Consider the following 115,343-nt stretch of genomic DNA (forward strand, 5'->3'; position numbering starts at 1 on the left):
CCAGCTAGCTCACTTGAATCCAACTTATGTTCTAGGTATTGTCACTATGATGGGCGGTAAAACCTCACATTCCTCCATTATGGCTCGTGCGCTAGGCATTCCTCTTGTAGCAGGCTTGGAGAATAATCTGTCTAATCCTATTCAGACCGGGGATATGCTTGTGATCGACGGCGATACCGGATCTGTACAAATCCATCCAGATGAACTTACGATAAATGAATACGTAGCGATTCGGGATAAACAGCATAAAAAGAAAGAGCAACTGGAACTGCTCGCCACCGTGGAGGCTGTTACCAAGGATGGTGTGAACCTGCGACTTGCCGGCAATATCAGTTCAGTTAAAGAACTCAACATAGCGCTTAAGTATGGAGCTGAAGGCGTAGGTCTGTTCCGCACGGAGTTTCTTTATATGGACCGCAGATCTTTTCCAACTGAGGATGAACAATTTGAAGTGTATAAACAGGTTGTCGAGAAGGTGGGCAATAACACTGTAGTGATTCGTACGCTGGATATTGGCGGGGACAAGCAGTTGGATTATATCCAGCTGCCTGAAGAGCAGAATCCTTTCCTTGGTTACCGGGCGATTCGCATCAGCTTGGACCGATTAGATATGTTCAAAACCCAGCTAAGTGCCATTTTGCGGGCAAGTGCATACGGGAATGTAAAGTTAATGTTTCCAATGATTTCTTCCGTAGAGGAAGTGCAGGCGGCAAAAGTTGTTTTAGAAGAAGTGAAAGCTGAGCTGGAGCAACGAGAGATCCCTTTTAACCGGAATCTTCCTGTGGGTATTATGATTGAAGTTCCGGCGGCGGTTATGATTGCTGATTTACTGGCTGAGGAAGTTGACTTTTTCAGTATCGGCACTAATGATTTGGTTCAATATGTGTTAGCGGTAGACCGTATGAATGAACAAATTGCTCATATGTATCATCCGTACCATCCAGCGGTTCTGCGAATGATCCGTATGACGGTAGAAGCGGCACGTAATGCCAAGATTGATATCAGTGTATGTGGTGAAATGGCGGCGGATGAGCGTTCTTTGCCTCTTTGGCTGGAGCTTGGAATTAGAGAACTCAGCATGTCGCCGCAGGCGCTGCTGAAGGTTAAACACCGCACACTGAACACACTGGCCAAGGATGCCAAAAGAATCGCCAAAGCGTGTTTCCACCATCGTACAAGCTCAGAGACGGAAGAAATGTTAACTGCGTTTGCCCAAAAAAGTGGTCTTACACTTGGATCAAGCGGGGAACTACAGGAGAAAGCCTCATCCTAAAATTACTGTAACTTTTATTCAATTCATATCAAGGTTCGGCATTCTTGCCGAGCCTTTTTCTTTATTTAAGCCATACTTTTTAAAAAAACAAAACCGTTTGCCCTGCGGCGCAGTCAATACATAGAGAGAGTTACACAGAACCGATTTAAGAATAAAGGCAAGGGGGGAGGCGGGCCGAAAATGGATCACATTATAAATGACGAAATGGAAATGGCTGCTACGGACGAAGAGCTGTTTTATGAGCAAGTGGCTGGACAGAAAAGAAAACTTTATAGCATTGCTTACAGCTATTTGCGAAATGAAGCGGATTCGCTGGAGGTTTTGCAGGAGGCCACCTGCCGTGCATGGATTAAACGAAAAAGCTTAAAAGATGCGGAGCGTTTCGCTCCTTGGTTAACACGTATTTTGATTAATTGCTGTAATGATGAGCTGAAGCGCCGAAAGAGGAATACAGTCGCAGAAGCTGCTCGAAGTGATGAGGGGATCATGGAGATGAAAAGTGACCGCAGACTGGACATGGAACAAGCGCTGGATGGAGTGAAACCCAAATATCGCCAAGTGCTGGTGCTCAAATATTACAAGGATATGACCCTTGCCGAGATTGCAGAGGTGCTGGATAAACCCGAGGGCACAGTGAAGACATGGCTGAATAAAGGATTAAAACAACTGCGTGACAAAATGAAGCGGAAGGGGGAGCTATTTTATGGCTGAGTCTGAAGAGAAGCTGCTTAAAGATTATTTTCAGAAAATCGATGCGGAGGCAGAAGAAATTCTGGATGTAAAACTGGACACCGCGATCCGCAAGGGGATGCAGCAAGGGAACCGTTCACGTTTGTCTTTTAGAAAAAAGTACGCTGTTGTTGTATTGGTAGTCTTGGCATTCGCCTTACTTATAATTGTGCCTTGGGCAAATCAGATGATAAATCCCGTACGTGCGCAATTACCTCCAAAAAGCTGGGGTCAGCTTGAAGTGTTTAGACCCGTTATTGCTAATAATCTGACGATTAAATCAGCACTTGATGCGGGGATGATGAAGGAGGTAAATATCTCTTCTCCTGAGGTGGATGGGATAACATGGACTGTTAATGGAATCATTGCAGACCGAAGAGGCATTGCAGTACTTTATACAATCCAGAACAATACGGATCAGAAGATGCGGCTTTTTGGCTTGTCTTTGAAAAAGACTCCAGAGGATAAATACCACCTTAGTGGATACAGCGGGTTTAGCACTTCTAATGCACAAGAGGTTGGGTCCCCTGGGACGACTCGTATGTATGAGCAAATCGTCTGGGATAAATATCAGGATGAGATACCAGAGGAGTTGAATATCACACTATCGCTTTTTCCAGATGCTCTTGGTCAAGTTTTTAATAACAAGGATATAAAAGAAATGGATGTCAAAATTCCACTGGAAGCTGATAACAATTATTTTGAAGGAGAACTCGTTGATCTGAAGGATAGTCTGTCTATCGGCGGACAGAAAATTATAATGGACCAGGTTTATATTGGGCCTACGGGTATTTATATGCGACAAACCTTTGGCAGAGAGAATACAATGAGAATTTTCAGTTTGCTTTCACCTAAGCTTGTCCTCGGAAAAGGGGATCATCAAGAGGAACTAATGTGGGCAAGTGGTTCGAATATTTACCACAATGACAATATGAGACCTGATGATCCAATCAAACTTGAAGTTGAGGGAATCTCTGCTCTAGATCAGTCAGAGGTCGAGCTAGTGATTAACACGGAAACACAGCAGATTTTAAAGGCACCGGATAGCTATCTCACAATTTCTAAACGGACCGCGGATGAGAAGAAGGGGATTATATTATTGGATTTATTGATTCCCAAAAAAGTTGAGGAGTTGCATGAAGCAACCGGTTTTGGGATAGACGATAATTTTGTGGATAGCGCTGGAAGCGGACATTGGCTTGTACATGATTCTGAGGGTTATTCTAGATATAGAGAATACCGTGAGGACGCTAAGGGAACTACAATAACTTATTTTCTCAACGTAGGCAAAGAAAAGCTGCCTCAACCGCTGACCTTCAAATTTAACGATTATCCAAACCTGATCATGGAAAAAGTAAGCATGCGGATTAGATAACCATCTGGATTTTAAACACCTCAAATCAAAAGCCCTGTTCCTCAAATTGTGAGAAACAGGGCTTGTTTGATTTTAAACTATATACCTACTGTTTTATTCCCCAGCGAGTGCATCGCAAAAGGCTTTCCCGTATGGCGGAAGATCTGGCGGGCGGCGAGCAGAAATGATATGTCCATCTGTAACCACAGCTTCATCCTTCCAGATGGCTCCGGCATTCTCCATGTCATCACGGATGCCTGGCGTGGAGGTGACGGTTACACCTTCCAGAATTTTAGCGGAAATTAATACCCAGCCTGCATGGCAGATCTGCCCAATCGGTTTTTTAGCCGCATTAAAATCCTGTACGAGCTTTAGAACGGCACTGTATCTACGGATTTTATCAGGAGCCCAGCCGCCTGGAACCAAAATCCCATCATAATCTGCGGCATTAAGCTCGTCCCAGGAGTATTCTGCTTTAGCAGGTACGCCATATTTACCGATGTACGTCTTATCTTTTTCCAGACCTGCCAAGTGAACCTCGGCACCTTCTTCTCTCACCCGATACACGGGATACCAGAGCTCCAAATCTTCAAATTCATCGTCTACGAGTGCTATGACCTTTTTACCGGCTAGTCTCATTTAGTTAAGCTCCTTTCGATTCCCATGATTCTTTCATTATTCTATCAAATTTAAAATATGAAGTCATCTTTAGGGATGTAAATTATAGACAAATTGCCAATTTAATCATTATATGCAATAAAGGAGGGTTTTAATCGAGTAGAGTCGAATATAGAAGTTGAAAAAGTCAAACTTTGTGCTTTATTAATTTTGTGCAAGAGGTGTAGAAGATGTATAAAGATAATTTGATGGAGAAGTTGTGCAGTTGTGGTGGCCTCATGAACTTACATATGCATTCTTTGATTTTTAATACGAAGATGAAGATTACCCATGTTCCTGTCTATACCTGCCCAGAATGCGCTAGTTATGAACCTTTGCAGTTTATTAAAGCAGATCTAGGCAAATTAGTAAAAGAACTCAGTGGAGAGGATCCGGGAAAAGATTTTTTGTTTACGGAGAGAAATGAATTGGCCAGTGTATTAAAAGAATCTTTGTCAGAAACTATAATAGGGGGAATATCAGAACTAGAGACGATAATCCGAGAGAGGATTCAGAGCCGAGTCGATATGCTTCTCGATATCTATCGTTTAGCTGAAAAGCTGTCAGACCAGCATTGGATGGAAGAAACTAGTCGAAGATTGTCTCAATTAACCTTCCAAATGGCTGAAAATGAAGATTATAAAAAAATTGTGTGAAAATAATGAAAATTTTTCACGGAATGTTGGATTTTTCACTCACTTTTTGTTACGATAGATAGAAGTTACATTATTGATGCTCTTGGACAGGTTAACCAGCACTGGTCACAATTTTAATCCAGGGTGACGTTTTCAGCCTTGAAAGAAATTTTGAAAGGAAAATGAAGCGTTATCATTGCACAAATGTACAAAGTGTCGTATCATATTTTTAATTAGTCGAACGATAAAATTTATCGCAATGGAGAGAGTAATTTGACGGTAACCATTTACGATGTAGCTCGAGAAGCAGGCGTATCTATGGCTACGGTATCACGGGTTGTGAATAATAACCCTAACGTGAAACCGCAGACCCGGAAGAAAGTTTTTGAAGCGATTGAACGTTTGGGATATCGTCCCAATGCCGTGGCAAGAGGTCTTGCCAGTAAGAAAACGACAACCGTTGGGGTTGTCATCCCTGATATTTCAAACTCGATTTTTGCAGAAATTGCACGCGGGATTGAAGATATCGCGAACATGTATCATTACAATATCATATTGTGTAACGCGGATAAGCGTAAAGAGAAAGAAATTCGTGTCATTAATACCCTTTTGGAGAAACAGGTCGATGGTCTGCTCTTCATGGGGGGGACAGTAACTGACGAACATATTCAAGCTTTCCAGACTTCTGCAGTTCCGATTGTTCTATGTGCTACACGGGATGAGAAGGGAACTTATCCTTCCGTTGACATCGATCATGAAACCGCTGCTTTTGATGCTGTGAACACATTGATTCGTCACGGTCATCGTGAGATCGCTATGATCAGTGGCACACTGCAGGATCCTGCAAATGGATATGCGCGTTTCCATGGTTACAAGAAAGCATTGGAACAGGCAGGAATCGAGTACCAAGAGGATTTGGTACGCATCGGTAACTACCGCTATGAATCTGGTGTAGAAGCAATGAAGTATTTCCTTGGACTCAAGAAGAAACCAACCGCTATTTTTGCGGCAACGGATGAAATGGCTATTGGTGCCATTCACAGTATTCAAGATGAAGGTCTGAAGGTACCGGATGATTTCTCCATCATTAGTGTGGATAATATTCGTATGGCTTCGATGGTTCGTCCTTTGCTGACAACCGTAGCTCAGCCTATGTACGATTTGGGCGCAGTTGCGATGAGACTTTTGACCAAGCTTATGAAGAAAGAAACCGTTGAGAATCCGCGGGTTATCCTGCCTCATGAAACGATTCTCCGCTTGTCGGTTAATCATCTGAATAAGTAATTTAAGAACTGAACAGTTATTCCGTAAAAAGCTCCTTATGGAGCTTTTTATGTTTTTATTTGCTAAATAAATCTTCAAAGGAGGTATTTACTGTGAGTGAAATCATCGGATTAATCGGAGCGATGGATGAAGAAATCAAGCTGCTTCTAGAGGGTATGGAGGACAAGCGGACAAAAGTTAAAGCAGGTATACAATATTACATAGGAAACATATTAGGAAAATCCGTAGTGCTCTGTAAATCTGGCGTGGGTAAAGTAAATGCAGCAGTTACGACTCAGATTCTAATTGATAATTTTGGCGTATCCCGTGTGCTGTTTACTGGGGTTGCTGGAGCAGTACATGCTGAATTGAATATTGGAGATATTGTTATAGCATCTACATGTGTACAACATGACATGGATGCTACGGGGCTTGGGTTCGCAAGAGGCGAAATTCCTTATCAGGAGACTTCCGTCTTCCAGGCAGACCCTGCGCTAGTGCAGCTTGCTGAGAAGGCATGCAATGAGCTAGGTCAAAAGTACTTGATAGGCAAGGTGTTATCTGGTGATCAATTCATTTCTAATGCGGAGATTGTAGCTGAATTAAGAGAGCAAATGGATGGAGCTTGTGTGGAAATGGAAGGGGCGGCGGTTGCCCAAGTCTGTCATATGAACGCCACGCCCTTTGTCATCATTCGCTCCATGTCAGATAAGTCTGATGGATCAGCTGAGGTGAATTTCAGGGAATTTACAGTACAATCTTCACAACGCTCGCATTCCATATTAGAATTTATGCTGCAGCATATTTAATGATCAATACATAAAGCGTTGTCTAAAACGTACTCTGTCAAAGGTCTCCTGGGAGGACATGGGCACCTCTTGTCCAATGCGAACCATTAGGCAGTTAGCGGGATGTGAGCAAATTTCTGGATCATCCGTAGCATACCAAACCATATTTACGGTCTTCATCAGCCGTTCCATCATCTGGCGATAGGCCCATACGTCCAGCCCACTGCCTTTTAAATCCCAGTGCCAGTAATACTCTGTTGTAAAAACAATACAATTCTCCAATTGCTCCCGCTCAAAAGCAGTAGAAACCAGCAGCCGGCCTAGTCCGGCCCCTCTATAATCATTACTCACCTCTATCGCTCCAAGCTCAATAAGATCCTCCATACCACCCTGTGACCATAACTCCATTTCATCTGGATAATGGAAGGTCACATAGCCTACTATAACGTCATTCTCTACTGCGGTAATTACACGGCCCTCTGGCAAGCTGGCGATCTCTACGAGCGCCTCTTGCTGCTCTAAGGGCCTGCGGAAAGCATCAAGGTCCTGATGCATATGCAGGACTTCAAGGTCCTCGGGAGATCGGGGTCCGCTCACAGTTATCGTTCTACCCATATAGGAGAGAGTATGGGAAATAGGGATTTTGCGATGCTCCATGACAGTGCTCCTTTCAGATCAAAAAAATGGTATGTAAACGCTTGCTATGGTATACTAATTCAGACATAAAAAATTCACATTCATTGCATTGACATCATTATTTAAAACATGAGTCTTACCCTTAAAGCTTAAATCAAACGAGTGAGGGAGGCAAGAGTGATGGGTCAAGTCCATAGCGAAATTTTGCCGGGTCGTGTGCAGAGCTCCAATATGTCTGATTATGCGGAGGCAGTAGCCAATTTTGAGTGGGAGGATGTTGAACGTAATTTCTCATGGTATGAAACCGGCAAGGTTAATATGGCCTATGAAGCCGTTGATCGCCATGTGGATGAAGGGCGGGGAGCGGCAACGGCCCTACTCTACAGTGACACTGTACGGGAAGAATCCTATACATTTGCCGATCTGCAGGAGCGGTCGAACCGGTTCGGAAATGTATTGCGTAAATATGGCATCAGTAAAGGAGATAGGGTATTTATTTTTATGCCTCGCCAACCGGAACTGTATTTCAGTCTGCTAGGTATTCTCAAAATCGGAGCCATAGCAGGACCCTTATTTGAAGCCTTTATGGAAACAGCAGTTAAGGATCGTTTGGAGGATAGTGGGGCTGTTGCGCTGGTAACTACGCCAGAATTGCTGCATCGGGTCAAGCGAGAAGAGCTTCCTGAGCTGCGTCATATTTTTCTAGTAGGTGGAGCAACTGATATTGAGCAAGGAAACTTAGGATTCGCAGAAGAGATGGCTAACGTTTCTGCTGATCTTAATTTAGAATGGCTTGATTTGGACGATGGCCTTATTATGCATTATACTTCTGGTTCTACAGGTAAGCCCAAAGGCGTTTATCATGTGCATAGAGCAATGATTCAACATTATTATACAGGTAGAGTAGTGCTAGATCTACGTCAAGACGATATATACTGGTGTACGGCAGATCCTGGCTGGGTGACCGGAACTTCATACGGCATATTTGCCCCTTGGTTAAACGGGGTGACCAATGTAGTCAGAGGTGGCCGCTTTAGTCCTCAGGATTGGTATAAGACAATCGAACGGAATAAGGTATCTGTATGGTACAGCGCACCTACAGCTTTTCGTATGTTGATGGGTGCAGGGGAGCACTCTTTACAGGGGATTGATTTAAGCAGTTTGCGCCATGTTCTATCGGTTGGTGAACCGTTAAATCCGGAAGTAGTACGTTGGGGAGATAAATTTTACAATCAGCGTATTCATGATACTTGGTGGATGACTGAAACAGGGGCACAATTGATTTGTAATTATCCGTCAATGGATATCAAACCAGGCTCGATGGGCCGTCCGTTACCGGGGATTGAAGCAGCGATTCTGGATGACCGGGGAAATGTTCTCCCGCCTTTTTCTATGGGGAATCTTGCGATAAAAACTTCGTGGCCATCCATGATGAAAACGATCTGGAACAATCAGACGAAGTATGAGGAATATTTCCGGATTCCTGGCTGGTACATTTCTGGCGATTCAGCTTATATGGATGACGAAGGATACTTCTGGTTTCAGGGACGAATTGATGATGTTATCAACTCTTCTGGTGAGCGTATTGGTCCATTTGAAGTGGAGAGCAAATTAGTGGAGCATCCGGCAGTGGCAGAAGCGGGTGTAATCGGCAAACCGGATCTTGTGCGGGGGGAGATTATTAAGGCTTTTATCTCGCTTAGAGAAGGTTATACTCCAACTGCTGCCTTGAAAGAGGAGATCGCCGCTTTTGTCAAAGCGGGTCTGTCTGCACATGCTGCCCCGCGGGAAATCGAGTTTAAGGATAAACTTCCGAAGACACGATCAGGTAAAATTATGCGGCGTGTCCTGAAGGCATGGGAGCTGCATTTACCGACAGGAGATCTATCCACGATTGAGGATTAGAATGAATTGTAAAAAAACACCGTTCCCCGATGAATTCATGGGAACGGTGTTTTGCTGTGTGAAATTATTTAATGATCTTTGGGTTAACGTGTCCCTGCATTATTACCTGCTGTGGTATTATTACTGCCTCCAGTACTGTTACCTCCGCCGGCTGGTGTTTCCGTCGGTAGTAGCGGGAGAATGTTACCTGGATCCTCAATAACGTCTCCTGGTGTCGTCTCAGGCTCTGTAGGCGCCTCTGTACCAGGTTGTTGATCAGGTGTAGGAGTTGCTTCGGGTGTTGGTGTAATCCCTCCAGCAACGCTGCCAGAAGCCGTCTCATTACCTGCAACATCCACGGCGGTTACATAAAAGGTTGCATTAGCACTTGCAGGTGTACCCGGTGTGAATACCTTGTTCTCATCTGCCATGAGTATAGATTGCTTCTGGAAAGAACCTCCGTTTAATGAACGATATAAGCGGTATCCCACAACATCTGCCGAGCTGCTAGCGGAGAAGTTGATGACCGCTTTACCAGTGCTATAAGAGACGTTAACATTTCCGGGAGCAGCAGGGGAAGCCCCATCGTCCACACGTGGATCAACTTCTGTTGGGAAATCCGTCTTGGCATCGGCTGGCATATAATACTCCAGTGATTTATGATCCTTCATCTTAGGGAAGGCAGCCAGGAGTTCTTTGACTAGTTCCTGTATCGGCTTCTCGCGTTTAACGACGATTTTTTCCTTTAGGAACTCCTCTGGAGTGCCTTCCAACGGGATATAATTGACGCCTTTGTAAGTAATATACTTGGCTTTGGAAATCCCGTCGTCACTCTCTTTTGGCACATATTTTGTATTAAATATATCCGTTGTGAATTTATCAGTCAGGGATGTTGGCAGTTTGCCGCTATATGCGGAAACTGTCTTTTTGATAATTCCCTCAGGTTGTGCAAATTTGTCTGTGACGAATAGTTCCGGCTGCTTATCAATGACAGCATTCAACACTTTTGCCCATAATGTTTGGGCTTGACGTTTTTGTGTATCTCCCGTAAGAGTGTTGATTTGCTCTTTATAGCCGACCCACATTCCCAGTGTGACATCAGGAGTGTAGCCCATAAACCATACGTCTCCATAATTCTGGGTAGATCCAGTCTTACCGACAATCGGAATTTCTTTAGAGTGTTTATATTCTCTTTTTACTGTGCTGGCTGTACCCTCTGTAATTACAGTTCGCAGCATATCTGTCATTAGGTAAGCTGTTTGCTTAGAGAATACTTGCTCAGGATTAACCTTGTGCTGATAGATAATTTTGCCCTCTGAATTGACGATTTTCTCAATCATGTAGGCATCATTAAAAGCTCCTTGGTTACCGATAGCGGAATAGGCATTGGTTAACTCTTCTACGGATACTCCGTATTTCAGACCGCCTATAACCCCAGTCTGCGCGCTGTAATCATCATCTGTGAGGGTGGTGATCCCCAGCTTTTTAGTAAAGGCCCAAGATTTCTCTATTCCGACCTTTTCATTAAACAGCTTAAGCGCAGGCAAGTTGAGCGATTTGTTAAGTGCGTAACGGGCAGTGACCAGACCTTGATAGCGATTGTTGGCATTCTTAGGAATGTGGAATCCTTTTCCGCCGTCTTTTAGAATAATTGGCGCGTCATCCACAATCCCGGCAGGCTGAATCAGCCCTGCATCTAAGGCTGGTAAATAAGCTGAAATTGGCTTCATAGTCGATCCGGGCTGACGGATCATTTGGGTAGCATAATTCATCTGCTCAATATTGAAGTCGCGACCCTCAATCATGCCGAGAATGGCTCCGCTTTTGTTGTCGATTAACATGCCAGCCGTTTGTTCCATACCTTTGGTTTTGCTGTCTTTAGTAAAATTATTGCTGTCTTCTGAGACACTATGCATTGCATTGTAAACTTTTTTATCAATGGTTGTGTAGACTCGATAACCGCCGGTCATGAGCTGCTGTCTTGCTTCCTCAAGTAACACGGCATTGTCAGTAGTGCTATTGGCATCCGTTGTGCCATTTTTCTCTTCATTCAATGATAGAAGGATCTCGGATGCTTTACGCTCAGTCTCCATCATCAGATATGGATAGGTAGCATAGGCTTTTTTGGTGTGCGGCGCCAGAGAACTCTTGATATCAAATTGAAGGGCTTCATCATATTGAGAGGTAGTGATCTTATTCTCCTCAAGCATACGACGAAGTACAAGATGTTGACGGTCCATAGCTCTGTTGAAAGCTTTTTCGTTGAATTCACCTATGCCATTAAATGCAGAATAAGTGGAAGGGAGCTGCGGAAGACCAGCCAAATAAGCTGCTTGAGCCACGTTCAATTTGTCCAGATCGTCTAGACCGAATATCCCTTTGGCTGCTGCTTTAATTCCGAATACATTGTAGCCATTCGAACCATTGCCGAAAGGAACCTTATTCAGATAAGCCGTTAATATTTCTTGTTTGGTCAAGAAGCGTTCCAATCTAAGAGAAAGTAGAATTTCTTTTACTTTGCGATCTTCTGTCCGATCCAGATTCAGGAATACACGTCTTGCGAGCTGCTGAGTGAGTGTACTGCCTCCGGTCTGAACGGATTCATTGAGAAGCTTTTGTTTGACGGCACGCAAGGTGCCTTTGAAATCCACGCCATTATGCTCATTAAAATTATTGTCCTCTATAGCGAGAACTGCATCGATAATAAGCTGGGGGATATCGTTGAATTCAATGAGCCTTCGGTCTTCTTCTGTCCGAAGCTGGCCGATCGGTGCGCCGTCTCGGAAATAAGCGAATCCGGTGATCGCATTTTGACTGACCTGCTGCTGAATCATTTCTTCGGAGCGAACAGGTTCATCCTTCACAATGGAAGCGACATAGCCTGCTACAGCACCACCGGCAAATAGAACGCCTATTATTCCAAGAATAAACATCCACTTAACTACAGAACCGAACCTGCTTAGGGCGGATCTGCGGGGTGAAGGCTTCTTAGCGTTTTTTTTCTTGTTCTCTTGAGCCATCGACGATAATTCCTCCTTTTAACGGAATTATTATAGCATAAATTGGCGTTTTTGAATGCGCTTCTACCTGATTCTCATGGTCTTAAGATTCGACTTTTGTGCAAAAATTATAAATAAAGTAATTTAGGGTATGATTTGCGGGAGCATAACCTTTTACAAACGGCATGGAATTTAGGATATTGACATAACAAAAAGCCCCCGGATTAATCCGGAGGCTTCGGTCATACCCGCTAAAAGCGAGATATTAACGGTTGTAGAACTCGACGATTTGTTTCTCATCGATATCCTGGGAAAGCTCGGAACGTTCTGGCAAACGAATATATTTACCTTCGAAAGATCCTTCAGCATATTCCAGGTAAGCTGGAAGGTGGTTACGGTTAGCAAGAGCTTCTTTAATGGAAGCCATGCCTTGGCTCTTCTCGCGAAGACCGATAACGTCGCCTAAGCTTACACGGTAAGAAGCGATGTCGACTTTTTTGCCGTTTACAGTTACGTGTCCGTGGGATACCAACTGACGTGCTCCAGCACGGGAGTTAGCAAATCCAAGACGGTAAACTAGGTTGTCCAAGCGGCTTTCAAGCAAGAACATGAAGTTTTCGCCCGCAAGACCTGGAAGTTTTTGTGCTTTAGCGAAGAGAGTACGGAATTGTTTCTCTCCCAAGCCGTACATGTGACGCAGTTTTTGTTTTTCCAAAAGCTGCATTCCGTAGTTACTTACTTTTCTGCGTTGGTTAGCGCCGTGTTGTCCTGGTGGGAAAGGGCGTTTCAGGTCTTTGCCTGTACCGCTAAGGGAAATGCCCAGACGGCGGCTGAGTTTGAATTTAGGTCCGGTGTAACGTGCCATGTTATAGTAGACTCCTTTATATTTGAAATTTCAGGTTAGGGCTCTATTTGCGCCGCATTTCGTATCCGTGATTAGCATTATTGGCTTCCACACTACCAGGGAAGTTCAGCCGCTGCCCTGGCAGTAACGAAATGCGTGAGGGTGACACAACGTTACGCCCAAGTAAGACTTGTTACAGTCTTGTTCAACAATAAATATTATATGAAAGTAGCATATAAAGTCAAGCGCATATTAAAAGAGTTTTTGTCATTCTTTGTCGTTAGTTCTTTGGTCCTAAAAAAAATCCCGGAAATAAGGAAAATATAATGCAATACACAAAGAAAGGGAGTAAAATATAGTTAATTAGATGTTAATTGGGAAGGTTTTTTTTCTTAAATGAGAAGCAAAGGGGATCTTCGTTATGTCAGAACAGAAAGCATACGCTTCTCAAGACAGTCGTATGCTGATACAGGACAAATTGCACACTAGTAGAGATTCCGAAGATCCCACCGCCTGGCTTAGGGAAACGGAAATAGTGTCCCATGACTTCCCATATTTGGCCAATCTGATTGCAGACAGCTTCGAGGAATGGATCGATGGGCTAGAGGCTCTACCATTCGCTAAATCATGGGATTGGTGTGTGCTGAATTTTGAAGGCAGATATTTTGCTAATATTGCCGATCAGCAAGAACGATGGAGGCACCAATGGGAGCAAGCGGCTGCAGCTAGTTTACTTTCTGGCGCAACCTCATCTGTTCAACTTACGGTGCAGGGTCAGGATATGAGCTTTTTTACTATACCGCTCATCACTCGCGTTGACAAAGAAATTTTTGCCTTCCTGGGCTGTGCTATGCCGACACAACAATATTTAATGGGTGGACGAGATACTGCTGAGGCTATATCTTTGCAGTACAGGACCATATTCTATCATAAGTTTGAACATATTTTTGTAACTGATCTTGCGAGTGTTCATCAACATGCTGAACGTGAGAGCAATCGCCGCTCCTTGTTATTTCAGATCGTTCAGCGGATGCATGACAATATTGATGTGAACGCTGTGCTTACGGAGGTTATAGATAGCATTTCTGCAATGTACCCTGGTGCTAGGCTTGAGCTGTTTATGTCGCAAGATCACCGCAGCACTCATCCGCAGGTCAAACCTTTACCGTTTCAGATGTCCAGTGATGATGTCTGCGCTAGAGCATTTAAAGACGGCCGTGTTGCTCTGAACACCAACACTGAAGATCAACACATTGTAGAGATTGGTCTTCCGCTAGGCGGGAAGCAAGGGGTTTATGGCGTATTCCACATGGTGATGGATAACTCGATCTTTATGGATGTAGATTTACGGTTTCTCTCGATGGTGGCGGATACCGCAGGTACTGCTTTTGAGAATGCCAAGCTGTATGAACGCTCCAATCAGCTCATTCGTGAGCTGCGTATGAGTAACGAACTTACACAACGGCTGAATCAGAGCTTGCGTTTAGGGGATATTTTTCAATTTGCGTTTGAAGAGCTGCTTGAGATGTTTGGCGCTGACTACTGCTGTATTTTACATATGAACGAAGAAAAGGGCGGGCTAGAGGTTATTGCTTGCAATCATTCCTCCTTGCAAAATGAAATTTTAGAAGTAGGACAAGGTTTAGGCGGGAAGGTCTATACTACTGGGGAATCATTAATCATGTCTAACTACATAGATAATCCTAATACTACTTCTCGTTTAATGAATGCTACCGGGTCGCAGTCGCTGATTGCCACACCTTTAAGTGTAGGTGGTGAAGTGCGTGGTGCCATCATGTTGGCGCATCGCGATGCCCATTATTTCTCTTATGACAATTACAGATTGCTTCAGGCGATGGCGGGGCATATTGGACTAGCTGTAGGGAATGCAAGGCTGCATGCCGAAGTTAGACGTCTAGCGAACAGAGATAGCCTAACTGGACTTTATGCTCGTCATTATCTGGACGAAGAAATAAAGGAACGGCAGTCTACAGATTTTTGCGGTTGCTTAATTGTTGTGGATATCGATCAGTTCAAGATGGTGAATGATACCTATGGTCATCAAAAGGGCGACAAGATCTTAAAAGAGGTCAGTGAAATTGTGAAGTCCTCCATCCGTCAAGGGGATATTGCTGCGAGGTGGGGTGGAGAAGAACTGTCGGTCTATTTACCATTAATGGGAGTAGAACAGGCAGTAAATGTGGCTGAACGTATTCGTAAGCGAGTGATGAATGAGACCGAACCTAATGTAACAGTGTCCTGCGGTATAGCGGAATGGAGCTGGATGGACGAACGTGTAAGCGTCGAATCCCTGTTCTATCGAGCAGATATGGCACTGTATAAAGCTAAGAACAATGGGCGTAACCAAGTGATCGTTGACACTAAAGAGAATGGCAGCGGTGTGAAGGGATTGCCTCATAAGTAAAAAAAATAGCAGAGCAGCGGTTCTCCCGTTATTGGAGAGTCGCTGCTTTTTGTTTTGGCAGATGGCTTGCTGCTTCGACTGTGTATCAAATATGCCGCTGCGATGCATTCGGACTCAGATGACGCTATTGGCGTGTATTTTGCCTTTGGGGCATGTTTTCGGACACCAGAGACACTATTGCTTGGAAAAAGACTCATTTTGTGCGTTTTTAAGGTCAATAGCTGCGCTGGAGTCCGTTGGTATGGGAAATATCGGGAAATGCTGCGTTAAGGGTCAGCTGTGTCCGATAGAGATAACGGCGTGGCGACTGCAACGGTCATATTCGCGCATTAGCATTTGAACAGCGGTTCTCCCGTAATAAGGAGTTGCTGGTCATTGTTTTGTTAGTTGGCTCGCTGCTTCGACTGGTGTATTCATCATGCTGCGAGGCCTTCGGACTCAGATGACGCTATTGGCGTGTATTTTGCCTTTGGGGCATGTTATCGGACACCAGAGACACTATTGCTTAGTAATGGGGGCATATCGGGCACAATTCGGGTAAATAGCTGCGCTGGAGTCCGTTGGCATACGAAATACCGCAAAATACTGTAATTAAGGTCAACTGTGTCCTATAGAGACAACGGCGTGGCGACTGGCAGCGGTAACTTCGTGAGTCTGAAGGTGGTATGTACTGACATTCAGAAGCAAGCGACGAACGCGCATAAGCTAGAGCTTAGAGCAATGTATGAAAACCGATAGCAGCAACGTATTTGCATCTGTATAAGGCGCGCAGGAAGGGAGAACCCTATAGTGGGCTGTAAAGTAAAATACTCCAAGAAAGGCCTGATGACCGTGAGAAAGTCATTATTACTGAAGGGGTTAGTTCTTATGATTTTTACCTTGTCCTGCGTGTTCAACAGCGGTTGCAGTGTTATTAGAGACAAACCAGCCAAGGAAGATCTAAGTTTGGTGTTAGCGGGTATAACGGGCAGCGATGGGGTTACTTTTAAAGGGTCAACCATGCTTACAAAGGGTGGAAAGACCGTTCCGGAATCCATGATATTTTACGAAGGCACAGTACAGGACCATAAGAAGGTCAATCTGTATACACTGCTTCCTGATAAATCCTCATCCACAAAAAAATCAGCAAATAGCGCTAAAGATTTAAAAAGCAGCATCACTTCTATGAAAGCTTTCCATAGTCAGCTAGAGAAAAAAGAGGGGGAATGGGTAGCGTTGACCACTGAAGGTTCCTCTGAGGACGGAAATCCGCTTGCTTTGCTTAATCCGTTGAAACAGCTGGAGGAGCTGCAATCCATGGAGGCTAATGTGACTGAAGATGCGGGTGCAGGCAGAGGGACAAATGTGCTGCGGATCGAGCTGACGCCTGCTGAGGCCAGAAAGCAGCTGACTGCTGAATTGGAAAAAGAGATGCAAGACCTTCGACCTGAAACACCAGATTCTGCAGGAAAAATAACAAAGAACGATCAGGCGGTTACGCAAGCTTTGGTGGAGCTATGGGAGAAGAAAAATAATGAATTACAGCAAAAGCTGAAACAAGCTAATGTTGAGACTGTCTACCATTTAACCGTTGATACAAAACATAATCTGCCGAGAAAGCTCACCTTAAATCGTAAGGTTACCTACTCGGAAGCGGGGAATAAATCTGATAATGAAACTTATGTATCACAGGTGAATTTTTCAGGCTTTCGTTGATTTTCACATTATCCCACAGGTCTTGCGCTCCATACAGGGCGTGCTACAATAGAAAAGCTTGCTTATTTTTTAGACAGAGGAAGGAAGAATACACAATGAAAGATCCCAGAATTCAAAAGCTGGCAGCTAACCTAGTCGGTTATTCTGTAAATGTCCAGCCAGGCGAGAACGTGCTCGTCGAAATGATTGGCAATGAAAGAGATTTAATCAAAGCTGTTGTAGAGGAAATCGGCAAGGCCGGCGGTCATGCTTTTGTACAATTAACAGATCGTACAGTCCTGCGCAGCATGCTTAAATACGCAACTCGTGAGAGTCTTCAGACATGGGCTGAAATTGACTTGAACCGGATGAAGCAAATGGATTGTTATATCGGGATTCGTGCAGGTGAGAATGTGAACGATCTGTCCGATGTTCCTGAAGAAAATATGAAATTGTATAACTCGCTGTACTCTCATCCAGTGCATAGCGAACAACGTGTGAAGCATACGAAGTGGGTAGTACTGCGTTATCCGAATGCGAGCATGGCTCAGCTTGCGAATATTAGCACTGAAGCGTTTGAGGACTTTTATTTCGAAGTGTGTAATTTGGATTACGCCAAGATGGACAAGGCTCAGGATGCTTTAGCTGATCTCATGCGCAGAACGGATAAGGTACATATTTTGAGTGCTGGAACAGATCTTAAGTTCTCGATTAAAGGAATCGGTGCAGAGAAATGCTCCGGGCAAAAAAATATTCCGGATGGCGAGGTTTACAGCGCCCCAGTTCGCGATTCTGTAAATGGAACGATCAGCTATAATGCACCGTCAGTATATAATGGAGTGACCTTTGAAAATATCAAATTCAAATTCGAGAACGGAAAAATTGTTGAAGCCACCAGCAATGACTCCGCCCGTTTGAACGAAATTTTGAATTCAGATGACGGAGCACGTCATATTGGCGAATTCGCTATTGGTTTTAACCCTTACATTCTTCACCCGATGAATGATATTCTTTTTGACGAAAAAATCGCAGGCAGCCTGCACTTTACGCCAGGACAAGCATATGATGTTACAGATAACGGTAACCGCTCCTCCATTCACTGGGATCTTGTGTTGATCCAACGTCCCGATTATGGCGGCGGTGAAATTTATTTTGACGATGTATTGATCCGTAAGGATGGAATTTTTGTGTTGCCGGAACTCGAAGGTCTGAATCCTGAAAACTTGAAATAAAATGTAATAACAAGAAAACTCCTTGCACAAGTAAGCGGATTCAATGTATCATAAGAAATGATAACAAAAGACTAAAGTTTTATAATCAAGTTGCGGAGGGATTTCTATGTCCAGTAACAATGCGGCAATTGTCGATATTGCCCAAACGGCAGGCCAGTTCAACTCTTCAATCGTTCTTCAAGCGGACAACAAGTACATTGATGTTAAAAGTATCCTTGGTTTGTTCACTACTTTGGTATCCAGCCAAAGCTATGAGCTTCATGTTCATGGGGCAGATGCTGAAGAAGCTAAGAAGGCAATGACTGAAGTGTTTGCAAAACACGGTTTGAAATTCACAGTTGTTGCTGAGTAATAGTCGTGCTAAAAACGTCCTACCGGTTTTCGGTGGGGCGTTTTTTCTAGAAGTAGATACGAAACTTGATAGGATAACGCAGCAGGTTCTTTTAAATATATGGTTAGTATAAACTGAATTGTTGTATTGATACCGGATTTCGTCTAATATTAAGTAAAATAGTAAAAGCAGCTTAACTTTTGGACATGGGGGGGATAGAGGCATGACTTCATCGGAATTACAGGAACAGTATAATCTTAAAGCAATCAATCTTCTACAAGAAGATGCCGATAAAATTCAGCAACTTATAGAAGTGCAGATGGAGAATCTGGCAACACGCTACTGCCCTCTCTATGAGGAAGTGCTGGATACCCAGATGTACGGTTTCTCCAGAGAAGTGGATTTTGCGGTTAGAGCAGGTTTGGTCCCAGAGATTACTGGTAAGATGGTACTAAGTAAGCTGGAGCGTAACTTAGCAGTACTCTACGAGGCTTTGAACAACAAAGCGAAGGAAGAATAAATATCGGTTTCTTAAGTATTTATAGAAGCGCACATGAGGACGAATCGCTCATGTGCGCTTTTTGTTGTGTACAATGGTTAATAATGATTATACGAGATAGAAGGAGACTCCTAAAATCAGGTAGACCGTTAATAACAAGAGACCCTCATACCAGTTAGTCGAGCCGTCCTGAGTAATTGATTTGGCAATAAAGACAGCTACACCGATGGCGACAATTTCGATGGTCGTAAAAACTATGTCCATTGTATCACCCATGAAATAACTGGCGAAGATTAGGACAGGTGCTACGAACAGGGCGATTTGCAGACTGCTTCCAACCGCAATTTCTACTGCTGCACCGATTTTGTTCTTCATGGCCAGCATAATGGCTGCACTATGCTCTGCGGCATTACCGATGATAGCTACGAGGAACGCACCTACAAACAGCTCGCTGAATCCGAAACGTTCTGTCAAAGTCTCTAACGTTCCTACCAGCCACTCACTCACGAAGGCTACCATTACAGTGGCAAGCACGAGATAAAGGATGGATTTGTTTCTGGACCAAGCAGGGGCATGTTCATGAGCTAATTCTTCTTTACCCTCTTCTGTAACGTCCTCTAGATGTTTCTTATGCGTGATCATGGAGAAGATTAGCCAAGCTATGTACGAAGCGATGAGCAGCCCGGCAACGATTAAACTGAGCACATCGGTATCCTTCTCCGTAATAGAGTGGGTGGTAAAGAACATAGCGGGAACAAATAAGGCAATGACGGCAACGATCATCAGGGAGCCATTCATTCCGGCAAGGGTTACGTTGAAGTTCTGAACTTTGAACTTCATCCCGCCGGCGAAAATACTCAATCCTAGAACAAGCAACAGGTTGCCGATAATAGAACCGGTAAGACTGGCTTTGACCATGTCGAACAATCCTTCCTTAACCAGGAAGAAGGCAATGATTAGCTCAGCAGCATTGCCGAAGGTGGCGTTTAGGAAGCCGCCCAGTCGTTGTCCGGCATAATGAGCTACACTTTCAGTGGCCCGGCCGAGAAAACCAGCCACAAACACCACAGCGATTGCTGAGAGAATGAACTGCAGGGTATGATCCCAATCGGCATAATGGCCGATCGCACTAAGGATAAAGGCGATACCCATCAGTGATGGTGAAATCCATTTTTTCAATGTAAAGGACACTCCTATCTATGTATTTAGATTGAATTCATAATCAATATACCCAAATTGTTCCTAGGTGTAAACGAGAAAGCGATAAAGTGATTTGCTTTTTAGCCTGTTTTGGAATTACAATAATTGATAATGAGTGTAGGGGGGATATGGCATGGCAGAACAACTTCAACTGGAAATGGGAAATATACGAATTTCAAATGACGTCGTCTCAAAAATTGCCGGTTTGGCTGCCTTGGAGACTCCGGGAATTGCAGCCATGTCTGGTGGCCTGTCAGAAGGCTGGGCGAAACGTCTAAGCGGTAAGAACGTTCAGAAGGGCGTTACCGTTGAAGTAGGACAGCTGGAAGCAGCAGTAGATCTACGAATTATCGTTCTCTATGAAACACCGATCCACGAAGTGTGCCGGATGCTTCAGCAGAACGTACGTGAAGCTGTGGAGAGCATGACTGGACTTCATATTGTTGAGGTAAATGTCAAAGTTGAAGGCGTAGCTTTCAAGAATGATGAAATCTCTTAAAAAACTTGTACACAAAAAAGCAGTCCAAGGTTAATTCCCTGGGCTGCTTTTTTATGTGTAAATTCCCTAACCTCCGGCTTTATAAAGCTTACCGGGAACGAACCTGTCTAACCGTTGTTACAGATTTCGTTACTTCCTCTTTGGCAGGAAGGTTGGTTTCTCTTGAGATGCTTAGCATAATTCCCATGCACAGCATGCTGACAAGGAGTGAAGAGCCCCCGTAGCTGATAAACGGCAAGGTAACGCCGGTAAGAGGGATTGTATTGGTTACACCGCCGATATTGACAAAGGCCTGAATGGCTATGAGGCCCATAATCCCAATTCCGACGAGCGTACCAAAGGGATCCTTACACCTTAAAGCGATTAGAATACCTCGCCAGATAAAATACAAATATAACATCAAAAATATGGAGGTCCCAAGAAAGCCGAACTCTTCACCAATTACGGGGAAGATAAAGTCCGTATAAGGGTATTTTAGATAGTCCAGCTTTTGAATGCTTTTGCCGAAGCCGGAACCACTTACTCCACCTTGGCCAAGAGCGGTTAAGGATTGAATAATGTTATAACCATCACCCTCAGCAACCTGATAAGGATCTAAAAAGGCAACGATACGACCTTTTCTATAATCCTGAGTGTCAGTGGCTTTATCGGATGGAGATAAGGAATCAATCGCTGCTTTGGCGCCTACAACTAGTCCTACACCCAGCACTAGCAGTGCTATAGAGCCCAGAATATGCTTCATGCTGGCACCGCCGGCATAAATAACAAGTCCGCTGGTAGCTACGAGAATGAGGCAAGAACCTAAATCCGGCTGCATCATTATAAGTCCGGCAACAATACCCACGATGACCATTACAGGGATATATCCTGTACGGAAATCTCTAAACCGTTCACCTTTTTTGGTGATGAGTGCTGAGATATACAGGATAATCGATATTTTGGCTAATTCGGTGGGTTGAATTCCAAGTTTTCCGATACTAAGCCAGCTCTTGGCACCATTAATTTTTTCAGAGAAGGCTACCACGAGCAGAAGTATAACGGTGATGATAAAAATAGGTACATACCACTTCTTAAACTTACTGTAGTGAATGTTCATAGCTATAAACATAACAACGGTTCCGAGTACGATCCAGATCACTTGGCGTTTAATGAAATATAGAGGGTCATTACCGAACTTCGAGCTTGCTAAGGTTAAGCTTGAGCTAGCACTGAAGACCATGACTAGACCGAAACCCACAAGTAGTAGTGTTAAGATAAGTAGTTGGAAATCGGGTGTTCCTCTTTTGGGCAGGCTGACATTTTGTTTCGTCGTTCCCTTTCTGTTACTCAAGCCTCTAACAGCTGCTTTAATTCAAGAATCCGCTTAGCAGCAGTGTCCAATACTGGTTTTGGCACCGGAGATTCATATTCCAGGCCATGAGGGAAGGTTGCTTTTCCTAAGTATACGGCTTCAATTGCAAGTACGGCATCAGACTTCTCTAGCTTTCCCTCGACAGCGCGAGTGTTAATGCGTAGGAAGTATTCGCCACCATCCTGTGGGTCTTCAATTTTGCAGTCGTAAGTGGCACGATAGTATTCCCATTGCCAGCGGATGAAGCCAGCTTTTGTGGCACTCTCGTCCAGATAGAGAAGATCACTCTTCAATCCTACGAGGCCCGTGTTCTCAAAAATCATAGCACGCATATCCCCCTTATGAAGTATAATGATGAATTTCTGATCCGATTGCTGATGTTCTACCTCATGATAGTATGTTTCTAAAGGTTGTGCAAGAGTAGGCAGTGCCTAACAATACCCAGTTTTTTGCGTTTCTGCTACAATAAAAGAATTATAGTCGTTCGCGGCTGGAACAAAGTGAACAGGACTGCTATCGCTTGCTATGGATGCGGGTTTATCGAGAAGGGGATGGAGAACTTATGAAGAGCTTAGCGGTTGATTCGCTCATGCCGGAGATCGTAGAATGGAGACGCCATTTGCATCGTCATCCGGAGTTGTCTTTTCATGAAAAGGAAACGTCAGCATTTATAGCAGATAAGTTAGCCAAATTCGGAATTGAAGTCAGAAGAAGCGGGACAGGGTATGGTGTGCTTGGCATACTACGGGGAAAGCGGCCGGGGAAAACCGTTGTTCTTCGCGCGGATATGGACGCCCTACCTATTAAAGAGGAGAATAAGAAGGATTACGTTTCGCAAAATGAAGGGGTAATGCATGCCTGTGGACATGATGGCCACACTTCCATACTGCTCGGTGTAGCCTCTTACTACAGCAGCCGGCTTGAGGAGCTGGAAGGCGAGCTGCGTTTTCTTTTTCAGCCCGCAGAGGAAGTATGCCCAGGAGGGGCGCAGGGAATGATTGCCGAAGGCATGTTAGAAGGAGCGGATGCGGTGTATGGTCTGCATCTGTGGACTCCATTGCCTATGGGAACTGTAGGGAGTGCTCCGGGACCGTTGATGGCATCTGCGGACGAGTTTTTTATAGATATCATTGGCAAAGGCGGACACGGCGGCATGCCGAACCGTACCATTGATAGCATCGTGGCGGGAGCGGCGCTGGTGACCCAGCTCCAGAGCATTGTAAGCCGCTCTGTGAACCCGCTGGAGCCCGCTGTACTCAGTGTAGGGACCATCCAAGGAGGATTCGCCCAAAATGTCATTGCCGAGCAATGCAGGATCACAGGGACAGTACGGGCATTCGACGAGGAGACACGGCATTTGATACGCCAGCGAATCGAAGAAATGACCGTTTCTATTGCCAGCGCTTACGGGGCAGAAGCTAAGATAGATTACGTTATGGGATATCCTCCCCTCGTAAATCACGATGGTGAAGTGCAGCGGTTTTTCGAGGTGGCCCCAGCGGCTTTAGGAGAATCTGTTGAAGTGATTCGGATGGAAAAGCTGATGCCAGCTGAGGATTTTGCCTATTATGTTAAGGAGATTCCAGGCTGCTTTATGTTTGTGGGTGCCGGAAATCCGGATAAAGAGGCTGACTATCCACATCATCATAGCAAATTTGATTTTGACGAAGATGCCATGCTGCACGGAATGAAGCTGCTCATTGCTATGGCGAATTCCTGTATGCGTGAGAACACAATCGTATAATTTCGTTTCATAGAGGAGAACCTATTCCCATAACATGGAGACCATGATTAGGAGGGTTCATTCTTGAAGACAGTGAAAGAGGTTATGACGAAGGAGCCTGCAACGGTTACGCTGCAAGATAATGTGTATGAAGTTGCCGTGAAAATGCGAGATTATGACACTGGATTTATACCTGTTGTTGATAATGAAGAACATAAGACACTGCTCGGTGTAATTACTGACCGCGATCTCGTGATTAGAGGTTATGCGGCTAAACATCCTGGTTCAACCTCAGTGGAAACTGTAATGAGTAAAGAGATTCAGGCCGTCTCGGAGAATACTTCAGTAGATGAGGCTGCAGAGTTAATGGCTGGCTGGCAAATTCGCAGGCTGGCGGTGACACGTGACCAGAAGCTGGTGGGCGTAGTGTCGATTGGAGATCTGGCTGTGCGCGACATTTTTGCGGATGAAGCTGGTGAAGCCCTCCATGATATTTCGCAGCAGCACTTACATTAAATAGTCAGATAGGGAAGCTCATGACCGTTATGCGGGGATGGGCTTTTTCCTGTTATATGAAAATAAACAAAATTACATAGCGCAAGCTTAAATCACTTGAACACTAGGGAGGAAAAGCTATGAATGGATCAGGAGCTTGCATCGTACGCAGGGACCGGACAATTTTACTGGAATGTGCTCATCCGGATTTTGAGGTGGCAAGGAAAAAGCTAGGGACCTTCGCGGAGCTGATAAAAAGTCCTCCTGCTTACCATACCTACCGAATTACCCCTTTATCTCTTTGGAATGCAGCTGCGCTTAATTATACTGCTGAGGAGATTATCACTAGCCTGCATCACCTTGCACGCTGGGGTGTTCCCACAGGATTGGAGGAGGAAATTGAAACTCTTTTGTCCAGATATGGAAAGCTGACTCTTCATGGCCAAGAGACTCAGAATGAGGTCGTTATGTTAAGAGCGGATGCTCCTGAGCTTTTGAATGAATTGAGTGATGTACAAGGTCTAAAAGCGTTGGGTCTACTGAGAATAAATCCTCTGGAATGCTCGTGCCCCGCGGAGAATAGAGGGCTTTTGAAACAAGAGCTGATGAGATTGGGGTATCCAGTTCTCGACTACGCCGGATATCATGAAGGGCAAGCGCTTAGCTTGACCTGGAAGGAGAATCTCGATACCTGCAAGGCTGATTCGGCAAACGATTCATTTGGCTTACGTGAATATCAGCAGGAGGCCGTTCAGCTGTTTCAAGGGACAGAAGGACAAGGGGGAAGCGGTGTGGTGGTGCTGCCTTGTGGCGCAGGGAAGACAATTGTAGGAGTAGCAGTACTTGAAAGTCTCCAATGTGAAACCCTGATTTTAACTTCAAATACAACGTCCGTAAGGCAATGGATGGATGAATTGCTGGAGCGAACAGATTTGGCTGGGGAGGCAGTTGGTGAATATTCGGGTGAAAAAAGAGAAGTGCGGCCAGTCACCATTGCCACCTATCAAATATTAACGCATCGTTCGTCCAAAGACGGTCCGTTTCTCCATATGAAGCTGTTTAACGAACGCAATTGGGGCTTGATTATATATGATGAGGTTCACCTGCTTCCAGCGCCTGTATTTCGGGCTACAGCAGACATTCAGGCTACACGTCGACTGGGGCTTACAGCCACTTTGGTTAGAGAAGACGGGAAGGAAGGGGATGTGTTCTCTTTAATCGGACCGAAACGCTACGATTTGCCTTGGAAGGAGCTGGAGCAGCAGGGCTGGATCGCTGAAGTGGAATGTGTAGAGATCATTGTGCCGATGAATCCGGAGCTTAAACAAGAATATATGTACGCGGCGGCAAAAGAAAAATTTCGTATGGCTTCCTGCAATCCTGCCAAAGCTGAAATTGTAGCCAAGCTTCTAAAGGTCCATACAGGTTCTTCGGTGCTGGTTATTGGACAATATCTCGACCAGTTAAGTGAACTGGCTGACAGGATCGGGGCGCCTTTAATTACCGGCAAAACGAAGCAGCGTGAAAGAGACGAGCTATATGCGGCTTTTAACGAGGGAGATATACAGGTACTGGTGGTGTCAAAAGTAGCGAATTTCGCGGTGAATTTACCTGACGCGTCAATTGCTATTGAAGTCTCGGGAGCTTATGGATCACGGCAGGAGGAAGCCCAGCGACTAGGTCGAATCCTCCGTCCCAAAGCGGGGGAGAATAAAGCCTATTTCTATACACTGGTATCTGAAGATAGCCGGGAACAGGATTTCGCTTTGCGACGCCGGATGTTTTTGACTGAGCAGGGCTATGAATATGTCGTTAAAAAGATGCCGAGTGGAGAGGAGAGAACCATCCATTGAACCAGCTGTCTACAGAAGCATTAGAGGTCTTAAAGCGATTATGTGCAGCTTATGCTGCCCAGCCGTTTGAGGAAGGGAAGGAAGAACGATTGCGCCCTGTGGCGCTTTGTCGTGCTGAGCAAAAGCTTGCAATGAACGAATTGCGCCGCGAGGGGCTGTTAACTGCAAGGCATAAAATATTAGGCGAAAAGCTGTACCAGATTCCTGTTGATCAGCTGCCGGCAATTGAACAAGAATTTTTCCCGTATCAGCCGCAATTCATTGCCGGGCATTTAGTGAGTCTTACCATGGAAGCAGGAGCCGGACTGGCGATAGATTTGTTTCGGGCTTTGCTGTTCACCGCTTGGGAAGGGTTGCCGCTGACAGCCAAGGGGATTATTCATAAAAAGCATCTTAACCGCTTAGCGGCGCAGCTCTCTTTTGGGGAGGAGCATTTGCAAGGGCTCTCCGTAGGTTCTCTATTAGAGGAACAGAAAACTCTTTCTGTCATTGTGACGGTAGACATCCTGCTGTGTCTTGGACTTATCCACAGGCAGAACACCGGATACACGCTTGATCTGGAGCTGTTGGATCGTTGGCTGCAGCTTCCTGAAGCGACGATGAGTGACATTCTTTATGGGATAGTAATTAATCGCTCTGGAAGCGTGGGGCCAGCCGATCAACATTTTCGTTATATAATTTCTAATGCAGATTTTATCCCCGGGAAATGGATAATGCTGCCCGCACTATTAGACTGGATGATGGCTTCTAATCTCACAGGTAACGTTGCCCGTAATGAGCTTGAGAAGTCAAGCTTGAACTGGTTACGTTGTTTAACAGGCTTTGGCTGGTGTGAACTGGGAGAAACCGCTGAGGGCATGTTGTGTTTTCGCTGGACCGCTGCTAAGCCAATGCTATCTGCTGAGAGGGGATCATTCGCTGCTGTTGGGTCTGGAGATACACAGGAACAGTTTATTGTGCAGCCGGATTTCGAGGTGCTGGTTCCACCGGAGGTCCCCTATTCTGTACGATGGACACTGGCTGGCTGCGCTGAGCTCCAGCAAAGTGATACGATATGGAGCTTCCGGCTGACGAAAGAGAGGTTGGAACTTGCAGCTGAGCGTGGAATGTCACCAAATGACATCATCTCCTGGATAAGTGAGCATGCAATGGGCGGGCTTCCTTCGGGGGTTCAAATGTCCCTTGAGCAATGGGCAAAAAGCATTGGCCGTACTTCACTATCGCAAGTAATTCTCTTGACCTGTCAGACGGAAGCCGATGGAGCTGCTATCGCAGCTCACCCGCGTTTACAGGAGAATCTTGAACGTATCGGTCCTTTACATTTCATAGTGGACCCGGAATATATGGAACAGATACGAAAAGAACTGTACTCCGCGGGGCTAGCGCCTTCCAGAATCATTGGAGGACAAGGGGAGGATCCAAACGTAGGGTGGAGTTGGTTTCCTCATGAAACAGGAAACCCCGAGGCAACGTATGTTCTTCCAGAGCTGAATGTAGAACTAGGATTGCTGTCCAAAGGGAATCCTTTTCTTAACCTGCCGGTTATTGCTCCTGAACAAGAGGAGGAGATTCTCTTCGGTGGAGAAAATGTACCGCGGATCTGGAGCAAAGAATGGCGGCATTATCATAGCTCGACTGCACAAAAGGTGATGGAGCAAGGGTTAAGATGGGGAGTCAAGGTGCGTTTTGCACTAAAAGATCAGACGTTAGATTTTATCCCTTCCCGCATAAGCGGAAATCCATGGAGAGTTTCCGGACAGCTGCTCTATCATGATGGTGAAACGGTTGAAGATATAGAGCTCACTCCGGAAGACTGGAAGGAAATGAAGTTAGTTATTCCCAAAGGACGAAGAAATTCCTCTTCTGCTCAAGCGAGTGATTATGGTATGATAGAAAAGTCTACTGAATCGGTAGATCATTAACGAAGAAAAGAGCTGAGTTCATGAGCGTAGCTGAAATAAATACGGTCGATATGGCTGAAGTGCTGACATACGCCTATGAATTAGGCGATATGATTAATCAATCCGCCGAGGTGTCGGATTACTTATACTGGAAAGGACGGGTTGATACGAACCCCGAAATTCAGGCCATGGTCAAACAACTTCAGACTAAGAAGGAGTTGTTTGAAGAAACACAGCGATTCGGACATTTCCACCCGAATTATCATTCAGCAAAGGATGAGGTTTCGGCAGTAGAAGCGGAACTGGAGCGGTTCGAAGAAGTTGTTCGTTTCAAGCTGGCAGAGAAGACCCTTGACGACATTCTGCATTCCATGTCGGAAGCGATTGCTTTTTCAGTATCCGATAGCATTAAAGTACCAAGTAATGATCCTTCCCCTAAAGGTGGATGCGGCAGCGGGGGGAAATGCTCCTGCGGATAAGCTTCCCTTAGGATTTAGAGAGAGAAAGGCGGTTTAGCTTATGTTTGCGGAACGGACAGGATACATCATTTGGGTAAGTGACGTTAAAGCGGCACGTAACCTTGAGAAATACGGAACATTACATTATGTTTCTCGGAAAATGCATTATGCAGTTATGTATGTAAATGCAGAACGGGCCGAGGAAGTTATGAAGAATGTCCGCAGACTCTCCTATGTGCGAAAGATTGAAAGATCTTATCGTAACGAAATTAAGACAGAGTATACTAGTAATGGACCGGACAAGTCCCGTAATTACAGTATGTGATTCCAGGAGATAAACAGGCGCTTAAACAGCGCCTGTTTTTTTATGCTTATTTACAAAAAAACGCCATTACTCTCGACGGTAGAAACTTGTACAACTTTCGGCAATGAGGTAAGATGACAACATTAAGTGCATACTAAGACCCTTATGGTGGAGTGTGATGATGATGCGCAACAAGGGGACGGATTGGCCCAGCACTTATGAGCCCTTCCACATCATGCTGAACGATTACAGGGTCGCCGATATCGTTATAACCAATCATGCGAAGAGCCGTTATATGGACCGCATCAGCAATGGTGCAAGCAATGCCGAAGAGGTCGCTGCATGGATGTGGCAGTGCCTAATGCAGAATCGGATCAAGCCCTTTTCAAGCAGTGATTATAACGCATATTTAATTGACGATGACTCTGTAGTAATCGCTGAGTTTACGGAATTGACAGGTGAGAGAGATCTCTCAGGCCAGCCATTATATTCTATGATCATCGTTTCGTTTCTTGGGAGAATCTCGGAGATGCCACAGTTGAGAGATTTAAAGACCTATTTTTCACTGCTGCGTAATTCTCACCGCACAAAGCTGTCGAAGAAGAAACGAAGACGCAAATAGTCTATAAAGAAACGGGCAAGAGGCATGCGGCGAGTCTGCATGTCCTTTTTAAAAATATAAGAATTTATATACTGCACGATTATAATATTCTTAAGTTTCTACGAGAAACGATTGTCGTCTTTAAAGGACGTTCTTTTTGTAATATAAGGAGTTGCGAAGCATGAACTTTCATCAGCTGCATATTTTTTATACGGTCTCCGAGCGGGGAAGCTTCTCGGCGGCGGCGCAGACTTTACATATGACTCAACCAGCTGTGACCATGCAGGTACAGGCACTGGAGGATTATTTTGGCACCAAATTGTTTAACCGTTCCACCAAAAAAATCGTACTCTCCGAAGCAGGGCACACCCTGATGCCATACGCGCTGCGCAGTATTCAGCTGATGCGTGAGACGGATCAAGCGATGTCAGCATTCACACATATGCTGGAGGGGCGGCTGCAGCTTGGGGCGAGTCTTACGATAGGAGAATACGTGCTGCCACGGCTGTTAGGCCCTTTCGGAAAGCAATATCCTAACATTTCAATTATGATGAAAGTGATGAATACCTCGCAAATTATGGAGGAAATCCTCAAGCATCAACTGAATTTCGGCTTAATTGAAGCCCCGGTCACACATCCAGACATGGAGATCGAGCCCGTGATGGGGGATGAGCTAAAGTTGATCGTGCCACATGATCATCCACTTGCGGAGCAGCAAGAGGTTACCTTGGAGCAAGTGCTTCAGCATCCTTTTGTATTGCGTGAGCAGGGCTCAGGAACGCGGCGTGTGATGGAAGAGCAGCTGTTCTCCAAGGGACTTGATCCGGGAACAATGAAGATCGTGATGGAGCTTGGAAGTACGGGAGCTGTGAAATCAGCGGTGGAAGCAGGTCTTGGCATAACGATCATATCGACCTCTTCGGTCAAGCATGAAGTTGCGCTGGGACTGTTGAAAATTGTGAATATCTCCGATGCCTCTTTTAAAAGACAATTCTACGCCATTCATCTAAAATCAACACTGCTGCCAATTTCTGCAGTAACCTTCCTGACTTATTTGCGTGAGCATTCGAATCAAATCTGATAGTTAAAGCGGGGGATATTACAATGTCAATTGTTCTACGTGGAGAAAAGCTAGTATTGCGCGATATTACAGAGGCTGATTTTCAGAAGCTTTATTATCACTATCATGAAGCTGAAGACCGTGAACACTTGAAATGGGATGGTCCCTATAAATCTCTGGCACATCAAAGATTCGAAAAGTTTACCGAGGACTACATAGGTCATTTGGCGTTAGTTGAGACGGAAACCCCGCGTAACCTGTTGATCATAGAAATAGACGGCAAGGTAAAGGGCAAAGTAGGGCGCTACTGGATATCGCAAGAAACCAACTGGATGGAGATTGGTATAGTAATCTTTGATTCTAGTTATTGGTCAGGTGGTTACGGTACGGAAGCGTTTAAGATGTGGATAGATTATTTATTTAATTCTCTTGATACAGTCCGTCTTGGAATAGGCACCTGGTCAGGGAATAAAAGAATGACCGGGTTGGCAGCGAAATGTGGCATGGTGGAGGAAGCTCGCGTCCGTAAAGCACGAATCGTGCGAGGAGAATACTATGATGCCATAAAAATGGGGATTCTGCGGGAAGAGTGGGAGAATTCAGGTAACCTATCTGCTAAGGATGTATGCGACCTCCATACCCATACTCAAGCCTCTGACGGCATGCAGCCGCCAGCGGAGAATGTACGGCTTGCTAAGGAGAAGGGGCTAAGCGCTGTTGCCATTACGGATCATGATACAGTAGCTGGCATGAAGGAAGCCTGTGAAGCAGGAGAAAAGTACGGAATAACCGTTGTGCCTGGTGTAGAGATCAGTACGCGTGCTGGTGGCAAAGACATTCATGTGCTGGGCTATTATGTTGATCCTGAGAATGAACAATTTCTCTCACGTTTGGAAGGGCTAAGAGATACCCGGGCACTTAGGAATGAAGCGATAATTACCAAGCTGCAAGACCTTGGGATTGCGATTACCTTGGAACAGGTTATAGCGGGGATTGGGCGGGAATTGAAGCCTGATGAAAGCATCGGCCGGCCACATATTGCCGACGAGCTGGTTCGGCTTGGGGCAGCTACCGATATGAGAGATGCCTTCAACAAGTATTTGGCCGAGGGTGCAGCAGCCTATGTGTCACCTCCCAGAATCACACCGGAGGAAGCTTGCGAGTGGATCATTGAGGCAGGAGGGTCTCCAGTATTAGCCCACCCGGGCTTGTACGGGGATGACCTTCTGGTGCGAGATATTCTGGAGCAAGGCGCTTTTAAAGGGATTGAGGTCTATCACTCTGATCATGGACCTGCGGAAGAAGAACGTTATCAAGTTATGGCTGAGGATTATAATCTGTTAATAACCGGAGGTTCTGACTTTCATGGTGCCCGTCAAGGCGTGATTTTTCACGGGGATATCGGCAGTGTTTCGGTTTCTACAGAGGTACTGAAGTTTTTAAACAAAGAGGCATGAAATTAGTCGATTTGCGGAGCAAATTATAAAAACCTCCAGCCTTAGATGTTCAACATCTGCAGCTGGAGGTTTCTTTATATCTAGTATTTAGCTTCTCAAAGTATTTGGAAGACTCTTAATTCTTTCCTCATTAGGTGTGACGAACAATGTCTTTTGATGATCATAGATTACAAATCCCGGCTTGGAGCCGCTTGGCTTACGTACATAGCGGATCAATGTACAGTCCACAGGCACACTGCTGGACTGTTTGGCTTGGCTGAAATAAGCGGCAAGCTGAGCGGCTTCTTCTAGCGTTGCATCTCCAAATTGCTCACTTCGGATGACCACGTGTGATCCGGGAATGTCCTTGGTATGCAGCCAAGTATCATTCGGAGAAGCCAGCCGATTGGTGACGTATTCGTTCTGCAAATTGTTTTTGCCGACATAAATATCGATTCCTTCTGAAGAGGTGAAGACCTGTAATGTGGGTCTGGTGGCCTTTTTCTTCTTTTTACCCTTTTTGCTCCGGTCACGCAGATAACCTTGGCTTACAAGCTCGTCGCGGATCTCCTCAATGTCGTTGAGGGAAGCGTGGGCAAGTTGCTGCAGCAGACTCTCCATATACAAAATTTCCTCATGCGTTTTCAAAAGCTGTTCATTAATGACAAGCAGGCTGTTTTTATATTTGTTGTATTTTTTGAAATAACGTTGTGCATTGTCCGAAGGATTTAATAACGGATCGAGCGGAATCACCATCTCTGCCTGATTTTCGTCATAATAATTGACCAAGGAGGCTTCTTTATCCCCTTTGGATACCGCGTGTAATGAAGCAAAAAGCAACTCACCCCAAATGCGGTAACGATCAGCATCCTGAGCCTCGTCGAGATCCTTCTGCAAATTCGCGAGTTTCTTAACGTTTTTGCTCCGTTCATTGCTGAGGAAACGGATCAAATCACTCACCCGTTGCTTTACAGTATCGCGCTCGGCTTTATCCCCGTAATAATCCTCCATACATTCACTTATGGAATTGTAATGTTTCGCACTCTCACCCAGAAGTGTTAAGGGGATCGCAGAAAAAATCATCTTACCTTTTGCGTTTGCACCTGCAACAGGAGAAAATTCGTTATCACGTACGGGGCTCATTACGGAATGAAAGGCAATCCATAACTGTGCCGGAAATGCTGCTTCGGATTCTGTAACTTCGCCTTTATCCAAGGTGTTTCTCAGACGAAGAGCAATTTCACCAGCAATCAGCGGGCTCATTCCGCTGAAAGCATGTACCATCCAGCCCACCGGGTCAGCTGAGGGAGATGGACCGCCAGAGCCGTCAGGTTTTTGCTCTACTGCTTCTTTTGTGATCAGATTAGCAAGCTCTCCCTCAATGATTTCTTCTGGCTCAGCTTCCTCCTCAACATCCTCTATCAGCGCAGCTTCTTCAGCAGCCGAGATTAAATTGAGAAATTGCTCCTGGCCGATTTCCAAAGGGTTCAGCTTATGCTGCTGAGGCGGCTCTGTGTAGGCGATGCCGGGCATCACAATCCGATAGCTGCTAATCGATGGAGTTACATGATGAATGCCGTCTATGATCGTTCCAGAGCTGAGATCAGTAAGAATGATGTTACTGTGCCGACCCATGAGCTCAATGATGATCTTTTTGGCAAATACGTCGCCAAGCTCATCTCTAGTCTTGACGTTTATGTGAATAATTCGTTCCATGCCTACCTGCGTAATGCTTTCAATGGTCCCTCCCTCACAATGCTTCCGCATAAGCATGCAGAACATGGGGGCTTCCGAAGGATTAATGCTGTTTCTTTCGGTAAAATGCACCCGAGGATACGTTGGATTAGCAGAGAGCAGCAGCTTGCCGCCGCCACCTGCGCCGCGCAGGTTAAAAATTAAATCGTGATTGTTCGGTTGATATATTTTTCCTATACGTGCACCTATGAATGATTGCAATTCGTGCACGATAGCTCGGGTAACAATGCCGTCTAATGCCATGATAAAGCTCTCCTGTCGCCGTGAAATGAATTTCTTAAATATAAGAAAGTAAAAGTTTCACACAATACTTTATGTCTTATATTTCTCGCTCAAACGCCTACCTGTCCTTATAAGGACGCCAAAGATGTTTATGCTTACCTCTCTATGATGCCATACTTTAGGACATTCGCGCAAAAGGGGAATTGGATAGGGGTGATATTATTGGACGACCTTGAATACATTTGTCATGAACAGGTGGAAAAGCTGTGCGCCGCCGGAAGTAAAGAAACGACCGGGAGGGAAAGAAAAGTCATGGAACAAAACAGTTGGCACCGTCTCGGTGCAGAAGAGCTGCAGAAAATGTTCAATGTCCAGCCAAGGACGGGCCTCAGTGATGAGGAAGCCGCGGAGAGACGAAAGGAGAACGGGTACAACGAGCTGTCGGAAGGAAAGACAGTATCTCCGTTTACCCTGCTGTTGAACCAGTTCAAGGATTTCATGGTGCTTGTGCTCATGGGTGCAACGCTTGTATCCGGGTTGCTAGGCGAATACTTGGATGCCATCACGATCATCGCGATTATCCTACTGAATGGAGCGCTTGGATTTGTTCAGGAGTTTCGCGCCGAACGTTCGCTAAGAGCTTTAAAGCAGCTCTCCGCACCTTCTGCCAAAGTGCTACGTGGAGGGAATAGCGAGATTATCCCAGCCAAGCTGTTGGTGCCAGGCGATATTGTCTTGCTGGAGAGTGGTGATCGGATTCCTGCTGATGTACGTTGGTTGGAATGCAGTGCTCTATATGTGGAAGAATCCGCACTTACTGGGGAATCATTGCCTGTCTCGAAGCATTCGGAAGCGATCCGTGCAGAAGAGATTCCGCTTGGTGATCAGAAGAATTTAGGCTTCATGGGCACAATGGTAACCAGAGGAACAGGGCGAGCTGTTGTAATCCGTACCGGTATGAATACGGAAATGGGTAAGATAGCAGATCTAATCCAAAATACGGATTCTCAGGAAACACCTTTGCAGCATCGGCTTGAGCAGCTAGGGAAGATTCTGATCTACGTATCTCTGGGATTGACAATTGTAGTTGTGGCAGCAGGTATTCTGCATGGACAGCCTGCCACCTCCATGTTCTTGGCGGGTGTGAGCTTGGCAGTTGCCGCGATTCCGGAAGGGCTCCCCGCTATTGTAACTATTGCGCTTGCGCTAGGTGTGCAGCGGATGATCAAACGCAAAGCTATCGTTCGTAAATTGCCGTCAGTGGAAACGCTGGGCTGTGCCTCGGTAATCTGTTCAGACAAGACAGGAACTTTAACGCAGAATAAAATGACGGTGACCCGATTATGGACAGGTGGACGTGGTCTTGAGGTATCAGGCGAAGGGTATGCTCCAAATGGACAGGTTCTGGAGAAAGGTAAAGCAGTGGATCTAAAACATGATCAAAGCTTACGGCGGATGTTGCAGGTCGGCGCATTATGCAGCAACGCAGAAATCATCGAGACCTTCCAGTCTGAAGTGCGAGGCAAACGCAAAGGGAAGGATAAGGATGCTATTCTTGAAAAGTCTGCAGACAACACTTCCGTTTGGGAACTGAAGGGCGACCCGACTGAAGGAGCGCTCGTGGCACTTTCAGGAAAGATGGGACTTACCGCTCAGACGCTTGCCGTAACCTACACTCGTGAACAGGAATTTCCGTTTGATTCTGAGCGGAAGCTGATGTCTGTGATCGTAGGCCATCCTGGAGGACGGATGGTATGTACGAAAGGTGCGCCAGATGTATTGCTGAATCGCTGCTCATACATGCTTTGGGAAGGCGGTGTTGTGCCTTGTACGCCGACTTTGCGGCAGAAGGTGCTTGATGCCAATGAGCAGATGGCTTCTGGAGCCCTTCGTGTGCTAGGTATGGCTTACCGGGATATGCGTCCAAATGAACATGTGAATAGTGAAAAGGATGCGGAGAATCAATTAGTCTTTATTGGTTTGGCTGGAATGATTGATCCGCCACGTCGTGAAGTCCGCGATGCCATCAGCGTCACACGCCGGGCCGGGATCAAGACGGTTATGATTACCGGTGACCATGGAACAACTGCCGAGGCTATTGCTCACCAGCTGGGAATTCTGCAACGTGGTGGAACGGTGCTGACAGGCGCTCAGTTAACCCGGATGGATGATGATGAACTGGATAAGGTATCGGACAATGTGTATGTATTCGCCCGCGTATCTCCAGAGCATAAGCTTCGGATCGTTAAATCGCTACAACGTCATGGTCACGTAGTGGCTATGACCGGAGATGGAGTGAATGACGCTCCAGCCATTAAGGCTGCGGACATCGGAATAGCCATGGGTATCACAGGCACAGATGTGACCAAGGAAGCATCATCACTTGTTCTCGGAGATGATAACTTCTCTACGATCGTTGCTGCCATCGAAGAAGGCAGAAACATCTATGAGAATATTCGTAAATTCATTCGTTATTTGTTGGCATCCAATGTAGGAGAAATTCTGACAATGTTCTTTGCCATGATGCTCGCTCTGCCATTGCCACTCGTTCCCATTCAAATCCTTTGGGTCAATCTGGTGACAGACGGACTGCCAGCGATGGCCCTTGGCGTGGATCAGCCCGAGAAGGATTTGATGGAGCATAAACCGCGTGGTGCGAAAGAGAATATTTTTGCCCGCCGCTTAGGCTGGAAAATTATAAGCCGTGGACTCTTAATTGGCTTATGTACGCTAGGAGCATTTTGGCTAACTTTACGTATAGCACCAGAGAATCCTGCACAATTGATTCGCGCACAGTCGGTGGCTTTTGCGACACTCGTTATGGCACAGTTGATCCACGTCTTCGATTGCCGCAGCTCGCGCTCAGTGTTCCACCGCAATCCGTTCCAGAATAAGTATCTAGTGCTTGCCGTATTGTCATCAGTCTTACTGATGCTGGCCGTAATGTACGTGCCTGTGCTCCAGCCTGTCTTCAAAACAGTGCCGCTCAATTTCCGCGAATGGTGTCTGGTGTTTGTAACAGCGGGGATCCCAACCTTCTTGATGGGTGCCGGCAGTGTTTGGGGCGGCAAACGTAATCGTGGGCGCAGCGGCAGTACGATGATAAAAAGTACAAAAATTTCAGCATAAAGTCAATACTAATGCTCCATTCCTAAAGGTATACTTGTTGCAGTTAACCGCTCATATGCTTGCGAAATGCTAAATTACACAGAACCTTAAGCTTAAGCGAATGCTAACATAACATAACCTTTAGGAGTGGACTTTTAATGGAATTTACAAAAATGCACGGCCTCGGTAATGACTTCATCGTTGTTTTCGGTGAGCAAGAGCTGCCAAGTAATGCAGCGGAGCTTGCTGTAACCCTATGCAACCGGTTCTTTGGAATCGGTGCTGACGGACTGGTATATATCCTTCCTTCTGAGCGTGGCGATTTCATGATGCGTATTATGAATTCTGATGGTTCGGAGGCGGAGCAGTGCGGAAATGCTATTCGCTGTGTCTCTAAATATGTATATGACCACGGACTGGTAAGCTCAGAGCAGATTGTAATAGAAACGATTGGTGCCGGAGAACAAAAGGTTACATTAAACGTGAAAGACGGTGTTGTGGAGACTGTAACTGTAGATATGGGCGAACCTGTATTGTCCGGTCTGCAAATTCCAGTATCTATTGATGCAGAGCCAGTGCTCTCTCAGCCGATTGAAGCGGACGGAACCGAATTTACGTTCACAGCGGTATCCATGGGAAATCCTCATTGCGTGATTTACGTAGAAGATGCAGTGAATTTTGATCTTACCACATGGGGACCTAAGCTTGAGGTACATCCTTTGTTCCCGAGAAAAGTAAACGTTGAATTCGCAACGGTACTGGATCGGGGGAGAGTGGATATGCGTGTCTGGGAACGTGGGGCAGGACCTACGCTTGCCTGTGGCACTGGAGCCTGTGCAACCCTTGTCTCCTCTGTGCTGAATGATCTTACAGACCGGGCAGCTTGGATTAGTCTAAAGGGCGGCGATCTCTATATTGAATGGAATGAAGAGGATAATCATGTTTATATGACTGGACCTGCTGAGGTCGTATTCACGGGCAGTGTAGCAATATAAAAAATAATAAAAAAGGCAGTCCAAGAGCGCATTCTTGGACTGCCTTTTTTGTGTTTTTAACCTGATGTGACTTTAAGCAGCCGAATAATGGAAGGAGTAACCGAGAATAATACTACAATGTTTATGAGAGAAAGGAGGGGAGCTTGTTGAACATCAACGGGTTAACTAAAAGAAATAAATCCGGTAAGGGACAGCAAGCAGACCCGGCGGGTTCAGGTTCGGGAGCCAGATTAACCATTCATCTGGAGCAGACACTAAACAATATCATTACCGAGCTGGGAGATAGTCCGGATCTTAGAATCCGCCAGGTAAAGCTTGGTGAGCAATCCTTTGTTGAGGCTGCTGCGGTACATCTTAATGGTCTAGCTAAGACAGAAACCGTGAATCAATTTGTAATGGGTTCATTGCTCTCCATAACAGATGAGATGCTTAAGGAAAGTAATACTGCAGCAAATAATCTGAATGACCTCATTTTAAACCGTGCCCTGGAAATAGGTGAAGCGCAGCTGCAGGAGGATTGGAACGAGGTGCTGCTCGGAATTCTTTCTGGGAAGACACTGATTCTCATTGAAGGTTATGACAGTGGCATCATGTGTGAGACTGAAGGAGGGGAAGCTCGTTCTGTCACTGAACCCTCCACTCAGCTAGTTGTGCGTGGTCCAAAGGATAGCTTTGTTGAATCTTTGGCTACGAATGTCTCATTAATACGCAGAAGAATAAGATCACCCAAACTAAGACTCGAGCATGTGAAGATCGGGGCGGTAACTCAGACCGATGTGGTTTTTATGTACATCAAGGATACTGCGGACGAGAAGCTGGTTGAAGAAGTTAGAAAACGGCTGCAGCAGATTAATGTAGATGCCATCATGGAATCCGGTTATATCGAAGAGCTGATTCAGGATAAGACCTTTACCCCTTTTCCAACGATCAATAACAGCGAGCGGCCAGACGTGGCTGCAACGAATCTGTTAGAAGGGAGGGTAGTGATTGTCGTTGATGGCACCCCCTTTGTATTGATTTTGCCTGCGGTTTTCACTCTTTTTTTTCAGTCAGCTTCGGATTATGCGCAAAGGTTCGATATTGCTATTCTGATGCGAATTATTCGGTATATCAGTTTTATTGTGCTTATTCTAGGGCCTTCCGTGTATATAGCTTTGACGACGTTTCATTATGAGATGATCCCTACGACTTTGCTGATCAACCTGTTATCGCAACGGGAAAATGTGCCTTTCCCCGCTTTTGTCGAAGCTATTCTAATGGAAGGTGCGTTTGAAATCATCCGGGAAGCGGGAGTAAGAATGCCGCGTGCAGTTGGGCAGACCGTATCTGTAGTAGGTGCTCTGATTCTTGGTCAGGCTGTGGTAGAGGCTGGAATTATTACGCCCGTTATGGTGATTGTGGTCGCGTTGACCGGGATTGCGAGCTTTGCCATTCCAGCGTATAACATGGCGATTGCGGGCAGAATTATCCGCTTTGGTTTTTTGATATTGGCTGGTATGTTTGGTTTTTACGGGATTACACTGGGTTTAATCGTACTGGTTGCACATATGAACAGTCTGCGGACTTTTGGCGTTCCTTATTTGTCTCCAATCGTGCCTTTGTCATCCAGAGGTCAGAAGGATGCCGTCTTAAGGCTGCCTTTGTGGGCGCTTGGCACAGCAGAACCAGCTCCTGCTACTGCGCAGCAAGGGAACATTTCAGAAGGGAAGGAGATCACAGCCGGACATGAACAGAACCTATCTCCAAAAATTCTTGATAAGACTAAAGGGACACAGCCGCATAAGAAAGGAAAGCAAGATTCTGAGTAAATGCAATTTTTTCTTAGCAGGACTTTTACCTTGCGTATTGATCTGTCTTAGTCTCACAGGCTGCTGGGATAGTGTGGAATTAAACAGAAGAGCCATCGTTTCCGGTGTGTCCATAGATAGAGGACCTACAGAAGAAGAGAAATACGTAGTATCCTTTCAGGTTATCGTTGCTGACGAAATCTCTGGGAAGAACGCTAGAGGGACTTCACCTGTTTCGGTATATAAAGGTAGCGGCCGCTCTATGTTTGAAGCATTAGCCAATGCCTCGCGTCAGACTGCACGTTTTTTGTCTTTAGGACATATTCGGGTGGTCATCATTTCCGAGAAGTTCGCGCAAGAAGGCATCAAGGATATCATGGATGTGCTGGAAAGGGAAAGTGAAACCCGGCTGACAAGCCTGATTTTTATTTCCAAGGGACAGCCTGCTAGTGAATGTATGACGACTATGACCGTGTTCGGAAGAATTCCATCCAACGATTTGGTGGAAAAGCTGCAGACGACCTCCAAGCAATTCGGATATAACTATCGGATGGAAGTGGATGATATTATCCGGGGGATACAGGTTCCTGGTGGAGGGCCAGTGATCAATGGCGTGCTAGTGACTGGAGATTTGGAGCAGAGGGAAAGTAATGATAATTTAAAAAAAATAAGACCGGAGGCCATAATAAAAGTTACGGGTCTTGCAGCTTTTAAAGAAGACAAGCTTAAAGGGTGGCTGCAAGGGGAGGAGGCGATCGGTACCGTTCTGCTTAAGAATAAAATCTCTCAGATGCCGGTACTGGTCTCGATAGGTGAGAATGATTATATATCGTTTAATGTGTATTTATCACAGGTACATATCCACGCTGATGCGAAAGACATAGAGCATCCTATCTTCACGATTAACGTCACTCAGCAGGCTGGATTAAAGGAATCGCCCAATGGCTTGGATCTAACAGATCCAACCGTGTTAAATGATCTTTCGAAGCTTTTGGAAAAGAATATTCAAGAACAGATCCGCGCTGCCATAGCAACTGCCCGTTCGTTAAAAAGTGATTATCTAGGTTTTGGTGAAGCAGCAGAAAGAGCTAATCCACGTGGCTGGAAACAAGTAAAAGATCATTGGGACCGTATATTTGAAACCTGCCAGGTTAATATCAATACGGATGCTGTGATCAGGCATACGGATATGCGGAGTGATTCCTTTCAGTCCAAGAATAAGTAATGACAATAAAGGAGGGGCAGCTATGGGAAAAATAAAAATAGGACTACTCCAATTTTTCACGTTGACTTTGTTGTTTGAACTAGGAACAGCGCTGGTAGTGAATCTTGGGATGGAGTCTGGTAAAGATGCGTGGATATCCATACTGCTCGGAAATTTGATCGGTTTGATTATTTTTTCGGGGTACACTTATTTGTACAGAAAGTTTCCGGATCTGCCCATAACAACCTATACACGCAAGCTGCTGGGAAGATCCATCGGTACGGTGATTTCTGTTCTCTACATTATCCTTTTTCTCAATTTAGCGGGTCGTGATTTACGGGATGGAAGTTCCATGCTGGTTATGGCTACCATGCATCGCACACCTTTATTTGTTATATCTACGTTGATGATCTTATCTTCTGCGTATGTTTTGCATAAAGGAGTAGAGGTATTATCCCGAACTTCATTGGTATTCGCAACTCTCGTAATGCTGATAGGTATATTTTGCTCGATCATGCTGATGTTATCGGGCTCCATTAATTTGAATCGATTGCTTCCTGTTTTTGAGAATGGGTTCCAGCCTGTGATCGAATCTGTCATTCGCCAGAACTATATGTTCCCTTTTGGTGAAATGATTTGTTTTACCATGCTAATGCCATATCTGAACAATGCTAAAAAAGGTCCTTGGGTCATCGGAGCAGGGATATTTGTTTCAGGTTTGCTCTTAAGTCTGACTATGATGCTGAATATCTCCGTGCTGGGCACAGATATTGTGAAACGTTCACCCCTACCTCTGATGCCCACGATTAGCAAGATTTCAATCTCCGATTTTATTCAACGGGTGGATATTCTAGTTGTTATGGTGCTGATTATCGGCGTTTTTTTCAAAATGTCAGTGTTTTTTGCGGCCGCACTTATAGGGATTTCCGAATTGTTCAAAATTCCTTACCGGAGAATGGTCTATCCCTGTGCTCTGATCATTCTGTTCAGCTCGATGTTGAACGCGCGGAGCTTTACTGAACACATTAATGAGGGAGGGAGATTGTTATATACGATTTTTCCCTTCTTTATGGTGTTGATCCCTGTAATTCTTGTCATCGTTGCGGCGATAAGAAGTCATCTTTCCCCGCCACGTTCTGGTTGATGTCCTGTTTTCCAGTAATAGATATCGGGGATGAACAAGCAGAGCAGCAAAATACAAGCAGTAGCTTTCTCTGAGGCGGTATAGAAGAGATAATTAAGGATATAGCCGACGTTACCCAGCCCATAGCCATACAGCCAATCTAGCAAATAAATATACAGTAAGCAGAGAGTGGCTAGCAGTAAAGTTACAGCGTATTTTCGGATCAGAAACTTTCTTGTTTTTTTCTTCAAAGTATTCTCTCCTTTATGGAAATAACAGCATTAACGTTAGTATGAAGCTTTTTATATATGAACATGCATGGTGGATATTTTGGTCTCAATGCATTTCTTTTGGAAAGCTTATCATCCATACCGATTTATGTTACATTAGTATGAAACTAAAGTTAGAAACTAATGTGGCAGGGGAGGATCTTGTTGTGAAGCCGGATTTACGTTCCGCATGGGGAAATAAAGTATTAGTCGGAGACGGAGCGATGGGGACCTACTTATATCAGAAGGGTTTCCCGGTCGGCATTTCCTATGAAGAATTAAATTTGACCTCTCCGGGGGTAATCGAAGATGTTCACCGCAGCTATATTGAGGCAGGGGCAGTGCTGCTGGAGAGCAACACCTTCTCGGCGAACTATGACAGGCTCTCTAAATATGGTTTAGAATCTAAGGTTGAGGAAATTAATCGAGCCGGGGTTAGAATCGCTCGCCGGGCTGCTGGAGATCATGGGTATGTATTAGGAGCTGTAGGATCTATTCGCGCGGGCAAACGTGCGAATCTCTCTTCCACAGAGCTGAAAAAATATTTTACACAGCAGATTGCTGCATTGTTAGAAGAGGACGTAGATGGCATTATGCTGGAAACCTTCTACGATGTTGAGGAACTGCATTTAGCTCTAAGAACGCTCCGCAAGATCAGCTCGCTTCCTGTAGTTTGCCAATTAGCTGTCGATGAAACAGCACGCACATTAGATGGATTAACTTTGCCGGAAGCTTTTCGTATCCTGGAAAGCGATGGCGCTGATGTTATCGGATTTAACTGTAACACAGGCCCGAACGGAATGAAGCGGGCGCTCAAAGCTGTACAAGGGAGCCTGGTTTTGCCAGCTTCTGTGTATCCAAATGCGGGTGTAGCGGATTATGTAGACGGAGAATACCGGTACGGGGCTTCTCCAGAATATTTTGGGCAAATGGCGCAGACTTTTGCGGAGATGGGCTGCCGGATAATCGGTGGTTGCTGTGGTACAACTCCGCAGCATATCGCAGAAATCTCGTCTGCACTGAAGAATTATGTACCGCAACCGCTTCCTAAACCGTTGCCACCTACTGTGGAGCGTGTATCGCTGCAAGATAATTTTGGCGATGATGATAGAGAGGGTAGAGAGCCGAACCTGGTTGATCTGGTAAAGGAACGACATACGGTTATTGTTGAGCTTGATCCACCTCGTGAATTGGATATCGCAAAGTTTATGCAGGGCGCAGAAGCGCTAAGAAGAGCAGGCGCGGATGCGTTGACACTCGCCGACAACTCTCTGGCGGTTACACGGATGAGCAATATGGCGTTGGGGCATTTGGTGCACGCTAAAACCGGACTTCGTCCGCTAGTGCATATTGCTTGCCGGGATCGTAATTTGATTGGTACTCAATCCCATTTGATGGGTTTTGATGCGCTTGGAATTGATCATGTGCTGGCCGTAACAGGTGATCCTGCGAAATTTGGAGATCTTCCCGGCTCAAGCTCGGTTTATGATTTAACTTCTTTTGAGATAATTAGAATGATCAAGCAGCTGAATGACGGGATTTCCTTCTCAGGTAAACCTTTGAAACAGAAAGCGAATTTTGTAATCGGAGCTGCGTTTAACCCGAATGTTAAACATTTGGATAAGGCAGTGCAACGTCTGGAGAAGAAAATCGCCTCTGGTGCCGACTATATTATGACCCAGCCTGTCTATGATCAGGAACTTATCGTGAAGATAGCTGAGGCAACAGCACATCTGGAAATCCCTGTATTCATTGGGGTTATGCCACTGGCAAGCGGACGAAATGCAGAGTTTCTACATAATGAGGTTCCCGGTATTCAGCTTACGGACGATGTCCGCATCCGCATGAAGGGACTTGAAGGGGAAGCTGGAAGAGCAGAAGGTGTCGCTATCGCTAAGGAACTGTTAGATGTTGCTACTGCCCATTTTAATGGGATCTATCTGATGACTCCGTTCATGTTCTACGATATGAGTGCACAGCTAATGGAGTATGTGTGGGAGAAATCAGGACGCAAATTGTCCCCCTTGTTTCGCTAGTAATAATCAATTACAATAGTGTAATGGATGTGATTCCGTTGTCATTTAGCATGACCGGATACGGTCAATCGTCCCTGCAATTCGGCGGCTACAAGATTATGTTCGAAGTGAAATCGGTGAATCACCGGTACTGCGAAGTTGTACTGCGGATGCCCCGGGATTGGACGGGTTATGAGGATGTGTTGAGAAGAAAGGTTCAACAGCACATCAAACGGGGAAGAATAGATGTTACCATCAATAGAGAGCACGATGAGTCGACTGTTAGACCGGTTCTGAATCACTCTGCTGTAATGACCTATCTAAAGGCAGCAGAGCAGCTTAAGAATGAATATGGTTTGAGTGGTGAGTTGACTTTACGTGATATACTTTCTATACCCGGTATTATGGACAGCAAAGACGAGGCTGCGGGTGCCGTGTCTGCGACATTAGAAGACTACTCCGAAGTATTGGAGGCGGGACTTGAGCAGTGTTTGCAGTCTCTGCTGGAGATGCGCGCCCGTGAAGGCAGTTATCTAGCCGCAGATATTGAACAGCGCCTGAACCATCTTGAGAACATGCATGCTGAAATGGTTGAACTTGCACCTGTCGTAATCACTGAATATCGAGAGAAACTTCGACATCGGTTAAATGAACTAAATGATGGGACGTTCGCTTTTGATGAGCATAAATTCGGGATGGAGATCGCTATTTTTGCAGATCGCTGTAATATTGATGAAGAGTTGACCCGGTTGTATAGTCATTTCGAGCAATGCAGAGCCCTCCTGAAGGGGAAAGGACCGGTAGGACGCAAACTGGATTTTCTCATTCAGGAGATGAACCGTGAGACGAATACAATCGGATCGAAATGCAATCATCTAACTCTCGTGGGTCTTGTGCTAGATATGAAAGCAGAACTGGAGAAGATTCGAGAACAAGCTGCGAACATAGAGTAATCGGGAATAGGTAATAGCATAGAACTTTATGGGGGGAACTACCGGAACATGGCAATCAAACTTATTAACATTGGCTTTGGAAATATTGTGTCTGCCAACCGCATTATTTCTATCGTCAGTCCGGAATCTGCACCAATCAAACGTATTATCCAGGAGGCACGTGATCGGCATATGTTGATCGACGCCACCTATGGCCGACGGACTCGTGCCGTAATCATTACAGATAGTGATCATGTCATCCTATCGGCTGTACAGCCGGAGACTGTGGCGCATCGCTTATCCAGTAAAGATGACGACAACGACGAATAACAACTAAATGGAGTGTATTATGTCAAAAGGATTGCTCATCATATTATCCGGACCTTCCGGCGTAGGTAAAGGTACTGTTTGTACAGCACTACGTCCGAAGATGCCCGAACTTGTCTACTCAGTTTCTGCTACTACTCGCAGTCCGCGTGCGGGTGAGGAAGATGGCGTCAACTATTTTTTCAAAAGCAAAGATGAATTTATGGCAATGATCGAAGCCGATCAATTGCTTGAATACGCGGAGTACGTAGGTAATTATTACGGTACTCCACGTGATTTTGTGGAGAGAACTCTCAATAGCGGCAAAGACATTATTCTCGAAATTGAGGTTCAAGGCGCTCTCAAAGTTAAAGAGAAATTTCCTGAAGGGATTTTTGTGTTCCTTCTTCCTCCATCCATGGACGAGTTGAAGGACCGCATTCGCGGACGGGGTACTGAGCATCCAGATGTGATCGATCACCGCATGACTGTAGCGGAGGATGAGATCAACTTAATGCAGCATTATGATTATGCTGTAGTGAATGATGAGATTGATCTGGCTTGTAAGAGAATAGAAAGCATTATTATCGCCGAACATTGTAAAGTCAGATAATTTAAGCTGAAGGTCAAATGTATTAACAGTAAACTATGAAGAGGTGTCCCAGTGCTATATCCATCCATTGATGAAATGATGACTAAGGTTGACAGTAAGTATTCGCTCGTTGTCGCTGCTGCACGTCGTGCTAGACAATTGCGTGAGGGTGGCAAGACAGATGTGAAGAATCCTAGATCGCATAAATTTGTTGGTGTTGCTCTTGAGGAAATTTACGAAGATCGCATTACTCTAACCCGCGGTGAAGAGTAGTCTCAAGCATAAGTAATAATGACCTATTGTAGAAACGGATGCCGCCTATTTGTTTTGAGGCGCTGCCGTTTCTTCTTGGGTTATGGAGCATTTACGGGTCTTAAATTTATGATGAAAGCCCAGAACCGGGCTCTTTATGACAACCGGAAGGTTGTTATTTTTTTCTCGTCGTAAAGATAGCCATTCGTTGTAAGAGTAGGGAACAGGGGGGAGATCATGTTGAAGAGCTTGAAGGGGAAGACTATTTTACTTGGGATCACAGGAGGAATTGCTGCTTATAAAGCGGCGTCCTTGACCAGTAAGCTTGTCCAAAAAGGTGCCGAGGTCCATGTCATTATGACAGCTTCGGCGAAGCAGTTCATTACAGAATTAACTCTACAGTCACTATCGAAGCAACGAGTATACAGCGATACATTCCAGGAGAGAGATCCATCCTCCATTTCACATATTGATCTGGCAGATGCTGCGGATCTTGTGCTGGTAGCACCCGCGACCGCAAATATGATTGCCAAAATGGCGCACGGGATCGCCGATGATATGTTATCTACAACGCTGCTAGCTACTACGGCTCCTATTATGGTTGCACCAGCTATGAATGTTCATATGTATCAGCATCCAGCTGTACTTAATAATTTGAATATTCTCGCTACTCGGGGCATTCAATTTATTGAGCCTGGTGAAGGACTGCTGGCATGTGGATACGTTGGCAAAGGTCGGCTAGAAGAGCCAGAGGCTATTGTGAGTGTGGTTGAGAATTTTTTTGCACATCAAGCAAGCGTCGCATCCAAACCTCTTGTGGGTAAAAAAATCGTCATCACAGCGGGTGGAACGGTAGAACGCATTGATCCAGTACGTTATATCTCCAATGATTCATCAGGTAAAATGGGCTTCGCATTAGCACGTGCTGCGCGCGCAATGGGAGCTGAGGTAACGTTGATTGCTGCGCGTACAGATGAGGCCCCTCCACAGGATCCAGAGATTTCAGTCATTCGTATTCAATCTGCACAGGAAATGTATGAAGCAGTTACCGCACAGTGGGACAGCTGCGATATTATGATCAAGGCGGCGGCTGTATCGGATTACCGTCCGAAGCATAGTGAGCCTTCTAAGATTAAAAAAAGCGGAGAGACGATGACGCTTGAGCTTGTGAAGACAACGGATATTCTGGAAACACTCGGTAAGAACAAAAACAAGCAGTTTTTGGTTGGCTTTGCTGCGGAAACGGGCAATACGGAATTTTATGCTAAGGACAAGCTGGTCCGCAAAAACTGCGATCTCATCGTTGCTAACAATGTAGCGGCTGCAGGAGCCGGATTTGGAGCGGATACAAATATCGTTTCGATATATGATGTGAATGGATTGGTGCTTGAATTGCCACAATTGTCGAAGGATGAGGTTGCTCGTCGTTTGCTGACGCTCGTGGCAGAGCGAATTACTGGAGCTTCATTATAATGGATATCGCCAAGGTCATTGTGGATGTGCCTGTACGCAGCACTGACCGGCCATTTGATTATAGTATTCCAGAATCCCTGAAATTATGGATTGAAGTGGGCAGTCGGGTAGCCGTTCCGTTTGGGCACCGGACAGTCCAAGGTTTTGTAGTTTCTTTAGAATCAGGCGAGACTCTAGTGAATCCTAACCTGAAGCCAATCCAAGAAGTGTTGGATCTGCTCCCGCCTTTATCTCCTGAATTAGTTGAGCTTGCGGACTGGATGAGTAAAAGATATGCATGTAGACGAATTTCAGCACTGCAGGCGATGTTGCCCACCGCTCTAAAAGGGAAGGCAGAACGGCTGATTTCACTTGGAGATGTGCAGGAAGAGACAGCATTTCCAGAGGATGAATTGTTCCCAATGTTTGCGGACACAGGGGATGAGGAACGGCTAATCACAGAATTTATTGGACGTAGTGGCGAAGTTTCCATGAAGCAGCTTACTCGTGCATTTCCTGAGGCTGCTGAGACGGTGAAGTTCATGCTGCGACGTGGAGTACTTATAGAGAGTCAATCCATTAAGGATAAGATGGGCAAGAAAAAGCTCAAGGCAGTCGATCTGGCGATAGGTGTCACTGCTGCCCGTGAGGCTTTGAACAAATTTCCGAAAAAATCCGCACGCCAGAAGGAAGTTCTGAGCTTTTTAGTTGATATGGAAGCTACACTCCCCATGGCCCTTAAAGAAGTTTTGTCTGCTCTCCAAGTAACGGCAAGTACTGTAAAGGCCTTGGAGGAAAAAGGTTTTATCGAGATCAGTGAAATTGAAGTCTATCGCGATCCTTATCAAGGACGAGATTTTAAACCTACCGAACCTTTACCGCTTACAGCGGAACAAGAGGTCGTATATACAAGGATTTCTCGAACCGTAGAAGAGCAGCTTCACGAAGTATTTCTGCTTCATGGCGTTACGGGTAGTGGTAAGACAGAGATCTATTTGCAGTGTATTAAACGTTGTTTAGATCAGGGTAGACAGGCTGTTGTTCTTGTTCCAGAGATTGCTTTAACGCCACAAATGGTGGAGCGGTTTAAGGGGCGGTTCGGCAGCGGGGTCGCGGTTATGCATAGCCGGCTGTCTGTTGGCGAGCGATACGATGAGTGGCGTAAAATCCGTGAAGGAAAGGCCACAGTCGCTGTAGGCGCAAGATCGGCCGTGTTTGCTCCTTTCTCCAACTTAGGGCTGATTATTATGGATGAAGAACATGAGACCTCTTATAAACAGGAGGAGAATCCGAAATATCATGCCCGTGACGCTGCTATTCGTAGAGCAGAGCAGTGTGGGGCAGCTGTGATTCTTGGATCTGCCACGCCTTCGCTGGAAAGCTATCATGCTGCAAGATCGCAGAGTGATATTCATTTTTCACCGGTACTGCTGGAAATGCCTACCCGTGCGCTTGGAAATGAACTTCCAAAGGTGAACGTAGTAGACATGCGGGAAGAGCTTAAAGAAGGCAACCGTTCGATGTTCAGCCGAAAGCTTCATTCAGCACTGGAAGAGAGGCTGGAACGCGGAGAACAGACGGTGCTGCTGCTTAACCGTAGAGGTTTCTCAACCTTTGTCATGTGTCGTAGCTGTGGTTACGTAGCCGGTTGTCCAGAATGTGATATCTCACTAACATATCATAGCCGTAGTGACAATTTGCGTTGTCATTATTGTGGCCATGCTGAACCAGCACCTAAGCTTTGTCCGGAGTGTGGGAGTGAGCATATCCGGTTTTTCGGAACGGGTACACAGCGGGTGGAAGAAGAGCTTGGTAAGCTGTTCCCAGGCATACGAGTGATTCGTATGGATGTGGACACAACAACAGAAAAAGGCTCACATGAGAAGCTGCTGAACCAATTCCGGGACAAAAAAGCGGATGTTCTCCTGGGGACTCAGATGGTAGCAAAGGGACTGGATTTTCCAGATGTCACTCTTGTTGGTGTAATCACAGCAGATTCAGCGTTGAACCTGCCCGATTTTCGCGCAGCAGAGAAGACATTCCAATTGCTTACACAAGTTGCAGGCAGAGCAGGGCGGCATCAGCTTCCAGGCGAAGTGGTCGTTCAGTCCTATACGCCAGAGCATTATTCCATTATTCATGCCAGCGGACATGACTATCTCTCTTTTGTACGTGAAGAGCTGAAGCATCGTAGAGGCCTCCATTATCCGCCGTATTGCAGACTCATCCTGGTCACATTGTCTCATGAACAGCTGCCGCTTCTACTGCGGATGGCAGAGAATTATGCTCTGAATCTTCAAGGAAAGGCCAGACAGCTAAGATGGTATGGAAGTCTCGATAAGCTAACCAGTGATGTGTTAGATCTGTTGGGTCCTGTGGCTTCACCTATCCCTCGATTAAAGGGTAGATATAGATTCCAGTGTATGATAAAATGGCGCGGCGCCATCGATGTAATTGGACTTGTCCGCCAAGTGGCTGAAGAGTTAGAGGATTCTGTACGGGATACTGGTCTTCAGATCAGCATTGATGTGGATCCGCAGATGTTGATGTAAATCCGTATCATGTTACAATGTAAAAAAAGAGCTTTATAAATTGACTTTAAATATAGAAATGTTCAGAACGGGAAGGTGTTTTGTAATGGCTATACGTTTGATCGTTAAGGAACCGGATGAAGTATTGCACAAAAAAGCTAAAGAAGTAGCTGTAGTTACTCCTAATGTTAAAAAATTGCTGGATGATATGGCACATACGATGTATGACGCTGAAGGAGTAGGGCTGGCGGCACCCCAAGTCGGAATTTTGAAACGTCTAATTGTGGTGGATGCGGATGAAGAGCATGGATTGATCAAAATGATTAACCCTGAAATCATCAGCATGGAAGGTGAACAGCTAGGGCCAGAAGGATGTCTTAGTATTCCTGGCTTGAATGGTGATGTACGCCGTGCGGAGACTGTAACTGTACGTGGCCTTAACCGTGAGGGAAAAGAGATTACGATAACCGGCAGTGGTTTACTTGCCCGGGCTTTTCAGCATGAGATTGACCATTTGAATGGAGTTCTGTTTACAGATATCGCTGAAAAAGTGTACGAGATGACTGCTAACGAGACTGAGGAGTGAGGAATATGAAGATTGTTTTCATGGGAACTCCAGCCTTTGCGGTGCCAAGCTTGCAAATGCTGGTAGATGAAGGCTATGAAGTTGTAGCTGTCATCACCCAACCGGATCGTCCGCAGGGGAGAAAAAAGATCTTGGCTCCTTCACCAGTTAAGGAAGCCGCATTAGCTCTCGGATTACCTGTGCTTCAGCCTGAACGCATGCGTCGTCCTGAGGCAGTCGCTGAGCTGGCTGCGTATGAGCCGGATTTGATCGTCACGGCTGCTTATGGTCAAATTTTGCCTAAAGCAGTGTTGGACTTACCGCGAAATGGTTGTGTGAATGTACACGGTTCGTTGCTTCCTAAATATCGGGGAGGTGCTCCGATTCAGCGTAGTATCATCAATGGTGAGAAAGTGACCGGCGTTACTTTGATGTATATGGCGGAAGGGCTGGATACCGGTGACATGATCTCTCGTGTCGAAGTGGCTATTGAGGCTGAAGATACCTCAGGAATTCTTTTTGAGAAGCTAAGCCTAGCGGGACGAGATCTGTTAAAGTCTGAAATGCCACGTTTAGTGAGTGGAAAAGTTCAAGCTGTTCAGCAAGAAGATAGTGAAGCAACTTATGCTCCTAACCTTAATCGCGAGGATGAACGTTTGGATTGGAACGCCAGCTCGCGTGATAACTATAATCGAATTCGTGGATTAGTTCCTTTTTCCGGTGCATTTACGCTCTGGAATGGTGAGACCTTTAAAGCTTGGGCTTCTAAACTGCCTGAAGAGCAGAAAGCAAGCGATAGTGCTCCAGGAACGGTGCTTTCTGTAACCGAGCAAGGTGTCGAAGTGAAAACAGGTGACGGAAGTCTGCTGCTGACAACGGTTCAACCTGCTGGCAAAAAAGCAATGAGTGCGGCCGATTTTAGCCGTGGTGCTGTTATGAAGCCAGGGACGGTGTTAGGTTGAGCGGCGGTGGAAAAGGTGTTGGCCGATCAGCAGTAAATCCTAACGCTGGTAAGAGACAGGGGAATAATTCAAAAGCAGTAGGCAAAAACGGCGGAGCTGGCAACAAGGGTAAGGTTACCCCTGCTTCTGCCCGGGAAATCGCGCTTGATATAATGGTTAAGGTTGAACAGCAAGGTGCTTATAGCAATTTGCTGCTCAACAGCAGTCTACAGAAGGCAACGCTTAGCAGAGAAGATGCCGGACTGGTGACAGAACTTGTTTATGGCTCTATTTCGCGGATGAACACCTTGGATTATGTGCTTGAAGGATTTGTTAGTAAAGGGATAGCTAAACTACAGCCATGGGTCCGTAATTTACTGCGGTTAAGTTTATATCAAATTATGTATCTGGATCGTATACCGTCCCATGCAGCTGTTAATGAGGCTGTTAATATAGCGAAGAAAAAAGGCCACCAGGGAATCTCAGGGATGGTTAACGGTGTGCTGCGCAGTGTGTTGCGCGCTGGTGATCTACCGGTTCTGCCTGAGGGGCTGAGTCAAGCGCAGCGGATATCGATATTATACTCACATCCGTTGTGGTTAGTGGAACGTTGGATTACCGAGTACGGTGTCGACACGGCGGAAGCGATTTGTGCATCTAATAATGAGCCGCCTGCGGTCAGTGTACGTGTGAATACAACGATGATCAGTCGTGAAGCTCTGCTGAACCAGATGATTGAACAAGGTCTGCAAGCTTCAGCATCTGAGGTTAGTCCCTATGGTATTGTTGTGAAAAGCGGTGGAAACCTGGCGCTCACCTCCTGGTATCGTGATGGATATCTCTCCGTTCAGGATGAGAGTTCTATGCTAGTAGCTGAAGCGGTAGCTCCGGAGCCTGGTATGAGGGTGCTTGACTGTTGCGCTGCTCCTGGGGGCAAAACAGCACATATGGGCGAGCTCATGAAAGATGAAGGATCAATTTACGCTAATGATCTGCATTTGCATAAAGCGAAATTGATCTCAGATCAAGCAGAACGTTTAGGTCTTGATTGCGTATCTACAGGCAGTGCAGATGCGCTGGAGCTGGAGCACACTTTAGAGTATCAATCCTTTGATAGAATTCTTCTCGACGCACCTTGCTCTGGACTCGGCGTAATTCGCCGTAAGCCAGACCTCAAATGGCGTAAGCAGCCGGAAGATGTGGCTAGCGTAGCGTCATTGCAACGGGAATTGCTGCAGTCGGTCTCTAAACTGTTGAAACCGGGTGGCATTCTGGTATATAGTACCTGTACTACTGAACAAGCGGAAAATAGTGAAGTAGTAGCTGACTTTTTGAAGCAGAATCCTGACTTCACCGCTGTAACTTTTGCCTCCCCATTATGGGACAGGCTGGAGGGTACTGCGCTGGCTGAGGGTGAGGGAATTCAGCTGCTGCCTCATCATTATGGGAGCGACGGGTTCTATATTTCCAAGCTTCAGAGAGTCTTGTAATATAGCAAATTTTCTGACAATTGTAGTATCCTCCGCCCGCCGGGCTACCGTACGGCGGGCGTTTTCTTTTACCGTCTCTGAAATTTGTGTTAAAATAGGAAGAATGAGAAATAATACGCATATCCTTATGAAAGAACAGGTGTAGATAATAATGAAACCTTTAATATATGATTTTTCTTTAGAAGAGTTACAACAGTGGGCGAAAGACAATGGTGAGCCTGCTTTTCGTGGTGGACAAATTTTTGATTGGCTGTATGTAAAACGTGTGAATGACTTCGAAGCAATGAGCAATTTGTCCAAAGGGCTTCGTCAGAAGCTGAATGAACAATTCTCTATTGCTGCACTAACTGAAATTACTAAAATGGAATCTAAAGATGGAACTGTAAAATTCCTGTTTGGATTGCATGACGATCATGCTATCGAAACAGTTATCATGAAACATAATTATGGCAATAGCGTTTGTGTAACAACCCAAGTAGGATGCCGAATCGGCTGTACTTTCTGTGCTTCCACACTCGGTGGATTAAAACGGGATTTGACAGCGGGAGAAATTGTAGCTCAGGTTGTCCGTTCCCAACAAATCCTTGATGCGCGCGGCGAACGTGTCAGCAGCATTGTTATCATGGGTACTGGTGAGCCGTTTGAGAACTATGATGCAACAATGAGATTCTTGCGTCTTATGATTCATGAGAAGGGCCTAAATATCGGACAACGGCATATTACTGTTTCCACCAGCGGTATTGTACCGAGCATTTATAAATTTGCAGAAGAAGATACCCAGATTAATTTGGCGATTTCGATTCATGCACCTAACGACGCCTTGCGTTCAAAGCTAATGCCTGTTAACCGCCGTTTTCCGTTTGATGATGTAATTGAATCATTGCGTTATTATCAAGCTAAGACGGGACGACGTGTCAGCTTTGAATATGCCTTGATCGGCGGGGTAAATGACCAACCGGAGCATGCTGAGGAATTGGCCGGGGTGCTTAAGAGCATGTTGTGCCACGTCAATTTGATTCCGGTAAACCATGTGCCTGAGCGGAAATATGTACGTACTTCACGCAATGATATCTTTGAGTTTCAACGTATTTTGGCTGATAACGGGGTGAATGTTACTATTCGCCGTGAGCAAGGCCATGATATCGCGGCCGCATGCGGACAGCTGCGTGCCAAACATATGGAGTTGGGGTGAGGATATTTGATCAGAACAGTTCATGCCAGCGATATTGGCCGAGTGCGCTCTGTCAATGAGGATTCGGTCTGGATCGGCGCGACGCGCCACGGTTATACACTCGGTATTATTGCCGATGGGATGGGTGGACATCAGGCTGGTGAAACCGCAAGCAGGCTCGCTTTGGAGACAATGAGGAATAACCTGGACGGGTTAGAGCCTGAACTTCAAGACGAAGCTCTGCGTGATGCGTTGTCAGCTGCTATTTTGGAAGCTAACAGCACTGTGTTCAGGGAGGCTTCCGGTGACGATAAGTATCATAATATGGGTACTACTGTCGTTGCTGTTCTTTTGAATGGATCAAACGGATATATTGGCCATATCGGAGACAGCAGAGCCTATTTAATAAAAGACAGTGCGGCAGTTCAACTAACCGAGGATCATACGCTAGTCAATGAGCTGTTCAAGAACGGTCAGATCAGTGTGGAGGAATTGGATAATCATCCGCGTCGTAATGTGCTGACGAGGGCACTTGGAACAGACGCTGAGGTTGAGGTTGATATGGCGCCTATAGCTCTGCTACCAGGGGAAATTTTGCTTCTATGCAGCGATGGTTTAAGCAACTTTGTCACAAATGAGCATTTAGGCAAAGTAGCAGGTATACATGAGATATCGTTAGAGGAAAGAGCGGACCGTTTACTTCAGCTGGCACTGCTCGCCGGCGGTGGCGATAATATTAGCGTCGCTTTGTTAGAACATCATGGAGAGGCCGCTGTGCCCGAAACAAAGGAGTGGGATTGATGATCGGTCACGAATTGGGCGGCCGTTACCAAGTCATCGAACGGATCGGCGGAGGTGGAATGGCGCTCGTCTATAGAGCACATGACATTCTTTTAAACCGAAATGTCGCCATCAAAGTATTGCGCAATCAGTTTGTGCATGACGAGGAATTTATTCGCCGTTTTAGGCGTGAGGCGCAGTCTGCCGCATCTTTGTCTCATCCGAATGTCGTCAGCATATACGATGTAGGACAAGAAGACGAAATTCATTACATTGTCATGGAGTATATTGAGGGTCAGAATCTTAATGAAATTATAAAAGAACGAGCGCCATTGCAGGTTGATGAATCCGTACGGATCGCTTCACAAATCTGTGATGCCCTAGATCATGCGCATCAGAATCAAATTATTCATCGTGATATAAAACCACATAATATCCTGATCGGACGCAATGGACGGGTGAAAGTAACCGACTTTGGGATTGCCCGAGCAGTTACGTCAACAACCATAACACAGACCGGTTCTGTGGTTGGTTCAGTACATTATTTCTCGCCAGAGCATGCCAAAGGTGTCTCTACAGGAGAAAAGTCTGACTTGTATTCATTAGGTATTGTACTTTATCAAATGCTTACTGGAAGCCTGCCCTTCTTGGGAGAGAGTCCGATTAGTGTAGCTTTAAAACATCTGCAAGAAGAGTTTGAAGAGCCAAAACTTCTGAATCCACTCATTCCGCAAAGCGTTGAGAATGTAATTCTGAGATCAATGCGTAAAAACCCGGAGGAGCGGTACGACTCTGCCAAAGAAATGTTACAGGATTTGGAAACATGCTTATTGCCGGAGCGCCGCAGTGAGGCGAAGATTCTGTTCAACGATGAAGAAGATGAGGATCGTACGCGGGTTATCCCGGCGATAAAACCGATTCAAAGAAGCAATGGTAATCGTAATCATCGTGAGGAACGGATGGTTCGTGATGAAGATGATGAACCGGTGCCTTCAAGCAAAGGTAAAAAACAATGGGCAAAACCCACATTATGGATTGGGCTTACCTTACTGTTGCTGTTGGCTATGGCCAGTCTCGTATGGTACGTTAAATCACAGCTAGTTGTTCCTGAGGTTTCCGTTCCTTATGTAGTAGGTAAACAGATAGAACAAGCACAAACTGAGCTTGAGGATTTGGGGCTTGAGGTTGCTGATCCTATTCTGTATGACTACAGTCCGAATTTTGAAGAGAATGTGGTCATTAAGCAGAGTAGGGAAAAGGATGCCAAAGTGAAAAAAGGAGCGTCCCTTATACTCACTGTGAATACGGCTAAGCCATTACCCAAGATGCCAGATGTAGTTAACAAGAGCTTTGATGATGCGGTTAAGGCATTGATGGCGCTGGGTGTAGCCCAAGACAGGATTGATAATAAACCTCTCTATGACGAAAATACAGATGAAGGTCTCATTGTAAAATCTGACCCTGCATTAAATACTGAATTCGATCCTGAGACGGTTCAAATCACCCTTTACGTTAGTAAAGGAGAAGAAAGTGTACTGTTGCCAGATCTCATCGGTAAGACGGAGAGTGAGGCAAAGGCGCTGCTTGAAGGTGCCAAGCTTGTTCTTGGAGAAGTGAAGAAAGAATCCAGCTTCAGCATTGAAGAAGGTAAAGTAACAAAGACTTGGGCATTTGATAAAGGGACAGGTACTTCTGTTCCACCTGGAACAGCGATTACGATTTACTTAAGTACAGGTTATCCACCTGAAGCCCTGAATTATACCTTTAATGTGCCAGTCGCTCCTGCTCAGGATGGGAAAAAGAGCAAGATTCGTATCGAATTCGTGGATGCACGCAATAATGGAGAGAAACAGGATTGGGGAACACGTACCATTGGAAAGAGCCAAGTGTTATCCGTTAATCTAGTATTGGCTCCTAATAAAGATGGTTCGGTTATTGTTACCCGTGACGGTGTGCTTTTGGACACTTATGTCATTCCTTATATCGATGCGAAGAACGGAACCGTTCAGGAGCCTGAACCACCAGTTATAGCAACACCACAGCCAACTCCAACACCTTCTGCTGAACCTACGCCTACAATTGAACCTACGATTGAACCGGAGATCTTGCCGGGTTCAGGTTCAGAGAATGACGGAGGGAATAACGGGGCGGTGAATCAGACAGGGTTCGTAAACAATAGTTCTATAAATAGTGAATCGACTAATAATGGCAATAATAAGCACAACAATAAAGGCAAGGATAAATCTAAAGATAAAAACAACAACTAAACAGGGTTTAACCTGAACGGTTGGCGTAGCGAAATGACCCGGGGATATCAGACTTGGGTCATTTTCGTAAAATCAGGAGAGGAAGGCTCACTATGTATGCCTGAAGGAATAATTGTTAAGGCGTTAAGCGGTTATTATTATGTGAAACCGCTCCGCGAAGGATTAATTGCGACTGAAGAGCATTCTGTTCAATGCAGAGGCCGAGGAATTCTCAAGAAAAAAGGGATCGCTCCGCTAGTTGGAGATCGGGTTATTTATATCCTTACTGAGCATGGAGAAGGAATGGTGGATGAACTTCTACCTAGAGAATCTGAACTGATTCGTCCACCTGTAGCGAATGTTAAGCTCGCAGTGCTTTTATTCTCCGTTCGGGAGCCCGATATGAACCTGAATCTGTTGGACAAGTTTCTAGTTCATATTGAGCATTCGGGTCTGGAACCCCTAATTGTTCTGACTAAACAGGATTTGGCGGATGATGATGGTGAAGCTACCCGTTATGTTAAAGAACTTTATGAGGATATCGGATATGAAGTGATGGTCACAAGTTCACTTACTGGTGCCGGAAGCGATGAGCTAAGACAAAGGCTTACTGGAGGCATCAGCGTATTTGCGGGTCAATCCGGGGTTGGTAAGTCCACCTTATTGAATCGTATTGTTCCAGGGCTTAAACTGGAGACTGGAGAGATCAGTTTACGATTGGGACGTGGTCGTCATACGACCCGTCATGTGGAGCTGATGGATATTGGTGGTGGAGGTTTTGTTGCAGATACCCCAGGTTTTAGTCAGCTTGATTTCTTGGAGCTTGGTGTAGAAGAGCTGTCCACTTGTTTTCGTGAATTTGCTCAATACGCATCCGATTGTAAGTTCCGGGGCTGCAGTCATCAGCATGAACCAGGCTGCCGTGTAATAGAGGCTTGGAAAGCAGGGAAAATTGCGGATAGTCGCTATGATCATTACAAACTGTTTTTTAATGAAATGAAAGATAAAAAGCGGAGGTACTAACATCATGATACGAATAGCACCATCTTTATTGTCGGCGGATTTCGCGCGTTTAGGTCCAGAAGTTGCAGAGGCGGAAGCCAGTGGTGGAGATTGGATACATGTGGATGTAATGGACGGTCATTTTGTGCCGAATATCACGTTGGGTCCACCTATTGTAAAAGCTGTATCGTTACATACCAAGCTGCCTCTTGATGTTCACTTGATGATTGAGTCACCAGAACGTTATATCCCTGATTTTGCTGCAGCAGGTGCAAGTGTGATCACCGTTCACGCTGAGGCATGCGTTCATTTGCATCGTGTGGTTCATCAGATCAAGGAACTGGGGCTGAAGGCAAGTGTAGCAATTAATCCGGGTACTCCGGCTTCAGCGGTGCGTGAGGTGCTAGAGGATGTGGATATGATTCTGGTGATGACCGTTAATCCAGGCTTTGGTGGTCAAGCATTCATTCCTAACACTTTGCGCAAAATCACTCAAATTCGAGAATGGGCGAATGAAGTGAATCCAGATTTATTGATCGAAGTAGATGGTGGAGTATCGGAAGATACAGCACCATTGGTTGTGGCAGCTGGAGCCGATGTTTTGGTAGCGGGGAATGCAGTTTTTGGCCGGAGTGATCGTGCTGCGGCGATCCGAGGAATTCGAGAAGCAGCCGAATCAGCACTGCGTTAAAAAATAGGCGATTGAGACTAGAGGTATAGGCCAAGTCCTCGGTGCATAAATATGGTTACATGAGCAGAAATCTCATGTAGCCTTTTTTTGTTTTGGCAGGGAGGACTGCAGTTCGTTTCCGTTATTGACAAGAGGAAAGTCTCCTGCGTACGGCATGAATTGATGGGAGGGTAAATCATGAAATTTTACACGTTTAAGCTGCCAAGGTTTTTGGGAGGTTTTGTTAAAGCAATATTGAACACATTTCAGAAGAGTTAAGCCTCTAACAGAAAAGAAAACATGAAAAAAAGCACCTTACAAATGTAAAGGGTGCTTTTTGCTTCATATAAGTTATCGTTCGGTCTTAAAAATTGCTAAAGACTAAACGCGTTCAACTTTACCGGCTTTCAAAGCACGGGTGCTGACGTACACGCGTTTTGGTTTACCGTTCACGAGGATACGGACCTTCTGAACGTTAACTCCCCAAGAACGACGGTTGCGGTTATTAGCGTGAGACACGTGGTTGCCGCTGCTCGGTTTCTTGCCTGTTACTGCACATTTGCGGGACATAGATTACACCTCCTTATTCCTAACACCTGCATAAACAATACTTATCTATAATATCACAGCAAATTTTGCTACGTCAACCGATTCAAAAACATTTATTTCTTTTAATACTTATAGTACAATGTAAATTAGTGCATTATGTCCTGTTAATCATAGAATGATTAGGCATGAAGTTAGGAAGGGGAATTCTCAATTGAGTAAGCGTTCTATAAACGGAACAGATTTTACCGCTATGGTATTGGCTGGAGCGGATAAGCTGCAACAGCATGCAGAACACGTCAATTCCCTAAATGTTTTTCCGGTCCCAGACGGAGATACCGGTACAAACATGAATTTGACGATGACCGCAGGTGCGAATGAATTAAAGAAAAATAACACCACTTCTGTGGGCCAATGTGCAGGTGTACTCTCCAAGGGCTTATTAATGGGAGCTCGCGGGAATTCCGGCGTTATTTTGTCCCAGTTATTCAGAGGGTTTAGCAGGTATGCGGCTCAACATGATGAGCTTAACACACAGCAGTTCGCTGCTGCGCTGCAAACCGGAGTGGACGCTGCGTATAAAGCAGTTGTAAAGCCTGTAGAGGGAACTATTCTTACTGTAGCTAAAGAGGCTGCAAGACATGCTGTTTATTATGCCCGCCGTACTACTGACGTTGTGGAGCTGATGACAGAGGTATTAGCCAAAGCAAAAGAAGCCTTAGCTTATACGCCTGAGCAATTACCTGTATTGAAGCAAGTCGGTGTTGTAGATTCTGGCGGTCAAGGTTTGGTCTACATTTATGAAGGGTTTCACCAGCATCTGACGAACGGAAGTACCGGTCTGTCTGAATCTGTGCAAGGACAAACCCACACACCAGTTGCACCAGCGCCTAAACCCGTGTTAACGAAACCTGAAAATGAACTGTTTTCTGTACAGTCTTCTGCACAGTCACAGCTATCTACTGAAGATATAGAATTTCTATATGATATGGAGTTTTTCATTAATCGCCAGTTAGGCGTTAACGTGAGAACTAATTTTGATGAGGAAGCTTTTAGGAAAGCGTTGTCAGTTAATGGCGATTCCATTATTGTAATTTCGGATGATGAGACGATTAAAGTGCATGTGCACTCTAAGGCTCCGGGTGAAGTGATGAACTTGGCTCTTCTTTATGGGGAGATCACGCAGATTCATATTCTTAATATGCGAGAGCAGCATCGTGACCTGTTGACTGCGGGCATGGATATTGCACCAATGCCTGATGTGTTCGCTGATATGCCGAATGAGAAGAGTGCAGTGCAAATGTCTCCTGCTGAGCCACCAGCTGATGATTTGGCACCTTACGGCTTCATTGCGGTATCTTCTGGCGCAGGTATTGCTGATATTTTCAAAAGCCTTGGAGTGGACGTAGTCCTTGCTGGTGGTCAAACAATGAATCCTAGCACGGAGGATTTCGTGAACGCGATTTCTTCTATATCTGCGAAGCATGTTTATATTTTGCCGAATAACTCGAACATTGTTCTTGCCGCTCAACAAGCTAAAGATCTTCTAGAAGGCGAACGTGAGATTACGGTGATTCCAAGTAAAAGTATTCCACAGGGAATAGCAGCAGCTTTTGCGTTCCAAGAGGAAGATGCTGTGGAGACTAATTCTGAGAATATGCTGGAAGCAATCTCTCATGTGAAATCCGGACAAGTAACGAACGCTGTGCGTGATACAAGCTTTGATGAGCTGGAGATTAAGTCGGGCCAATTTATTGGGATTTCTAATTCCAAAATTGTTGCTGCGGCAGATGATCTTTTAGCTGCAAGTCAGGCGCTGTTATCCAACATGCTGGAGAATGGCGACGAAATCGTCACGATCCTTATTGGTGCAGAAACAGAATCCGAGGCTACTGATTCTTTGAGTGAGTGGCTGGAAGAGACTTATCCGAATGTGGAAGTTGAGATTCATGAGGGTGGCCAACCCCTGTATTATTATCTGTTCTCTGTAGAGCCATAGATAGGAACTAATGGTTCTTTAACAATGGAGTAGAAATTTGCTATTGCGTAGTTGGCAAAATTATAGCTTGGGGGAGAAAATCCATGAATCGTACCATTATCGTCACCGACAGCACTTCAGATATCCCGCCAGCAATGGCGGAAACGTACGGAATTGAGGTAGTACCGTTGACCTTAATGTTCGGCGAAGAGGCTTTTAGGGACAATCTGGATATGACTCCGGAGCAGTTCTATGAGCGTCTTCCCCGTACCTCACAGCTGCCGACTACTTCTCAACCCTCACCGGTTGAATATATGAATGTGTACCGCAGTATTCTGGAGCGTAACCCGGGCTGTTCTATCCTTTCCTTTCATATTTCTTCTGGACTGAGCGGGACTTATCAATCTGCATTGCTGGCTAAATCGATGCTGGAGGAAGAGGGAGAAGGAATCACTGTTGTGGATTCTCTCTCCGCTTCTTATGGTTTTGGATTTATGGTAGTGGAAGCTGCCAGAATGTCTGCTGAGGGCAAAGGACCTGAAGAGATACTTGAGGCTGTAGAAAGCCTACGTCAATCGCGTAAGCTTTACTTCTTAGTAGATACACTTGAATATTTACAAAAAGGCGGGAGAATTGGGAAAGCCTCCGCTATTCTGGGGACACTTCTGAATATTAAGCCGATCCTGTCCATTGATGCAGATGGAATTATTTATGCGGTGGAGAAAGTTAGAGGCCGTAAGAAGGCTGTCGCCCGTATGATTGAACTGTTCAAGCGGGATCTGCAGGGTGTAAACAAAATCAATGTGGCCGTGGGTCATACGGCTGAACCGGCTTCCGGCGAGGAGTTCCTGAATGAGCTTGCAGGACACTTCACCTTGGAAGAAAAAGTGCTGACGAACGTCGGCCCTGTCGTGGGCAGCCATGTCGGTAACGGTACATTAGCTGTGTTCATTTGGCCTGCAAAATGAGGGATAAATATGACACTGGCATTAAATCAAATTGAAGTAAAAAACATAACTGGCGTGAGTGCTCAAAAGCAAAGCGAGCTTCACGCCTTTGGCGTCTTTACAGTAAAGGATTTATTAGAGTATTATCCGTTCCGCTACGAGGATTATCGGCCCCGCTCGCTTAGCGAGACTAAACACGGGGATAAAGTGACCGTTGAGGCAAAAGTGATCGGTATCCCTGTGCTGCAGCGCTTTGGCGGCAAGTCTCGTCTTAGCTGTAAGATGGTTGCAGAGCCCTGGATGTTCACAGCAACCTGGTTTAACCGCCATTACGTAAGAGAGCAACTCACTGTGGGACGGGAAATTGTGCTGACCGGCAAATGGGATCAGAAGCGCAATCAGATTACAGTGACTGATTATGAATTTCCGGATCGTGGTGAAGGGAAGACGGGAACACTGCAGCCGGTCTATTCAGTAGGTGGCAAGATCACGCAGTCGTGGATCAGGAAGGTTATTAATCAGGGACTTCAGCAGTATGGGGATCTGATTCCAGAAATTTTACCGCATTCTATTATGAGGGAATATGACTTCATGCCGCGTAAACGGGCCATTGCCACTATTCATAGGCCTGAGGACACTCGTGAAGGGCAGCAGGGGCGCCGTAGGATGGTGTATGAGGAACTATTCCTGTTCCAGTTGAAGATGCAAGCGTTCAGGGTTCTGAACCGCGGGCGGATGGATGGGGTAGTCCACACAGTGGATAACGCGACGGTACGCCAGTTCGTTCGCAGTCTGCCCTTTGAGCTTACAGATGCACAGAAACGTGTAGAGCTGGAGATTTTACATGATCTGCGTTCACCATATTGCATGAATCGTCTGCTGCAAGGAGATGTTGGCTCGGGTAAAACAGTGCTTGCGGCAGTGGCGCTTTTTGCTACGGTAAGATCTGGTTTTCAGGGCGCACTTATGGTGCCTACAGAGATTTTAGCAGAGCAGCATATGCGTTCACTTACCAGAATGTTTGAGCCGTTTGGGATTACTGTAGGACTCCTGACGGGCAGTGTGACTGGCCGAAAACGTAAAGAATTATTGGCCTCGTTGCAAATGGGGATGCTTGATATCGTGGTAGGAACACATGCTTTGATTCAGGAGGATGTATTTTTCCGTGATCTGGGACTTGTAGTAACTGACGAGCAGCATCGTTTTGGTGTGAATCAGCGTGGTGTATTGCGGCGTAAAGGATATAATCCGGATGTACTGACGATGACGGCGACGCCTATTCCTCGTACGCTAGCCATCTCTGTTTTTGGCGATATGGATGTATCCACTTTATCTGAGAGGCCGAAAGGCCGGGTGCCAATAACTAGCTACTGGGTAAAGCATGATCTCATGGATCGTGTGCTGAATCTGATTAAGCGTGAAATTGATCTCGGTCGTCAAGCTTATCTGATCTGTCCGCTTATTGAAGAGTCCGAGAAGCTGGATGTGCAGAATGCTATTGATTTGCATATTCAGATGAGCCAAGCTTTCCCTAGCTATAAAGTTGGGCTTTTACATGGTAAAATGACTCCCGCTGAAAAAGATGAAGTGATGCGGGCGTTTTATAACAATGAGCTACAGCTGCTTGTGTCCACTACGGTGGTGGAGGTGGGTGTAGACGTTCCTAATGCTACATTGATGATCATTATGGATGCGGATCGTTTTGGCCTGTCACAGCTGCACCAGCTGCGTGGACGGGTAGGAAGAGGGCAGCATGCCTCTTTTTGTGTGTTGGTAGCTGATCCAAAATCTGAAATCGGACGTGAGCGAATGACTGCCATGACCGATACGGATGACGGATTTGAGATTTCCCGAAGGGATTTGGAGCTGCGTGGTCCGGGGGACTTTTTTGGGACAAAGCAGAGTGGATTACCGGAGTTTCGGCTGGCAGATATGACGGCTGACTTTGAAATTCTCGAGCAGGCGCGGGATGATGTTGCTGAGCTGCTTAAGGATGAAGCCTTTTGGACATCACCTGAATATGCATCTCTTCGGCATTATTTACAGAGTGAACAGATCTTCCAAGGAGAATTAATTGACTAACTAGGCACATGTAGCACCGAAGGCTCATATACTGTGAAAGATTGGATATGACGGGAGGTGCTACACTTGGGTTATCAACAATTCGGAATTAGCCCTCAGTTGGTGGATCGCATCAAGCTGAAGATGAAAAACTCGACTGTGAAGGATCGTATCAAAAGTATGATTGAGGGCATCTCGAAACAGGAGCTGCAGGATCCTGCGGTTGTTCGCAGATTGGTACGAAAAGCGTCAGGTGTATTGAACGAGAAATTGACCTCGACACAGGAAGAACAAATTGTAAAGTTTATCATCGCGCAGAAAATCGATCCGAACAACACCTTTCATTTAATCCGCTTGTGGGGAATGTTCCGTTAAGTAGCGGATTAAATGAAAAGTAGGGGTTGTCCATAGATGGTTTTTTCATCGTATGTGACAGTCTGCAAGCAGCGATCCTCCTATTACTGGAGGATCGCTGCTTTGCGTTTTTGGTCGCAGTTACGGCAAGCTGCAATACGTTTCTATTCTGGACAACCGATGCCACCGAATCGTGGTCATTCGTCGTCCGGTACCGCTGAATGATGTTCATCCATCGTTTGATGCCACCGAATCATGGTCAACCTTCGTCAGATGCCACTGAATCATAGTCAACCGTTGTCCAATACCGTAGAAATATGATCATTCGCTATCCGATACCGCCGAATTATATCCATCCTACGTCTAATACCACCGAATCATAGTCATCCGCCGTCCGATGTCGCCGAATCATGTTCATCCACTGTCCGATCCCGCCGAATCAAGTTCATCCACCGTCCGCTGACCCCGAATCATGTTCATCCGCAAGTCGATCCCGCCAAATTATGTTCATCCGCTGAGGTATTCGGACTCCAATGACGTTATTTACAAATATATCGCTTTTGGAGCAAGGTTTCGGACTCCAGTGCAGTTATTCATAAGAAATAGACTCGTAGTTGGTGTTTTTGTGCCAATAGGGGCTATGGGGTCCGATAGCATCTGAAATTCAGGATAATTCCGCGCATAAGGCCCGCTGTGTCCGATGCCACCGAATTCCATTCATCTGCCGTGGGGTACCGCTGAATTATGTTTATCCATCGTCTGATGCTACCGAATCAAGTTCATCTGCTGTCGGGTACCACCGAATCTTGTTCATCCGCAAGTCGATCCCGCCGAATCATGATCATCCGCTGTGGCATTCGGACTCCAATGACGTTATTTACAAATATATCGCCTTTGGAGCAAGGTTTCGGACTCCAGTGCAGTTATTCATAAGAAATAGGCTCATAGTTGGCGTTTTTTGTGCCAATAGGGGCTATGGGGTCCGATAGCATCTGAAATTCAGGGTAATTTCGCGTATAAGGTCCGCTGTGTCCGATGCCACCGAATCACATTCATCTTCCGTCGGTTCCCACCGAATCTTGTTCATCCACTGTCCGATGCTACCGAATCACATTCATCTTCCGTCGGTTCCCACCGAATCTTGTTCATCCACTATCCGATCCCGCCGAATCACATTCACCCATCGTCCGTTGCCCCCGAATCATGTTCATCTATCGTCCGTTTCCGCCGAATCATGATCATCCGCTGTGGCATTCGGACTCCAATGACGTTATTCGCAAATATATCGCCTTTGGAGCAAGGTTTCGGACCCCAGTGCAGTTATTCATAAGAAATAGACTCGTAGTTGGCGTTTTTTGTGCCAATAGGAGCTATGGGGTCCGATAGCATCCAAAATTCAGGATTATTTCGCGTATAAGGTCTCCTGTGTCCGATAGCTGCCTCAATCGCGCAAACATGTTAGATTAAGCGAAGTTTGTGGCCTCACACAAGGAGTTTGAGGCTTCGATCAAGAAGTTTTGGGTCTCAAACAAAAAAAAGGAGTCTTCGCTCAAGAAATTAGGTCTCGCGCAGAAAAATTGGTTGCGATCAAAGGCTAAATTCAAAAAGAAGGGAGCGTTCCAGCCATATTCATGGCTTAAGGGCGCTCCCTTCTTTTTATTCGTGTAAGCGTGTTTGTCTATGATCTTTAGTGGCTGATCTAAACACAATTTGGCTCTCTGAATCACACTGTAGAACGAGTGCCCGAAGATGCTCTTCTTCCATTCTGTTCGTCAGACAAAACAACGTGCTAACCTCTCCATCTTGCCCTGAACCTTCAGCAATCGCAGCTTCTCGGTTTAGGGAGCTTGCGATTGCTTGTTGAATGTCCAAACATCGGCTGCTGGTAATCCAAGCAGTGCGGGAGTGGGATAATCCCCGTAGTGAGATACGAACACCTTCGAAAGCCAGCAGGTAGGCAATAATAGAATACATTGCTTGCTCCCAACCGAACAATGTACCTGCAAAAAGCAGAATTGCACAGTTCAGGATCATAATAACGACTTCCGTTGACTTTGGAGGTCCGCCGCTCAGCAGAGAATACCCCTGGTCACTGGCTTGTTTATTTACACCGCCGAATCTCACAGATATTCCAATACCTACTCCAAGACAGATGCCTCCTGCCATTGCGGCAGGTAAAGGATCGCTAATCACAGCAGGAAAACGATGCAGCGCAAGAGACGCGATGGTTAGGCAGGTTAATCCCAAAACAGTGTAAAGAGCAAAGCGGAGATTTACTTGCTTTCGCGACATAAATATAAAGGGCAGATTGAATAGAAATAGAAACAATCCAAGCTGCATTTCAGTAGTATGAGCGAATAATGCGGATAAACCTGTAATCCCGCCGACAACAAGGCCATGTGGCATTAAAAATAATTCCAATCCTACAGCAGCAAGCAATGCGCCGGCAATGACTGTGAGAACTCGGAAGGTAGAGCTTCTTTGTAGCTGTTGACGTTGATTTATTTTGTTCTGCATAGTTTTTCCTCCTTCAACAGGGGAAACGACCTTACTCATTTTCAGTGGCTATGGCAGATTTTTTGGATATTCGTGCATCATGTCGTTTCTCAAAGTTGAATACTTTATCCATTATTTTATAAATCTATTTAGATTCCTTCGTCAGACAATGTCCAAGGACAACATGGATCAGCACGTAAATGTCTGCGAATGTCTGCAAATGTCTGCAAATGGCTGCGAAAGGCTGTAAATGGCTGCGAATGTCTGCAAATGGCTGCAAATGGCTGCGAAAGGCTGTAAATGTCTGCGAATGTCTGCGAATGTCTGCGAATGTCTGCGAAAGGTTGAAAATGCCGCAAATGGCTGCAAATGGCTGCAAATAGTGAAGACTAGCCAGCACTCCGCTTTCTTTACCCAAATTGGCTAAAACAATTTAAAGTTTATCCCGTGAGACTATAGGCATCCCATGATAGATGAAGCATGAAGGCTGTGACCAACGCTACGTCCGGCCAGCAAGCCTGCAACGAAGTTGCCAATCAGCATAACGATAACTGCTGCAAGGGAGTACCAGAGCGCCTCACCGCCTAAGGTAGGCGGATGTACCTCAGTCTCAAGCTGAAGAAGAAGATGGCACCTAAGAAATAACGAAATAGGATCACGAGCTTTTCAATTCGTCTCACATGTTCGGTTTCAGCGAGGAAAAGTCCACTAGTAGTGCGCCAATAACTTCTGTCTGCTAGACGAGTGCTCTCGGAGAATCCGGCAATCAAGAATAGTGCTGCGAATATTACTAATGTAAAAGCGCTCCGGAACGGATATCCAGAACATGGTTCAGCCAAGATACTTGCTTTCTTCCAGTGGATGATGAGCAATGCGAGCATGTATACCCACCGGGAAATCCGCATCTCTATAATTCATGAACCTAAGATTTTTATCAATTGAAGTTCTAAATTCCCTTCAGCCGACATTCATTTAGGGCAGAGGTGAACTTCGTTAGTGGAGTGAAATTAGAAAATGAGACGTGAATTTTAACAGGTACAGCCGCAGTCGAAGCAGGAATTTATAAATCACTGGACGGAACAGTAAAGAAAGTACAGGGAGTATTGCAATTACCGCAAGTGACTTCGCTCCCCACTGTTCAGTTATTTTGATGGCTCCTACCTGAGGGGTTATTTGAGGTGCAATCCTTACGGGAGGTGTAAACTTTCGCTCGTAGCGTTCAATTTCGGATGTCGTTGATTCTTGCTCCGTAGTGAATAATCCTCCAGACCAGGCAGGTGGAAAAGAGAACATCATTCCCAGAATTAGGACTATACGAAGAAACCAATGTAGTGATAAATGCGCTATATATTGCACCGAAATAACACCTCCCAACTGTATGTAGTATAAAAAGCATACCATACCTTTTCCTTTGAATCCAAATTGTTTTGTGAAAAAAATTCATATATAGATGATGAAAACATGAAACCGAACGGGAAAAATGACGTATTTCGCAGCATAGATAACTTTTATTATCTTGTTTCAGTCAGGAGGGATAAATTTGAGCGAATGGCAGGATTTTAACGGTTTTGATGAGCGCAGCTTTTTCGGAAGTTTCATTCATGAGATGCCACTGTTTTTTAAATTATTTGCTTTGCTTTTTCTTGGCTTTTTCGTTTTTATAATTGTTAAATCAGTGAGAATCTGGATGTCCAATAACGCAAGTCCCTTGATAAAAGCAAACTGCACAGCGGTCACCAAACGAACCGAGGTATGGGGTGGATCCGGTGAATCGAGAGCAAATACTAGTTATTATGTTACCTTTGAGTTTGCCGATGGCTCTCGTTTAGAGTTGCAGGTAAGAGATCAGGATTTTGGCCTGATTGTAGAAGGTGACCGAGGTGAACTCCTGTATCAAGGGACTAGGTTTAAAAGCTTCAATCGCGATTTGAAGAAAGAACATCTAAATTTCTAAAAAAGTACATACCATTCAAGAATCACCATGCCTGTTTTGGGTAAAACTCATATGAGAGGTTTTACCAGATCTCAATTCTGGAAGGAGGCTATGGTCTTGAATTCAAATAATTCACAATCGCAAGGGCTGGTACCCTTCCATACACTGAGCGAGGAAGAAGTGCTGAATAGGCTGGAAACTCGGAAAGAGGGTTTATCTTCCGATGAAGCAGCTAAACTTCTGGAGCGATATGGGAAGAATGTACTGCAAGAAGCGAAGACTAAATCGCTATTAGAAAAGTTTATCGAACAATTTAAAAATGTAATGATCTTTATTTTGCTAGTAGCAGCTGTATTGTCAGGAGTTTTGGGGGAATGGACGGATACGATTATTATTTTGCTTGTAGTCATTCTGAACGCGGTGCTTGGAGTTATTCAGGAAAATAAGGCGGAGCAGGCACTCGATGCGCTTAAAAGCATGTCCTCTCCGCATGCCAGAGTAAGACGTTCCGGTCAGGTTACTGAGATAAAAAGTGAAGACCTCGTTCCCGGGGATATCGTATTACTGGAAGCCGGAAATGTAGTTCCGGCGGATATAAGACTTTTGGAAGCCGCATCGTTAAAGACGGAGGAAGCCGCGCTTACAGGAGAATCATTGCCATCAGAAAAGCGGGCCGGTGTGCTTGAAGGCAGCGACATTGTAATCGGAGACCGCACCAATATGGCTTACATGAGCAGCAGTGTTACTTATGGCCGGGCGGTTGGTGTCGTTACAACAACAGGAATGCAGACGGAGGTCGGTAGAATTGCCGGTTTTATCTCGGAGGAAGATAATGATGTAACACCGCTGCAAAAAAAGCTGGATGAACTAGGGAAATATTTCACCTTTATTATTCTTGGCGTTTGCGTGATTATCTTTGCCGTTGGGATCTTCGAGGGAAGAGAGCTAATGGATATGCTACTAACCTCGATCTCACTTGCGGTAGCGGCTATCCCGGAAGGGCTGCCAGCAATTGTTACGATCATTCTCGCGCTTGGTGTGCAGCGAATGGCGGGACGAAAAGCGATCATTCGCAAGCTTCCTGCGGTGGAGACACTCGGAAGTACAGAGATTATATGCTCCGATAAGACAGGTACTTTAACATTAAATAAAATGACTGTCGAAAAAGTACATGTCAACGGAAAGACCATTGATTCCAGTGCAGGACTTGAAGGGATTCCTGGTGGTGAGTTATTGTTTCAAGCTATGACGCTTTGTAATGACTCCAGCATTGACGAAGGAAAGACTCCTAGTGAAACTGAAGCAAAAGCTGGAACCAAGGATCCCCAAACCAAGAGCGGAAAAGCAATCATCGGCGATCCGACGGAGACCGCGTTAGTCGATTATGCGCTTAGTATAGGTACTGACAAAAGGGAGCTTGAAAAGAAATATCCACGTAAAAATGAGCTGCCTTTTGACTCTGATCGCAAGCTGATGACAACGATTCATGAGGTAGAAGATGGTCGATATCGTGTGCTGACAAAGGGTGCACCAGATGTACTTTTGTCTAAATGCAGCCATATTTATGTGGATGGAGAAATTGTACCTCTACAAGACGAACATAAGCGGAATATCATGGAGAGTAATAAAATGCTCGCAAATGACGCACTTCGAGTGTTGGCGTTTGCTTTCCGAGATGAGGAGCAGCTGCCGACCGATCTTTCACCAGATACCACGGAGATAGAGTTAGTATTTATTGGTTTGGTTGGTATGATAGACCCTCCGCGTGAGGAAGTACGGGATGCGGTAGCCATCTGCCGTAAAGCGGGAATAAGACCTGTAATGATTACAGGGGATCATCGTGATACAGCAGCGGCTATTGCCAAAAGATTAGGGATTATTGAAGATGAATCAGGTGTATTAACGGGCAGTGAGCTGGATAAATTCAGCGAAGAGGAATTTGCGGAGAAGGTTACCGGTTATTCGGTTTATGCACGCGTCTCTCCTGAACACAAGGTGCGTATCGTTAAGGCTTGGCGGCAAAAAGGAAAAATTGTGGCGATGACCGGAGATGGTGTAAATGATGCTCCTGCACTTAAATCATCCGACATCGGTGTGGGCATGGGGATAACCGGAACGGATGTTGCCAAGGGTGTATCAGATATGGTGCTTGCCGACGATAACTTTACGACTATAGTTGTTGCCGTTGAAGAAGGACGGAAAGTTTACAGCAATATCCGCAAAGCAATCCAGTTCCTTCTCTCCGCTAACCTTGGGGAAGTGCTGACATTATTTATTGCCACTATGATTGGTTGGCGTATTCTAGAGCCGATCCATATCCTGTGGATTAATCTCGTTACGGATACTTTACCTGCACTTGCCCTAGGGCTTGAGAAAGCCGGTGAGGATGTAATGACGAAGAAGCCGCGTAAAGCAAGCAGTAGCATTTTTGCTGGCGGCGTTGGGATCGGGATAATATATCAAGGGATTATAGAAGCGGCACTTACGTTATTTGTGTACCAATGGGCGCATACGCATTACAATGAAGGCATTGCGGTTACAATGGCCTTTGCCACATTAGGATTACTGCAAATTGCCCATGCTTTTAACGTCAGATCCAATAAAAAATCGCTATTCCAGATCGGTTGGTTCAGCAATCGGTATATGTTATGGGCGTCGCTGATCTCTATACTAATGCTTGTGCTTGTGATCATCATCCCGGGCTTAAACGACTGGTTTGGTGTCTCACATTTAAGTGGAATACAGTGGGGAATAGTATGTGCAGCAGCTGTAGCGATTATTGTCATAGTAGAACTTGTAAAGCTGTTTGTCCGGATAAGCGGAAGGGGCAAGAGCTGGGATTAAGAATTTGGTTAAGAGTTGTAGTCAAAAAGCCTGAATCCCTTCAATAGGGATTCAGGCTTTTTGAATGATTTCTTTTAAAGTATGGGAAGCTTATAAAACACGTTGCATGTGGAGGATTACATTACTCCAATAACCCGAGTCGAGGTCACTGATCTGAACTCCGGGTTCACCCCAAGTGTGGATAAACTTTCCGTCTCCAATGTAAATACCGACATGACCAGGTATAGCATCACTTTCAAATCGGCCGGGAACGGTAAAAAAGATAAGATCCCCTACATCCAGTTCGCTTCGACTTACACGAGTACCTAAATTATCTTGATCTTTAGCTAAACGAGGTAAGCTGACACCGAATTTTTTGAAAACATGCCTTGTAAAAGAAGAGCAATCAAATTTTTTGGTTTCTTCATAAGATCCAGCGCCAAAGTCGTAGGGTACACCTAAGAAATTTTTGGCAAAAGCGACTAACTCCTTTTTATCCGCTTCAGAAATACTTTGAATGCGTAAAGATCTAGATTCACTCGTGGATTCGACCGTCGATAATTTTTCGATAGTCTTACGTTCGGACGGTGTAGCAATGTTTATCTCACCCGACTGGGGATTCCAGCCTACTTCTGTTTGCAGAAATTTGGACAAGGCTAAAGGGGTGATATAGATTTGCCCTTCTTGCCGTCTAGGGGCTTGTGGCAGTGTGATTTTTTCCCCAAGTGAGAATACCTGTGGTGAGCCAGGGCGCAGCATATACATAACATCGCTATAACCGATTTTAGTGTATCCATCACTAGAACCATCATCTTTCATCCGATATCCGAGCGAAGTAACCGCAGGCTTAAGTGGAATCCAATACTTTCCCTGAGCGTCGGTAATTGCAGATTGTTCATAATAACTGGAGGCATTTGTTCCATCAGGAGTTAGCGCGTTAACCTTAGGTTTTTGCGATTGAGATGAATAACCGCAGGATGAACTCGTTAAAGCGACAGCAAGCAATACAGTAGCGGTGGTTAGTAGTCTTTTGTGATTATTAGCCATTTAACACGCTCCATCTTCAAACTGTAAATTCAGTTTGTGCAGGGCGATTTTTTTTATGTAAAAGAAACGAAGGCAATCGCTGTAAGAGACAACCAAGCATTACCTGTTTTGATGTCATATATTCTTCAGAATTTGAAATCTATGGAAATATGATAAGTGATTGACGGATAAACAACCTCCATATAATATAGGTTTAATAGATTTCTATCATTAATGTGAGGTACGTGTAAGCTTATGCTTTAATGCTTTTATCGATAAAAGTGATAATGCTGAGTCGCTCACCTTGATGTATGCGTTAATAAACTAATGAAATGGGGTACTTTGATGAAAATGAGAAACATTTTGGCGGGATTAAGCTTATGCTTCATGCTCGTAGCAGCTGGTTGTGGTAACAATAACACTGCGGGAAACGCAGGAAATGCAGCGAATTCCGGTAATTCCCCTACGAATGCAGGAGCAGCAGATTCAAAAACGTACAAAATTGCGATCTCGCAATATGTGGAGCACCCCTCACTTGATGCTACACGTGAAGGAATTCTCGCTGCTTTGAAGGATGCAGGAATCGTTGAAGGTGAGAACCTGAAGGTTGACCTTGAGAATGCTCAGGCTGATCAAGCGAATAACTTGTCCATTGCTCAAAAGATTGCCGCTGACTCTAATGATTTGGTATTGGCAATTGCAACGCCTTCCGCTCAATCAATTGTTCAAGCACTCAGCAAAGCAAGTAAGGATACACCGATTTTATTCGCAGCCGTAACTGACCCACTCGACGCAAAGATTGTCACGGATCTGGAGCATCCAGGTGGCAATGTATCAGGGGTATCGGACACCAATCCCGAAGCGATTAACAGATTAATGCAATTTATAGCTACCCAATTTCCTAACGTGAAAAAGCTGGGCATCGTTATTAATGAAGGTGAACCAAATGCAGTAATTATGGCTGAGATTGCTAAAAAAGAGTTGGATAAACATGGAATCGAGCTAGTGAAGGCTGCCATCACGAATACCTCTGAAGTCAAACAAGCTGCAGAATCACTTGTGGGTCGTGTAGATGCATTCTACATTACTTTGGATAACACAGTCGTAAGTGCAGTGGATACCATTATTCAAACAGCTAATGACAAGAAAATTCCCTTCTTCTCCAGTGACCGTGATACGGTTGAAAAGGGAGCTTTCGCCACCGTTGGTTTTAAATATTTCGATCATGGCTATCAAGTGGGTCAAATGGCCGTGGATATTTTGAAAAATGGTAAAAAGCCAGCTGATATGAAAGTAACCATGCAAGAAAAACTCGATCTCATTCTTAACCTGAAATCTGCAGCAGCGCAAGGCATAGAAGTGACTGATGCAATGAAGGCAGAAGTTGCCGATCAAGCTAACAATATTATTCAATAAGCCATTATATAGGGGCGATTTCGTGAGAACGCCCCTTTCCGCTCGAAGGAGGAAGTCATCTATGTTAAATTCGATGCTCGGGGCCGTTGAAATGGGACTGCTTTACGCATTTATGGCTTTAGGTGTATACATTACCTTTCGTATTCTTGATTTCCCTGATTTGACTGTAGATGGGAGCTTTACCACTGGTGGTGCCATTGCCGCTGTTATGATTACTAACGGTTATGCACCATGGCTTGCTACCCTGGCCGCTATTGCTGGTGGAATGCTGGCAGGAATGTGTACGGGCCTATTACATACGAAAGGCAAGATTAATGGACTGTTATCCGGGATTTTGATGATGATTGCACTCTATTCCATTAATCTGCGGATATTTGGTGGCAAACCGAACTGGTCTTTAATGGGCGACACTACCTTGTTCACTTCCATTGATCCTCTGCTCGTACTGCCGTTTGTAGTTGTTTTTGTGAAAATAGTAATGGATTTATTCCTGCGTACAGATCTTGGACTTGCGCTGCGGGCTACTGGAGATAATGCAAGAATGATCCGCAGTCTGGGTGTAAACACGGATAATACCACTATTCTTGGCGTCAGTTTATCCAATGGAATGGTGGCGCTCTCGGGGGCGCTAATCACTCAGTATTCTTCTTTTGCGGATTCCTCTATGGGTATTGGGATGATTGTAATCGGGTTAGCTTCGGTGATCATCGGTGAAGCCATATTCGGTGCTAAAAATGTATTTCGGGCCACATTGGCTGTTGTGCTCGGATCCATAGTTTACCGGATCGTAGTTGCTCTTGCCTTGCGGGTACCGTGGCTGAAAGCTTCGGATCTTAAGCTGATCACAGCAATTATCGTTATTTTCGCTCTTGTATTCCCGTCGATTCAGCGTTTCCTGAAGCAGAAGAATATGGCGCGGAGGCGTTCCGTTGAATTAGCTGAGCAGGCGCTAAGCAGCAAGAGAGGAGGCACCATCGATGCTTAAACTGGAGAACGTATCTAAGCTGTTCAATCCCGGAACACCCGATGAGAAAATAGCGCTGCTCGGCATTGACTTGGAGCTTCTTCCCGGTGATTTTGTCACCATCATTGGAAGTAATGGAGCTGGTAAATCTACGTTGATGAACATTATTTCCGGTGTCATGAAGCCGGATCTGGGTACAGCCAGCATTGAGGGAAATTCAATCAGCCATTTGGCGGAATTTCAACGGAGTCGTTGGATTGGCCGTGTCTTTCAGGACCCAATGGCGGGTACGGCTCCACATATGACGATTGAAGAAAATTTAGCTATGGCTTATAAAAGAGGCAAAAGCAGAGGGTTAACCTTTGGCGTAAATAAAGCTAAAAGAGCTTTGTTTCGCAATGAGCTAAGCCGTCTGGGGATTGGGCTGGAGGATCGCCTGCGGGCAAAAGTAGGGTTGTTGTCAGGTGGAGAGAGACAAGCGCTAAGTCTGCTAATGGCGACCTTTACTCAACCGCAAATTTTACTTTTAGATGAACATACAGCAGCCCTTGACCCTTCTCGTGCGGAGCTGATTACTAAACTTACAGAGTCCATTGTCCGTGAGATGAAGTTAACCACCCTAATGGTTACTCATAACATGGAACAGGCCATTCGTCTTGGCAATCGTCTGATCATGATGGATAAGGGCCGTATTATTTTGGATATCGATGAGGAACGTAAAAAAGATCTTACTGTAGAACGGCTGCTCGGAGAATTCGAGACAATCAGCGGACATAAATTGGCAGATGACCGAATGATGCTTGGCTAGTCAGTTGTAGGTGTGAAGGTAGCTCAATATAAGGGCTTGAAGTGAAGTCTGATTCTGGATTTCATTTCGAGCCCTTTTTTACATAGGAATTTTTTCGCCGAGCCATTATACTATCCTTATCTTTCAGTTCACGTAAATTTACCCAAATGGAACATTATGGTTTATAATGGAATTATAGTGATAATAAATGAAAATTATCATATTTAGGGAGCGGAGAATGCAGATGATTTGGAAAAATGTTAGCGCTTACAGAAGTTCGGGCATTTTCAACAAAATGATACTGATTATTTCCTTTTTGCTTCTACTTTCCTTTTTATTCTCTTTGACCGTTTTACAATATGTGTATCGTATCTATGACAAGCAAATTTATGAAAAGGCCTCTGAGGTACTGGGGATGTCCTCCATTAGCATCGAAAATGCCCTAAGAGAATTGGATCAGCTTTCTTTTACAGTGGTGTCTGATGAGCAAATTCAAGAATGCCTGCGCCAATTGCAGAATGATCCACAGCCTTATGAAAGACAAGTTCTACATAACAAGATCATAAACAGGCTGGTTGCTTTTGCAGGGGCAGAGAAATACGTTTATTCCATGATGCTGATGGATACGAGTGGCGGAGTAATGACTGCGGGCAATCGTGAAGGAGTATCACAGGATCTGCAGGATCAGTTAAAGCCGTTAGCTGCGGAAGCTAGCGGGAGTATAGTGTGGTATCCGCAAGGAAACAGAAATTCACTTTTGGCGGTTCGGCAGATTAAATCTTATACAGGGTCAACGTTTACGCTGGATGATCTGGGAACACTCGTGATCCGTATTCGGATCGATCTAATCATTGCGGATAGTACGAGCGATACTGACCAATTAATCGCAGTTGATGCCACGACGGGACAGGCAATCTATCCTGAAGCGCCAATTCTTTTGCCAGAAGAGCTTAAAGAAGAGACAGAACGTCCGGAGCTATATCGCACGGCCAAATATCAAGAAGGTACCTACTTTATAACCAAGACGAAATCATCTTATATAGATTGGATCTACATCAATGCCACTCCATTTAATGAGATGTTCAAACATATTACTTTTGTCAAAAAGCTGGTCGTCATCATATTCGCACTAATCTTATTAATTGGTCTCCTTTTAGGCTACAGGCTTGCTCGCAGTATTGTACGTCCGATCTCTAAGCTGACCAAAAAAATGAAGCAAATCGAGAAAGGCGATCTGGACAATCTGGAGGAACAGTCATTAGGTGTGGTTTCACAGACTGCGCAGGACGAGGTTAGTCAGCTAAACCGGACTTTTAAAATGATGATCCGCAGGATCAGAGAGCTTATTGATGAGAACTATGCGAAGCAGCTGATTATTAGAGAGACAGAGCTAAAAGCTTTGCAGGCCCAGATTAATCCGCATTTTTTGTACAATACACTGGAATCAATCAACTGGTTAGCCAAAATGAACAAACAAGCCAAAATCTCAGAAATGGTAGAAGCGCTCGGTTACTTGTTCCGCAGCTCTATTGGTCTAAAGGATCCGCTGATTACACTTGAAAAAGAGATCACTATCGTGCGCAATTATGTCATTATCCAGAAAACACGGTTTGATGAGAGGCTTGATTTCCGGATGGATGTACCTGAACATCTGCATGACGCTTTGATTCCGAAGCTGACCTTGCAGCCTTTAATCGAAAATGCTATCCGCTATGCACTAGAGCCTAATATTGAACCGTGTACCATTTCTATAACAGTTAGTGAAGATGAGCAGGGGCTCGATATCAGAGTCAGTGATAATGGACCGGGAATGAGCGCTGAATTTATCAAAGATTTGCAGATGGGAAGAGTTAAGACCCGTGGAGAAGGCATCGGCTTAGCTAACATCGCGGAACGGATTCAAATCGTCTTCGGCCCTGAATGGGGCACTTCCATAGAAAGTGAACCGGGTCAAGGAACAACTATACATGTGCGTATACCTTACTTAAAAGGAGTGCTAGAGAATGTATAAACTGCTGTTGGTGGATGATGAACGCTTGATTCTGGAAGGGATATCGCAGGTTGTGGACTGGGGACGAGCGGGAACAGAGCTTGTAGGCACGGCGTGGAACGGGATTGAGGCTTTGGTGAAAATAGAGGAGCTTAGCCCTGAAATAGTGATTACGGATATTTCTATGCCTGGTTTAGATGGTTTGGGACTGGTGCAAAAATGCAGTGAACGATTTCCAGATGTGAAATTCGTTATGCTGACTGGTTATAAGGATTTTGATTATGCTTGTATTGCTATGCAGAACGGGGTCAAACATTATCTTTTAAAGCCGTGCAATGAGAATCAGATCCATGAAGCGCTGGTTGAGCTGGTAGCAGAGCTCGATGAACAGAAGAGCCGGGGCGAATTCGTAAATAGCATGAAACAACGTCTTCAGAAGGTATTGCCCCATGTGAAAGAACAGTTTTTGAAGGAATGGATCTCTAACAAAACTTATGGAAGTCAGGATCTAGAGTACTATCAGGAATTATTCGGCATTGAACTCAATGACAAAACGGTACGCTTGCTCCTGTTCCGACTAGAAGGTTCTTACGAATATGAGCAATTGTTCGCTCTGCAAAATATTGCCCAGGACGTACTTCAGGAAACACTCCTGAGTGCGACGATAGGCGGTCATTTATTAATATTACTGGAAGACGAAGGAAATACGGTGCAGAATAGCCCCTTGCTTAAACGTATCGCTGAAGTAAGAGAGGTATTCTGCAAGTTTTATAAAATGGATGTGACAATCGCGATTAGTGATGCTGACCTTATGATTCATTCCCGGAGATTGTATCGTCAGACCTTGCAATGCCTGAACCATCGTTTTTATTTGGAGGCGGGCGGTTTGATTACCGGGAGTGATATCCCAAGTGATGAGCTAAGTGGAAGAAATGATATCGAGCTAGATGAAGAGCATATTTGTCTACTAATCAAAGCAGGTGACCAAAATACGGTAGAGCTGGAATTGGAACGATTATTCAACTTGCTCGCGGATGAACGGTTAGATATTAACGTGACGCGTTCATATGTTTTACAGTTATATTCCGCTATGATTCGTTTAGCAGTCCCTGATGAAAGAAACAGCTTCACATCGGGCTTGGCGGAGCTTGCCGAAATTAGAACCTTGGGAGGTTTAAAAGCATACGTCAAAGAGGCAGCGGTTCGCTTAACAGCGATGTATGACCGACATTTTAGTTCCCGGCAATCGCTTATTGTAGACAAAATGTTCAAAATTATCGCAGAGGATTACAAGAATGCAGAGCTGTCGCTTAGCTCGGTCGCTGCTGAAATGTTATATATGAATCCCGACTATCTAGGCAAAATATTCAAGAAAATTACCGGAGAGAAATTCTCGAATTACGTAACCAATTACCGGATTGCTAAAGCATCGGAGCATATTTTGAGAAGTGGGGATGTAAGAGTATTTGAGCTGGCTGAAATGTTCGGCTTCGGTGGGAATGCACAATATTTCAGTCAGGTTTTTAAAAAAGTAACCGGCCAGACCCCTACAGATTTCATGAAACCCCCTCAAGCGAACTGATTATTGAACAAACAAGACGGTTTTTTGTATTCAATAATCACGGAATATTTGAGAAAATTTAACCAATGAAAGCGCTACCTAAAGGGATCAGAGCCTTTACACTATCATAGGAAAAGGGGACATGAAATTGAAAAAGAGATTCGCTTTACTAGCCGTACCATTATTGCTGTCGTCGATGTTAGCTGGTTGCGGTGGAGGTAACAACAATAACAATGCTGCTGCTACGGATTCCGCTACAAATACTCCTTCGGAGACGAAACCTGCGGCCACGACCTCAGCAGAACCAGTAACCCTGCGTATCGCATGGTGGGGTGGAGATACAAGACATTCTTATACACAACAAGTTATTGATATGTATGAAGCCAAATATCCGAATGTAACCATTGAGCCTGAATATGCATCCTTTGATGATTACTGGAAAAAGCTTGCTCCGCAAGCTGCTGCGAATAGACTTCCTGATATCGTTCAAATGGATATTTCTTATATTAATCAATATGGATCTAACGGACAGCTCGAAGATTTGAAACCTTATTTGAACTCTCAGATTCAAGTCGGCGATGTGAATGAGAACGTGCTGAGTACTGGAGTGATTGGTGAGAAGCAATACGGAATTCCGTTAGGGGTTAACGTACTTGGTTTTCAATATGATCCAGAATTGCTGAAAAAGGCAGGTGTTGATTCTATCCCAGAGAACTGGACTTGGGATCAATACAAGGAAATCGCCGCAAAAGCTAAGTCGGCTGGACTGTATATGGACGGTTCCATGGCAGCAGACGTGTTCTTCAACTATTATCTGCGTACAAAAGGGCTGGCACTCTATAACAATGATGGTTCCGCACTTGGCTATGAGGACGATGCGTTGTTCACTGACTTTTTCGGAATGTTGTCTGGTTTGATTAAAGATGGAGCGGTCCCATCACAAGACAAACTGAGCCAAAATAAAGGGGTTATTGAAGAGTCGGATATTGTTAAAGGGACAGGTATCGGTGTATGGCAATGGTCGAACCAATACGTTGCTTTGCAAATCGCTGTAAATCGTCCTATGGAGCTGGCACAAATGCCTGGTCCAGATATGGATAAAGGGCTTTACATGCAGCCAAGTATGTACTGGTCAATTACTTCTAACTCTAAAGTGAAGGAAGAAGCAGCGAAGTTCGTTGATTTCTGGATTAATGATGTGGAAGCTAACAACCTGATCAAAGGCGAACGCGGAGTACCGATTTCAAGCAAAATCAAAGAATCTGTAGCTACACAATTAACTGATTCCGGTAAGCAAGTATTTAAGTTTGTTGCTGACATGGAGCCTACTACTTCACCTATGAGTCCACCGGTTGGATCACCAGAGGTTGTAGCCCTGCTTACAGACCTTGCTGAACAAATGAACTTCGGGAAAATCGATCCAGCAGCAGCAGCGGCACAGTTCCGAAAAGAAGCGAACTCTATTCTTTCCAGCCGTTAATCGTAGGGTAACAGATAACTATACTGCGTCTCACATGGGAAACGGCATGCCCTTTCGCTAGGCGGCATCCCGTTTCCCATATTATTCACATAAAAAGGAGTTGGAGACCCTTGGCATTAACGAATCCCCTACCTTCGAATCCATTGGCTGTTAAGAAAAAGAACCTCACCGGCCGGCGGTTACGAAGCAACCTTACAGGATATGCCTTCATCAGTCCGTTCGTCATTGGCTTCCTTTGCTTCACACTGATCCCGATGATCATTTCGCTGTATCTTTCTTTTACCAAATACAATTTATTCGCTCCACCTAAGTGGATTGGATTTGATAATTACATCAAAATGTTCTCAAATGACCCGAAATATTTGCATTCACTAAAGGTAACGCTGCTTTACGTATTTATCGGTGTGCCTTTACGTCTAACCTTCGCATTATTTGTGGCCATGATTCTAAATACGAAATCACGTATGGTAGGAGCCTATCGGACAACTTATTATTTACCTTCTATTATAGGGGGTAGTGTGGCGGTCTCCATCATGTGGCGTAATATTTTTAGTGATACAGGAATTATTAACGGCATGCTTGGCTTTTTCGGAATTGGACCGGTAAGTTGGTTTGGCAATCCGAATGCTGCGCTTATCATGTTGATAACTCTATCTGTGTGGCAGTTTGGCTCATCCATGTTGATCTTTCTTGCAGGTCTTAAAAATATTCCTGGTGAAATGTATGAGGCAGCTAGTGTGGATGGAGCCGGATTCTTCAGAAAGTTCTTCAAGATTACTATGCCACTCTTAAGTTCAGTGATTCTGTTTAATCTAGTTATGCAGACGATCAGCGCATTCATGACCTTTGTTCCAGCTTATATTATCTCTAAAGGTGAAGGCGGACCTATGGACGGCACTATGTTGTATTCTCTCTATTTATTCCGTCAGGCCTTTATGTTTAATAATATGGGTTATGCTTCGGCTATGGCTTGGGTAATGTTGTTGCTTGTCGGCATCATGACCGGAATCTTGTTCAAGACATCCAAATCGTGGGTCTTCTACGAGTCGGAAGGAGGAAAATAATCCATGGCGAAAATTAAACTGAAATGGCCGCTTTATCACATCCTTATAGGTGGCCTCGCTATCGTTATGCTGTATCCGATTCTGTGGATGATCATGAGTTCTTTTAAAGAGAGCCGGCTTGTGTTTGTTACAGCGCAGCACCTTATACCTGATCCATGGGAATGGGGGAACTATGCTAAAGGCTGGGAAGGTATTGCAGGTTACTCCTTTGGTGTCTTCATCAAGAACTCTTTTGTAATTGTTATTGTCGCAACACTGGGCGCAGTCATTTCATCTTCACTGGTTGCCTTCGGTTTTGCCCGCAATAAATTTGTAGGCCATGGCTTATGGTTCGGAATCATGATGATGACCCTGATGCTTCCTTCCGATGTGGTGCTCGTCCCTCAATACATTATCTATGCCAAATTGGAATGGCTCGACAGTATCAAACCGATCGTTGTTCCACAGTTCTTCGGTGTCCCGTTTTTCATTTTCCTAATGCTGCAGTTTATTCGGACCATTCCTGTTGAACTTGATGAAGCGGCTACCATCGATGGTTGTGGGAAATTTGGACTTTATTTCAGAATTATACTTCCACTCATTCGTCCTTCTATGGCTACTGCGGCGATCTTCTCCTTCTATTGGCGCTGGGAAGACCTGCTTGGACCGGTATTGTACTTGAACTCACCTTCTAAATATACAGTTTCGATGGGGCTTAAAATGTTCCTGGACAGTGAGTCCGTATCCAACTGGGGTCCAATGTTCGCCATGTCTGTTCTAAGTTTGGCACCAGTCATGATTATCTTCTTTATCTTCCAAAAGCAGATTGTAGAAGGAATCAGCACCAGTGGTTTGAAAGGTTGATTTCAGCAAACGAATATAAATGTTTTAAATCTCTAATTAAGAAAGGTGCGGCTGAATTTGGATAGCTATCGTTTTGATTTTGGGATTAAGGAAGCTGAGCCTGGCTACACCAAAATTCGGCCGGACACATCTTATTCTAAGGAAATAGGGTATGGTTTCACTTCTGATTCCTCCGTCTTTGGTCGTTTCAGAGGGGGAACAGATATACTGCGAAGCGATTGCTGCATCCCACAGAAAGCAGTTTTTCTTCTGGATCTCACGAATGGGATCTACCGTGTTACGCTGCTGTTGGGTGATACTCTGGCAGATACCAGCACATTTATCAAAGCTGGAGAAGGCAAGTTCGTATTGGACACGCTAAATGTGCCTGCGGGCCAATATTTGCGCGAATCCTTTGCAATTAGGGTTAAGGATGGGCAGCTAAAGCTATCGTTCTCGGGTGCGGCACCGCGTATTAACGCCTTGGACATTCAGATGGACAATGAAGCGCTAGTCTTATTTCTGGCGGGAGATTCCACGGTGACCGATCAAGGGGAAGAAGGTTACCCCTATGCGGGGTGGGGCCAACTGCTGCCACGCTGCTTCAAAGCCGGAATAGCTGTAGATAATCGAGCACTTTCTGGACGCAGTTCCAAGAGTTTTATTGAGGAAGGGCATTTGGAGGGCATTGCCGCAGATATCAGACCCAGAGATTATCTGTTCATCCAGTTTGGACATAATGATTCCAAAACTGATGATTTAAGACATACCGATCCCTTTACTACATATAAAGAACATTTGCTCCGGTTGATTACAGTCGCCCGAGAAGCGGGGGCCTATCCGGTTCTTGTGAGCTCTGTACATCGGCGAAGATTTGATAGTGAAGAAGCAATTGTAGACACGCATGGAGATTATTTAATCGCCATGCGGGAACTCGCAGATACCGAGCAGGTTCCACTGATTGATTTAGCCGAGAAGAGCCGCAAGCTCTTTGCAGCTTATGGCTCAGAGGGCTCAAAAGATTTATTCATGTGGAGCTATCCAGGAGAATTTATTGCGCATCCAGGTGGGGTGCAGGATAATACCCATTTTCAGATTTTAGGGGCTCGTCTTCTAGCTGAGCTTATAGTGGAAGGGATCCGGGAAGTTGGATTAAACGATCTCATCATTCATCTTCGTCAGGGAGAATAATAATCCTAAAGGAAAAGTAAATATCTGTCGGTTCAACTTCTGTATGCAAGGTTAAGGTTAAGGAAAGAACTTAACTGGAAGACTTGCATGATAAGAAGGAGGATATCACGATATGGCAGATAAAAAGCTTGTAGGTAAGGTTGCAGTTGTAACCGGAGGCGGCTCAGGAATTGGCCGGGCAACCGTGCTTGAGTTCGCACGTAACGGAGCCAAAGTTGTATTATTGGACAGAACTGTAGAAAATGCTGAAAAGGTTAGACAGCTAGTGGAGAAAGAGGGCGGAGAAGCCCTAGTTATCGAATGTGATGTTGCTGAACCACCACAAGTGGAAGCGGCGATAAATAAGGCGGCCGCGAAATGGGGTCGTCTTGATGTTGTTTTTGCCAACGCAGGGATTAATGGGGCGATGACGCCTATTGAAACGATGGATATTGAAGCTTGGGATCAGACCATTCATATTAACCTGCGTGGAACCTTCGCGACTGTTAAATATGCGATACCGCATCTAAAAGAAAGCGGAGGCAGCATCCTGATCAACAGCTCCATTAACGGAAATCGTGTATTTTCTAATGTTGGTTTTTCTGCTTACAGTACGACAAAGGCAGGACAGGTTGCTTTTATGAAAATGGCGGCACTGGAACTGGCTCAATTTCAAATCCGCGTAAATGCGATCTGTCCTGGGGCTATAAAGACCAATATAGATGACAACACTTTTCCATCAGAGGATCTGAAAGAAGTGAAAATCCCAGTAGAATTTCCTGAGGGAGATCAACCGCTCGAAGAAGGTCCGGGGCGACCTGATCAAGTAGCGAAGCTGGCGCTGTTTCTGGCGTCTGAAGATTCAGATCATATTACGGGGACGGAAATTTATTGTGACGGTGCAGAGTCGCTTCTGCATGGTTAATTTTTCAACATAATCTTGGCCTCTCATAACGGATTCCATCCTCGTCGCTATGCCGGACCACACGGGTCGAAAGAGCATCTGCGGTGAGGATGGCTATGCCGTTTTTTGTTGTAAAATAAAGCTAATCATTATCTCCAATTTCCGTTATAATGGAGTATCTCTGGAGAAAGGAGATTGCGATATGGATTTTCAATTGGAATCATTAATGAAGTTACTAGTGGCCATGCTGTTCGGGCTGTTCATCGGGATTGACCGACAGATCAAGCAGAAACCGCTGGGGATACGGACCAGTATGGTCATAAGCATTGCGAGCTGTCTTGTCACAGTGGTGTCTATCCATGCCTTTGATAAGTTCGCAGGACCAGAGCATCCAAACATGGACCCAATGCGGCTTGCGGCTCAGATTGTCAGCGGGATTGGTTTTTTGGGTGCGGGTGTTATTCTGCGTAGAGGCGGAGATGCCATTTCGGGCCTTACTTCGGCAGCACTCATCTGGACAGCTTCTGGAATTGGTATAGCTGTGGGTGCGGGATTCTATATTGAGGCAGCATATGCGGTTATTCTGCTGATGTTTGCTGTGAATTTAGTTCCTCATTTAATCCGTTCGCTAGGACCAGAAGTACTGAATAAACATGAAGTTTCAGTGAGGATCATTATGGAAGCTAATTTTGTGCTTACAGAAGTGATCCAAAAAATCGAGCGGCCTCAGGTCAGCTCGCAGCGTAGTACTAGAGGTCCATCCCGAGCGATTCGAAGAATGAAAATTAAAGATTTGGAAGATGGCAGACAAATGATCGATATGGTGATCTCAGCACCGGATCGGGATTACGCAACAGAAATCTATTACGATGTGAAGAAAATTGAACATGTAATGAGCGTAGAAGTGGAGCAATTGTAAAAAGAGCATGTCACCTCATGACTAGATGTGGTAATCTATCAAGTGGAGACAATTATCAGACACTGGAAGGGAGAACAATATATTATGTCAATCACAGCGTATGAAGGACAATATGAAGGAGAAGCAGCTATCTGGTTGAAAGCCGGTCGTTATGAGGCGGCTATTCTGCCAGGCATTGGCGGCAACCTGATCTGTTTCCGTGATACCGAAAACGGATATCGCTTCCTGCATGAGCCTGGAGCTGAAGAGATGGAAGCCTTTAAGGCAAGTCCGGGGATTCACGGAATTCCTGTATTATTTCCTCCAAATCGTTATGAGGATGGTAAATTTCCATGGAATGGTCAAACTTATCAATTCCCAGTAAATGAAGTTGCAACGGGCAACCATTTACACGGATTTTTACATACTGCAGCTTGGGAAGTCGAAGAATTTGGCAGCGGTAAGACTGAAAGCTTCGTAACCGTATTCATCAAGGTGGATGAGAATCATCCTTCTTATCAGTATTTGCCACATAAGTATACGATCAAATTGCGTTATACCCTCGGCGAAGGAGGATTATCTCAACAGGTGTTGGTGCACAATGATGGAGAAGATGTGATGCCTTGCTTGCTGGCATTCCACACTGCCATTAACGCACCTTTCGCACCAGGAAGCAGTGCACAAGATTACCGCGTAAAAGCTACTATTGGCGAGCGCTGGGAGCTCAACGACCGCATGCTGCCAACAGGCAAATTCCAGGCGTTGGAGCCAGGAGAAGTTCAGCTTCGTGAAGAAGGTGTGAATCCATATTTTGCATCGATGGACAATCACTACACGGCTGTACCTCAGAACGGACGCAACCGGATGGAGCTTACCGATAGCAAAGCTGGAGTAACCTTGGTGTACGATGTAGGGACTTCGTACAAACAATGGATGATCTGGAATAATGGTGCTACAGAACAGTTCTTCTGCCCTGAGCCACAAATTAACTTGGTGAATGCGCCAATGGTAGATCTTCCTGCTGATGAAATCGGCTTGTTCAGCCTGAAACCAGGCGAATATTGGGAAGAGAGCAGCCGCCTGTACGTAAAATAGAGTTCATGTGAATATGAATAGGTTATAAAGAAGGGGCTGTCTCAAACGTAGTTTTTCTACGATTAGACAGCCCCTTAAATTTATCTCTTACTAATAATCTCTTCATTAATCTGTTCAATGATGTCTTGGATACTCTTCGAACCAAGATCACCTTCACCACGTTTTCTTACAGAGACAGTGTCGGAATTTTTTTCGTTCTCTCCAAGTACAAGCATGTAAGGTGCTTTTTCAAGCTGAGCTTCACGAATTTTGTAGCCTAACTTCTCATTTCGGATATCTACTTCGACACGAATGCCAGCCTTCTCCATGTGATGCTTCACTTGCAGTGCATAGTCAACATAGTTCTCAGAGACTGGCAATAACTTCGCATGAACAGGTGCGAGCCACAGTGGGAAAGCTCCAGCGAAATGTTCAGTAATAATCCCCATAAAACGATCGATCGACCCATAAACAGCGCGATGGATTACGACCGGGCGATGTTTAAGATTATCTTCCCCGATGTAAGTAAGATCGAATTTCTCTGGCATTTGCCAATCTAGTTGGATTGTTCCACATTGCCAGCTTCGTTTTAGCGCATCTAAGATATGGAAATCAATCTTAGGTCCATAGAACGCGCCATCCCCTTCATTCACACGATATTCGATCCCGAGATTGTCTAATACATTTTGTAAAGATTGTTCAGCCTGATCCCATAATTCTTCAGATCCCATATAATCTGCCGGCCGAGTTGATAATTCAATCTTATACTCAAAGCCGAACACTTGATAAATATGGTCAATCAGTGAGATTACCCGTCTTATTTCATCCTCAATTTGCTCTGGCAAAACGAAGAGGTGAGCATCATCCTGGCAGAAAGTGCGGACTCTCATCATCCCGTTCAGTGCTCCGGAATATTCATGGCGATGCACTTGACCGAATTCCGAGATACGGATAGGCAGTTCCCGGTAGGAATGCAGAGTATTTTTGAAAATTAGCATATGCCCAGGGCAGTTCATCGGCTTAAGGGCAAATTTTGTTTCATCTACATCTGTGAAATACATATTGTCCTTGTAGTGATCCCAGTGTCCTGACTGCTCCCAAAGCCGATTGTTCATCATCAGCGGTGTACGAACTTCATCGTAATCTCTCTGTCTTTGTAATTCCCGGGCAAAGTTCTCAAGCTCTGTACGGATTGTCATTCCCTTGGGAAGATAGAAGGGCATGCCTGGCGCTTCTTCTGAGAACATGAACAACTCAAGTTCTTTGCCGAGCTTACGGTGGTCACGTTTTTTAGCTTCTTCAAGAAACAGTAAATGTTCCTCTAACTGCGCTTTTTTAGGAAAGGCAGTTCCATAAATACGTTGCAGCATTTTGTTATTGGAATCTCCACGCCAGTAGGCACCCGCTACATTCAACAGCTTAAAGGCTTTGACCAAGCCAGTAGAGGGAAGATGTGGCCCACGGCAAAGATCGGAGAATTCACCTTGATCATAAATAGTTAATACTGTGTCTTCCGGCAGATCATGAATAAGCTCCAGCTTTAAAGGCTCATTCAGCTCTTCAAAAAGTTTAATGGCCTCTGCGCGGCTCACCACACGGCGGACAATCTGGTGATTCTCTTGGATGATTTTCGCCATTTCTTGTTCGATTGCAGCAAGATCATCAGTGGATAGAGGTTTCTCAATATCAATGTCATAGTAGAAGCCGTCTTCGATAACAGGACCTATGCCTAGCTGGACAGCTTTATCTCCATATATACGTTTTATGGCCTGCGCCATGATATGTGCAGTACTGTGTCTATAAACCTCAAGACCGTCTTTGCTATCCAACGTAACAATATCGAGCCGGCAATCATGTTCGATCGCTTGGTTTAGATCAACAGATTTTCCATCAATTTTTCCAGCTACAGCATTTTTTTTCAGACTGGTACTTATGGCACCTGCTGCTTCTTTAATCGTTGTTCCTTGCAGTACCTCTCTAATTGTTCCATCTTGCAGTGTTACCTTGATCTTCATGATTTTAGCCTCCGTTTCTCAAATATTGTTAGTTGTGAACGCAAAAAAACGCATCTCTCCCAGAAAGGGACGAGTGCGTTCAGCTCGTGGTTCCACCCTAATTCGACCTGTCATTTAGACAGGACCTCATTGGTATCCGATATCGGGGATAAATCGGTGCCGCATACTACCGAAAAAACAAAGTTCTACGGATTCAGCGCCACGGCTACAAAGGGGTAACTTCACAACCGGTAACTGGAGAAGCTTGCAGCCTGGACTTCTCTCTCTGGACAGTTCGTGTAGGAAATCATGTCTTTGATCATTGCCATATTCTGTTGCTAGTTAATATTACTCAATAGTATTCAATAAAGTCAAGGGGGGGAGGTGCACAGAAATCGGATGATCGTTTCTCCGCGGTCTTCATTTGCTTATTGGTAAAGGAAATGAGGAAGGACTTGGCGAATTTATATTTCAACATGCTTAAGGGGGATTGTAATGCAGATTATTGCCATGCTGACGATGCTAATCGACCATATTGGCTATATCTTTTTCCCGGAGAATCTTGCTTGGAGATATGTAGGGAGAATAGCTTTTCCGATTTATTGTTATGGGCTTGTGCAGGGACATATCCATACTTCATCCAGACCTAAATATTTATTTCGGTTGCTCTTGATTGCGATTATTGCCCAGATTCCCTATAATCTAGCGCTAAATTCTGGTGGCTGGAACGTGGTGTTTACGTTATTGCTGTCAGCAATCGTACTGGTTATTTTGGACAAGCTGCCTTCACTATGGCTTGGTATACCTGTGGTAATTGCTGCTATAGTGTTAATGGATTATTACCCTATAGATTACAATGCGTACGGTTTGCTTTTAGTATTGATTTTTCGTTATACGAAATCGTACTGGCTTGTTGGAGCCCATCTGACACTGAATCTATTCTATATGTTTTATAATTATTGGGTTGTACAGATGCTCAGTATTTTACCTACCTTGCTGATTGCTTTTACGCCTTTAATTTGGAATCGCTTGGAGCGGCACCGGGTTCCGCGCTGGATGTGGTGGTCATTTTATCCTGCACATTTACTGATGTTGGCGATAGTTAAGGCTGTAATTTACAAGGATTGGGCTCAGATCGAATGGCGAAGTTTGTTGAATATCTAAACATTTTACAATAAAAGGAACTTTGATTTACAAAACTTACCTTAGCTGAGATAATGGATTGATTTCACAAAATAAGATGAAGGAGACATGCTATGAGTAGAGTTAAAGCGAAATTGAAGTGGTTTTTGCCTTTTGTCGCACTGATGCTAGTTCTTGCCGGCTGTCAGTCGGTAGGGGGGTTCGATGTTAATAAGGCGTTGATTGGGGATGTTGATGTTAAATCATCAGAATCCAGTATGACTTTTTCCATGAATGCTGAGCCCATAGAGGGAATTAGCGCGGAAGATAAGGAAATGGTTGATCTTATTAATTCTTTTTCCTTGAATATTAGTAAAGCTAAGTTACAAGATAATGGGAGTTTATCGGCCCAAGGAACTGTTGGTTATAAACAATTGAATATTCCATTCACCTTGTTTATGGACAAACAAACACTTGCTTTTACAGTTGAAGGAGCAAAACAACCGTTCTACTTCCCTGTACAAGGATACGATGAAATTTTAGGTGAAGTAGGATTGGATACGGCAAAAGCTGAAGATGTCAGTAAGCTGTTGACGAAATTCGTTGTTAAGAATCTTCCTAATCCTGGCGTAATCAACATTACACCGGTTAGTGATGCTGTGTATGGTGAGCAGTTGAACATGACGAAGCTGCATGCAGAAGTGACTGGTGATGAGCTTCCTGCATTGTTAAAAGGCTTCCTGAAGTCTGTTTCCAAAGACACAGAAGGTTTTACTGAATTGGTGGGTGGTCTTTACGACTATCTGTACCCTGTGATCAAAGCTATGGATGAAGACGGTTCTGGCGATATTTTCAATCTGGGATTCGGAGATATTCCACTGGATGATAAAGAAGCTGTCGTAACTGTATTGCATGATGCTGCCAAATTGGCTGTTGATGCATTGCTGCTAGTATATGACAATCAAGTGGACAGTCTTTACAAATCAACTCCTGAGATGAAGACAGTGTTGAGTAAGGATACGAAGTTATCTGTTGATATTTTCGTTGATAGTGCTCTGCATGTGCGTAAACAGAATGTTGATCTGAAAGTGGCGCTTCCGGGTACCGAGGATTTCCCATTGAAGAGCCTCTCGCTTAAAGCTTCCAGTCAGATTTGGAACATTGGCGGTGCTGTAACTGCTGATCCAATCAGTACTGAAGGTGCACTTGATATTTCTTCCGGACTTACACCTGGAGAGACTTTGAGAAATTTTGCCCCTGATTCTGATGTATATCGTATATTGAAGGATGATCTGGGCATTACGAAGAGAACCATTGTTATCGAACCTGATGACGAATATTATTACCCGATTGTAGACAAGAACACTACTTATATCCCACTGCGTTATTTGGCAGAAGATTTAGATGCTACTGTAGAATGGGATACGGCCAATCGTGCAATTAACGTTACTGATGGTGTGTACGGAGATAAACTGGTATTCAAAATCGGTTCTTCCGAAGCCTTGATTAACGGCACGGCTGTAAAGCTTGCCCAACCTGTATTTGTTGACGAGTATGGCGATGCATATGTATCCTTGCGTCTGCTTGCTGAAGCGCTTCATGCTACTGTGTCGGTAGATGAAGATGGTTGGATTACTATTGTACGGAAATAGTTGTATCTTAACAATTAATTAACACAATAAACCCAGCTTCCATCTGACGCATAAATGCAGGTGGAGGCTGGGTTTTTCATATGAATACATAATCCAGTTATTGCTTCGTTAATACCACCTCTAAAGCTATATTACTAAGCTCTTTATCCTCTGTCATACTTTGGATGTATCCACCTAAGAAGCCTTCTTGTAGGCCTTCCCAAAGCTTGTAGCCTGGCATCGCTTTAATATCTTCTGAGGAGCTGCCGGCTGTCCCCGCGAAATATCTTACATTTAGCTTGGCCATTACCTCTGCCATCGATGCCTTTTCAGACTGCGTAAAGGAACTCTCCTTTAAACCATCCATAGCTTTGTTATAAGAGTTTGTAGCAAAAGTATCCTCAGCATAGGTCTTGAAGTTTAAAAGATTCTGATCTGTATTGCCATTAGCTTTAGCCCATCCCTCTACATTTAAGGGCGTTGCTTCATAATTGACGGTTCTGCTCAGAGGATCGAAGGTCATCGCTCCGTATTGATGTGGATAGACAGCCATTGCACTTGTTGCGATATCATAAATTGGTGTTTCTTCCGAAGAAGTTACCGGGTCTACCCGGATGTCCTGCATATGGATATGGCCTGACAAGACTAAATTAAGTTCATTTTCACGAAGTACCTTTATTGTTTCCTGACTGTTGTTAAGCTTAAAGCCTGAAACAGACATAGAGGTGTGGCTTAGTAGATTGTGGTGCATAACCGTGAGAACAGAAGCATGCTCCTTGGCAGCCAGTTTAACAGAATTATCTATCCATGATAGGGTAGAGGCGGTCAGGCGTCCGTCCGTTTGGGGGAAACCGTATTTCTGATTGTTATGATATTGGCTGCTGTCAATCATAAGGAGCCATAAATTTGGCGCTGCCTTAACGATGTAACTTAGTGATTCTTTATCACGTGATACAGCTTCTTTGTAACCGAAATCCTCATACTTCTTGGTAAAGTCTTTGTCTGTAATGGAATCCGTAACAAGCTGCTTATCCCCGCTGAAGGATCTGGCCCAAGGATTAAATAAATCGTGGTTGCCTGGAATGACATAAACAGAGGTTCCTTGTGCTTCGATTCGCTTTAATTTTTGGGTTAGCTCCTGATGGCTGCTGCGTTCTCCGTTATTTGTTAAATCTCCACTCAGGATGAGAAAATCAGGCTTCTGCTGCTCAGCGTCATAAACCAAGGTTTCAAGGATTTCATCACTGTAAGGCAGCATTTTTCCATCACCGCCAGTTACATATTTTTGAAAAGCTGTACCGCCATCCTGTAGCTTCTTATCTAAGAAGTGAGTGTCCGTTGCCACCCAGAAAGTGAGGGGGTGAAGATCATTCGGATCTTGTGCTGTTGAGGTTAAATTAGACGAATTTGTGTCTTTACAGCTAGTTAGAGCCAAGCTCATTGAAAGGAGCAGCAATAATGAGATTAAGGCTGATTTTCTATGCCGAACAAGGGCTTTCTCGCTTGGGAATTTCATGATTATAACCTTCCTTCTATACATTTGCTGCACTATTGTAGCGCATTTTAGCTCGTGGTGTATATCGGAAAAGGAAGAGGGCAGTTTCTAGCCCGCCTGAAGTGATTAATGATTAATAGATCAGGTGCATAATTAAGCCCATAAATGCGACAATAAGAGTTGGCAACGAATATATCCGACAAAATAAGTTGTGAATAACTGTTGTGTTTTCAGAAAAAAGGTGCTAAGATATACAAAAGTAAGTTACTAAAATTAATGGAGGTAGTTATTTTATGTCTAACAATTTCTTTGAAGCAGTAAAAGGAAGACGTTCCATATATGCCCTTAGTAAAGAATCTACGATTTCGGATGCACAAATTGTAGAAATTGTTGAACAAGCGGTGCTACATAGCCCAACTTCTTTCAACTCCCAAAGCTCAAGAGCCGTTGTTCTTCTTGGAGAACAACACGATAAGCTATGGGATATCACTACAGAAACATTGCGTAAAATCGTTCCTGCCGAACAATTTGAAGGAACAGCGCAAAAATTAGCGTCTTTCAAAGCAGGTTACGGTTCCGTACTATTCTTCGAAGATCAAACGGTAGTGAAGAGCCTGCAAGAGAACTTCGCTCTATATGCTGAGAACTTCCCAATTTGGGCTAACCAATCCTCTGGTATTCTGCAATTTGTAGTATGGACAGCACTTTCTGAAGCAGGTGTAGGTGCATCCTTGCAGCACTATAATCCACTGATTGATGATGAAGTAAAAGAAGCATGGGGCATCCCGCAAGAATGGAAATTGATTGCTCAATTGCCATTTGGTAAAACAGTTACTCCTGCTGGTGAGAAACAATTCCAACCGGTTGAAGATCGTGTTAAAGTCTTTAAATAAGTGAAATAAGCGTTTGAAACCTCCTTAACCAGGCTAAGTATGTATATAGACTGGTTAAGGAGGTTTTTGGTATGCCATGGAACAAAGAGGATTATCCAGAATCATTGAAGAACTTCACAGCACCTGTTCGCAATAAGGCAATCGATATTGCGAATGCGCTCCTCGAAGATGGTTATGAGGAGGGGCGGGCGATTTCAATTGCCACAGCGCAGGCGAAAGAGTGGGGGGAGAACCACGATAAACAAATCCGTAAAAAAGGCCATTAAGGCTTAATCAAAGGCCTGAACATAGAAATGAAAAAAAGCAGGACAGCGTTTATTAACGCTTGTCCTGCTTTTTGACGGGCACAATTATTTAGTGGATTCATTTCCTGTTGCTGCGCTTGCAGTTGGCTCAGCTGTTGCAGCTGCATCTTCTTTAGCGTCAGTAAGTGTGTTCGTGATTTTTGCTTTTTCAGTTGTTTCTGACATCCAAGTGGAGGACAGAGTGGAAACCTTTTGCGAAACTAGTGTTTTACGAATTTCATCTTTCTTTTCTTCCAGTGTATAGTCTTTAGCATCTTTATGGTCGGTTACTTTAATGATGTGATAACCATAATCGGATTTGACAGCATCACTGGTTTCACCAACTTTTAGCTTAAAGGCTACATCAGAGAATTCAGCTACCATATCGCCACGTTTGAAGAAGTCTAGATCTCCGCCATTATCCTTGGAACCCGTATCAGAGGATTTTTCCTTGGCAAGAGTAGCGAAATCTGCGCCTTCTTTCAGTTGCTTCAGAATTGCATCTGCTTCTTCTTTAGTCTCAACGAGAATGTGGGAAGCGCGAACTTGTTCTTCTTCACTGAAAGTAGCTTTATTTGTGTCATAGTATTCTTTGATTTCATCATCCGTTACAGTGACTTGTGGCTCAAGGATTTTACGCAGCTTTACTTGCAGCGGCATTTGCTTTTTCAAGTCGTCTACAGTCATTGAGCTTTGGGACAAAGCAGCATTAAAGGCAGCTTCTCCGCCGAATTGTGCTTTAAGATCTTCAAGTTCAGTGTTGATGTCTTCATCTGTAACAGTTACGTTAGCTTTTTTAGCCTCTTGATCAACAAGCTCAGTTGTAATCATAGATTGCAGCGTGCTTTCTCCGCCTGCTTCGATCAATTTATCATAAAGTTGTTCTTTTGTGATTTTTGTTCCGTTTACTGTTGCAACAGCTTTTTTGCTGTCGTCTTTTTGGACGACCAGAACAATGATTAGTGCTGCAGCTAATACGATAGAGGCAATCATCCAAGCTTTATTGCTTCTAGGAGCAGTCGGAGGTGTAGGTGGCGTAGCGTTGTTCGCACCGACTTTGTTCATTACTGGAATACTGTCTGCTTTTGTTGTATTCACAGGTTCCTCAGCAGCAACTTGCGCTACTTCAACCTCTTCATTGATAATCTCGGAAGTGTTCAATTCTTCTTCCGTGGTACCGTTGTTTTCTAAGTTCTCATTTCCATTCAGATCTTTTTTGTCCATTATTAGTAATGACTCCCTTCAATATAGGTGTTGCTTGTCTATTTACAACTTTAACAGAAATCCTAATCCTAAACCTTAAGAAAGTATAAAAAAAGGCAGGATCTTTTTAAGTTTCTATTAATAAAAAGCAAAAAGCCGGAAATGGCATCAGTAACATGCCTTTCCGGCTAATGGGAATAAGATGTCTACTTCAGTCCTTTCAGAAGATGACGAATGCTTTCTTGTTTTCGTCTTGGGACACGTACGTTTTTAGCATACAGGCCCATTTCACCGAAATAAATGCAGTCATCTGCGATAGAGCTGATCTTGTTCAGGTTGACATAACAGCCACCGTACACATGATAATAACTTGAATTGGACAACAATCGATTTAATTGCTCGGCAGTCATTCTCTTTTTTATGTTATAGTTTCTGCCGTGAAAAATGACCAAATCATGGTCCCCGACCTTAAAGAACAGAATGTCTGTCTCCACCTCGAAGTCCTCGTACACATTTCTGGCTTCCAGCAGGATGCTACTCATTCATGTTCCCCCTTTATACGGAATAAAAGACTAATGTTAGCGCTTTCATTATATCACAACAGTTAATCGTTGGAAAGACCCATTTTTGAATTGTTTCGTACATTTCTAACTTTATCGTTTGTAATTAACGTTTAAAAATTGTAGATTATATAGATGATCACATCTAATGAGTGTGAAGTAGCAATACTTTTGAGGAGGAATATAGAGATGAATGAGCAGAATAAGTTATTGCTGTTTACAGGTTCTTATGCAAGTGCCGCGGAAAGCGGAGTGCAGGTGTTTGAATTCGATGGAGCTGCAGGTGGTACGCTAAAGCTGCTGGATTCGGTGCAGGGCTTAACTAATCCTACCTTTGTTAATGTAGATGCCGCTGAAAAACGTCTATATGCTATAGGAGAAAAACCGAATGGTGAGGGTGGAAAAGAAGGCGAGGTTGTTACCTTTGCCATTGATCCAAAGGACGGGAAATTGAGTGAACTGAAACGCATTCCCTCCATGCCTGCTTCTGGCAACCGTCAAACAACCACCTGTCATATCAATAGAGATTTGAATGATGAATACGTTGTTGTATGTAGTTATCATGGTGGAAGTGTTGGTTTGATCAAATTAAATGAAGAGAAAGCTGCGGATCAATTAGTTGATGTGGCCGTACATTCAGGTCATGGCCAGCATCCTGAACGGCAGGACCGCCCTCATCCCCATTCCGCTATTTTCAGTCCGGACGGGCAGTATGTGTTTGTATCTGATCTTGGGCTTGATTTAATTCGTGCCTATAGAATCAATAGAGAAACCAACAAGCTAGAAGTGCATGGTGATACGGCGCTGCATCCAGGAGCGGGACCACGCCACTTCACTTTTCATCCAGACGGAAAGTCTGCTTATGTAATTAACGAGGTGGATTCCACCATTACATCGTTTACATATGACAGTGCCGCAGGCACTCTGCACACTGTAGATACAGTGCCGACGCTGCCTGATGATTTTAACGAAGAGAATACTTGCGCTGAAATCGCCATTTCCAAGGACGGAAAATATCTGTACGCTTCAAACCGTGGGGCTGATAATATCGCTGTGTATGCTGTGGATAATGCATCTGCTAAGCTTACACATCTGGAATATGTATCTACTCGTGGGGGACATCCACGTCACTTCGCATTGACACCAGATGGAGCTTATCTTATCGTGGCAAATCGTGATGCGAATAATCTGGTTGTATTTTCAATTGAAGCGGCTAGTGGCCGACTCGAATTTACTGGAAATACAGCTGAAGTATCCAAACCGGTATGTGTGAAGCCCGTAATTGTTCCTGTATAAAGTTACTCCATTTGAAGAGTGAATCAGTGATCTTGGGAAATGCTAAAGGGAACACCGGATATAAAGTCCGGTGTTCCCTTTTTTTGAAAATAAAAGCCTGTGATTATCTGGTTGATGAGGTGAATGAGGGAGTAGACTATTTGAGCGAAACGGGCTTAAGAGGTACAATAGTGGATACTGCAGATTTGAATAGTACATTTTGCCTGCCATCACCTTGACCTTGTAAAGTGATTGTGAAAGCATCGTACGAGGTTACGAGCCCTTGCATTTTCACACCATTCGTCGTAAAAATCGTCACAGGCACCTTTGTGGAAATGAACTGGTTCAACAATCGTTCTTGCAATTTTAAACTCTCCACTTTGGCAGCACTCCATCTTCTGTGAATTTTTTTCTCTCAATAATTATAACATGGGTTAGTCCCTCACTGGAAATGAGATCAACAGTCACCTGAATAGACATGGAGGTATTTATGCTTTATTATCAGAACTGGTCTAGAGCTTTTCGCTTTTTTTTAGGGTTTGCTGCTTGTTTCGCCGTTATAGCTGTCCTTGTAAGTATGAATAAGGTATCAACCTTTGATAACTATATTATTGATGGGGTGCAATCAGCGGAATCACCGGCGTTGACCTCATTCGCCAAAGGTTTATCTCTGATTGGTTCCTCTAAGATCGCTATAGGCATATCTATCGTTACCATGGCACTGCTCTATTTTTTGCTGAAACACCGATTTGAATTAATCTTGTTCCTGTGGGTTGGATTAGGCTCACAGCTCTTGAATACAATAATGAAGTTATGTTTTCACAGAGAACGTCCGAATTTACATCGCATTGTTGAAGAGATTGGTTATAGTTTTCCGAGCGGGCACTCAATGGCAGCATTCTCTTTGTACGGCGTTATTGCCTTTTTAATGTGGCGTCATCTGCGGCGGAGGCATGAACGGGTCTTATTAATAATGTTCGCCGTATTCATGACCGTGGGGATTGGCTGGAGTCGAATCTATCTGGGTGTTCATTACCCGAGTGACGTAATTGGGGGATATATGGCTAGTGGTGCTTGGCTGATGTTGTCCATTTGTTTATTTCAAATCTACAAGAGCTCGCGTAAGAATTAGGACAGATACAAAAACGGATATCTTTCATAACGCATGAAGATATCCGTCTTTATGTGTAAGAGGATTGTTTAAGGAGTCGTCACATGTTGTTCAGATGTTTTGCGATCCTGGAATTGTCCCATTTTGCTTATTCTTTGCTTCAGCATCGCAGGAAGTCCTGCTTTAAGCTTTTGGGCTTCGTCTTTTGTCAGACGTCCTTCGGTGATGGCTTGATCCAGCCGTTGGTTTGCCGATTCGCAGAGCTTCTGAATATATTGATCTTCCGTCCAGCCTTTTTTCTCAAGAGCAAGCTGCGGGAGCGTTTTGCCTGCTTTCAGGCTATTGATTAGCTCTGTACGATCCATTTCCAGCAGTTTAGCCGTTTCAAAAATAATGAAATGTCCACCAGCCCTAACCTTTCCGTCTTTTCCTGGATGGTGACCGTGACCTTTCTCTGAAGGATGGGCACCAGGTGCGGTGGCTGTAAGGGTTACTTTCTCAGCAGAAGCACTTCCGATTGGCGCAAGAGCTGGAGACAGGCTGAGAAAAATAACGGTCGTGAAAGTCATTAATCTTTTGATATTGTTATTCATTCACTCACCTCGTATGTTATGTGATAGGCACTACTCGAATTAGTATTCCCTGAAAGCTGAAAGAAACATGAGTGAGAGCTTAAATGTTCTTAAAATTCATCAACTCCAGGCTGGGGTAATTAGAAGTACGAGGGTTCGCTGATGTTCATATTGTAGCGTGGGCTAATTTTTAGGAGGGATAGGTTTGGCTTTAGGAGCTCGCATATTTAAAACAGGTTTGGCCGTTACGCTAGCCCTGTATTTAGCTGTAATGCTTCAATTTCCTTCTGCCGTGGGTGCAGGGATTGCGGCGATTTTCGCTATGCAGCCCTCTATTTATCGCTCTTGGCGTTATTTTCTTGACCAGCTCACGACTAGTACAATGGGGGCCGTCCTGGCTTTACTTGGAGGGATGCTGTTATCCAACAGCCCAATAGCAGTCGGTTTGGTCTGTATTCTAGTCATTATGATCAGTATGAAAATCAACCGGGCGGATACGATAAGTCTTACGTTAGTTACTGTAATAACAGTGATGGAGGCTTCGGGTGAATGGCAATTCGCACTTAATCGTTTTTTATTAACTTTGACAGGTATTGTTTCTGCATTTCTAATCAATATTATTGTCGTTCCTCCAAAACCTCGTAAGCAATACATTAAGCAAATTGAGAATGTTTTTTCAAGCCTCTCTTTATTGCTAAGAACAGCGGTTTCTCATGAGATGAAGGAAAGTGTATTTCGTGATGAAAAAAATGCTTTGCATTCATCCATAAAATCGTTGGCTGATAAGTATGCATTGTTTGAGGAGGAGCAGAAGCAGTTAAAACGGGCCAAGTATAGCCAGACTAGACAAATGGTTGTGTATAAGAACCTGTTAGCTTCTTTGCAAAAAGGTTACGATGTTCTCGAGGCCGTAGATCGGCATTATTTCCAGGCGGATCGGACCGAACATACAGATGCTCTATTTGATAATCATTTGGAACATTTAATCAAATATCATCAGCACATCTTACTTAAGTTTGAAGACAAATTAAAGCCCAATGCCAATGAATCGGAACCCTTGGGAGAAGACAATGATGAATTCCTGAATACTGCGATTTTGGGGTATAATGCAGAGAAAATAGGTCAGCTGCGTTTATATGTTGTGGCTGCTGCAATTTATGATTACGGATATCAATTGGAGCGCTTAGATAAAGTGGCCGATCAGATGAATCGTATAGCGGAGGATAAAGAATCTGTGCATGAAGCCTAAACATAACCTTGTGAAGAGCAACATATAAGCTTTGTAACAGCAAAAAATCCGGTTCCACAGGGACCGGATCATCTATTTAAGAGAATACTTGAAATCTCAAACTGAAATTGCTAAAATGATAAGATATCGAATAAGTATGCATTTAAAAACATAAATATGCAAATTTATCATATCATGATGCAAATGGAATGTCAACCTTCCAAAAGGGGATGAAATGTAGTGGATAACAATGAAAGTCAGTGGAAAGAGGAACAGGAACGGGTTGACGGAGTAACCAAGCTTTTGTCCGCCCATATTCGCAATTTATCAGAGGAGCTTGGACTTCATCGCAGTGATGTAGTGGATATGCGGAAAGACTTCTGGGAAGAGGTAACCGTAAACTTCAGTAGCCCGGATGATTTGGGAGAAACCTCAACAAGTCTTCGCCAACAGTCCCAAATCCTCAATGAACGGGAACGTCATCATTTGCAATCAAGCAAGGCACTGAAAAAATATAAAAAGCTGGTTGTCTCTCCTTACTTTGGCCGCATTGATTTCACAGAGGAACCAACGGGCGGGCTGGAAAAGATTTATCTAGGGATTGGATCCTTGATGGAGGATGATGGCACCTTTTTGATCTATGACTGGCGTGCGCCGATCTCCAGTCTGTATTATGACGGGGCACCAGGTCCTGCAGCTTATGAAACACCTGGAGGATTAGTCTCCGGAACAATGAATCTTAAACGCCAGTTTGTTATTGCTGACGGTGTAATTGAAGTTATGTTTGACACTGGGGTTACGATCGGGGATGAGCTGCTGCAGCAGGTGCTAAGTCATAGCGCTGACGATCGAATGAAAAGTATTGTTGCTACAATTCAAAAAGAGCAAAATGCGATAATCCGCAACGACAAAAGCCGGATGCTAGTTGTGCAAGGAGCAGCGGGAAGCGGAAAAACCTCTGCTGCATTGCAGCGGGTAGCTTATCTTCTATATAAATACCGTGAAGTATTATCAGCAGATCAAATGCTGCTGTTTTCACCGAATCCGCTGTTTAACAGCTATGTATCTACAGTGCTCCCGGAGCTAGGCGAAGAAAATATGCAGCAAACAACGTTCCAAATGTATTTAGAACATCGTCTTGGACATGAATTCCTGCTGGAAGATGTCTTTAGTCAGACCGAAAGTTTACTTAATGCTCCTGAGGGTCCTGAGGTGGCTATACGCAGAGAAGGCATTGCCTATAAATCGTCCGTCCCTTTCCTTGATGTGATTCGGCGGTATGCTACGTTGTTGGAACAGGAGGGTATGCTTTTTAAGCCTTTAATGTTTCAAGGGAAAGCAGTGGTCAGTAAAGAAGAAATGGAACGCCAGTTCTACGCGTACGATCCTGCCATAAAGCTTGCAAATCGTGTGGATTTGATGATCCGCTGGCTGCTTAAGAAGATTGCAGATTTTACTCATGAGGAAAGAAATGCGAAGTGGGTCGAAGATCAGATCGAGCTGCTGGATTCCAGCGATTATCACCGTGCATATCAGATGTTGCGTCGGAAGAAGAAAGCTTCGCAGGATAGCTTTGATGATTTTGATACGGAAAAAGAAGTGTTATCTCGTTATGTAGTCAGCCAGCGGCTCAAACCACTGCGTGGTTGGACTAAACGGGGTCGATTTGTGGACGTTAAGGGCTTGTACAGCACGTTATTTACAGATCGCGAGCTTATGGCGCGCCTCAATGGAGATTATCCTTTACCAGAGGTGTGGGATGATATCTGTGAGCAGACATTGGAATCCATTGGAGTGAACGAGCTTGCTTATGAGGATGCTACGCCATTCCTTTATCTGAAGGAGTTAAGCCAAGGTTTCCGGACCAACACACTGATCCGCCATGTGATTGTAGATGAAGTACAAGACTACTCTCCATTCCAATTAGAGTTCATGCGCCGTTTATTTCCAAGAGCAAAAATGACCGTATTAGGCGACCTGAACCAGGCCATTTATGCGCAAGGTGAGGTACTGGGGGATTTGTCTAGTCTCGTAAGTATATATGGTGAAGAGAACACAGAAGTGATCTCGTTAACCCAAAGCTACCGTTCAACTTATGAGATCGTGGAGTTTACGCGGTCAATGATCCCTGGAGGAGAACGAATCGTACCATTTAATCGGCGGGGAGAAGAGCCCCAGCTAAGTGTGGTATCCAGCGAGAAGGAGCTTCTGAATGCTGTGGAACAGGATATCCGCAAGCTGCATTCTGAGGGATATCATTATGTGGCTGTCATCTGCAAAACAGCGGAGGAAAGCGCAAGGGTTCATGCTGAACTGAATCGTAGCCTGCCGGTGAGACTTGTTACAAAGGAAACACCGAATTTTCAGAAGGGGACACTGGTTCTGCCTGCTTATTTAGCAAAAGGCGTGGAGTTTGATGCGGTCGTCATCTATGATGGCTCGGCTGAACAATATGGCAGAGAAAGTGAACGCAAATTGTTTTATACGGCGTGCACTCGGGCTATGCACTTGCTGCACATTTTTAGTCTGGGTGAACCTAGCCATTTTATACCGTCCGCTAATGTGGCATCTTTAAGCGCCGGGTCGCTGTAACCATAGATTTCTTCATTTTAAGATCGTCCTTTCCGAAGCAGCGGAGGGACGGTCTTTTTGTTTTCATGAATAAAGAAGGGCGAACAAACCACAATAAAGAATGTTGTACACAATGACAAAGGTGGTCAGTTCATGAAGGAAAGAAAATGGGATCTGCTTGCCTTAGCATCAATCCCACTAATAATGACCCTCGGTAACTCCATGCTGCTGCCTATTCTGCCGCAGATCTCCAAAGAACTCGGCATTAGCGCTTTTCAAGTCAGTATGCTGATTACCGTGTATGGATTGATGGCAATTGTAATGATCCCTATTGCAGGTTATCTGTCAGACCGTTTTGGGCGAAAGAAGGTTATTCTTCCGAGTTTAATCATTGCCGCAATTGGCGGTGCTGTCTGCGTGGTGGCTGCTTGGTTTATGAAGGGGGTTAGCGCTTATTGGGTGATCTTAGCGGGGCGTCTGTTGCAAGGAATTGGTGCAGCGGGTGCTTTTCCAATTGTAATCCCCTTTGTAGGCGATTTGTTCAAGGAAGAAGAAGATGTGAGCAAAAGTCTGGGAATCATTGAGACCTCCAATACGTTTGGTAAAGTACTCAGTCCAATTCTTGGTGCCTATCTTGGGATATGGCTCTGGTTTGCTCCTTTTATTGCAATTCCCATTTTATGTCTAATTTCATTTTTGTTAGTCTTATTTCTGGTCCGAAAGCCCGAAGCAAAGGATGAACCTGAGAAACAGGAACTTCGGGCGTTTTTATCTGGAATTGTGAGCGTTTTACGCAAAAAGGGACGTTGGTTGTATGCTATTTTTGTCATAGGCGGCATCTGTATGTTTGTGACCTTTGGTGTCCAATTCTATTTATCAGAAATGCTGGAAACTAAATATAAGATGCACGGGGCGACGAAGGGGTTTGTGTTGGCGATACCGCTTGCCCTCTTATGTCTGTCCTCCTATGGAACAGGAAAGATCATTGGTCAGAATAAAACGCTAATGAAATGGCTGGGTTTTGGGGGCATGGTGTTACTGACTGCGGCGATGATTTGTGCGGGATTCAACAAAGGCATTTATTTTTTAGTAGGGTTTATGGGCTTAGGCTGTGTTGGAATCGGAATTGTACTTCCCTGTATGGATGCTTTAATCACGGAGGGGATTGAGAAGGAGAACAGCGGCACAATCACCGCTCTTTATAGTAGTATGAGGTTTATAGGGGTAGCGTTGGGGCCACCGGTGGTATCGTTGCTGCTAAGCAGCGGGCATTGGGTCTTGTTTGCGTTGATGGCTACAGTAGGGGCAATTGGTGGATTGCTGACCTTGTTTGCAGTAACTCCGAGTAAGGGGGAAAAGGGGGAGCCAGGCGTTAAAGACACAGAGAAGATAATTCCTCCAATCTGGCCGAAACGTATTCGCCAAACCTCCTCAATGTCTCTGGATGGAAAAAAGGGCTATCCCTAAGCTGCGTTGCCGCAGCTTGTGGGATAGCCCTCTAGATAAAAGAATAAAAGATATTCTTAGGCTTGTGGAACAGATTCCCAATCCTTCAAGAAACGTTCAATACCGTTATCTGTCAGCGGGTGCTTCCAGAGGGTTGGCAGAAGTGAACCTGGGATTGTAGCGATGTGTGCACCAGCAATAGCTGCTTGTTCAACATGAGCAATGTTGCGGATACTTGCTGCAATGATCTCGGATTTCAAGTTGTAGTTAGTCAGGATAGTCTTCAGATCCTTGATCAGCTTCATTCCGTCAACACCGATATCATCCAGACGACCTACGAAAGGAGAGATATAAGTTGCGCCTGCTTTAGCAGCCATCAAACCTTGAGCCGCGGAAAATACTAGTGTAACGTTAGTTTTGATGCCTTTTTTAGTAAGCTCATAACAAGCTTCCAAGCCATCTTCAGTCATAGGGAGTTTAATTACAACGTTTGGAGCCCATTCAGCAATTTCGTATGCTTCTTTAAGCATTTCTTCTGCTGTAAGTCCGATTACTTCTGCGCTTACAGGTCCTGGAACGATTGCAACGATTTCTTTGATAACATCCTTGAACAATCTTCCTTCTTTAGCGATCAGCGAAGGGTTAGTCGTTACGCCATCCACTAGTCCTAGGCGAGTAATACGTTTGATTTCTTCAATGTTTCCGGTATCCAAGAAAAACTTCATTTTAAATTTCCTCCCTTGATTTCCATATGGATTGACAAGCAACATTCATATTTACATTATGAGACATGCAAATCAAAGTTTCAACTGTTATTTTGAATATTTCAAAATAACTTTATAGAATCAGTATTACCTGTATGCGCTGAATTTCAGATAATATAAGATTGGCTTAGGCCTCCCTCCATGATAATATATAACCGGAATTGTTATTTTGGAGTGGGAGGTGGGGATGGGATGATGTATGCGATATTGGTTATTTTACTTGTGCTTGTGCTGGCAGCAGCGGGATTCCTTACCTACCAAAACAGCAAGTTGGTGTCTAATCAGAAGAAACTCGGTACTTCATCAGGTGATCCTTCCCTTATGTATTCTATCTTTGACCAATCTAGTGCAGCTGGTGTTGAAGAACCTGAGGCCATTCCGTTATTTCAATACACTGTATTTGCGCGGTCGAATGGAGCGGTTGTTGTGAACAAGCCTGTAGCTTTGATTATTTTGTGCAGAGTTGCAGCGGGAAAAGGGGATTACTTACTGGCTGATGTCGAGCGTAATATGCTTGAGAAGATTAGTAGGCCAATGCCTTTGAATGCGTATTCTGAGCATAAAGCCTACTTACACAGGACGGCTAATCACACAGAAAAAGAGATGATTCTCAATCTAGAGGATGCAGTGAATTTACAATATACATAGAGTAGGGTGAAAGATATTGATTTTTTGCTCTGCGCAAAGCATAATACAAATTTGGATATAAAAAAAATCAAACAGCCGGAAGCAATCGCGTTTTATGTTAAACACAGCTACCGGCACATTGATTGGTAAAATAATGGATGCCAGTCAGCACTTAGGCATGATATCTCCCTACGGGTGCATTAAGCACCCATTCCAGCATCATGATCATATCTTCAACTCTAGTGAGCTGAGTTTGTAGGTTATCTTGCTGTGGGCTTTTCTCTGTTAATGAAGCTAATCTTGATTCCAGAGATCTGCGCTGCAGTGTCAATTCGTTGATTTTAGATTGAATTTGGTTTTCGGTTCTCATCCGGAATCCTCCTGAACAATAGGTGATTTCAACATCATCATAGATCATTATAACGGATAACATGGGGGTAATAAAATGAGTATCAATGTTAAACAATTAGCCGCGGAAAAAGCAGTGGAATTTGTAAAAGATGGCATGAAGATCGGCCTTGGTACTGGATCTACTGCCTATTGGGCGATCAACAAGCTTGGTGAGCGCGTCAGTGAAGGTCTAAAGATTACCGCTGTAGCAACCTCCCGTGCTTCCGAAGAACAGGCGCGTGAACTTGGGATTCCAATCGTAGCTTTTGGAGATATTGATAGTCTGGACCTGACCATTGACGGAGCGGACGAGCTGGATAGTAGTCTACAGCTTATTAAAGGTGGCGGTGGCGCGCTGCTTCGGGAGAAGATTGTTGCGAGTAACAGTACTCGTATGATCGTTATTGCTGATGAGAGTAAAGTGGTAAACACACTTGGCAAATTCCCGCTGCCTGTGGAAATTGTTCCTTTTGCATGGGAATGGACTGTGGCTAAACTTGCCAAGCTGGGTTGCAATCCTGAATTGCGTCGTAGCGGAGAAGAGCTGTACAAGACAGATAACGGCAATTACATCGCAGACTGCCGGTTCGAAGTCATTGAGTCCGCACCGAAGCTGGCACTGACCATCCAAAGTATTCCGGGAGTTGTGGAACACGGCTTATTTATTGGAATTGCAGCAATGGCTATTGTGGGTAAAAAAGATGGAAGTATTGAAATTATAGAAGCTAAACCGGGCAATTGATCATTCGTAGATCTGGAGAATCTAGCAGTTTACGGAAGCTGAGAGCATTGACACGGATAGGGCTGACTCTGTATAGTGCTACTGTTATCTATTGGATGTTCATCGGTTTTGGGCGTGAGATCCATACAGGTGGCCCGCTTCAGTACAATTTGATTCCATTACGTACGGTGTCACTTTATTTCGACATGAATAACGGGTTATCGCTGATCAGCCGGTTTGTGAATCTGCTTGGAAATGTTGTTGTGTTTATTCCATTTGGTATACTAATTCCACTTGCAAAGACACGGCCAATTTCTTGGAAAAGAATCTCTTTATATGCTGTTCCTTGCATCCTGCTTTTGGAGTCTCTGCAAATGCTGCTGCATGTCGGAAGCTTTGATATTGATGATCTATTGTTAAACATGTTAGGGATATGGACAGGTTACTGTATGTTTCGAATCGGGTACAGAAGCAACAGAGAAGGAGGAATGTGAACAATGTTGGTAGATCTTAAATCCCTTATTGGTTCGCCTGAGGTGAACGAGCTGTTGACGTATGCGGTCATTGATGACCCCAACGCGTTGGAGCAGACATCGTCTGAGTACAGCGAACAAGCCGGGCTGCAGTTATATGGCTGGGAAGAAGAAGAACTCCTGCTTGGTCTTGTAGGTTTCGAAGAAACCGAAGACGGTTCTTTGGACATTCGGCATATTGCCGTCTTGCCAGAGAATAGAGGGAAAGGTTATGCACGGGGAATGATTCTGGAGCTGCTCGCTACTTGTCAGCCGCGTTATCTGGTAGCTGAGACTGAGGATGAAATCGCCGCAGATTTTTATCGCAGTCTAGGGTTCATGGTGTACAGCTTAGGAGAGAATGAAGCCGGAATTGAAATGTTAAGATGTGTATACGAAGTTGAAGAGACCGAGGATGAGGACTAAAAAGTCTTTGAAGGTCATAAAATGGCAGGTCGAGAAGAATCTCGGCCTGTTTTTTTTGCGTTTTGCCTTTAAATGCCCGAAAAAAAGCCAATTGACTTTTATAAAAGCAGGTATTATAGTTTGACAATGAAACTGTTCGATAGTTGAACTATATTTTGGAGGTAGGAAGCTTTGGATAACGAAGTGCAACATTGGATCAATCGCTACATGGATGCTTATTTGATTGTGACAAGACAAGTAGCAGCAAGAATTAAAGATAGTATTGCTGCGGAGACAACGAATGATCAGTATCAAATTCTTCGGTTGATTAATGCTCAGGAACAATGTACGTCTACATATCTTGCTGAATCTTTTTGCGTGGGTAAAAGCTCCATTACTGCAATCATTAACAGATTGGTGCAAGCGGGTATAATCGAGCGAACTCGTGACGAGAATGATCGCCGCCAGGTGTATTTGTCGATGTCTGAGCACGGAAAAAAAGTTTTTGAAGCAGCGGAGACGCAGGTACATGAAGTGATTTCCCCGTATTTGTTTCATTTTGAAGAGAAGGATATTGAAATGTTCGTCATGATGTTCGAGAAGCTGGCGAATTTAATTCAGAATGATGATGGAGGGAAGAATCCATGAAGACGATTCTAAAAGCAAGATGGGCGGTTATCGCAATCTGGCTCGCTGTGGCCGTAGTTTTGGTCATGACGGCCCCATCGTTCTCTGATCTTGTACGTGAGAAGGGGCAGGTTACTGTACCTGATGGCTATTCCTCATCTAGAGCAGCAGAGATCTTAAAGGAAGCGGCGAATGACAAGGGCGGAGAGACACTGCATCAGGTAGCTCTTGTATTCAATAATCCAGAGGGAATCGGAGCCGATGAAACAGCTAGTATCCAGCAGGGTGTTGAGAAGTTGGCTGCGAATAAGGAGACGCTGCAGATCGATTCCATCACCGATCCTTTTTCACAAAGTGAGCTTAAGGAAACGTTGATTGCCAAGGATGGCAAGACGATAATGGTGGCGTTGTCTATCAAAGGCGGAGGAGAGTCTGTCACCGCACTTCCTGATAAAGTGGATGAATTACTCACAGATGTTAAGGCGGATCATTATTTAACCAGTGAGGGTTTGATTACTGAGGATATGATTGCTAGCTCGGAAGCCGGGCTTAAGAAATCGGAATATATTACGGTAGTCTTTATTTTACTTATCCTGTTCGTGGTATTCCGTTCGTTCGTGGCACCGTTTGTTCCGCTACTGACGGTAGGACTCAGCTATATTGTTTCTCAGTCCGTTGTGGCTTTTTTAGTGGACCGTTATGATTTTCCATTATCTACATTTACTCAAATCTTTATGGTTGCGGTCATGTTCGGGATTGGTACGGATTATTGTATCCTGTTAATCAGTCGTTTTAAAGAAGAAATGATGACAGCAGAAGATACCAAAAGTGCTATTATTGCAACCTACCGTAAGGCTGGGGGAACGGTGTTCTATTCCGGACTTGCGGTATTCGTAGGTTTTGTAGCGATTGGATTATCCAAATTCATTCTGTATCGCTCGGCGGTAGCCGTTGCCGTGGGGATTGCGGTTATGCTGCTGGCGCTTGTAACCATTGTTCCATTCTTCATGGCGGTACTTGGCAAAAAGCTCTTCTGGCCTTCACGCGGCAAGCTGGAGCACAGTGAGAGCCGTATTTGGGGAGCAGCAGGTTCTTTTTCCTTAAAAAGACCATGGGCCGCGCTGCTAATTGTTGCAGTAATCGTAGCTCCGTTCCTTGTTACCTATAGCGGAAAGCTGTCCTTCAACAGCTTGGAGGAAATTGGCTCGGAATATGCCTCGGTAAAAGGATTTAACATCATTTCGGATAGCTTCGGGCCGGGTGAATCCATGCCTGGCAAGATCGTAATCAAAAATGATGACCGGATGGATACTTCAGAATATCTTGGACTTGCAGAAAAAATCAGCCGCGAGCTGGAAAAAGTGGACAGCGTAAAATCAGTGCGCAGCATGTCTCGTCCAACCGGAGAGCTGATCAGTGATTTCTTAATCCCGAATCAGGTGGGGACTTTATCTGACGGTCTGGATCAGACCAGTGAGGGACTGACCAAGATTCAAACGGGATTGTCTGAAGCTAGTAAACAGCTGAGTGAAAATGCACCTAAGCTTACAGAAGCTGCTCAAGGCAGCGCTAAGCTGACGGAAGGCACAGCAGAACTGAAAGATGGAATCGTCGCGTTAGGCGATGGGCTGGCACGTATTGAGAGCGGAATAAAAAGCGGCTCAGCTGGTGCGGGAGAGATCAAAGCAGGACTTCAACAGGCAGCTGCTAGTGCCAAGCAGCTTGCGGATGCCAATACGAAGCTGCTGGAGGGATATAAAAAAATCGGCAGCGGTTTAACTGCGCTGGATCAAGGGCTTGGGCAGCTTCCGCAGCAGCTGCAAGGTGTGGCAGAAGCGTTGAAGGGACTGGATGGTTCTTTTACGGGTCTTGAGAGCAGTTATCCGGAAATTCTGCAGGATGTTAATTATCTGACCATTAAAGGCACCGTAACGCAGAGTGGTACTGGGGCAGCTCAGCTGGCAGCGGGTCTTGGGCAGATCTCAGAGCAGCTTAAAGGAGCAGCAGCAGGCTTAAATGAGGCGAATGCTGGCTATGCCAAAGCTTCGGCTGGGCAAACTGCACTCGCACAAGGTTTAGCTAAGCTTGTTGCGGGCATCGGTCAGCTGCAATCTGGGCTGGAGCAGGCCGCAGCAGGCCAAGGACAGATCGTAGATAAAATTCCATCCATTACTAGCGGCCTAGATCAATTGCAAGGCGGACAGCAGCAGCTTGCGGATGGTTTTGGTCAATTAACAGGGCAGATAGGAGCCTTAACTACTGGATTAAGCGACAGTGCAAACGGATTGGAACAAATTACCAGTGGGCTGGGCTCTGCACAAGATTATTTGAATCAGATTCAAGCGGCTAAGGATGATGAGCTGAGTGGATTCTTTGTGCCGGCTGAGGCTCTTGAAGCTGAAGGCATAGAGCAGGTATTTAATACCTACTTGTCTGACGACCGTAAGGTAATGACGCTGGATGTAGTATTCACTGAGAATCCATATAGTTCAGAAGCTATTGACAGTGTTGATGATATTCAAGCAGCAGTAGATCGTGCAGTGAAAGGTACGAAGCTGGAAAATGCAGAGTCTGCAATCAGCGGGGTTACAAGCAGCCAGAACGATTTGCGTAATATTTCCAACGAAGACTACACACGTACAGTAATCTTGATGCTGGGTGGGATCTTCATTATCTTGGTGTTGCTGCTTCGTTCAATCGTAATGCCGATTTACCTTATTATTTCTCTTTTGATTACTTATTTTTCAGCATTGGGTGTTACAGAGGCTATATTTGTTCACCTTCTGCACTTTGAAGGGATTACCTGGACAACGCCATTCTTCAGCTTTGTTATGCTGATTGCACTTGGTGTAGATTATAGTATTTTCTTAATGGCCCGCTTTAACGAATATAAAACATGGGATGTACGGGAAGCGATCCTGCATGCTATGCGCAATATGGGAACAGTCATTCTTTCGGCGGTAGTTATTTTGGGCGGCACCTTCGCATCGATGTACCCTTCAGGGGTATTGTCGATGATGCAGATTGCAACAGTGGTGCTTGTAGGGTTGGCCTTGTATGCACTAATCTTCTTGCCGTTTTTTGTTCCTGTTATGGTGCGGATCTTCGGCCGTGGGAACTGGTGGCCATTTGCGGTCAAACAAAGTGGAGAACCCACTAAACAAGATGTAAACATGTAATCACTCTACACAGCAAAAAACCTCTAGTGTTTGCCTAAATAGGCGGCTAGAGGTTTTTTTGTGAAAATATAAGTACAAAGTTTATTTCATTTTGGCAAAAAAGCTACGTAACGCCCAGCCGCGTTCTTGCCGTTTTTTATATTTGGGTAGCGAACGGTAAATGGCGGTGGATTCGTCGAAAGCACGTTTAGCATCCTCAGTTCTGCCCAGTGCTTTGTACATGGAGCCGGCTAAATAATAGGCTTCACTAGAGGAAGATTGAATCTCTTGAAATTGAGTAACGTAATGCAACGCTTTATCGTGATTTGTATGGCGAAAGGTTTCCGCTAACCGAAGATATGGCTGACCATATTGGGCTTTTCGGTTGATTTCTAGACCTCGAAGCATCTGATCTTCGCCTTCTTCCAAAGCGCCCAGCTTAAGATTCACATGACCCAGCTCCACCCAATATTCGGCAGATTGTTCGTAACGGTCTTCGATCTGTAGCAGGATATCCTTGGCTTCCTTGTATTTTTTACGTTCTGACAGATTCCGGGCTAAATCAAATTTAGCAGAAACATCATTTGGATTCAATGATACTGTTGTGCGCAGCTTGGAGATTTGCCGCACCCGTTTGAAGGGCTTTGTAATACTAGGGAAAATTCCCACGTATCGCCGATCTAAGAAATATAAGATAACAAGCAGGATGAATAAAGCCAGAAAAGGGTTGCCCACTAATCTGAAAAGCATCATAATACCTATAAATTTAAGCATGATTTCCCTCCATGATCATTTGGTTCCGGTATTGCGGTTGAATAAGAGTAGATCTAAGGCAGCGTAATTATATCATAATTCAAACCAATCTGAATCCCGGGATTTAAGATAAACTACAACTTTTGTCAGCTTTATAGCGTCTTAGTGTAATAGAAATAATAATTACAATAATATCATAAGAAGGGAAAATCAAGATGCACTTATTTTCAAGGAAGCTAAGGCTGTTTAGTTTGTTGGTTTGTTCAAGTCTGGTGACTGCATTGTCTGTCCCTCAAGTTATAAGTGCAGCTCCATCACCTGGGAAGTTGGGTGGGATTAAGGAGATTGTTGCTTCGCCTGGTTTTTGGGGTGGAAGCTCTTTTGCGGTGGGAACTGACGGAAATGTTTGGTCCTGGGGGAGTAATGTTTTTGGTCAATTTGCTAATGGAACTGCCGGGCCTGAGGGTTGGACGATTACTCCCCATAGAATAGCTGGGCTTGAACATACGAAACAGCTGGCGATCGGCGAAGCGTACTATGTAGCGCTGAACGAAGACGGTACGGTTAAGGCTTGGGGAGATTATCGGGATAAGAGTGTAGCAGAAGCTGGCAATGGGGCAAGTGCTAAACAACACAAGGTTCTGCTTCCTCAAGGGATCTCAGGAATGAGTGATGTGGTTAGTATATCGTCAGGATTGCATAGTGCATTAGCTTTGAGAAACGATGGAAGTCTACTACAGTGGAATCCTCCAGAAGCTTCAGATGTGGGCTATACAGAGCTGCCTGCTGCCACTAAGGTACAGGGTTTGAGCGAAGTGAAGTGGATCGGAAGCAGTATTTATCATGCCGCCATTCGAACTAACGGTACGCTGTGGATTTGGAGTGCTATCCCGCAAACAGAGAACACGAATGTGATGAAGAAACCGACCCCAGTTAAGGATTTATACCATGTAAAGTCCGTCTCTATGAGCGATCGCAGTATACTGGCTTTAACCGAGAGCGGGAGCGTCTGGGGAACAATTGACAGCGATAATTATAACGAAGTCACGATGAGCAAGATGCCAGGTCTTACGGATATTGTATCTGTCCAGACGAAAAACGGGTTCAATCTTGTTGGCAATAAAAAAGGAGAATACTGGGTATGGAAAGCTGGTACCTCACTACAAGGTCTGCAAAAGATTACAGCCGTAAAAACGATCTCAAAACTTACGCTGGATTTAGACAACTTTGCAGCTGTTAAAAAAGATGGCACCGTGTGGACTTGGAGTACCCAACCAACAACCGACAACCGTTTAGTTTTTACGCAGCCTAAGTTAATAAAAGGATTGAGTGATCCTGTTTCTTTTGCCATGGGTGAGAATAGTAAGTATGCAGTCCTGAAGGATGGAACAGCTGTGGCTTGGGGAACAAATAGGTTTGGTCAACTCGGAATTAGCGCGGTTGATTCACGTCCTTTTGCTATATCTCCTATTTTAAAGCCTGTTACTGTAATTGTAGATGGTCAAAAAATGGATTCCGCACAGTCTGCTATTTTTATGGATGGAAGTGTAAAAGTACCGATTAGGGATGTAGCAGAAAGTCTGGGATATACCCTGTCTTTGGAGGGGGAACTGACGTTGACGAAAGCTGGGAAGAAAATTTCATTACCATCAGCAGAATCCATTAAAGTAAGCTATACTTCTCTAGTGCCAGCAGCGGCTTTGGCCAAAGCTACAGGTCTATCTGCGGAGTGGAATAGTACGCTGTACCAATTAACATTACAAACAAAAAGATGACTTTCATTTAACACATATATTAATATTCTGAGGTACAATAAGTGAATTAATCTCAATTTCACCATAATAACCAGTCTGGAGTGATAGGAATGGCTTTTACAATATGTGTGTTTGCCGGATCGAATCCAGGTCTTAACTCTGAATATACGGAAATGGCTAGGGAATTAGGTTATCATATAGCGGCACAAGGCTGTAGGTTGGTCTATGGAGGTTCGCGGAATGGCCTTATGGGACAGGTTGCGGACGGAGTACTTGCGAATGGCGGCGAAGCTGTAGGAATTATGCCAGTGGATCTTTTTCAAGATGAAATCAGACACTCCGGATTGACGAATCTGATTGAGGTCTCTAGTATGCATGAACGTAAGGCGGTAATGAGCGGTATGGCGGATGCTTTTATTGCTTTGCCGGGAGGTCTTGGAA

101 protein-coding genes and 1 pseudogene (2 of these 102 running past the window's edge) are annotated in these 115,343 nt (G+C 44.7%); 79 read left to right on the forward strand and 23 right to left on the reverse strand.

Translation table 11 applies throughout. From position 1 onward, the window contains the following. The 3 genes from ptsP to MKY54_RS12665 form a co-directional block, all read left to right on the forward strand. A protein-coding gene (gene ptsP / locus MKY54_RS12655) for a phosphoenolpyruvate--protein phosphotransferase (protein WP_076220453.1) crosses the window boundary here: on the forward strand, window positions 1–1,273 show its 3' portion. Its footprint begins 497 nt before the window's first position; 1,273 of the gene's 1,770 nt are visible here — the last part of the coding sequence; its start codon lies beyond the left edge, outside the window; it ends in the stop codon at window positions 1,271–1,273. A gap of 180 nt (window positions 1,274–1,453) precedes the next feature. Further along, window positions 1,454–1,984, forward strand: coding sequence for a sigma-70 family RNA polymerase sigma factor (locus tag MKY54_RS12660; RefSeq protein ID WP_094902125.1), 531 nt, complete (start codon window positions 1,454–1,456; stop codon window positions 1,982–1,984). Beyond that, window positions 1,977–3,377 (forward strand): DUF4179 domain-containing protein, encoded by a 1,401-nt coding sequence (locus tag MKY54_RS12665; protein WP_339190652.1) that lies wholly within the window; start codon window positions 1,977–1,979, stop codon window positions 3,375–3,377. Before MKY54_RS12660 ends, MKY54_RS12665 begins: the two co-directional genes overlap by 8 nt. A gap of 93 nt (window positions 3,378–3,470) precedes the next feature. Here the strand turns inward: MKY54_RS12665 and MKY54_RS12670 are convergent, their stop codons facing one another. Then, window positions 3,471–3,995 (reverse strand): type 1 glutamine amidotransferase domain-containing protein, encoded by a 525-nt coding sequence (locus tag MKY54_RS12670; protein ID WP_076189861.1) that lies wholly within the window; start codon window positions 3,993–3,995, stop codon window positions 3,471–3,473. A gap of 209 nt (window positions 3,996–4,204) precedes the next feature. On the opposite strand from MKY54_RS12670, the gene MKY54_RS12675 reads away from it, so the two are divergent. The 3 genes from MKY54_RS12675 to MKY54_RS12685 all read left to right on the forward strand — a co-directional run bounded on the left by MKY54_RS12675 (window position 4,205) and on the right by MKY54_RS12685 (window position 6,720). Further along, complete coding sequence (locus MKY54_RS12675) at window positions 4,205–4,669, forward strand: hypothetical protein (RefSeq protein WP_076279819.1); 465 nt, start codon at window positions 4,205–4,207, stop codon at window positions 4,667–4,669. 252 nt (window positions 4,670–4,921) lie between these two features. Next, on the forward strand, window positions 4,922–5,932 hold the full coding sequence (ccpA, locus tag MKY54_RS12680; protein WP_036686140.1) for a catabolite control protein A: 1,011 nt from the start codon (window positions 4,922–4,924) through the stop codon (window positions 5,930–5,932). Window positions 5,933–6,024: 92 nt separating this feature from the next. Further along, on the forward strand, window positions 6,025–6,720 hold the full coding sequence (locus MKY54_RS12685) for a 5'-methylthioadenosine/adenosylhomocysteine nucleosidase (protein ID WP_339190654.1): 696 nt from the start codon (window positions 6,025–6,027) through the stop codon (window positions 6,718–6,720). A 3-nt stretch (window positions 6,721–6,723) separates the two neighbouring features. On the opposite strand, the gene MKY54_RS12690 is transcribed toward MKY54_RS12685, so the two are convergent. After that, window positions 6,724–7,356 carry a GNAT family N-acetyltransferase gene (locus MKY54_RS12690; protein ID WP_076189864.1) on the reverse strand — a complete coding sequence of 211 codons (633 nt, stop codon included), beginning with the start codon at window positions 7,354–7,356 and terminating at the stop codon, window positions 6,724–6,726. Window positions 7,357–7,515: 159 nt separating this feature from the next. Here MKY54_RS12690 and acsA point away from each other — a divergent pair, with 159 nt between their 5' ends. Beyond that, window positions 7,516–9,240, forward strand: coding sequence for an acetate--CoA ligase (gene acsA, locus MKY54_RS12695; protein WP_339190655.1), 1,725 nt, complete (start codon window positions 7,516–7,518; stop codon window positions 9,238–9,240). A gap of 83 nt (window positions 9,241–9,323) precedes the next feature. Here the strand turns inward: acsA and MKY54_RS12700 are convergent, their stop codons facing one another. Together MKY54_RS12700 and rpsD are read right to left on the reverse strand one after the other, a co-directional pair. Next, window positions 9,324–12,239, reverse strand: coding sequence for a transglycosylase domain-containing protein (locus MKY54_RS12700; RefSeq protein WP_339190657.1), 2,916 nt, complete (start codon window positions 12,237–12,239; stop codon window positions 9,324–9,326). 244 nt (window positions 12,240–12,483) lie between these two features. Next, window positions 12,484–13,083: a 30S ribosomal protein S4 gene (gene rpsD / locus MKY54_RS12705; RefSeq protein ID WP_036686147.1), complete on the reverse strand. Its 600-nt coding sequence runs from the start codon at window positions 13,081–13,083 to the stop codon at window positions 12,484–12,486. Between the two features lie 400 nt (window positions 13,084–13,483). Here rpsD and MKY54_RS12710 point away from each other — a divergent pair, with 400 nt between their 5' ends. The 5 genes from MKY54_RS12710 (at window position 13,484) to MKY54_RS12730 (ending at window position 19,244) form a co-directional block, all read left to right on the forward strand. Next, window positions 13,484–15,487, forward strand: a complete 2,004-nt coding sequence (locus tag MKY54_RS12710; protein WP_076219420.1) for a sensor domain-containing diguanylate cyclase — start codon at window positions 13,484–13,486, stop codon at window positions 15,485–15,487. A gap of 867 nt (window positions 15,488–16,354) precedes the next feature. Then, entirely contained in the window at window positions 16,355–17,182 is an 828-nt protein-coding gene (locus MKY54_RS12715; protein WP_339190659.1) for a hypothetical protein, read from the forward strand. Window positions 17,183–17,277: 95 nt separating this feature from the next. Next, window positions 17,278–18,393: an aminopeptidase gene (locus MKY54_RS12720; RefSeq protein WP_036686152.1), complete on the forward strand. Its 1,116-nt coding sequence runs from the start codon at window positions 17,278–17,280 to the stop codon at window positions 18,391–18,393. A 106-nt stretch (window positions 18,394–18,499) separates the two neighbouring features. Further along, a complete protein-coding gene (locus MKY54_RS12725; protein ID WP_036686154.1) occupies window positions 18,500–18,745 on the forward strand; it encodes an HPr family phosphocarrier protein in 246 nt (81 codons plus the stop codon). A gap of 202 nt (window positions 18,746–18,947) precedes the next feature. Next, window positions 18,948–19,244 (forward strand): YlaN family protein, encoded by a 297-nt coding sequence (locus MKY54_RS12730; protein WP_036686156.1) that lies wholly within the window; start codon window positions 18,948–18,950, stop codon window positions 19,242–19,244. An 87-nt stretch (window positions 19,245–19,331) separates the two neighbouring features. Here MKY54_RS12730 and cax read toward each other — a convergent pair whose 3' ends face one another. Then, window positions 19,332–20,402, reverse strand: coding sequence for a calcium/proton exchanger (gene cax / locus MKY54_RS12735; protein ID WP_076304153.1), 1,071 nt, complete (start codon window positions 20,400–20,402; stop codon window positions 19,332–19,334). Between the two features lie 154 nt (window positions 20,403–20,556). Here cax and MKY54_RS12740 point away from each other — a divergent pair, with 154 nt between their 5' ends. Then, the gene (locus MKY54_RS12740; protein ID WP_019911482.1) at window positions 20,557–20,922 is read left to right on the forward strand and encodes an Asp23/Gls24 family envelope stress response protein; all 366 of its coding nucleotides are present in this window, start codon (window positions 20,557–20,559) and stop codon (window positions 20,920–20,922) included. Between the two features lie 88 nt (window positions 20,923–21,010). On the opposite strand, the gene ftsW is transcribed toward MKY54_RS12740, so the two are convergent. Both ftsW and MKY54_RS12750 read right to left on the reverse strand, forming a co-directional pair. Next, on the reverse strand, window positions 21,011–22,252 hold the full coding sequence (ftsW, locus tag MKY54_RS12745) for a putative lipid II flippase FtsW (RefSeq protein WP_081388260.1): 1,242 nt from the start codon (window positions 22,250–22,252) through the stop codon (window positions 21,011–21,013). After that, the gene (locus MKY54_RS12750) at window positions 22,249–22,596 is read right to left on the reverse strand and encodes a YugN family protein (protein ID WP_036686159.1); all 348 of its coding nucleotides are present in this window, start codon (window positions 22,594–22,596) and stop codon (window positions 22,249–22,251) included. The genes ftsW and MKY54_RS12750 overlap by 4 nt, the downstream gene beginning before the upstream one ends. A gap of 239 nt (window positions 22,597–22,835) precedes the next feature. Between MKY54_RS12750 and MKY54_RS12755 the strand changes: the two genes are divergently transcribed. The 10 genes and pseudogenes from MKY54_RS12755 (at window position 22,836) to MKY54_RS12800 (ending at window position 32,125) form a co-directional block, all read left to right on the forward strand. Beyond that, entirely contained in the window at window positions 22,836–24,017 is a 1,182-nt protein-coding gene (locus MKY54_RS12755) for a M20 family metallopeptidase (RefSeq protein ID WP_076301804.1), read from the forward strand. Between the two features lie 63 nt (window positions 24,018–24,080). Further along, window positions 24,081–24,512 (forward strand): CBS domain-containing protein, encoded by a 432-nt coding sequence (locus tag MKY54_RS12760; RefSeq protein ID WP_076129131.1) that lies wholly within the window; start codon window positions 24,081–24,083, stop codon window positions 24,510–24,512. Between the two features lie 119 nt (window positions 24,513–24,631). Continuing rightward, window positions 24,632–26,344: a DNA repair helicase XPB gene (locus MKY54_RS12765; protein WP_076280364.1), complete on the forward strand. Its 1,713-nt coding sequence runs from the start codon at window positions 24,632–24,634 to the stop codon at window positions 26,342–26,344. Continuing rightward, window positions 26,341–28,266: a helicase-associated domain-containing protein gene (locus MKY54_RS12770; RefSeq protein WP_076308139.1), complete on the forward strand. Its 1,926-nt coding sequence runs from the start codon at window positions 26,341–26,343 to the stop codon at window positions 28,264–28,266. Before MKY54_RS12765 ends, MKY54_RS12770 begins: the two co-directional genes overlap by 4 nt. 20 nt (window positions 28,267–28,286) lie before the next feature. Beyond that, window positions 28,287–28,724: a YlbF family regulator gene (locus tag MKY54_RS12775; protein WP_076308138.1), complete on the forward strand. Its 438-nt coding sequence runs from the start codon at window positions 28,287–28,289 to the stop codon at window positions 28,722–28,724. A gap of 40 nt (window positions 28,725–28,764) precedes the next feature. After that, window positions 28,765–29,028 (forward strand): YlbG family protein, encoded by a 264-nt coding sequence (locus tag MKY54_RS12780; protein WP_036686170.1) that lies wholly within the window; start codon window positions 28,765–28,767, stop codon window positions 29,026–29,028. A 163-nt stretch (window positions 29,029–29,191) separates the two neighbouring features. Further along, entirely contained in the window at window positions 29,192–29,629 is a 438-nt protein-coding gene (locus MKY54_RS12785) for a hypothetical protein (RefSeq protein WP_076129159.1), read from the forward strand. Window positions 29,630–29,789: 160 nt separating this feature from the next. Further along, the gene (locus tag MKY54_RS12790; protein WP_076129135.1) at window positions 29,790–30,689 is read left to right on the forward strand and encodes a selenium metabolism-associated LysR family transcriptional regulator; all 900 of its coding nucleotides are present in this window, start codon (window positions 29,790–29,792) and stop codon (window positions 30,687–30,689) included. 23 nt (window positions 30,690–30,712) lie between these two features. Then, window positions 30,713–31,165 (forward strand): annotated as a pseudogene (locus MKY54_RS12795) (GNAT family N-acetyltransferase); the annotation flags it as partial. Window positions 31,166–31,237: 72 nt separating this feature from the next. Further along, a complete protein-coding gene (locus MKY54_RS12800) occupies window positions 31,238–32,125 on the forward strand; it encodes a PHP domain-containing protein (protein WP_076308163.1) in 888 nt (295 codons plus the stop codon). An 87-nt stretch (window positions 32,126–32,212) separates the two neighbouring features. Here MKY54_RS12800 and MKY54_RS12805 read toward each other — a convergent pair whose 3' ends face one another. Further along, a complete protein-coding gene (locus MKY54_RS12805) occupies window positions 32,213–34,102 on the reverse strand; it encodes an NFACT RNA binding domain-containing protein (protein ID WP_076183378.1) in 1,890 nt (629 codons plus the stop codon). A 291-nt stretch (window positions 34,103–34,393) separates the two neighbouring features. Here MKY54_RS12805 and MKY54_RS12810 point away from each other — a divergent pair, with 291 nt between their 5' ends. The 5 genes from MKY54_RS12810 to MKY54_RS12830 all read left to right on the forward strand — a co-directional run bounded on the left by MKY54_RS12810 (window position 34,394) and on the right by MKY54_RS12830 (window position 42,319). Continuing rightward, window positions 34,394–37,210 (forward strand): calcium-translocating P-type ATPase, SERCA-type, encoded by a 2,817-nt coding sequence (locus tag MKY54_RS12810; protein ID WP_076129137.1) that lies wholly within the window; start codon window positions 34,394–34,396, stop codon window positions 37,208–37,210. A gap of 137 nt (window positions 37,211–37,347) precedes the next feature. Continuing rightward, window positions 37,348–38,184 (forward strand): diaminopimelate epimerase, encoded by an 837-nt coding sequence (dapF, locus tag MKY54_RS12815; protein WP_076183380.1) that lies wholly within the window; start codon window positions 37,348–37,350, stop codon window positions 38,182–38,184. 146 nt (window positions 38,185–38,330) lie between these two features. Then, window positions 38,331–39,992 (forward strand): spore germination protein, encoded by a 1,662-nt coding sequence (locus MKY54_RS12820; protein WP_076183382.1) that lies wholly within the window; start codon window positions 38,331–38,333, stop codon window positions 39,990–39,992. Next, entirely contained in the window at window positions 39,910–41,196 is a 1,287-nt protein-coding gene (locus tag MKY54_RS12825; RefSeq protein ID WP_081388258.1) for a Ger(x)C family spore germination protein, read from the forward strand. Before MKY54_RS12820 ends, MKY54_RS12825 begins: the two co-directional genes overlap by 83 nt. A gap of 22 nt (window positions 41,197–41,218) precedes the next feature. Then, window positions 41,219–42,319, forward strand: coding sequence for a GerAB/ArcD/ProY family transporter (locus MKY54_RS12830; protein ID WP_339190662.1), 1,101 nt, complete (start codon window positions 41,219–41,221; stop codon window positions 42,317–42,319). On the opposite strand, the gene MKY54_RS12835 is transcribed toward MKY54_RS12830, so the two are convergent. Next, complete coding sequence (locus tag MKY54_RS12835) at window positions 42,292–42,549, reverse strand: hypothetical protein (RefSeq protein WP_036686181.1); 258 nt, start codon at window positions 42,547–42,549, stop codon at window positions 42,292–42,294. The genes MKY54_RS12830 and MKY54_RS12835 overlap by 28 nt on opposite strands. Before the next feature lie 185 nt (window positions 42,550–42,734). Between MKY54_RS12835 and MKY54_RS12840 the strand changes: the two genes are divergently transcribed. From MKY54_RS12840 to spoVM, 16 genes are all read left to right on the forward strand, one after another. Continuing rightward, window positions 42,735–44,603, forward strand: coding sequence for a bifunctional homocysteine S-methyltransferase/methylenetetrahydrofolate reductase (locus tag MKY54_RS12840; RefSeq protein WP_076308136.1), 1,869 nt, complete (start codon window positions 42,735–42,737; stop codon window positions 44,601–44,603). A gap of 38 nt (window positions 44,604–44,641) precedes the next feature. Next, a complete protein-coding gene (locus MKY54_RS12845; RefSeq protein WP_076308135.1) occupies window positions 44,642–45,535 on the forward strand; it encodes a YicC/YloC family endoribonuclease in 894 nt (297 codons plus the stop codon). Window positions 45,536–45,583: 48 nt separating this feature from the next. Further along, complete coding sequence (locus MKY54_RS12850) at window positions 45,584–45,844, forward strand: DUF370 domain-containing protein (RefSeq protein WP_006209218.1); 261 nt, start codon at window positions 45,584–45,586, stop codon at window positions 45,842–45,844. Window positions 45,845–45,863: 19 nt separating this feature from the next. After that, a complete protein-coding gene (gene gmk / locus MKY54_RS12855; RefSeq protein ID WP_076129144.1) occupies window positions 45,864–46,433 on the forward strand; it encodes a guanylate kinase in 570 nt (189 codons plus the stop codon). Between the two features lie 51 nt (window positions 46,434–46,484). Beyond that, window positions 46,485–46,685 (forward strand): DNA-directed RNA polymerase subunit omega, encoded by a 201-nt coding sequence (gene rpoZ, locus MKY54_RS12860; RefSeq protein WP_036686188.1) that lies wholly within the window; start codon window positions 46,485–46,487, stop codon window positions 46,683–46,685. A 216-nt stretch (window positions 46,686–46,901) separates the two neighbouring features. After that, entirely contained in the window at window positions 46,902–48,137 is a 1,236-nt protein-coding gene (gene coaBC, locus MKY54_RS12865; protein WP_076308134.1) for a bifunctional phosphopantothenoylcysteine decarboxylase/phosphopantothenate--cysteine ligase CoaBC, read from the forward strand. Next, on the forward strand, window positions 48,137–50,668 hold the full coding sequence (gene priA / locus MKY54_RS12870) for a primosomal protein N' (RefSeq protein ID WP_076308133.1): 2,532 nt from the start codon (window positions 48,137–48,139) through the stop codon (window positions 50,666–50,668). The genes coaBC and priA overlap by 1 nt, the downstream gene beginning before the upstream one ends. An 85-nt stretch (window positions 50,669–50,753) precedes the next feature. Then, complete coding sequence (gene def, locus MKY54_RS12875; protein ID WP_036686193.1) at window positions 50,754–51,233, forward strand: peptide deformylase; 480 nt, start codon at window positions 50,754–50,756, stop codon at window positions 51,231–51,233. Between the two features lie 5 nt (window positions 51,234–51,238). Next, window positions 51,239–52,174: a methionyl-tRNA formyltransferase gene (fmt, locus tag MKY54_RS12880; protein WP_076308132.1), complete on the forward strand. Its 936-nt coding sequence runs from the start codon at window positions 51,239–51,241 to the stop codon at window positions 52,172–52,174. Between the two features lie 137 nt (window positions 52,175–52,311). After that, a complete protein-coding gene (rsmB, locus tag MKY54_RS12885) occupies window positions 52,312–53,643 on the forward strand; it encodes a 16S rRNA (cytosine(967)-C(5))-methyltransferase RsmB (RefSeq protein ID WP_339191184.1) in 1,332 nt (443 codons plus the stop codon). Window positions 53,644–53,794: 151 nt separating this feature from the next. Next, a complete protein-coding gene (gene rlmN / locus MKY54_RS12890; protein WP_036686196.1) occupies window positions 53,795–54,835 on the forward strand; it encodes a 23S rRNA (adenine(2503)-C(2))-methyltransferase RlmN in 1,041 nt (346 codons plus the stop codon). A gap of 6 nt (window positions 54,836–54,841) precedes the next feature. Next, window positions 54,842–55,615: a Stp1/IreP family PP2C-type Ser/Thr phosphatase gene (locus MKY54_RS12895; RefSeq protein WP_076129149.1), complete on the forward strand. Its 774-nt coding sequence runs from the start codon at window positions 54,842–54,844 to the stop codon at window positions 55,613–55,615. Then, window positions 55,615–57,861, forward strand: a complete 2,247-nt coding sequence (gene pknB, locus MKY54_RS12900) for a Stk1 family PASTA domain-containing Ser/Thr kinase (RefSeq protein ID WP_076179563.1) — start codon at window positions 55,615–55,617, stop codon at window positions 57,859–57,861. The genes MKY54_RS12895 and pknB overlap by 1 nt, the downstream gene beginning before the upstream one ends. 96 nt (window positions 57,862–57,957) lie before the next feature. Then, window positions 57,958–58,863, forward strand: a complete 906-nt coding sequence (gene rsgA / locus MKY54_RS12905; protein WP_036686201.1) for a ribosome small subunit-dependent GTPase A — start codon at window positions 57,958–57,960, stop codon at window positions 58,861–58,863. A gap of 4 nt (window positions 58,864–58,867) precedes the next feature. Further along, window positions 58,868–59,533: a ribulose-phosphate 3-epimerase gene (gene rpe, locus MKY54_RS12910; RefSeq protein ID WP_076280357.1), complete on the forward strand. Its 666-nt coding sequence runs from the start codon at window positions 58,868–58,870 to the stop codon at window positions 59,531–59,533. Window positions 59,534–59,710: 177 nt separating this feature from the next. After that, complete coding sequence (gene spoVM / locus MKY54_RS12915) at window positions 59,711–59,791, forward strand: stage V sporulation protein SpoVM (protein ID WP_020431362.1); 81 nt, start codon at window positions 59,711–59,713, stop codon at window positions 59,789–59,791. A gap of 102 nt (window positions 59,792–59,893) precedes the next feature. Here spoVM and rpmB read toward each other — a convergent pair whose 3' ends face one another. Then, on the reverse strand, window positions 59,894–60,082 hold the full coding sequence (gene rpmB / locus MKY54_RS12920; protein ID WP_036686205.1) for a 50S ribosomal protein L28: 189 nt from the start codon (window positions 60,080–60,082) through the stop codon (window positions 59,894–59,896). A 190-nt stretch (window positions 60,083–60,272) separates the two neighbouring features. Here rpmB and MKY54_RS12925 point away from each other — a divergent pair, with 190 nt between their 5' ends. The 4 genes from MKY54_RS12925 (at window position 60,273) to MKY54_RS12940 (ending at window position 65,419) form a co-directional block, all read left to right on the forward strand. Continuing rightward, window positions 60,273–62,057, forward strand: a complete 1,785-nt coding sequence (locus MKY54_RS12925) for a DAK2 domain-containing protein (protein ID WP_076136154.1) — start codon at window positions 60,273–60,275, stop codon at window positions 62,055–62,057. 83 nt (window positions 62,058–62,140) lie between these two features. After that, complete coding sequence (locus MKY54_RS12930) at window positions 62,141–63,004, forward strand: DegV family protein (protein WP_076129154.1); 864 nt, start codon at window positions 62,141–62,143, stop codon at window positions 63,002–63,004. A gap of 9 nt (window positions 63,005–63,013) precedes the next feature. Then, window positions 63,014–65,065: an ATP-dependent DNA helicase RecG gene (gene recG, locus MKY54_RS12935; protein WP_036686210.1), complete on the forward strand. Its 2,052-nt coding sequence runs from the start codon at window positions 63,014–63,016 to the stop codon at window positions 65,063–65,065. Between the two features lie 66 nt (window positions 65,066–65,131). After that, window positions 65,132–65,419: a stage VI sporulation protein F gene (locus MKY54_RS12940; RefSeq protein WP_036686212.1), complete on the forward strand. Its 288-nt coding sequence runs from the start codon at window positions 65,132–65,134 to the stop codon at window positions 65,417–65,419. A gap of 1,635 nt (window positions 65,420–67,054) precedes the next feature. Here the strand turns inward: MKY54_RS12940 and MKY54_RS12945 are convergent. From MKY54_RS12945 to MKY54_RS12955, 3 genes are all read right to left on the reverse strand, one after another. Beyond that, window positions 67,055–67,915, reverse strand: a complete 861-nt coding sequence (locus MKY54_RS12945; protein WP_076125880.1) for a YitT family protein — start codon at window positions 67,913–67,915, stop codon at window positions 67,055–67,057. Window positions 67,916–68,039: 124 nt separating this feature from the next. Then, window positions 68,040–68,312, reverse strand: coding sequence for a hypothetical protein (locus MKY54_RS12950; RefSeq protein ID WP_339190666.1), 273 nt, complete (start codon window positions 68,310–68,312; stop codon window positions 68,040–68,042). A gap of 575 nt (window positions 68,313–68,887) precedes the next feature. Then, on the reverse strand, window positions 68,888–69,250 hold the full coding sequence (locus tag MKY54_RS12955) for a hypothetical protein (RefSeq protein WP_339190668.1): 363 nt from the start codon (window positions 69,248–69,250) through the stop codon (window positions 68,888–68,890). A gap of 184 nt (window positions 69,251–69,434) precedes the next feature. Here MKY54_RS12955 and MKY54_RS12960 point away from each other — a divergent pair, with 184 nt between their 5' ends. Beyond that, entirely contained in the window at window positions 69,435–69,848 is a 414-nt protein-coding gene (locus MKY54_RS12960; protein ID WP_235219531.1) for a DUF2500 domain-containing protein, read from the forward strand. Between the two features lie 126 nt (window positions 69,849–69,974). Then, entirely contained in the window at window positions 69,975–72,671 is a 2,697-nt protein-coding gene (locus tag MKY54_RS12965; protein ID WP_339191187.1) for a calcium-translocating P-type ATPase, SERCA-type, read from the forward strand. A gap of 90 nt (window positions 72,672–72,761) precedes the next feature. On the opposite strand, the gene MKY54_RS12970 is transcribed toward MKY54_RS12965, so the two are convergent. Then, window positions 72,762–73,697: an NlpC/P60 family protein gene (locus MKY54_RS12970; RefSeq protein WP_339190670.1), complete on the reverse strand. Its 936-nt coding sequence runs from the start codon at window positions 73,695–73,697 to the stop codon at window positions 72,762–72,764. A gap of 324 nt (window positions 73,698–74,021) precedes the next feature. Between MKY54_RS12970 and MKY54_RS12975 the strand changes: the two genes are divergently transcribed. The 12 genes from MKY54_RS12975 (at window position 74,022) to MKY54_RS13030 (ending at window position 87,827) form a co-directional block, all read left to right on the forward strand. After that, window positions 74,022–75,092 carry an ABC transporter substrate-binding protein gene (locus tag MKY54_RS12975; protein ID WP_339190672.1) on the forward strand — a complete coding sequence of 357 codons (1,071 nt, stop codon included), beginning with the start codon at window positions 74,022–74,024 and terminating at the stop codon, window positions 75,090–75,092. Window positions 75,093–75,153: 61 nt separating this feature from the next. Next, a complete protein-coding gene (locus tag MKY54_RS12980; protein ID WP_339190674.1) occupies window positions 75,154–76,077 on the forward strand; it encodes an ABC transporter permease in 924 nt (307 codons plus the stop codon). Next, window positions 76,070–76,864 carry an ABC transporter ATP-binding protein gene (locus MKY54_RS12985; RefSeq protein ID WP_076125889.1) on the forward strand — a complete coding sequence of 265 codons (795 nt, stop codon included), beginning with the start codon at window positions 76,070–76,072 and terminating at the stop codon, window positions 76,862–76,864. The genes MKY54_RS12980 and MKY54_RS12985 overlap by 8 nt, the downstream gene beginning before the upstream one ends. A gap of 223 nt (window positions 76,865–77,087) precedes the next feature. Beyond that, window positions 77,088–78,854, forward strand: a complete 1,767-nt coding sequence (locus MKY54_RS12990; protein WP_339190676.1) for a sensor histidine kinase — start codon at window positions 77,088–77,090, stop codon at window positions 78,852–78,854. Beyond that, window positions 78,847–80,415 (forward strand): response regulator, encoded by a 1,569-nt coding sequence (locus MKY54_RS12995; protein ID WP_076183420.1) that lies wholly within the window; start codon window positions 78,847–78,849, stop codon window positions 80,413–80,415. The genes MKY54_RS12990 and MKY54_RS12995 overlap by 8 nt, the downstream gene beginning before the upstream one ends. Before the next feature lie 121 nt (window positions 80,416–80,536). Further along, on the forward strand, window positions 80,537–81,874 hold the full coding sequence (locus MKY54_RS13000; RefSeq protein WP_036686225.1) for an extracellular solute-binding protein: 1,338 nt from the start codon (window positions 80,537–80,539) through the stop codon (window positions 81,872–81,874). Window positions 81,875–82,017: 143 nt separating this feature from the next. Further along, the gene (locus MKY54_RS13005) at window positions 82,018–82,938 is read left to right on the forward strand and encodes a sugar ABC transporter permease (protein WP_076105030.1); all 921 of its coding nucleotides are present in this window, start codon (window positions 82,018–82,020) and stop codon (window positions 82,936–82,938) included. A 3-nt stretch (window positions 82,939–82,941) separates the two neighbouring features. Further along, window positions 82,942–83,781, forward strand: coding sequence for a carbohydrate ABC transporter permease (locus tag MKY54_RS13010; protein ID WP_038570347.1), 840 nt, complete (start codon window positions 82,942–82,944; stop codon window positions 83,779–83,781). A gap of 57 nt (window positions 83,782–83,838) precedes the next feature. Continuing rightward, window positions 83,839–84,951, forward strand: coding sequence for a rhamnogalacturonan acetylesterase (locus MKY54_RS13015; protein ID WP_339190679.1), 1,113 nt, complete (start codon window positions 83,839–83,841; stop codon window positions 84,949–84,951). 112 nt (window positions 84,952–85,063) lie between these two features. After that, entirely contained in the window at window positions 85,064–85,855 is a 792-nt protein-coding gene (locus MKY54_RS13020) for an SDR family NAD(P)-dependent oxidoreductase (RefSeq protein ID WP_076310402.1), read from the forward strand. Between the two features lie 181 nt (window positions 85,856–86,036). Further along, window positions 86,037–86,753 (forward strand): MgtC/SapB family protein, encoded by a 717-nt coding sequence (locus MKY54_RS13025; protein ID WP_036686231.1) that lies wholly within the window; start codon window positions 86,037–86,039, stop codon window positions 86,751–86,753. A gap of 84 nt (window positions 86,754–86,837) precedes the next feature. Then, window positions 86,838–87,827, forward strand: coding sequence for an aldose 1-epimerase (locus tag MKY54_RS13030; RefSeq protein ID WP_076183424.1), 990 nt, complete (start codon window positions 86,838–86,840; stop codon window positions 87,825–87,827). 80 nt (window positions 87,828–87,907) lie between these two features. On the opposite strand, the gene thrS is transcribed toward MKY54_RS13030, so the two are convergent. Beyond that, window positions 87,908–89,821: a threonine--tRNA ligase gene (gene thrS, locus MKY54_RS13035; protein WP_339190680.1), complete on the reverse strand. Its 1,914-nt coding sequence runs from the start codon at window positions 89,819–89,821 to the stop codon at window positions 87,908–87,910. 474 nt (window positions 89,822–90,295) lie between these two features. Between thrS and MKY54_RS13040 the strand changes: the two genes are divergently transcribed. Both MKY54_RS13040 and MKY54_RS13045 read left to right on the forward strand, forming a co-directional pair. Beyond that, window positions 90,296–90,964: a TraX family protein gene (locus MKY54_RS13040; protein WP_339190682.1), complete on the forward strand. Its 669-nt coding sequence runs from the start codon at window positions 90,296–90,298 to the stop codon at window positions 90,962–90,964. 92 nt (window positions 90,965–91,056) lie between these two features. After that, a complete protein-coding gene (locus tag MKY54_RS13045; RefSeq protein WP_076125900.1) occupies window positions 91,057–92,574 on the forward strand; it encodes a copper amine oxidase N-terminal domain-containing protein in 1,518 nt (505 codons plus the stop codon). 97 nt (window positions 92,575–92,671) lie between these two features. Here the strand turns inward: MKY54_RS13045 and MKY54_RS13050 are convergent, their stop codons facing one another. Then, on the reverse strand, window positions 92,672–94,069 hold the full coding sequence (locus MKY54_RS13050; RefSeq protein WP_339190686.1) for a metallophosphoesterase: 1,398 nt from the start codon (window positions 94,067–94,069) through the stop codon (window positions 92,672–92,674). A 272-nt stretch (window positions 94,070–94,341) separates the two neighbouring features. Here MKY54_RS13050 and MKY54_RS13055 point away from each other — a divergent pair, with 272 nt between their 5' ends. Together MKY54_RS13055 and MKY54_RS13060 are read left to right on the forward strand one after the other, a co-directional pair. Further along, entirely contained in the window at window positions 94,342–94,941 is a 600-nt protein-coding gene (locus MKY54_RS13055) for a nitroreductase family protein (protein ID WP_339190688.1), read from the forward strand. A 71-nt stretch (window positions 94,942–95,012) separates the two neighbouring features. Continuing rightward, on the forward strand, window positions 95,013–95,207 hold the full coding sequence (locus MKY54_RS13060; protein WP_036686240.1) for a hypothetical protein: 195 nt from the start codon (window positions 95,013–95,015) through the stop codon (window positions 95,205–95,207). 84 nt (window positions 95,208–95,291) lie between these two features. On the opposite strand, the gene MKY54_RS13065 is transcribed toward MKY54_RS13060, so the two are convergent. Both MKY54_RS13065 and MKY54_RS13070 read right to left on the reverse strand, forming a co-directional pair. Further along, the gene (locus MKY54_RS13065) at window positions 95,292–96,449 is read right to left on the reverse strand and encodes a peptidylprolyl isomerase (protein ID WP_339190691.1); all 1,158 of its coding nucleotides are present in this window, start codon (window positions 96,447–96,449) and stop codon (window positions 95,292–95,294) included. Between the two features lie 185 nt (window positions 96,450–96,634). Beyond that, window positions 96,635–96,970, reverse strand: coding sequence for a hypothetical protein (locus tag MKY54_RS13070; RefSeq protein WP_036686243.1), 336 nt, complete (start codon window positions 96,968–96,970; stop codon window positions 96,635–96,637). Window positions 96,971–97,177: 207 nt separating this feature from the next. On the opposite strand from MKY54_RS13070, the gene MKY54_RS13075 reads away from it, so the two are divergent. After that, window positions 97,178–98,284, forward strand: coding sequence for a lactonase family protein (locus tag MKY54_RS13075; RefSeq protein ID WP_076189893.1), 1,107 nt, complete (start codon window positions 97,178–97,180; stop codon window positions 98,282–98,284). A 136-nt stretch (window positions 98,285–98,420) separates the two neighbouring features. On the opposite strand, the gene hfq is transcribed toward MKY54_RS13075, so the two are convergent. Next, complete coding sequence (hfq, locus tag MKY54_RS13080; protein WP_036686247.1) at window positions 98,421–98,642, reverse strand: RNA chaperone Hfq; 222 nt, start codon at window positions 98,640–98,642, stop codon at window positions 98,421–98,423. Between the two features lie 198 nt (window positions 98,643–98,840). Here hfq and MKY54_RS13085 point away from each other — a divergent pair, with 198 nt between their 5' ends. Then, window positions 98,841–99,395: a phosphatase PAP2 family protein gene (locus MKY54_RS13085; RefSeq protein ID WP_248548099.1), complete on the forward strand. Its 555-nt coding sequence runs from the start codon at window positions 98,841–98,843 to the stop codon at window positions 99,393–99,395. A 68-nt stretch (window positions 99,396–99,463) separates the two neighbouring features. On the opposite strand, the gene MKY54_RS13090 is transcribed toward MKY54_RS13085, so the two are convergent. Continuing rightward, window positions 99,464–99,967 carry a hypothetical protein gene (locus MKY54_RS13090; protein ID WP_076189895.1) on the reverse strand — a complete coding sequence of 168 codons (504 nt, stop codon included), beginning with the start codon at window positions 99,965–99,967 and terminating at the stop codon, window positions 99,464–99,466. 184 nt (window positions 99,968–100,151) lie between these two features. On the opposite strand from MKY54_RS13090, the gene MKY54_RS13095 reads away from it, so the two are divergent. From MKY54_RS13095 to MKY54_RS13105, 3 genes are all read left to right on the forward strand, one after another. Next, on the forward strand, window positions 100,152–101,195 hold the full coding sequence (locus MKY54_RS13095) for an aromatic acid exporter family protein (RefSeq protein ID WP_076125912.1): 1,044 nt from the start codon (window positions 100,152–100,154) through the stop codon (window positions 101,193–101,195). A 219-nt stretch (window positions 101,196–101,414) separates the two neighbouring features. Continuing rightward, the gene (gene helD, locus MKY54_RS13100) at window positions 101,415–103,766 is read left to right on the forward strand and encodes an RNA polymerase recycling motor HelD (RefSeq protein ID WP_076183442.1); all 2,352 of its coding nucleotides are present in this window, start codon (window positions 101,415–101,417) and stop codon (window positions 103,764–103,766) included. A gap of 132 nt (window positions 103,767–103,898) precedes the next feature. Further along, window positions 103,899–105,212 carry an MFS transporter gene (locus MKY54_RS13105; protein WP_081391838.1) on the forward strand — a complete coding sequence of 438 codons (1,314 nt, stop codon included), beginning with the start codon at window positions 103,899–103,901 and terminating at the stop codon, window positions 105,210–105,212. A 56-nt stretch (window positions 105,213–105,268) separates the two neighbouring features. Here the strand turns inward: MKY54_RS13105 and fsa are convergent, their stop codons facing one another. Then, window positions 105,269–105,916, reverse strand: coding sequence for a fructose-6-phosphate aldolase (gene fsa / locus MKY54_RS13110; RefSeq protein ID WP_036686257.1), 648 nt, complete (start codon window positions 105,914–105,916; stop codon window positions 105,269–105,271). A gap of 231 nt (window positions 105,917–106,147) precedes the next feature. Here fsa and MKY54_RS13115 point away from each other — a divergent pair, with 231 nt between their 5' ends. Next, on the forward strand, window positions 106,148–106,603 hold the full coding sequence (locus tag MKY54_RS13115) for a hypothetical protein (RefSeq protein WP_076304174.1): 456 nt from the start codon (window positions 106,148–106,150) through the stop codon (window positions 106,601–106,603). A 151-nt stretch (window positions 106,604–106,754) separates the two neighbouring features. Here MKY54_RS13115 and MKY54_RS13120 read toward each other — a convergent pair whose 3' ends face one another. After that, a complete protein-coding gene (locus MKY54_RS13120) occupies window positions 106,755–106,952 on the reverse strand; it encodes a hypothetical protein (RefSeq protein WP_076189897.1) in 198 nt (65 codons plus the stop codon). A gap of 81 nt (window positions 106,953–107,033) precedes the next feature. Here MKY54_RS13120 and rpiA point away from each other — a divergent pair, with 81 nt between their 5' ends. The 5 genes from rpiA (at window position 107,034) to MKY54_RS13145 (ending at window position 112,416) form a co-directional block, all read left to right on the forward strand. Continuing rightward, window positions 107,034–107,714, forward strand: a complete 681-nt coding sequence (gene rpiA / locus MKY54_RS13125) for a ribose-5-phosphate isomerase RpiA (protein ID WP_139329845.1) — start codon at window positions 107,034–107,036, stop codon at window positions 107,712–107,714. A gap of 47 nt (window positions 107,715–107,761) precedes the next feature. Beyond that, window positions 107,762–108,187, forward strand: a complete 426-nt coding sequence (locus MKY54_RS13130; RefSeq protein ID WP_139329837.1) for a VanZ family protein — start codon at window positions 107,762–107,764, stop codon at window positions 108,185–108,187. A gap of 3 nt (window positions 108,188–108,190) precedes the next feature. Next, window positions 108,191–108,631: a GNAT family N-acetyltransferase gene (locus MKY54_RS13135; protein ID WP_076189899.1), complete on the forward strand. Its 441-nt coding sequence runs from the start codon at window positions 108,191–108,193 to the stop codon at window positions 108,629–108,631. Between the two features lie 171 nt (window positions 108,632–108,802). Continuing rightward, window positions 108,803–109,258 carry a MarR family transcriptional regulator gene (locus MKY54_RS13140; protein ID WP_038570382.1) on the forward strand — a complete coding sequence of 152 codons (456 nt, stop codon included), beginning with the start codon at window positions 108,803–108,805 and terminating at the stop codon, window positions 109,256–109,258. Then, window positions 109,255–112,416 carry an MMPL family transporter gene (locus tag MKY54_RS13145; protein ID WP_076189900.1) on the forward strand — a complete coding sequence of 1,054 codons (3,162 nt, stop codon included), beginning with the start codon at window positions 109,255–109,257 and terminating at the stop codon, window positions 112,414–112,416. Before MKY54_RS13140 ends, MKY54_RS13145 begins: the two co-directional genes overlap by 4 nt. Window positions 112,417–112,497: 81 nt before the next feature. Here the strand turns inward: MKY54_RS13145 and MKY54_RS13150 are convergent, their stop codons facing one another. Next, the gene (locus MKY54_RS13150) at window positions 112,498–113,169 is read right to left on the reverse strand and encodes a tetratricopeptide repeat protein (protein WP_076218208.1); all 672 of its coding nucleotides are present in this window, start codon (window positions 113,167–113,169) and stop codon (window positions 112,498–112,500) included. A gap of 305 nt (window positions 113,170–113,474) precedes the next feature. On the opposite strand from MKY54_RS13150, the gene MKY54_RS13155 reads away from it, so the two are divergent. After that, window positions 113,475–114,923 (forward strand): hypothetical protein, encoded by a 1,449-nt coding sequence (locus tag MKY54_RS13155; RefSeq protein WP_339190697.1) that lies wholly within the window; start codon window positions 113,475–113,477, stop codon window positions 114,921–114,923. 89 nt (window positions 114,924–115,012) lie between these two features. Continuing rightward, on the forward strand, window positions 115,013–115,343 hold the 5' portion of the coding sequence (locus MKY54_RS13160; protein WP_076125930.1) for a TIGR00730 family Rossman fold protein. 263 nt of this gene lie beyond the right edge of the window; the window shows 331 of its 594 coding nt (coding positions 1–331); it begins with the start codon at window positions 115,013–115,015; the stop codon falls past the right edge of the window.

This window comes from Paenibacillus sp. FSL P2-0121 (genome assembly GCF_037975345.1).
Taxonomy (GTDB): Bacteria; Bacillota; Bacilli; order Paenibacillales; family Paenibacillaceae; genus Paenibacillus_AQ; species Paenibacillus_AQ odorifer.

Excerpts from the sequence above, each read along its gene's own strand:
- MKY54_RS12660 (WP_094902125.1), top strand. The coding sequence starts at position 1,454 with ATGGATCACATTATAAATGACGAAATGGAAATGGCTGCTACGGACGAA.
- MKY54_RS12665 (WP_339190652.1), top strand. The coding sequence starts at position 1,977 with ATGGCTGAGTCTGAAGAGAAGCTGCTTAAAGATTATTTTCAGAAAATC.
- MKY54_RS12670 (WP_076189861.1), bottom strand. The coding sequence starts at position 3,995 with ATGAGACTAGCCGGTAAAAAGGTCATAGCACTCGTAGACGATGAATTT.
- MKY54_RS12675 (WP_076279819.1), top strand. The coding sequence starts at position 4,205 with ATGTATAAAGATAATTTGATGGAGAAGTTGTGCAGTTGTGGTGGCCTC.
- MKY54_RS12690 (WP_076189864.1), bottom strand. The coding sequence starts at position 7,356 with ATGGAGCATCGCAAAATCCCTATTTCCCATACTCTCTCCTATATGGGT.
- acsA (WP_339190655.1), top strand. The coding sequence starts at position 7,516 with ATGGGTCAAGTCCATAGCGAAATTTTGCCGGGTCGTGTGCAGAGCTCC.
- MKY54_RS12700 (WP_339190657.1), bottom strand. The coding sequence starts at position 12,239 with ATGGCTCAAGAGAACAAGAAAAAAAACGCTAAGAAGCCTTCACCCCGC.
- rpsD (WP_036686147.1), bottom strand. The coding sequence starts at position 13,083 with ATGGCACGTTACACCGGACCTAAATTCAAACTCAGCCGCCGTCTGGGC.
- MKY54_RS12710 (WP_076219420.1), top strand. The coding sequence starts at position 13,484 with ATGTCAGAACAGAAAGCATACGCTTCTCAAGACAGTCGTATGCTGATA.
- MKY54_RS12715 (WP_339190659.1), top strand. The coding sequence starts at position 16,355 with ATGATTTTTACCTTGTCCTGCGTGTTCAACAGCGGTTGCAGTGTTATT.
- MKY54_RS12720 (WP_036686152.1), top strand. The coding sequence starts at position 17,278 with ATGAAAGATCCCAGAATTCAAAAGCTGGCAGCTAACCTAGTCGGTTAT.
- MKY54_RS12725 (WP_036686154.1), top strand. The coding sequence starts at position 18,500 with ATGTCCAGTAACAATGCGGCAATTGTCGATATTGCCCAAACGGCAGGC.
- MKY54_RS12730 (WP_036686156.1), top strand. The coding sequence starts at position 18,948 with ATGACTTCATCGGAATTACAGGAACAGTATAATCTTAAAGCAATCAAT.
- MKY54_RS12740 (WP_019911482.1), top strand. The coding sequence starts at position 20,557 with ATGGCAGAACAACTTCAACTGGAAATGGGAAATATACGAATTTCAAAT.
- MKY54_RS12750 (WP_036686159.1), bottom strand. The coding sequence starts at position 22,596 with ATGATTTTTGAGAACACGGGCCTCGTAGGATTGAAGAGTGATCTTCTC.
- MKY54_RS12755 (WP_076301804.1), top strand. The coding sequence starts at position 22,836 with ATGAAGAGCTTAGCGGTTGATTCGCTCATGCCGGAGATCGTAGAATGG.
- MKY54_RS12765 (WP_076280364.1), top strand. The coding sequence starts at position 24,632 with ATGAATGGATCAGGAGCTTGCATCGTACGCAGGGACCGGACAATTTTA.
- MKY54_RS12775 (WP_076308138.1), top strand. The coding sequence starts at position 28,287 with ATGAGCGTAGCTGAAATAAATACGGTCGATATGGCTGAAGTGCTGACA.
- MKY54_RS12780 (WP_036686170.1), top strand. The coding sequence starts at position 28,765 with ATGTTTGCGGAACGGACAGGATACATCATTTGGGTAAGTGACGTTAAA.
- MKY54_RS12785 (WP_076129159.1), top strand. The coding sequence starts at position 29,192 with ATGCGCAACAAGGGGACGGATTGGCCCAGCACTTATGAGCCCTTCCAC.
- MKY54_RS12790 (WP_076129135.1), top strand. The coding sequence starts at position 29,790 with ATGAACTTTCATCAGCTGCATATTTTTTATACGGTCTCCGAGCGGGGA.
- MKY54_RS12800 (WP_076308163.1), top strand. The coding sequence starts at position 31,238 with ATGGGGATTCTGCGGGAAGAGTGGGAGAATTCAGGTAACCTATCTGCT.
- MKY54_RS12805 (WP_076183378.1), bottom strand. The coding sequence starts at position 34,102 with ATGGCATTAGACGGCATTGTTACCCGAGCTATCGTGCACGAATTGCAA.
- MKY54_RS12810 (WP_076129137.1), top strand. The coding sequence starts at position 34,394 with ATGGAACAAAACAGTTGGCACCGTCTCGGTGCAGAAGAGCTGCAGAAA.
- dapF (WP_076183380.1), top strand. The coding sequence starts at position 37,348 with ATGGAATTTACAAAAATGCACGGCCTCGGTAATGACTTCATCGTTGTT.
- MKY54_RS12825 (WP_081388258.1), top strand. The coding sequence starts at position 39,910 with ATGAACAGAACCTATCTCCAAAAATTCTTGATAAGACTAAAGGGACAC.
- MKY54_RS12830 (WP_339190662.1), top strand. The coding sequence starts at position 41,219 with ATGGGAAAAATAAAAATAGGACTACTCCAATTTTTCACGTTGACTTTG.
- MKY54_RS12850 (WP_006209218.1), top strand. The coding sequence starts at position 45,584 with ATGGCAATCAAACTTATTAACATTGGCTTTGGAAATATTGTGTCTGCC.
- gmk (WP_076129144.1), top strand. The coding sequence starts at position 45,864 with ATGTCAAAAGGATTGCTCATCATATTATCCGGACCTTCCGGCGTAGGT.
- coaBC (WP_076308134.1), top strand. The coding sequence starts at position 46,902 with ATGTTGAAGAGCTTGAAGGGGAAGACTATTTTACTTGGGATCACAGGA.
- priA (WP_076308133.1), top strand. The coding sequence starts at position 48,137 with ATGGATATCGCCAAGGTCATTGTGGATGTGCCTGTACGCAGCACTGAC.
- def (WP_036686193.1), top strand. The coding sequence starts at position 50,754 with ATGGCTATACGTTTGATCGTTAAGGAACCGGATGAAGTATTGCACAAA.
- fmt (WP_076308132.1), top strand. The coding sequence starts at position 51,239 with ATGAAGATTGTTTTCATGGGAACTCCAGCCTTTGCGGTGCCAAGCTTG.
- rlmN (WP_036686196.1), top strand. The coding sequence starts at position 53,795 with ATGAAACCTTTAATATATGATTTTTCTTTAGAAGAGTTACAACAGTGG.
- pknB (WP_076179563.1), top strand. The coding sequence starts at position 55,615 with ATGATCGGTCACGAATTGGGCGGCCGTTACCAAGTCATCGAACGGATC.
- rsgA (WP_036686201.1), top strand. The coding sequence starts at position 57,958 with ATGCCTGAAGGAATAATTGTTAAGGCGTTAAGCGGTTATTATTATGTG.
- rpe (WP_076280357.1), top strand. The coding sequence starts at position 58,868 with ATGATACGAATAGCACCATCTTTATTGTCGGCGGATTTCGCGCGTTTA.
- spoVM (WP_020431362.1), top strand. The coding sequence starts at position 59,711 with ATGAAATTTTACACGTTTAAGCTGCCAAGGTTTTTGGGAGGTTTTGTT.
- rpmB (WP_036686205.1), bottom strand. The coding sequence starts at position 60,082 with ATGTCCCGCAAATGTGCAGTAACAGGCAAGAAACCGAGCAGCGGCAAC.
- MKY54_RS12930 (WP_076129154.1), top strand. The coding sequence starts at position 62,141 with ATGAATCGTACCATTATCGTCACCGACAGCACTTCAGATATCCCGCCA.
- recG (WP_036686210.1), top strand. The coding sequence starts at position 63,014 with ATGACACTGGCATTAAATCAAATTGAAGTAAAAAACATAACTGGCGTG.
- MKY54_RS12945 (WP_076125880.1), bottom strand. The coding sequence starts at position 67,915 with ATGCAGAACAAAATAAATCAACGTCAACAGCTACAAAGAAGCTCTACC.
- MKY54_RS12970 (WP_339190670.1), bottom strand. The coding sequence starts at position 73,697 with ATGGCTAATAATCACAAAAGACTACTAACCACCGCTACTGTATTGCTT.
- MKY54_RS12975 (WP_339190672.1), top strand. The coding sequence starts at position 74,022 with ATGAAAATGAGAAACATTTTGGCGGGATTAAGCTTATGCTTCATGCTC.
- MKY54_RS12980 (WP_339190674.1), top strand. The coding sequence starts at position 75,154 with ATGTTAAATTCGATGCTCGGGGCCGTTGAAATGGGACTGCTTTACGCA.
- MKY54_RS12985 (WP_076125889.1), top strand. The coding sequence starts at position 76,070 with ATGCTTAAACTGGAGAACGTATCTAAGCTGTTCAATCCCGGAACACCC.
- MKY54_RS12990 (WP_339190676.1), top strand. The coding sequence starts at position 77,088 with ATGATTTGGAAAAATGTTAGCGCTTACAGAAGTTCGGGCATTTTCAAC.
- MKY54_RS12995 (WP_076183420.1), top strand. The coding sequence starts at position 78,847 with ATGTATAAACTGCTGTTGGTGGATGATGAACGCTTGATTCTGGAAGGG.
- MKY54_RS13000 (WP_036686225.1), top strand. The coding sequence starts at position 80,537 with ATGAAATTGAAAAAGAGATTCGCTTTACTAGCCGTACCATTATTGCTG.
- MKY54_RS13010 (WP_038570347.1), top strand. The coding sequence starts at position 82,942 with ATGGCGAAAATTAAACTGAAATGGCCGCTTTATCACATCCTTATAGGT.
- MKY54_RS13020 (WP_076310402.1), top strand. The coding sequence starts at position 85,064 with ATGGCAGATAAAAAGCTTGTAGGTAAGGTTGCAGTTGTAACCGGAGGC.
- MKY54_RS13025 (WP_036686231.1), top strand. The coding sequence starts at position 86,037 with ATGGATTTTCAATTGGAATCATTAATGAAGTTACTAGTGGCCATGCTG.
- MKY54_RS13030 (WP_076183424.1), top strand. The coding sequence starts at position 86,838 with ATGTCAATCACAGCGTATGAAGGACAATATGAAGGAGAAGCAGCTATC.
- thrS (WP_339190680.1), bottom strand. The coding sequence starts at position 89,821 with ATGAAGATCAAGGTAACACTGCAAGATGGAACAATTAGAGAGGTACTG.
- MKY54_RS13040 (WP_339190682.1), top strand. The coding sequence starts at position 90,296 with ATGCAGATTATTGCCATGCTGACGATGCTAATCGACCATATTGGCTAT.
- MKY54_RS13045 (WP_076125900.1), top strand. The coding sequence starts at position 91,057 with ATGAGTAGAGTTAAAGCGAAATTGAAGTGGTTTTTGCCTTTTGTCGCA.
- MKY54_RS13050 (WP_339190686.1), bottom strand. The coding sequence starts at position 94,069 with ATGAAATTCCCAAGCGAGAAAGCCCTTGTTCGGCATAGAAAATCAGCC.
- MKY54_RS13055 (WP_339190688.1), top strand. The coding sequence starts at position 94,342 with ATGTCTAACAATTTCTTTGAAGCAGTAAAAGGAAGACGTTCCATATAT.
- MKY54_RS13060 (WP_036686240.1), top strand. The coding sequence starts at position 95,013 with ATGCCATGGAACAAAGAGGATTATCCAGAATCATTGAAGAACTTCACA.
- MKY54_RS13065 (WP_339190691.1), bottom strand. The coding sequence starts at position 96,449 with ATGGACAAAAAAGATCTGAATGGAAATGAGAACTTAGAAAACAACGGT.
- MKY54_RS13070 (WP_036686243.1), bottom strand. The coding sequence starts at position 96,970 with ATGAGTAGCATCCTGCTGGAAGCCAGAAATGTGTACGAGGACTTCGAG.
- MKY54_RS13075 (WP_076189893.1), top strand. The coding sequence starts at position 97,178 with ATGAATGAGCAGAATAAGTTATTGCTGTTTACAGGTTCTTATGCAAGT.
- MKY54_RS13085 (WP_248548099.1), top strand. The coding sequence starts at position 98,841 with ATGAATAAGGTATCAACCTTTGATAACTATATTATTGATGGGGTGCAA.
- MKY54_RS13090 (WP_076189895.1), bottom strand. The coding sequence starts at position 99,967 with ATGAATAACAATATCAAAAGATTAATGACTTTCACGACCGTTATTTTT.
- MKY54_RS13105 (WP_081391838.1), top strand. The coding sequence starts at position 103,899 with ATGAAGGAAAGAAAATGGGATCTGCTTGCCTTAGCATCAATCCCACTA.
- fsa (WP_036686257.1), bottom strand. The coding sequence starts at position 105,916 with ATGAAGTTTTTCTTGGATACCGGAAACATTGAAGAAATCAAACGTATT.
- MKY54_RS13115 (WP_076304174.1), top strand. The coding sequence starts at position 106,148 with ATGATGTATGCGATATTGGTTATTTTACTTGTGCTTGTGCTGGCAGCA.
- MKY54_RS13120 (WP_076189897.1), bottom strand. The coding sequence starts at position 106,952 with ATGAGAACCGAAAACCAAATTCAATCTAAAATCAACGAATTGACACTG.
- MKY54_RS13135 (WP_076189899.1), top strand. The coding sequence starts at position 108,191 with ATGTTGGTAGATCTTAAATCCCTTATTGGTTCGCCTGAGGTGAACGAG.
- MKY54_RS13145 (WP_076189900.1), top strand. The coding sequence starts at position 109,255 with ATGAAGACGATTCTAAAAGCAAGATGGGCGGTTATCGCAATCTGGCTC.
- MKY54_RS13150 (WP_076218208.1), bottom strand. The coding sequence starts at position 113,169 with ATGCTTAAATTTATAGGTATTATGATGCTTTTCAGATTAGTGGGCAAC.